A 94,667-nucleotide genomic window follows, 5' to 3' on the forward strand; every position below is an offset into this window, starting at 1 on the left:
ACCACTACAATGTCTATCAACTCTTGCTTTTTCACTTTCAGAACAAGGAACACGACAAATTTTTCGGACTCATTGAGAACAATCTTAAGCAGGTTCATCCTCTTTTTCAGACTGTCTTTAAAACCTTCCTCAAGGATAAAGAGAAGATTGTCAACGCTCTTCAATTACACTATTCCAACGCCAAATTAGAAGCGACAAATAATCTCATTAAACTCATCAAACGAAATGCATTTGGATTTCGGAACTTTGAAAACTTCAAAAAACGGATTTTTATCGCTCTGAATATCAAAAAAGAAAGGACAAATTCCGTCCTTTCTCGATCTTAGCTTTTCTTCAACCCACTACAGTTGACAAAGAGCCTGAAACCAAGGCTTTTCCTGTTGTATTTAGATGCCCCCTACAGGGATCGAACCTGTGACCCACGGATTAAGAGTCCGCTGCTCTGCCAGCTGAGCTAAGGAGGCAAATAAAAAAGCTGTATTGGTGCCGAAACTTCACGGTTTGTATTGAACCCGCGCAATTAAGCAGGTGGGCAACTCGCTCTAACTGAAGCTGTTTCCGTGTGAGACGGCCTACATGCTGTTAGAAGACTTTTGTTTCCCTAATAATACAAAAAATAGTCGGTCAACACTTAAGTGTGAAGTCGTACACCACAGCGTTTCTATGTTTATATGATACCACTTTTTCAAAAAAAATCAAGAGGAAAGTGCAATTTTTTGAAAAGGATTTCAGACTTTTCGCAAACGGTCGATGGCTTCCTTTCTTTGAGCCAAAGCCCGTTCATATTTACCAGTGTCTTCTGCTTGGAAATAGTGATGATTGCGAATTTTTTCTGGTAGATAGTCTTGTTTAACCCAATTTCCAGGATAGTTGTGTGGATAGAGATAGCCTTGTGCATTCCCCAGTTCCTTGCTTCCACTGTAGTGGCCATCACGCAGGTGTCGCGGAATAGGCAAGTGCCCTGATGTTTTGAGATCGGCAAGAGCCTTGTCCATAGCCACATAGGCTGAGCTGGATTTTGGAGAAAGGGCCAAATCAATGACGACATTGGCAATGAGAATGCGGGCTTCTGGGAATCCAATCTTTTGGGCGGCATCCATAGCAGTCACGGTGTGAATCTGGGCTTCAGGATTGGCCAAGCCGATATCTTCATAGGCGATAACGGTCAAGCGACGCGCGAGACTTGGCAAATCACCAGCTTCGATCAAGCGGGCTGCGTAGTGGAGACTGGCATCCACATCTGAGCCACGGATGGACTTTTGCAGGGCTGAGAGGACATCGTAGTGTCCATCCCCATCCTTATCCATGGTAATGTAGCTCCGCTGCAGGCTATTTTCCATGATGTCCAGAGTGATGTGGCGGATGCCCTTGTCATTCTCAGGGGTAGATAGAACGGCCAAATCCAGCGAGTTGAAGGCAGAACGCAGGTCTCCATTTGTAGAGGTTGCGATGAAATCAAGAGCATCCTCATCTAGTTCTACTGGAAAATCAAAACCACGCTCAGGGTTACTTAGAGCAATCTGAAGAGCCTCTTTGACGTCTTGGTTAGACAGAGGTTCCAACTCAAAAATTTGAACACGGCTACGAATGGCAGGAGTGACAGAAAAGAAAGGATTTTCAGTCGTAGCCCCAATCATGATGACCAGACCACTTTCCAAGAGTGGCAGAAGAAAGTCTTGCTTGATTTTATCTAGTCTATGAATCTCGTCTAGCAATAGGACGAGACCACCAGAGAATTTAGCCTCTTCCGCAATTTCTTGCAGTCGCTTTTTACTATCCACTGTCGCATTGAAAGTTCGAAAGGCATACTTGGTCGTTCCAGCGATGGCTGAGGCGATACTGGTCTTGCCGATTCCAGGAGGTCCGTAGAGAATCATGGAGGACAGGCGATTGGCTTCCACCATGCGACGGATAATTTTTCCAGGTCCGACCAGATGTTCCTGACCGATGACCTGGTCGATGGTTCTAGGGCGCATGCGAAGCGCGAGATTGTCTGGCATAGCAGTCCTTTCTAACGTGGATTTTTAGTGTCATATTTTTTGAGTGGCATAACTCATCTACTATATCTTACTATGTCCATTCTAGCCTATTAGTTGTGATATTTCAATGTTTTTGTAACATTGGGGGGTGAGATAGAATCTTTTTGACCATTTAATTTGATGAAAAGAGGTATCAGCATGAGAGAATGGATTTTCCTTAAAACTCAAAATATGATAGTTTAGCCCAAAGAAGTAGAATTGCTGACTTATGAAATAAGATTGCTAAATGTTATTGTATGAATTATAATGAAGGAGAGGTGGAATAGTAAAGGAAAGAATAAAACTACCAAGTCAGAAACTTTTCTTGATAAAGTACATAGGGGATAGAAATTTTAGATAATAATATTTGAAAAGGAGAAAATGGAACTAGATGACTACTTTAAATTCAAAATTACTTCAAAATCAGTTATTCATGGAACTTGATGGACTAGTTGGTTTACCAAAAGGAGTTAAGCCAGAACCGATGAAATATAATCTTGGAAAAATCAACAAGTATTTAAGCGCAACAGGAAGAGAATTTAATGAATTGACTGATTTAGAATTAAAACAATTTGAGAGAGTTAAATAAAGATGGGACTAGATAAAAGATTTGTGTAGAAAGCCTTTGCCAGTGGCAAAGATAGAGTGAATAGAGCTATTTTTGTAAAACCTGAAGAACTTATTGAGCTATCTGATGAAGACTTAAGTTATTTTGGGGAAGGTATTTTTTATTGCTTACCTCGTAGCAAATTTGTAGAAAGTCATAAGGAGGAGATTCGATAGAAATACAATCTTTCAAACGAAATGCCAAAGATAAACGGCATCTATTTGGGGACTTTTATAAAAATGAGGGCATGGGATAAAATTAGAAAAACCAAACCAAGCTTAAAAGAAATTATAAACATGGTTGAAAAGTGAAATAGTGGCTATCTATTAGAAGGAGTTTTTACTCCATTTAATCTTGATTGATCATTTCAACTGTTACAATTTCATTCTCGAATAGTTTAATCCATCTATTTCCTGTTTGGATAGATAAACCGTCGTATTCTTCATCATAGACTTCTTTATCTTCAAAAAGACAAATCCCTACAAATGTTTGATCGTCAATATCAGTAATTTTAACAAATTTATTGTTGAAGTTTTCAAGTTTCATAAATTTTTCCTTTTTATATTATTGGAATACCTTTTGCGTAAGCTTCTTTCGCTTCTGCAAGTGTCATCTTATTAGGACCACCATCGATGTTAGTTTCACCTGTATTTTGCCACTGACAAACGTCACAGATATCATATACTGCTGTAACAGTACCACATACTGGACAATGGATATATTCGCTACCGTTAATAATGATTAAATTTTCTTTTCCAGTCTTATTCATTTAAGGTTACTCCCAACATTATACAAATATATTAGCTATTTCTATACACTACTTTTTCAATATCATTGATTGTAATTGTAATAGTATCCCAGTCTTTCGATGAATCTCCTATGTCAGCAATAAAAGTATCTTCGCTTAACTTTTCTACAATTGCTGCAGATTCCCCATTTTTTAAAATGACTGTATCAAATTCTTCAATTTTCATGATTTGTTTCCTTGCGTAAGCTTCTTTCGCTTCTGCAAGTGTCATCTTATTAGGACCGCCATCGATATTAAATGCTCCCGTATTTTGCCAATGACAAACATCGCAAATATCATAAGTTTCTACTAAAGTTCCACATACAGGGCAATGCACATGCTCCCAACCATCAATGAAAATTAAATTCTCTTTTTTAGTTTTATTCATGATAAACAACTCCTGTTATTTTGTAATACCGTCTTGAGTTAACTCTATTAATATGATTTCAGATTCATTAAAACCAATATATGGATATTTTGATGTTCTTATTGTAATTTCATCATAGAGTTCATCTTCCGTATCAAGTTTCCCTGTAAAGCTATTACAATGACCCTCTAAAATTTGACCGTCAACAAAAACAACCCTAATTTCTTTTCCTAAATATTGTTCTAAATTCATTACTGATTTCCTTTACAATATTATACTTCAAATCAAGTGATATTACTAATGAATGAAGTATGGTAAATGATAAAACAATTTATCTGACAATGCAAGTTTCTCGTATGCCGAATGTATTGATTTAGTAGTTTTTGCTAGTCTTTTATAAAAATCGTAATATAATTTTGGGTGATAATCATTTTTTAATGAAGAGAGGAGAAGTAATGTTGATATTGAATCGCGCCATTTCTAGTGGGTCGAGAAAATCAAGAGCTCCGATAGTCCTGCCTATCCTTTTATATAAGGCTAATCTCATAGAACCACATATAGGGGATTTTGTGATATAAGAGAATAATACGTATCCCTTCTTTACAATACGTGTAGTACGTGCTATAATGGTGTTGTCAGGAGGTAAAAGCGCTATGCCTATGACACAAAAAGAGATGGTCAAACTCCTTGCGGCTCATGGTTGGATAAAAACCAAAGGCGGTAAAGGCTCCCATATTAAAATGGAGAAGCAAGGGGAAAGACCTATCACAATCCCTCATGGTGAGCTAAATAAGTACACTGAAAGAGGGATAAGAAAGCAAGCTGGGTTGTAAAATTCAGCCCCTGCTTTTTGATATGGAGGTAGTGAAATGTTAGTGACATATCCAGCTTTATTCTATTATGATGATACAGATGGAGTAGAGGCGACTTATTTTGTCCATTTTCCAGATTTTGAATTTTCAGCAACACAAGGCGAGGGAATTTCTGAGGCTTTAGCTATGGGTTCGGAGTGGTTAGGGATAACTGTCGCAGATTTGATAGAGAGCGATGGAGATTTACCTCAGCCATCAGATATCAATAGATTGTCTTTAATTGAAAATGATCCTTTTAAAGATGATGAAGATTTTGTGTCAACCTATGATCTTGATAAATCTTTTATTTCTATGGTGTCTGTTGATGTATCAGAATATCTAGGAAATCAGGAACCAATTAAAAAGACCTTGACAATACCAAGGTGGGCAGATAAGTTGGGACGAGAAATGGGACTTAACTTTTCTCAGACTTTGACAGACGCTATTGCAGATAAGAAGATACAAGCTTAAGATTAAGTATGGTATCGTGGTACTAGTTAATAAAAAAAGCACGTCTAATTGTGCTAGTTACTTGTCTATTGATTACATAGTTTACCCAGCCCTTTCGAGGGCTTTTTGTGTTGAGTTTTTGGAAAAAAATAAGGAAATCGGACTTTTAAGAAAATCACTAATACCAAGGGTTTAAATGAGCTAATATGGTATAATAGGACATGAAATAATTTTGTGGTAAGATGGTAGTATCTATTTTAGCACATTTCCGAGCAATCGGGGCGATTAAAGAGTCGCATAGAAAGAGGACAAAATGGCAACATACGGATTTTTAGATGTTTTAGAGGAAGAGTTGGAGAAGAATTTTCCCTTTGACTTTGAGATTAGTTGGGATAAGCGCAACCATGCGGTAGAAGTGAGTTTTCTATTGGAAGCGCAAAACGCTGCAGGTGTGGAGATGGTGGATGAAGACGGGGAGGTTTCATCAGATGATATCCTCTTTGAAGAAGCAGTGCTTTTTTACAATCCTGCCAAGTCAACCGTCAATGAGGAAGATTATTTGACGGTCATCCCTTACTTGCCTAAAAAAGGATTTTCTCGTGAGTTTTTAGCTTATTTTGCGCTATTCCTTAAAGATACTGCCGAGGTTGGACTAGATGCCCTTATGGACTTTTTGGAAGACCCAGAAGCAGAAGAATTTGTCATGGAATGGAACCAAGAAGTCTTTGAAGAAGGAAAAGTTGGCTTGGAAGAGGGAGAGTTTTATCCTTATCCGAGATACTAGGGATTATTGGGAGAGTTTATGAAAAAAATTGTGACGTATTTGATTCAGACAGTGTCTGTTCTTGTGATGATGCTAGCTTTTGCTTGTGGAACCATCGCATTTGCAGAGTTGGGCTATTCCGCAGTTTTAGTTTTTACTTTTGGTTATGCCTTCGCTCTTCTAAGCATGTACTTAATCTTTATTCTTCATGAGCTGGGACATGCTTTTTGTGGCTACTTGACAGGCTATCGTCTGGTGGCTTTTGGATTAGGGAACTTTCTTTTAACCAAAAAGTCAGGAAGGCTTCATCTTAGTCGAACAGCAGTTATAAAAAATGTTGGTGCTCAGTATATTGGTTTAAAAGAGAATGAAAGTGATCAAAGAACCATCTTGATGCTTTCAGGAGGCTTGATGGTTCATCTCAGCTTGATATTATTGGCAACACTTTTTGGTTTTTTGACAACAAACTGGTATTTTGCAGGCACTTGGATTTGTCTAAATTTATCTCTTCTTCTATTCAATGCTCTGCCAGTTGGGATTACCGATGGAGCAAAAATTTGGGAATTACTACAACACCCTGAAAATACCAAATACGCCTACCTGATGTTGAGGCATTCTGCCCAGACCTTGCTAGCTCCTCAAGAATATGATTTAAAAGACTTTATCATGTCTGTTGATGAGGATGTGAGAGGAAGTTTTGCAGAAAGTGTTCGGACTCTTTAGGGATTGGTATTCATATTGGATGATAATATAGAGCTTGCAAAGCAGCAGTTTCAGTCTGTGTTAGAGAAAACAGATAATCCAATGTCTAAAACTAGTTCTCAAATATACCTTCTTCAAGTTGCTCTGATGGAAGGAGATAATAAGAAAGCGGAAGAATATGCAAGTATTCGAGGAGTCAAATCTTTTTTATCTATAAAAACAGCAGATATGCAGGTCATTCAAGCTTGGTATCAATTTAAGGTAAAGAAAGATGTAGTTCAAACCCACAAGGCTATGAAGATTGCTAGACAGAAAATGAATAGCAGCCGTATGTTACGAGATGAGAAAAGTTATTATCAAAACTGGTTAGCCGAGCTGGAAAAAGAATTAACCGAAGGAGTTTGATATGGAAATAGAAATTTCTGATTTCCAAGGTTGCAAGATTGCCTTGTTTTGTGGGGATAAGCTCTTGACTATCTTACGCGATGATAAGGCAAGTATTCCCTGGCCCAATATGTGGGAACTGCCAGGTGGTGGACGTGAAGGCGATGAAAGTCCTTTTGAGTGCGCTCGGCGTGAAGTTTATGAAGAACTGGGGATATATTTGACTGAAGATTGCCTTCTTTGGAGCAAGATTTATCCTAGCGTAATCTTTGAAGGCAAGCAATCGGTCTTTATGGTTGGTCAGCTAAGACAAGAACAATTTGACAATATTACCTTTGGGGATGAAGGACAGGCCTATAAACTGATGCCTATTGAGGAGTTTTTGAAGTCTAAACAGGCAGTGCCTCAGTTGCAAGGAAGATTGAGGGATTATTTGGAGGAAGTTCGATAAATGGCAAAGCGTAGCAAAAATATCAATATGTTTCTCATGGATGGTGAAGTAACTGGAAAAATCAAATGTACTTTGTCAAATTGGACGGGGGTGATTTATAAAATACCTCGTATTCAGTTGGGAGATTTGAAGTCTCGTGATGAAATGAAACAAAGTGGTATTTATTTCTTATTTGGTCGAGATGAAGATAAACAGAAAGATGTGACCTATATTGGTCAGGCGACAACTCGGAAAAATGGTGAAGGGGTATTGTTGCGAATTCAAGAGCATACCCGCGATACTCACGCAGATTATTTTAATGACGTCATCATTCTAACAACTCAAAATAATTCTTTTGGTCCAACAGAAATTAGCTATTTGGAAAATAAATTTACTCAACTTGCTAAAGAAGCTGGTCGCTACATTGTGAAAAATGGGAATGATCCAAATCCTGGTAATGTAACTGAGGAAAAGGAATCTGAACTGGATGAAATTATTGAAAATACTCTTATGATTATTGGAACTTTAGGTTATCGTGTTTTTGTTCCGATGACAAAGAAAGTTAGTCAAGATTTTATTGATAATCATTCCGCTTATCTTTATTTAAAGCGTAAAACTAAGAAATCTAACAAAGTAATAGAAGCAACTTGTGAACGGACAACTGAAGGTTTTGTTGTTTTAGAAGGAAGTCAAGTAGAAATAAAGGATTCTCCATACCTTCCAGCAAGTTTAAAAGAAATGCGTCAGAATTTAATAGCTTCTCGGGTCATTCAAGATGGAGTGTTAAAGGAAAAACAACTCTTTTCTAGCCCTTCTTATGCAGCAGCTTTTTTGCTGGGTATGCAAACGAACGGTCGAACTGATTGGAAAGATCAGGATGGAAGAACTTTAAAAGAATTAGAAGAATTAATAGATTGATAAGGAAAAAATTTATGGAAACATGGCAAGAGTTAAAAGTTACAGTCAAGCGTGAGGGAGAGGAGTTGGTTTCCAATCTCTTGATTGAGCTAGGAGCGCAAGGTGTTGCGATCGAAGATAGTATGGACTATGTGGGAAATGTGGACCGTTTCGGCGAGATTTTCCCAGAGGTCGAGCAACAAGATGAAATCGTTGTGACGGCCTACTACCCTGATACGGTTGATGTGGCAGTGGTTGAAGCAGATTTGCAGGCTCGCCTAGCAGAATTAACAGATTTTATGGATTTGGGTGAGGTCAAGATGGGGACGACTGCCTTGGCTGAGGAAGACTGGGCAGACAACTGGAAGAAATACTACGAACCAGCTCGTATCACTCATGATTTGACTATCGTGCCGTCTTGGACAGACTATGAGGCGACTGCTGGGGAAAAGATTATCAAGCTGGATCCTGGCATGGCTTTTGGTACTGGGACGCATCCAACTACTAAGATGAGCCTTTTTGCCTTGGAGCAGGTTCTTCGTGGTGGTGAAACAGTGCTAGATGTGGGGACTGGATCAGGCGTCCTCTCCATTGCTAGCTCGTTGCTTGGTGCTAAGGAAATTTTCGCCTATGACCTAGATGATGTGGCGGTTCGTGTGGCTCAGGAAAATATTGAGCTAAACCCTGGTATGGAAAAAATCCATGTAGCAGCGGGAGACTTGCTTAAGGGTGTTGAGATTGAGGCAGATGTGATTGTGGCTAATATCTTGGCGGATATCCTCATTCATCTGACAGATGATGCTTATCGTTTGGTCAAGGATGAAGGCTACCTCATCATGAGTGGCATTATCAAGGACAAGTGGGACATGGTGCGCGAGTCGGCTGAGTCAGCTGGATTTTTCCTTGAAACCCACATGATTCAAGGGGAGTGGAATGCCTGTGTCTTTAAGAAGACCAAGGATATTTCAGGTGTGATTGGAGGCTAGCATGCAACAGTATTTTGTCAAAGGCAGTGCTATCTCTCCTGTCACCATCGAGGACAAGGAGACCAGCAAGCATATGTTTCAGGTTATGCGCCTGAAAGAAGATGATGAAGTGACCTTGGTCTTTGATGATGGCATAAAACGTTTGGCGCGCGTGCTGGATGTGGAAGCTCGTCAGTTTGAGTTGGTCCAAGAATTGGCTGACAATGTGGAACTGCCCGTCCAAGTGACCATTGCATCCGGCTTTCCCAAGGGGGACAAGCTGGAGTTTATCATTCAAAAAGTAACCGAACTGGGTGCCAGCCAGATTTGGGCCTTCCCTGCCGATTGGTCGGTTGCCAAGTGGGATGGCAAGAAATTGGGTAAAAAGGTTGAAAAACTAGAAAAAATTGCCCTTGGAGCGGCAGAACAAAGCAAGCGTAATGTTGTTCCAAGTATCAAGCTTTTCGAGAAAAAAGCAGATTTTCTAGCTCAGTTTGACCAGTTTGACTCTATCATAGTGGCCTATGAAGAATCAGCAAAAGAGGGAGAAGCCGCTGCGCTCTTACAAGCAGTCGCTGGTCTTGAAAAAGGAGCCAAACTGCTCTTTATCTTTGGTCCAGAAGGCGGTCTCTCACCTGTAGAAATCGAAAGTTTTGAAGCTAAGGGAGCCGTTTTGGCAGGCCTAGGTCCTCGTATTTTGCGAGCAGAAACAGCACCGCTTTACGCCTTATCAGCCCTTAGTGTTTTATTAGAATTAGAGAAATAAGAGGAAGAAAATGGAACAAAAACACCGTTCAGAATTTCCAGAGAAGGAACTTTGGGATTTAACCGCCCTATACCAAGATCGTGAAGATTTCTTGCGTGCAATCGAGAAGGCTCGCGAAGACATCAACCAGTTTAGCCGTGACTACAAGGGCAATCTTCATACTTTTGAGGATTTTGAAAAGGCCTTTGCAGAATTGGAACAAATCTACATTCAGATGAGCCATATTGGAAACTATGGATTTATGCCTCAGACGACAGACTATAGCAATGACGAATTTGCCAATATTGCCCAAGCTGGGATGGAATTTGAAACAGACGCCAGCGTAGCTCTGACCTTCTTTGACGATGCCTTGGTGGAAGCTGATGAGGAAGTCTTAGACCGTTTGGGTAAATTGCCACGTTTAACAGCTGCCATTCGTCAGGCCAAAATCAAAAAAGCACACTACCTAGGGGCTGATGTGGAGAAGGCCCTGACCAATCTCGGTGAAGTTTTCTACAGTCCGCAGGATATTTATACTAAAATGCGAGCTGGGGATTTTGAAATGGCTGACTTTGAAGTTCATGGCAAGACTTATAAAAACAGCTTTGTGACCTATGAGAATTTCTACCAAAACCATGAGGAAGCTGAGGTTCGTGAAAAATCTTTCCGTTCCTTCTCAGAAGGCCTTCGTAAGCACCAAAATACAGCAGCCGCAGCTTATTTAGCCCAAGTCAAGTCTGAAAAACTCTTGGCAGATATGAAGGGCTACGACTCAGTCTTTGATTATCTTCTGGCTGAGCAAGAAGTGGACCGTGCTATGTTTGATCGTCAGATTGACCTCATCATGAGAGACTTTGCGCCCGTTGCCCAGAGATACCTCAAGCATGTTGCCAAGGTAAATGGTCTTGAAAAGATGACCTTTGCAGACTGGAAATTGGATTTGGATAGTGTCCTCAATCCTCAAGTGACCATTGACGACGCCTATGATTTGGTCATGAAGTCAGTAGAACCTTTGGGGCAAGAATATTGTCAGGAAGTTGCTCGCTATCAAGAAGAGCGCTGGGTGGACTTTGCTGCCAATAGTGGCAAGGATTCTGGTGGCTATGCAGCGGACCCATATCGCGTGCACCCTTATGTCCTCATGAGCTGGACAGGTCGTTTGAGTGATGTCTATACCTTGATTCATGAAATCGGGCATTCTGGTCAATTCATCTTTTCAGATAATCATCAAAGCTACTTTAATGCACACATGTCGACTTACTATGTCGAAGCACCGTCAACTTTCAATGAATTGCTTCTCAGTGATTACTTGGAGCACCAATCTGACGACCCTCGTCAAAAACGCTTCGCTCTGGCTCACCGCTTGACAGACACCTACTTCCATAACTTTATCACTCACCTTTTGGAAGCAGCCTTCCAGCGTAAAGTGTATACATTGATTGAAGAAGGAGAAACTTTCGGAGCAAGCAAACTCAACAGCATTATGAAGGAAGTTTTGACCGATTTCTGGGGAGATGCCATTGAAATCGATGATGATGCAGCTTTGACTTGGATGCGCCAAGCTCACTACTACATGGGCTTGTATAGTTACACTTACTCAGCAGGACTAGTCATCTCAACTGCGGGTTACCTTCATCTGAAACATTCAGAAACTGGAGCTGAAGATTGGCTCAATCTCCTCAAATCAGGTGGTAGCAAGACACCGCTTGAGTCAGCTATGATTATCGGAGCAGATATCTCTACAGATAAACCACTCCGTGATACTATTCAGTTCTTATCAGACACAGTTGATCAGATCATCGCTTACAGTGCCCAGTTGGGAGAGTAGGGGACTAGATAGGTTGTTCTAGAATGATGTTTATGAGCTTGTTAAGCGTCATTCTATTTGTTTTAGCTGTAGCTATTTTCAAACACGCCGTTGAAGGTCGTTATGCTAAATTTGAACTTGTTGTAGAGTTGATATTGATAGTTATTTACTTCATTTTCTATCAGATTGTATTTAATTGAGAATTCAACATTAAGTCATTTAAGGCTGGTTTTTTGATAAGTTAGTAGAAATTTAGAGGTATTGAGCATGTATCAAGAGTTACTTAGAAAAATAGCAGAAGAAAAACCAAGTTATAACCAGGAAGAAATCCAGTGGCTACTTGATCATTTGGGAGATCCTTCTCCAGAAATTCGTGATGAGCTTGTTTTTACAAGCTTTGCTAGAGGGATTCAGGAAGAGCTATTTACACAGGAACAATTTTATTTCATTGCTGAGGGGATTTCATCTGATGAAGGACTAGACAAAGAGATTGATAAGGTAGGCTTGTCAACACTTGAACGTTCTTTTAGGGCGATTATTTATGCAAATCTCTTGTCTGCAGATGCCAACCAGCAATCGATTTTTTATCAGGGATTACAATCAGAAATTCGTAATGTCCTTTTAAATCAAGGTTTGCACTATCTTTCAAAAGAAAAAGACACGACAGGTTTTTCAAGCCAGTATGGTTGGGTTCACGCTTTTGCACATGGAGCCGATTTACTGACAGAGGTGGTTTGTCATCCAGACTTTCCTAAAAACAGAATTCATGAAGTATTTGAGATACTTGGCCAACTATTTAAAAGAATTTCGATTCGCTTTACAGATGATGAGGATTGGCGTTTAGCAAGAGTGATCTATGAACCTATTTTACAAGGGAAGTTGGAGCAAGAGCAAGTAGCTTCTTGGATAAAAGCTGTTAACTTTCCGATAGAAGAAAGGGAGGATTTTTACAAATTTTCTAACTTCAGATCCTGTCTGTTGGAAGTCTATGTACAACTTGACCAGAGAAACAGTTTACAAGATGATTTGAAAGAAGCTATCCAGTCTTTTCAATACTAAGGATTAACTAGTATTACTTATTGAAAGGGTTTCTATTGTATCCTCCTAACTAATAATGAAAACTAATAAAAGAGGTTGAATCATTTTCCAACCTCTTTTCCTGTATCTTAATGGAATTGCATACCACCATCAACGATAATGGTTTGTCCTGTAATGTAGTTTGAGTCTGGTCCTGCAAGGAAACTGACGGCTGCAGCTACATCTTCTGGTTCAGATAGGCGTTTTAGGGTAATATCTTTTGCAAATGTCTGCATACCCCACTCGTCATCTTTTCCTGCATTTTTACCAACTTCATGAGCAATATCGTACATCATTGGCGTTTTAACAATACCTGGTGCGTAGGCGTTAACAGTGATACCTGAGTCTGCTAAATCACGGGCTAATGTTTGCGTAATTCCGCGAACAGCAAATTTTGTTCCACCATAAACAGTTAGATTTGGATTGCCGACTACACCAGCTTGAGAAGTTGCGTTGATAATTTTACCTCCGTGGCCAAGTGCTTTAAATTGCGCTTGTGCAGCTTGTGAACCCCAAATGACACCACCAACGTTGATACCGAAAGTACGTGTAAATTGTTCCTCAGTAATTGTATCAAGAGGAGTAGTTGGAGCAACTCCAGCGTTATTTACGACAACATTCAAATCACCAAAATGGTCAACAACCTGTTGAAATGCTTGGGCAACTTCTGCCTGTTTCGAAACATCAGCTACGACAGCAAAGGCATTTTCAGCTGATAATTCGGCAACAGCCTTTTCAGCTGTTTCGATTGCTATGTTTGTAAACAAACGCTTGTCATCTTCAGAACTTGTAAACTACATCCTTGGGCAAGTAGTTGGAGCTTTCCTTGCATCGGCTGCGGTATTCTTCCTCTTGGCGAATTCAGGTATGTCAACTGCTAGTCTTGGGGAAAATGCTTTGGCAAACGGTGTCACTGTCTTTGGTGGTTTCTTGTTTGAAGTCATCGCAACTTTCTTGTTTGTCTTGGTTATCATGACTGTAACATCAGCAAGCAAGGGCAATGGCGCAATCGCTGGCTTGGTAATCGGTTTGTCTTTGATGGCCATGATCCTTGTTGGATTGAACATTACTGGACTTTCAGTAAACCCAGCTCGTAGCTTAGCACCAGCTGTCTTGGTAGGTGGCGCAGCCCTTCAACAAGTATGGATTTTCATCCTTGCCCCAATCATTGGTGGTATTCTTGCAGCCCTGGTTGCGAAAAACTTTCTTGGAACAGAAGAATAATTGAAACTCAAAAAGCCTTGCTCCTCGTTTTGAGGAGCAGGGCTTTTTCGTATCTGTTTATACTCAATGAAAATCAAAGAGCAAACTAGGAAACTAGCCGCAGGTTGCTCAAAACACTGTTTTGAGGTTGTGGATAGAACTGATGAAGTCAGTAACCATACCTATGGCAAGGCGACGTTGACGCGGTTTGAAGAGATTTTCGAAGAGTATTAGCGGTTGTCAATTTTCTCTGGGTAGAGGTCGTGTTGGAAGAGGCGTTGTTCTGCCAATCCTTCATACTTAGTTCCAGGCTTACCGTAGTTGTAGTAGGGGTCGATTGAGATTCCACCGCGCGGAGTGAATTTTCCCCAAACCTCTAAATAGCGAGGGTCTAGCAAGTTGACCAAGTCTTTACCGATGGTGTTGATACAGTTTTCGTGGAAATCTCCATGATTTCGGTAGCTAAAGAGGTAGAGTTTGAGGGATTTTGATTCAACACAGAGTTTGTCAGGAATGTAGGAAATATAAATGGTCGCAAAGTCTGGCTGAGCGGTAATAGGGCACAGTGAGGTAAATTCAGGACAGTTGAATTTGATGAAATAGTCATTTTCCACATGACGATTGTCAAAAGATTCGAGGACTTCTGGTTGATAGTCGAAAATGTAGTTGGTTTCTTTGTTGCCGAGGAGGCTTAGGTTTTTCATTTCTTCTTGTTGTGACATAATTTTTTCTTTCTAATTTTATACTTAATGAAAATCAAAGAGCAAACTAGGAAGCTAGCCGCAGGCTGTACTTGAGTACGGTAAGGCGAAGCTGACGTGGTTTGAATTTGATTTTCGAAGAGTATTAAACACCACGTTGGTTGTCGTAGAGGAGAGTATGGAGTTGAGGAAGGACGCGGACATTGCCCCAGCTATCGTCAGCAGCGATGCGTTCCCAGAGTTCTTTGAGGCGATCCAGTTGGTCTTGGACAATATTGCCTGTAGCCTTGGGCTCAGGATTTCCTGCCGATAAGAAGAGAACATCTGGTTGGTAGCGTTCTTGAATTCCTTTGGCAAAGGTCAAATCTGCATCATCAAAGACAGGGATTTTAAAGGTAACCTTATCTGGATCTAATTGGGAAACGATAAAGTCCAAGGTCTCGAAGTTGACTTCCATCTTGGATGAGGGAGGTTTGGGACTCAGAGTGACTTGGTCGATATCTTTTAACCAATTTTGCCAGCGGGAGCCTTGGGTCTCAACAGCTAGAGTGACACCGCGTTCCTTGAGCTTGGTGACGAGTTCAGCCATGTTGGCTGCTAGGATAGCAGGATTTCCCCCAGATAGGGTGACGTAGTCGTAGCTTCCTAGTTTATCCAAGGTAGCAATGACCTCGTCAGCTGTCATACGAGTTGGTTTTTCAGAACCATCCCAAGTAAAGGCAGAGTCGCACCAGTCGCAGTGGTAGTCACAACCAGCAGTGCGGACAAACATGGTTTTCTGCCCGATTGCACGGCCTTCACCTTGAAAGGTTGGGCCAAAAATTTCCAGAACTGGTAGTTTGAGGACACGCTCCCTAGTCATCTAACCACTCCCGTCTAAACTCCGCAAAAGCAGTCGGAGTTTCATAGAGGCGAACGTATTCCAAACGGAGACCGCGTTCGTCGGGCAACTCTTGATTCATGGTTTGGAAAATCCAGTAAACCATATTTTCAGCAGTCGTGTTCATATAGGGAAGAGTTTCGTTTAGATAGCGATGATCCAAATGGGGCTCTAAGTAGTTCTTGTAGATTGCTTTGATGTCTCCAAAATCGTAGGTCATGCCACGCTCATCTAAAAATCCACTGACAGCAATCTGCAGATGATAAGTGTGGCCGTGCAGGGACTTGCATTTTCCCTCATAGTGAAAGAGGTGGTGGGCAGCGTCGAAGGTAAATTCTTTTGATACCAAGGTTCTGTGAGGATTGTAGACAAGAGACTCCCCAGTTTCCTGTTTGATTTCTTTGGGTGCAAAAAACATTAGGCCTCTCCTTTCTGTGAGAGATAGACATCTAGTCCATGTTGACGTAGGTGGCAGGCTGGGCAATCCCCACAGCCACTGCCGATAATCCCATTGTAGCAGGTTAAGGTCTTTTCACGAACATAGTCAAAGGCACCGAGTTGATCAGCTAGCTCCCAGGTTTCAGCCTTGTCTAGCCACATGAGAGGCGTTTGGATAACAAAGTCGTAATCCATGGCAAGGTTGAGCGTCACATTGAGAGATTTGACAAAGACATCTCGACAATCAGGGTAGCCTGAGAAGTCTGTCTCGCAGACACCTGTCACGATATCTTTAATGCCTCGTTGCTTAGCAAGGACTGCCGCAAAGGATAGAAAGAGGTGGTTGCGACCGTCAACGAAGGTATTGGGAACTTCTCCCTCTTTTTGCTCAATCTCTATATCAGAGGTTAAGGCATTTTCAGTGATTTGTCCCAGCAGAGACATATCGAGGATATGGTGGCGAATCCCCTGTTCCTTAGCTATTTCTTGGGCAACTTGAATTTCGAGATGATGGCGTTGGCCGTAGGCAAAGGTGACAGCTTCGACTGTTTCATAGTGTTCTTTAGCCCAAAAGAGGCAGGTTGTGGAATCTTGACCGCCACTAAAGACGACCAAGGCTGATTGACGTTTCATAGTACTCCTTCCAAAATGGGAAATGTTCAGAGCACGCAAAAAGCTCCCATGAGGGAGCTAAAAAATACCAAGTAGAGGTTTTTTTTAGCGATGGCATGTCCCAAACATCGTAATATTCTACCTACAGTCTAGCATATTTTTTGAAAAATGGCAAAGGACAAGAAAAAAGAGACCAAAGCAAGTACTTGGTCTCTCGTTTGATTAGCTCAATTCAGCAACGATAGCCTTGATTTGTTCTGCTGTGTGAACACCAGCAACTTGTTTCACAACTTGGCCGTCTTTTTTGAAGAGAAGAGTTGGGATAGACATGATTCCAAAAGCACGAGCTGTATTTGGATTTTCATCAACGTCCATTTTAACGATTTTCAAGACATCTTCTGAAAGTTCTTCAGACAATTTGTCCAAGATTGGACCTTGCATACGACATGGACCACACCAAGTTGCCCAGAAGTCTACCAAGACCAAACCGTCTTTTGTTTCTTGTTCGAATGTTGCATCTGTAATTGCTTTTGCCATTGTATTTCTCCTTTTTTAGTTATATTGGCTTAAATCTTGTTTCATGAGATAGAAGAAGACATCTCCATAAGTCCCATGGTAGTCCAAATCATGACCGTTGTAAGTCAGTTTTTGAACAGGGTAGTAGTCTGCGACGCCGATAAGGCAAGCTTGTTGTGAACGATCAAAATCTTCATAAGACTCGAAAGTCACAGTTCTTTCGTTCTTGCTGGCATCTAGATAGGTAATTTCAATCATTTTAAAAACTCCTTTGTTTAATGATGACTTTATTTTACTCCTTGTAAAAGAGAATGTCAAGAAAAATGATTGCGCACGCAACTTTTTTTAAAAAATCATCTTAAATCAAGAAATCCAAACCAGTTTCCAAGCTTTCTTCGACAGCCTTTTGTAGCGAGGCCAGTGTTTTTTGCCCATCACTTGTCAGGCAGATAAAGCTAGAGCGTCTATCTTGATCACAACACATGCGACTGAGTAGACCGCAATTTTTAGCTTCCAAGCGAGCTACCATCCGAGAAACAGCGCTCGGGCTCAGATGAAGTTTATCAGGCAAATCAATCTGTCGTAGAGATTTTTCTTGAGCTAAGTCCAGATAGTAGAGCAGGTAAAACTCTTTTAAGGTCAGACTTTGCTCGCTCTGCTGGGCAATGGTCTCTTCCAAGAGACCTTCAATTTCTTTCTGACGTCGATTGAAATCAAACCATTTTTCCAAATAGGTCATAGTATCTCCTTTCTTTTTAGAGTCATAAATAGAAGAAAGTCCATTAACGGACAATCACTGTATCACAAGATGATTGCGCATGCAATAATTATACTACTTTTCAAGAGGGCTGGCAAGAAGGACGCTGAAATCTTTTATCCTAAATCATGCCTGTTTTCACTAGTCTTTAATTGCCTGTATCCCCTTTCTTCTCAAACTTTCATCAACTCTTGTGCATTTCCTTGAAATTTTCTGAAAAAAGAGTAAACTGGTATGCAAGAAGTCTATTTCGTGGAGTTTAGGATGAAATTATATGTTCAATTAATGATTCTTTTTGTGATTTCTCTAATCGGAGAGGGGATCTCTAGTTTCTTTCATCTGCCTATCCCAGGCAGTATTATCGGTTTGATTATTCTCTTTCTAGCCCTACAATTTAAGTGGCTGAGAACCAGGCATGTCAACATGGTCGGGAATTTCTTGCTGGCCAATATGACCATTCTCTTTTTGCCGCCAGCAGTGGGAATTATGGAAAAGTTTGATGTGATTGCTCCCTATCTCTTGCCTATTGTTTTGATTGTCTTTTTTGCGGCTGTTATCAACATTATCCTCATAGCCTTGGTGGTTCAGTTCATCAAGAGACGGTTTGAGGGAGATTATGAGAAAGGAGATGCCAAATGAGCGAATTTGTTTCCAATCCCCTGTTTGGGCTTGCCCTGTCTATCCTAGCTTACCTAGTGGGAATGCTGATTTACAGACGTTTTCCCCATCCATTGACAACACCCTTGCTTTTGTCAGCTGTTTTCATTATTATTTTTCTAAAGGCGACGGGGATTTCTTACCAAGATTACTACCAAGGTGGGGTTTATCTGAATAATTTGATTGTCCCATCGACCGTGGCTCTAGGGATTCCGCTTTATAAGAGTTTTCACTTGATGAAGCACCATGCTCGGAGTATTCTCTTTGGTAGTCTGCTAGCGGTAGTGGTTAACACCTCTTTCACAGCCCTTGTGGCCAAAATCTTTGGGATGGACTTTTTCCTAGCCATTTCTCTCTTTCCTAAGTCAGTGACAACCGCCATGGCAGTGGGGATCACAGAAAAATTGCAAGGTTTGACGACTGTGACCTTGGTTGTCGTAGTGGCGACTGGGATTTTAACCAGTGTGATTGGCCCAACCCTTTTGAAGTGGTTGAAAATTGACGATCCAGTAGCAGTCGGGCTTTCCCTCGGAGGAACAGGCCACGCAGTCGGAACAGGCACAGCCTTTCGATACGGCTCTGTAGCAGGAGCCATGGGTGGTTTGGCTATCGGTGTCACTGGTATTCTCTACGTATTTGTCAGCCCTATTGTAGCCAGTTTGATATTGAGTTAAAAAGCAAGGAATTTGAGTTCCTTGCTTTTTAAAATCGTATGTTATAGAGTATTATTTTTCTTTGCTTAAGTGAATGACTTGGTCGTAGTGTTTTAAGTCTTCTTCCGTGTAGTGGTGAATGACTTCAATAACTGTTTGAGGTAGGGAGAAGAGCAAGTCGCTGATCTTTCTGCTATTTTCCAAGTCAAGATTGGCCTTAATCTCATCAGCTAAGATGAGTTGACTATCATGGTAGAGGGCGCGAGCGATTTCTAGGCGTTGTTTCTCGCCACCAGATAGACTGTCATTGCTGAGCGTTCGATTTTTCAAATGTTCTAATCCTGTTTTTTTGAGGATATGATTTAAAGTCTCTTGTTTTTTATCCAGTCCCAGAAGGATATTGTCTTCCAGAGATAGCGTATCAAAGTAATGGCTATCTTGGAGAATATAGGAACTAACACTCGTGATTTCTTGACGAGACAGGTTTTGACCAGCAAAACTAATCTGACCACTTGTTGGTGTCTCTTCTCCATGAATGATATTGAGCAGGGTTGTCTTACCAGAGCCACTTTCCCCTATAATGGCAATTTTTTCTCCTTGATTGATGTGCATGGAAATCGGAGATAAGAGACTATTTCCCTCTTTTTCAAGGGAGATGGTGTCAAGTTGGAGAGGGAAAATATTTTCTATGCTTCTAGGCGAGATGGAGTCAGACTGGTCCAAAAGTTTTTGGTATTTGTTGAGAAGAGTTTGAGTCGCTTTTCGGGTGTTGGTAAAGTAAGCCAACTCTTGAAATTGATAGCCGATATTATGGGAAACCAGATAGATGGCCACAAAACTCGCCGCATCTAAATAATTATAGTAGGTCATAAAGCCACCAATGACGATTGGTGTAACGGAGCAAAAGGCATCGATGCTATTGATCAAGAGACTGTTTAAAGTGCGTTGTTTTTCATAGTTGATTTCGGCATCTAGACTGGTTTGTAATTGTTTTTGGTAGCGAGCAAAAAAGAAGTCTTGTCCTTGATAATGGCGAATTTGTTGGTTACCGCCAATAAAATTTGTCAAGCTTGATAAGTAGCTCTGGTTACTAGTTGACCGCTTTTCAGAAAGTGAATCCAAACGCTTGGATCCGATAGCACTGCAGAGGACAGGAAAGGAGTAGAAGAGGATGAAAATCAAGCCCAGATAAAAATTGGTCCAAAGGGCATAGAGAATGGACACCGTGGTGAAACCAAGAGAAGAAATAATGATAACCGTTGGCTCAATATAGCTTTCTTCTAGTTGCTTGACGTCGTTTTCTAGGTCGGACAAAATATCCTTTTCATCAATCTCATAACTGTTTAAAAATCGCTTGAAAATAGCACTCTTGATTCCATATTTGAAGTCAGTAATCAAACGGGCGTAGTAATAGCGTTTTCCAGCCAATCCTAGTAGGAGGATGAGATTACCAAGGATTCCTAGAATCAATACTTTCCAAAGAATGCCTAGCTCTTGATTGGTAAAACTAGCAACAATATTTTGAACAAGGGCTGGCGTGATAATCGCTTCCAGCCAAGTAATGGCAATAGAAAAGAAGTAAAGTACGAGGTGTTTCTTAGCAACAAATCTTCTCAGCATAAAGACTTGACCTCCTTATCGATATACATGCAATCAGTTTTAAAGTTATTATACTCCTTTTTATTAAATGCTTCATACTAAAAATGTAATTTTTTTTTGGGGGGGGATATATACTATCAATGCTTATTAGGATATAGCAAAAAAATTATAAATATGTGAAATAAGTGTGTTTAATGAGTGTTCATTTTTTATCAGAATGAATCGCTGATACAGGATTAAAAGAACTAAGTATTTCTTTTTGTTTTGAATGCGATACGTGAGTATAGATTTGTGTGACTGATATAGAACTGTGTCCAAGAATTTGTTGAATATATCGAATATCTACATCACTATCTAGAAGCATTGTCGCAAAGCTATGTCTAAACATATGCGGTGTAATAGTTCTAGATAAGTTATTTTGTTCAACGATTCTCTTTAAAATTAAACGTACACTTTGCTCTGACAATGGTTTAGGCGAATGTTTTCCTGGAAATAGGAAATCATTGGATTCATTTCTTGTTTTATTTATATATGTTTCTAATAAATTGAAGGTTGTTTGATCTCCTAAAAATAGGATACGTTCTTTCTTCCCCTTTCCTATAATATGGAGTGTCTTATTAGAAAGATTAATATCTTTGAGATGAATGTGGCAAAGTTCAGAAATTCTGATGCCTGTTGAAAGTAAAAGGGAAATAATTAGTAGATTTCTTTCGGCTTTTTGTTTTTGATAATCAGTTTTAGATATAACTACTTTCTGTTCTAAATAGATAAAAATGCTTTTTAGAATGTTATACGGAATCGTTTTAGGTAATATTTTTTCAGTTCTAAATTGAAAGCGCAATTGATTGAAGGGATTCTCTTCAATTATGTTTTGGTATTTTAGATAGTTATAAAACACCTTTATACAAGCAATTTTTCTTCTTAATGTATTCGTTTTTATGTTAGATTGTGTCAACTGTTCAATATAGGATTCAACATTATCATAGTTTGAGTTATAAAATTGCATAAGATCATTTTTATAAGCTCGAATCGTGTGAGAACTCAAACGTTTATGAGTTTTGCAATAATCTAAGTAAGTAGAAATAAGTTTATAATCCATGAAAATCTCCTTCGTCAATAATCATGCTATTATAAACTTATTTGGGGGCTTTGTATAGTGATAATAAATAGTTATCGGTAGGAGAAGGTCATGAAGTTTATCAATCGTAAAGAAGAGCTCCGTAATTTACAAAAAGATTACACTAATAATTTGAATCGTGGATTGAATCAAGTTTATATCATTAAAGCTGATTCAGGCATAGGGAAGTCCGAATTTATTAAAGAAATATCTAAGAAACTAAACTTATCTTTTATCGAAGTTCTTCCATTAGATGATAGCAACGATTTTTCAACATTTAAAAGATTTGTTATAGAATTGGATAAGCTCAGTAGCGAGTTTGGTTATGATGATTTTAAAGAATTTTACACCAAAAAAATGACTAGTGATAAAGCTATTAAAATATTGCTGAAAATTTCAGCAATATTTGGTAAAGCATTTATTGGAACATTTTTTAAAGATAATAATGTTGGACTAGAAGTGTCAGAGATTGACTTACCTTCATTGATAGAAGAACCTACTCAATATGAGACGTTTGTGCTAAAAGCTCAAGTTGAAAATCTCTTTGAATATGCTAATTATGTTCTAAAACAGAAAAAATTATCTATTTTGTATCCACAAGCCTCTCAGATTGATCGTTCTTCTTTGGATTTATTTAATAAATTAATAGTAGCTTCTCAACAATGCCTGTTTATTTTTGAGTGTGACGATAACAGAGTGGAGCAGTATTTGAAAAATAGTAGTAAATTTTTTCTTAAAACCTATCACTTAAATCGACTTTCTAATGAACATATTCTTCATTACATCCAACAACTAACTGAAGAGTTAGAATTGCATTATGAGCAAATTGATTTTACAATTTTACATGATAGTATTGAAAAAGGAGATTTAGCAGAAATCTCCACAATTTTAAAGGATTTTGATGATAGAGTACGGTTGGATCGAACAGTAAAATTACAGACGATTAAACAAATTGTTGAAGAATTATCAGACAAACAAACAGCCCTTTTAATCTTACTTTCCTTAACAAAGAATAGGTTAGCTCAAGTTGATTTGATGGAAATCTTATCCCAACTATACGGGGAATTTGATTCGGAAAATATTGATTTTCTAGTAAATAAAGATCTACTAGAACGAAATCACTCTTCCTTATCGATTCCTAGTTTTATAGATATGGTTGTTAGCTCTACAACATTTTTCCCTAAGTTAAGACTAGCTCTAAGCTCTCTGTTAGTTAAGTATATTAATCAAAAGTTATATGAGACTAATAATCCTGAGTACCTCGATATTTTAGTTGACCATTATTTACTTCATCGCCAGTTTTTACAACTCAAATCTATTCTCCCTAAAATTCGAGAGAGATTGATAAGAATTGATTCACAAGAAGGTCGTGTAGCGTATTTTGAAAAATTAAATCTGATACAGCATGATGTAAAAACAATTGATGAAGATTTTATACTGACACTTGTAAAAATTGCCTATGATGCTAATTTGTATCAACAATCCCTATCTTTTATTAATTTTATCTCTCACAATACTGATAAGGTTGTTTTTGGCAAAGCATTATTACTAAATCGATGTGAAAAATTTGATGCTTCTATTAACTATATTGAAAAAAATATAGTTAATCTAGATAAAAACTCATCACAATACTTCCAGCTTTCTTTAGTTTTAATAATGAACTTAGTACAACTTGAAAGACGAGAAGAAGCGAAACGTATTTTTGAGGAATTAAGTACACAAAACACTCATCCACTATATCCCTACTTAATCAGATTATCTAATGTTTTTTATAGCCAATTTTCTGACCGTATAAAAATTGTTCAGTCAATTACGGAGAGAATTTTTAAGGAACAAGATTCTGAATTTTCAGGACTTCATGCTATCTATCTAGCTTACTTATATGCTGTAGACAGAGATGTTTCTCGTGCCGAACACTCTTTAATAACTGCTCGAGACTATTTCGGTGAATCGCTTGTATATAATCATATGATTCTTCATAACGAAGCTACAATAAAATTTTATAGTGGAGATATTGATGAAGCAATACCAGAGTTACTTAATAGCGCAAAAGTCACCGCATATGATGAATATGATCGATTTGCTATTTACAATAATTTAATTGTTTATTATCTCTTGAAGGATAGAGTGGGTAGTCTTGAATGTCAGTCAATTGTTGTTGAATTGGAGGAACTCATCCCAAAGACATCTTTTAAGCGTTTTTTGGATAAGATTTACTACAATCTCTATCATTATTATCAAAAAATGTATAACCTCGAAAAAATGGAAGAATACAAAAATAAAATAGAGGAAGATATTATTAAGAATGATTACGAAATGAAGTTAATGTATGAAACTTCGTGGAAACTACCCCTTAATTTAAATGATGAGTGAAGAGTGTTTGTATCATTTCATCGTACGTATAGCCATTTATGTTGAATGTTTTAGGTACAACAGATTTTGGATACAACCCAGGGTTGGCATTGATCTCTATTAGATAAAATTCTGCATTTTTTATTCGACCATCTACTCGTATCAATTTATTTGGAGACAAGTTCTTATAAAGTTGCTTTAAGTTGATAATATCTTTATCGCTTAAATAGCAACTTTTTTCGATTTCTATACCGATTTTTTGTTTAATTTCTGAAGTATAAGCCTGATACTTGAATTCATTAGATTCTGGAAAAATAAGTTCAACTTCTTCAAAAAATAACTCTCCTTCATTTTCCGAAATAGTAATAGCTACTTCTCTCCCTTCAATGTATTCCTCTACCAGAATACCATCAAAGTCCTTCATTAATTGCTTGAGTGCCATATCTGCCTGTTCCATATTTTCAACAATAGAGTTTTGTGTAATTCCTATTGATTCTGATTCATAGTTCGGTTTAATAATAATTGGATATTCAAAGTTCGCTAGAATTTCTTTAGTGTATGAATGAGCAAATACTAACAAGCTTTTTGGGACTTTTATACCAAAATTTTCTGCAAATTTCTCTGTCATAAATTTATCTTGACATAAAACTTGTACATATGGGTCTGGGTTGAAATATTTAATTTTATAATTTTCACAAAATGCTGGGACACTCATGTTTCTAATTCGACTGTTATATCCAAAATCAAAATTTAACACAAAGTCGTCTAGATGATTAAAAACACTTTTTTTGAATCTCTCAAAATTATCGTAAAATATGATTTCATCAATAAATTTAGAAAAACTTTTATGGAGAATATCTCTCAATTCATTGCGAGTGTATTCTCTATTTTCGATAATTTTTGTTTGAATGGATGAATCTGGGTTGACATTTAAAATGACTACTAATCTCATAACTTCTCCTACCGATAACTATTTATTATCGCTAGTATATCATAAAAATCACTATTTCACTAATTCTAGAGTGGATGATAAAGAAATAAAAAAGAATGTTCCAAAGCTATGAAAATATGTAAGGAATATAATGATAGTGACACAATAGAGAAATTAAACAAGACCATTAAATCAGATTTTGTTATTTATACTCAATGAAAATCAAAGAGCAAACTAGGAAGCTAGCCGCAGGTTGCTCAAAACAGTGTTTTGAGGTTGTAGATAGAACTGACGAAGTCAGTAACATATATACGGCAAGGTGAAGCTGACGTAGTTTAAATTTGATTTTCGAAGAGTATTAATTGGTTAGAAGGATTCGTCTGTAAGATAAAGTTAGACAGAAAATGAGATAAAAGAAAAAGGATAGCCTCTCTGCGATGAGATGTTATCCTTTTTGATTATGAAACTATTGCAAATTAACCTTATTTCTCAAGATATAGTAGATTCCGAGGTAGTAGATAGCTATGAAAATGAGTTCCTCGATAATGGATGTACTTGCTCCCATATAGAAATTCTCATTGAGTCCTGCAAGTGAATTGACATAGAAGTTAGTACTGGTATTGAAGAAAACTCCAATAAATCCTATGACGATTTGGATACCAATGTAGGCTGCAACAGCAAGTGCGGTACGGTATTCATTGAACAGTTGTCCAATGGAAATGGCTAAGTAAATGCAGAGGATTCCAGAAATAGTATTTAGTAGGAAGGATAACCCCACAAGAGAGAGTTTAGGGAGGTATGTTCCTACAAGTGGGAACCAGTCATAATGTGACATCCAATCTGGAACCGTTATAGTCACAATAAGAAAAGCACTTAGAGCCAGTACAGCCGAGCTAAGTATAGACCAGATGAAGGCTCCGACTAATTTAGCTGTGATGATATAGTGCTCAGAAACTGGCAAGGTCAAAGTCAGATAGCCTTGGCGGTCATAGACACTACCTTTGAAGCGTTTGATAATCAAGAAAATGGTTGAAATCCAAAGTGTAATTATCAAGCCGCCAAAGACGAGAGCCAGAAAGATAAATAGGAAAGGTTGGCTATCTTTGAAAGATATATAATTATAGTAGTGTCCTTGCATTCCCAGGGGGACGGAAAGGATGAGCACGGATGCGTAGAGAGCTAAATACCACTTGTTAACATTTTTAAATTCGTAGCGAACTAAATTCCAAAACATAATAATCTCCTTTGCTTAGGCCTTAAATTCCTGACGGAAGAGTTGGTCAATGGATTCACCTGACTCATAGCGAATGTCATCTACATTTCCTTGACGGACGACTTTTCCGTCCTTCAGGAAGACAATTTCATCCAAGATTGGCTCGATATCTGAAATCAAGTGGGTAGAAATCAAAACGGTAGAAGTTGGGGAGTAGTTGTTGATAATAGTATTGAGGATATACTCACGGGCTGCTGGGTCCACCCCACCAATGGGTTCATCCAGAACATAGAGACGAGCATCACGGCTCATAACCAAAATCAGCTGTACCTTTTCTTTGTTACCTTTTGATAGTTTCTTGAGACGACTATTTTCATCAATTCCGAGATCTGCAAGTAGATGGTGGGCGCGTTCAAGATTGAAATCTTTATAGAAGGTCTTAAAGTAGGTTAAGGCTTCTTTGACCTTCATTTGCTCATTGAGATAGGTCGTATCAGGTAAATAAGCTACGATGGCCTTGGTTGCTGGGCTTGGGTCCATGTCGTTGATAAGGACGCGTCCTTGATCTGGTTGTAAGAGGCCATTGATTAGTTTAATCAAGGTTGTTTTTCCTGAACCGTTTGGACCAAGGAGACCAACAATTTTTCCAGCTGGAATGTCAAGAGAAACATTTTCAAGGGCTGGTGTTGCTCCATATGATTTGGATACATTTTCAAATGCTAGTAATGACATAGGCTTAAACTCCTTTAATATAATCGCCGACTACGCCTGGTAGTTCTTCTTTTTCATAGCCAAAATGGGTCATGGAGGAAACGAAGTGTTCCAATTCTTCTTCGGATAGTTGTTTGCGCGATTGGGCGATCAGTTCCTTATCCTCAGTCACAAATCGTCCAGTTGTGCGCTTGCTGTAGACAAAGCCTTCACGTTCGAGGTCTGACAAGGCTCTTTGGATGGTGTTTGGATTGACACCGGCCTCGCTAGCTAACTCTCTCACGGTTGGAAGTTGTTGATTGGGTTCCAGTGTATGGGAAACAATCTGAAGCTTGATTTTCTCCATAATCTGTAAATAAATGGGTTTTTTATTGTCAAATGTCCAGGACATCTCGGTCTCCTTTCTCCTATCCTTTTGTCTTAATTAAATAATACAACAAAACAAAAAACTTGTCAAGCAAAAAGAAGAATTGTTTTGGGAATCGTTTAAAAAATGGTATAATGAAAAGAAAACGATAAGGAGGGAAAGGATGCGTTGTCCAAAATGTGGGGCTACCAAGTCAAGTGTTATCGATAGTCGCCAAGCAGAAGAAGGGAACACCATTCGTAGAAGACGTGAGTGCGATGAATGCCAACACCGTTTTACAACCTACGAACGAGTAGAAGAAAGAACCTTAGTAGTTGTTAAAAAAGATGGCACACGGGAACAATTCTCCAGAGATAAAATCTTTAATGGGATTATCCGCTCAGCCCAGAAACGTCCTGTGTCAAGTGATGAAATCAACATGGTAGTCAATCGTATCGAACAGAAACTCCGTGGTCGAAATGAAAATGAAATTCAAAGTGAGGACATTGGTTCACTCGTCATGGAGGAGTTGGCTGAACTGGACGAGATTACTTATGTACGTTTTGCCAGTGTCTATCGTAGTTTTAAGGATGTCAGTGAACTAGAGAGCTTGCTCCAACAAATTACCCAGTCCTCTAAAAAGAAAAAGGAAAGATAAATGAAGCCAATTGACCGTTTTTCTTATTTAAAGAATAATCGGGTGTCGCAAGATACCTCATCTCTGGTACAGTGCTACCTCCCGATTATCGGTCAGGAGGCACTGAGCCTTTATCTTTATACGATTAGTTTTTGGGATAATGGCAGAAAGGAATACCTCTTTTCAAGCATTCTCAACCATCTCAACTTTGGGATGGATAGATTGATAAAATCCCTGAAAATCCTATCTGCTTTCAATCTCTTAACCCTTTATCAAAAGGGGGATACCTATCAGCTAGCCCTCCATGCTCCTCTTTCAAGTCAAGATTTCTTGGAGCATCCTGTTTATCGCAGACTTTTGGAGAAAAAGATTGGCGATGCAGCTGTGGAGGATTTGAAAGTTAAGAGTGCTGAGGGAGAAGAAATACCTGTCTCACTCAATCAAGTCTTTCCAGATTTGGCAGAACTGGGAAGTCAAGAAGACCTTGGTCTCAAGAAGAAAGTGGCCAACGATTTTGACTTGGACCATTTTCGTCAGCTTATGGCTCGAGATGGGCTTCGTTTTGCGGATGAGCAGTCCGATGTCTTAAACCTCTTTGCCATTGCCGAGGAGAAGAAATGGACTTGGTTTGAGACCTATCAATTGGCCAAGTCAACAGCTGTTTCCCAGGTTATTTCAACCAAACGCATGCGGGAAAAAATCGCTCAAAAACCAGTTTCCTCTGACTTTAGTCCTAAGGAAGCGACCATCATCAAAGAAGCCAAAAGTAAGACTGCCCTGCAGTTCTTGGCAGAAATCAAGCAAACACGCAAGGGAACCATTACCCAAACAGAAAGAGAACTCTTGCAACAGATGGCTGGCTTGGGCTTGCTGGATGAAGTCATCAATATTATTCTCTTATTGACCTTTAATAAGGTGGATTCGGCAAATATCAATGAGAAATATGCCATGAAGGTGGCTAATGACTATGCCTATCAAAAGATTCATTCGGCAGAAGAGGCAGTCTTGCGTATTCGTGAGCGAGGGCAGAAGAGGCAGTCTCAAAAAACCAGTAACCCTAGTTCTGCCAAGTCCAATGTACCCAAGTGGAGCAATCCAGATTATAAGAATGAAACCAGCGAGGAAACTCGTCTGGAACTAGAACGTAAGAAACAAGAACTATTAGCTCGATTAGAAAAAGGAGGAGATTAGATGGAAAGTGTCGGAGACGTACTCAAGCGTCAACCCAGCCGTTTTCATTATCAAGATTTGGTTCAGAAAATTATGAAGGATCCTGATGTTGCGGCCTTTATACAGCAAGAATCCCTTACTCCAGAGGAATTGAATCGCAGTATCTCCAAGTTTAATCAGTACATCACCGAGCGTGATAAGTTTCTCCGTGGGGATACGGATTATATTGCCAAAGGTTATAAGCCTATTTTGGTTATGAACCACGGCTATGCGGATGTTTCTTATGAAGAAACTCCTGAACTAATCGCGGCTGAAAAAGAAGCGGCTATTAAGAACCGTCTCAAGTTAATCAATCTGCCAGCCAGTCTCAAGAAAGCTAGTTTGGCTCAAGTTGACTTGGATGATTTGGGGCGCTTGCCAGTTTTTGAAAAACTATTAGCCTTCGTGGAGCAATATCCAGCTATTCGAAAAGGTCTTTACTTGTATGGAGACTTTGGTGTGGGTAAAAGTTTCATGGTGGCTGCCTTAGCCCATGATTTATCAGAAAAACGTGGTGTTTCATCAACCCTCCTCCACTATCCTAGCTTTGTCATTGATGTCAAAAATGCTATCGGTGATGGTAATGTCAAGACCTTGGTGGATGAGATTAAGCTTTCTGAAGTTCTGATTTTAGATGATATTGGTGCCGAGCAATCAACAGCTTGGGTGCGGGATGAAATCTTACAAGTCATTCTCCAATATCGGATGCAGGAAAATTTACCGACCTTTTTCACATCCAACTTCAACTTTGAAGAATTGGAGCTGCATTTCGCTAAAGGGAAACATGGAAATGACGAAACCTGGGAAGCCAGACGCGTCATGGAACGCATCCGTTATTTGGCCGAGGAGACTCGTTTAGAAGGAGTAAACCGTCGATGACAGAAACAATCAAATTAATGAAGGTTCACACTTCAGTGCGCAGGTTTAAAGAGCAAGCCCTTCCTCAGGAAGACTTGACTGATATCCTGACAGCAGCTCAGATGGCCTCGTCTTGGAAAAATTTCCAATCCTACTCGGTGATTGTGGTACAAAGTCAAGAAAAGAAAGATGCCTTGTATGAATTGGTGCCTCAAGAAGCCATTCGCCAGTCAGCTGTTTTCCTTCTCTTTGTCGGAGATTTGAACAGAGCAGAAAAGGGAGCACGACTTCATACGGATACATTCCAACCTCAAGGGGTGGAAGGTCTCTTGATTAGTTCGGTCGATGCGGCTCTTGCTGGTCAAAATGCCTTGCTGGCAGCTGAAAGCTTGGGCTATGGGGGTGTCATCATTGGCTTGGTGCGTTACAAGTCAGAAGAAGTAGCAGAGCTCTTTAACCTGCCTGACTATACTTATCCAGTTTTTGGGATGGCACTGGGGCTTCCAAATGAAGAACATGAAGTCAAACCCCGCTTGCCATTGAATCAGGTGGTATTTGAGGAGGAATATCAGGAGCAAACAGTTGATGTGATTGAGGCTTATGACCGTGTACAGGCTGACTATGCTGGAGCGCGTGCAACCACAAGCTGGAGTCAGCGTCTAGCAGAACAGTTTGGTCAAGCAGAACCAAGCTCAACTAGAAAAAATCTTGAACAGAAGAAGTTATTGTAGAAAGTGAGAAATTATGGCCCTACCAACTATTGCCATTGTAGGACGTCCCAATGTTGGGAAATCAACCCTATTTAATCGGATCGCTGGTGAGCGAATCTCCATTGTAGAAGATGTCGAAGGAGTGACACGTGACCGTATCTATGCGACGGGTGAGTGGCTCAATCGTTCGTTTAGCATGATTGATACAGGAGGAATCGATGATGTCGATGCTCCTTTCATGGAACAAATAAAGCACCAGGCAGAAATTGCCATGGAAGAAGCTGATGTTATCGTTTTTGTCGTGTCTGGTAAGGAAGGAATTACTGATGCGGACGAATACGTAGCCCGTAAGCTTTATAAGACCCATAAACCAGTTATCCTCGCAGTTAACAAGGTGGACAACCCTGAGATGCGAAATGATATCTATGATTTCTATGCTCTCGGTTTGGGTGAACCCTTGCCTATCTCATCTGTTCATGGTATCGGTACAGGGGATGTCCTAGACGCCATCGTAGAAAATCTTCCACATGAATATGAAGAAGAAAATCCAGATGTGATTAAGTTTAGTCTGATTGGTCGTCCAAACGTTGGAAAATCAAGCTTGATTAATGCTATTTTGGGAGAAGATCGTGTCATTGCTAGTCCTGTTGCTGGAACAACGCGTGACGCCATTGATACCCACTTTACAGATACAGATGGTCAAGAGTTTACCATGATTGATACGGCTGGTATGCGTAAGTCTGGTAAGGTTTATGAAAATACCGAGAAATACTCTGTCATGCGTGCCATGCGTGCTATTGACCGCTCAGATGTGGTCTTGATGGTCATCAATGCGGAAGAAGGCATCCGTGAATACGACAAGCGTATTGCAGGATTTGCCCATGAAGCTGGTAAAGGGATGATTATCGTTGTCAACAAGTGGGATACGCTTGAAAAAGACAACCACACCATGAAAAACTGGGAAGAAGATATCCGTGAGCAGTTCCAATACTTGCCTTACGCACCGATTATCTTTGTATCAGCCTTGACCAAGCAACGTCTCCACAAACTGCCTGAGATGATCAAGCAAATCAGCGAAAGTCAAAATACACGTATTCCATCAGCTGTCTTGAACGATGTCATCATGGATGCCATTGCCATCAACCCAACACCGACAGACAAAGGGAAACGTCTTAAGATCTTCTATGCGACCCAAGTGGCAACCAAACCACCAACCTTTGTCATCTTTGTCAATGAAGAAGAACTCATGCACTTTTCTTACCTGCGTTTCTTGGAAAATCAAATCCGCAAGGCCTTTGTCTTTGAAGGAACCCCAATCCATCTCATCGCAAGAAAACGTAAATAAAAAAGTAGAATCTGGAATGACATTTCCAGATTTTTTTGATAGAATGAAGTTGAAGAAAGCGCTAACAAAGAGAGGTGTCGATAATGAAACTGTCGTTTAATCAATTGATACTCTTATTTCCTTGTTTTTACTTTTACTTTTTCTATTGGATAGACAATGCTGATAGAAACAGTAAGTTTTTCCCCATTATCTACTATTTTTACTGGATTTATTTTTCCCTTTTAGCTCTGTTTAGTCTGGATCTGACAATTTTTTCATTCTTATTTTTCCCTCTTGTTCTCAAACATGTATCAGATATGAGTGCTTGGGGTGTTTGGTTGCTGTTGATAGTCCTATCTCTAGGCAGTGACTGGCTAGACTACATCTTCTTCAAAAAAATGTTTCGTTTGAGACGGGAACTAGGGAAGTCTAAAGGCGGAAGGCATTGATTTATACTCTTCGAAAATCAAATCCACAAGGCCTTTGTCTTTGAAGGAACACCAATCCATCCTATCGCAAGAAAACGTAAATAAAAAAGTAGGATCTGGAATGACATTTCCAGATTTTTTTGATAGAATGAAGATGAAGAAAACGCTATCAAAGCGAGGTGTTGATGATGGAACATTTGTTTAAATTCTTACTTTTAGCACCTTACTTTTATTTTGATAACTGGATTGAGAAGGGCAATAGAGAGAGTAAGTTTTTCCCAATATTTTACTATTTTTACTGGTTTTATTTTCCGCTCTTTACCTTGCTTGGAATATTCATGGCAGTTGTTTCAATCTTTTTTATCACTATACTTTTAAAAAATTGGACAGATATCAGGTCTTGGGGTATTTGGTTTCTTTTTATTCTGCTAGCTATTGGTCTGAATTGGTTAACTTATTCCTGTTTCAAAAAAATGCTTAGACTAAGAAAGGAGTTAGGAAAGTCTAAGGGTGGAAGACATTGATTTATATGGTTTTTATTGATAGGAGGTAGCTTATGGAACGTCTAAAATCATTTATTACACGCTATTCTAAGGTCTATATTGGTTTAGTTCTGTTGATCTGGATTGCTTTCTTCTTTCTTCCTTGGGGCAGTCCGATTCTGGGGGGAAAGATTGACCTCTTCAGCATACAGAAAGTCTTGCTAGTTTTTGGAATTCTGTCGATTTTGATGGCCTTGCTGTCCAAGAAAGTCAGTCTCTTTGTTTTTGGATTGATCTGCTGTTTTTCTCTTTGGATTAATCTATTTATCCTATTTGCGATTTTGCCGATTTTTGGCAATTAAAGTATCATAAAAGTCAGAGAGGTTAGCTTGGAAACTAGCCTCTTTTTCCTTTTCAAAATGGGGATTCTTCCTTGAAAATAATCAGTAATTGTGCTAAAATTAAAAGAACATTCTAAAATATTCGGAATTTAAAGTAAGGAAAAACATGGCTAATATTTTAAAAACAATTATCGAAAATGATAAAGGAGAAATCCGTCGTCTGGAAAAGATGGCTGATAAGGTTTTCAAATACGAAGACCAAATGGCTGCTTTGACTGACGACCAACTAAAAGCAAAAACAGTTGAATTTAAAGAACGTTATCAAAATGGAGAATCACTGGATTCATTGCTTTATGAAGCATTTGCGGTTGTCCGTGAGGGTGCCAAACGTGTCCTAGGTCTCTTCCCATATAAGGTTCAGGTCATGGGAGGAATCGTTCTTCACCATGGTGACGTGCCAGAGATGCGTACAGGGGAAGGGAAAACCTTGACTGCGACTATGCCAGTATACCTCAATGCCCTTTCAGGTAAAGGGGTTCACGTAGTTACGGTCAATGAATACCTATCAGAACGTGACGCGACTGAGATGGGTGAATTGTACTCATGGCTTGGCTTGTCAGTAGGAATCAACTTGGCTGCCAAATCTCCAATGGAGAAAAAAGAAGCCTATGAGTGTGATATCACTTACTCAACCAACTCAGAAATCGGATTTGACTATCTTCGTGATAACATGGTCGTTCGCGCTGAAAACATGGTACAACGTCCGCTTAACTATGCCTTGGTCGATGAGGTTGACTCTATCTTGATTGACGAAGCCCGTACACCATTGATCGTATCAGGTGCTAACGCGGTTGAAACCAGTCAGCTCTACCATATGGCAGACCACTATGTAAAATCTTTGGACAAAGACGACTACATTATCGATGTGCAGTCTAAGACTATTGGTTTGTCTGATTCAGGGATTGACAAGGCTGAAAGCTACTTCAAGCTTGAAAATCTCTATGATATCGAAAACGTGGCTTTGACTCACTTTATCGATAATGCCCTTCGTGCCAACTACATCATGCTTCTTGATATTGACTATGTGGTCAGCGAAGAGCAAGAAATCTTGATTGTCGACCAATTTACAGGTCGTACTATGGAAGGTCGTCGTTATTCTGATGGATTGCACCAAGCCATTGAAGCTAAAGAAGGTGTGCCAATCCAGGATGAAACCAAGACATCTGCCTCAATCACTTACCAAAACCTCTTCCGTATGTACAAGAAATTGTCTGGTATGACGGGTACAGGTAAGACTGAGGAAGAAGAATTCCGTGAAATTTACAACATTCGTGTTATTCCAATCCCAACAAACCGTCCTGTCCAACGTATTGACCACTCAGACCTTCTTTATGCAAGTATCGAGGCTAAGTTTAAGGCGGTTGTCGAAGACGTTAAGGCTCGTTACCAAAAGGGTCAGCCTGTCTTGGTTGGTACAGTAGCGGTTGAAACTAGTGACTATATTTCTAAGAAATTGGTCGCAGCTGGCGTTCCTCACGAAGTCTTGAATGCCAAAAACCACTATAAAGAAGCCCAAATCATCATGAATGCTGGTCAACGTGGTGCTGTTACTATCGCAACCAACATGGCTGGTCGTGGTACCGACATCAAGCTTGGTGAAGGGGTTCGCGAATTGGGTGGACTTTGTGTTATCGGTACAGAACGCCATGAAAGCCGTCGTATCGATAACCAGCTTCGTGGACGTTCAGGTCGTCAAGGAGACCCAGGTGAGTCACAATTCTACCTATCTCTTGAAGATGATTTGATGAAACGTTTTGGTTCTGAACGCTTGAAAGGAATCTTTGAACGTCTCAACATGTCTGAAGAGGCGATTGAGTCTCGTATGTTGACACGTCAGGTTGAAGCAGCGCAAAAACGTGTCGAAGGAAATAACTACGATACTCGTAAACAAGTCCTTCAATACGACGATGTCATGCGTGAACAACGTGAGATTATCTATGCTCAACGTTACGATGTCATCACTGCAGACCGTGATTTGGCACCTGAAATTCAGGCTATGATCAAACGCACGATTGGTCGTGTCGTTGATGGTCATGCGCGTGCCAAACAGGATGAAAAATTAGAAGCAATTTTGAACTTTGCTAAGTACAACTTGCTTCCTGAAGATTCAATTTCAATCGAAGACTTGTCAGGCTTGTCTGATAAGGCCATTAAGGAAGAGCTCTTCCAACGTGCCTTGCAAGTTTACGATAGTCAGGTTTCAAAACTACGCGATGAAGAAGCAGTCAAAGAATTCCAAAAAGTTTTGATTCTACGAGTGGTAGATAACAAGTGGACAGATCATATCGATGCCCTCGATCAATTGCGTAACGCGGTTGGACTTCGTGGCTATGCTCAGAACAACCCAGTTGTTGAGTATCAGGCAGAAGGTTTCCGTATGTTTAATGATATGATTGGTTCGATTGAGTTTGATGTGACACGTTTGATGATGAAAGCACAAATTCATGAACAAGAAAGACCACAAGCAGAACACCATATCAGTACAACAGCGACTCGCAATATCGCTGCCCACCAAGCAAACATGCCAGAAGATTTGGATTTGAGCCAGATTGGACGGAATGAACTTTGCCCATGTGGTTCTGGTAAGAAGTTTAAAAACTGTCACGGTAAAAGACAATAAAATGAGATAGTTTAGAGGCGGATACCTTGTGAAAAGTAAATTTTTACTTGGTATCCGTTTGCTTTATAAGGAGATGAGTTATGGTATTTACAGCAAAAAGTCCTAAAATTAATATTGAAGAAGTTCGTGCCTTATCAAAATTGGAAGGCCAAGCTTTGGAGAGAAAATCACAGCGCGATCAAGAGCTAGAAGCCATTATACGTGGAGAAGACCAACGGATTCTCTTGGTAATCGGGCCATGCTCATCTGACAATGAAGAAGCTGTTCTTGAGTACGCTAAGCGTTTGGCAGTTTTGCAAGAAGAAGTGGCAGACCGTATCTTTATGGTCATGCGTGTTTACACTGCAAAACCTCGTACTAACGGAGATGGCTATAAGGGCTTGATTCACCAGCCTAATGCGGCAGAAGCCCCTAGCCTCATCAACGGAATCAAAGCCGTGCGCCATCTTCACTATCGTGTCATCACAGAAACAGGCATGACGACAGCTGACGAAATGCTTTATCCTGAAAATCTTCCGCTTGTAGATGATTTGATTTCTTACATGGCGGTTGGTGCCCGTTCAGTTGAAGACCAGCAACATCGCTTTGTGGCAAGTGGGGCAGATTTTGCGACTGGTTTTAAAAATCCGACCTCTGGAAATCTCAATGTCATGTTTAATGGGATTTATGCTGCTCAAAACAAACAGAGTTTCCTTTTCCTAGGAAAAGAAGTGGAGACAACTGGGAACCCGCTTTCGCATGCCATTCTTCGTGGAGCGACCAATGAGTATGGTAAGAATATTCCTAACTACTACTATGATAATTTGATGGACACCATTGCCCAGTATGAGAAGATGGGCTTGGAAAATCCCTTTATCATCGTGGATACCAATCATGACAACTCTGGTAAGCAATATATGGATCAGATTCGAATTGTCCGCCAGACCTTGATTAACCGTGATTGGAATGAAAAAATCAAGCAGTACGTTCGTGGCTTTATGATTGAGTCTTATCTAGAAGACGGCCGTCAGAACGAACCGGAAGTATTTGGCAAGTCTATCACAGACCCTTGCCTTGGCTGGGAAAATACGGAAGCTCTTGTCAGAGAAATCTACCAAACGCTAGGAGAATAAGATGGCATTTATTGAAAAAGGTCAAGAAATCGATATTGAAGCAATCAAGGCAGAAACCCAATTGTCTGCGGAAGCCCTGCGACTAAAGGAGCGTCGTGATAGAGAATTGGCAGACATTATTTCAGGAGAAGATGATAGAATTCTTTTGGTGATTGGTCCTTGCTCTTCTGATAATGAAGAAGCTGTCTTGGAATATGCCCGCCGTTTATCTGCCTTGCAAAAGAAGGTGGCGGACAAGATTTTCATGGTTATGCGTGTTTATACTGCCAAACCTCGTACCAATGGAGACGGCTATAAAGGCTTGGTACATCAACCAGATATTTCTAAGGCTCCAAGTCTGATTAATGGCTTGCAGGCTGTGCGCCAGTTGCACTACCGCGTGATTACAGAGACTGGTTTGACAACGGCGGATGAGATGCTTTATCCGTCAAATCTGGTCTTGGTAGATGATTTGGTCAGCTACCATGCTGTGGGAGCTCGTTCTGTGGAAGACCAAGAGCACCGCTTTGTGGCCTCAGGAATTGATTCACCAGTCGGGATGAAAAATCCAACCTCTGGAAATTTGGGTGTCATGTTTAATGGCATCTATGCCGCCCAAAACAAACAGACCTTCCTTTTCCATGGCCAAGAAGTTGAGACTTCAGGTAATCCTTTGGCCCACGTTATCCTCCGTGGAGCAGTCAATGAATATGGGAAAAATGAGCCTAACTTTTACTATGAAACCCTGCTAAATGCCATTGAACGTTATGAGACAATGGGACTTGAAAATCCTTTTATCCTCATTGACACCAACCATGATAACTCAGGCAAGCAATATATGGAGCAGATTCGAATTGTTCGCCAGACCTTGCAAAATCGTGATTGGAATGAGAAAATCAAAAAGACGGTTCGAGGCTTTATGATTGAATCCTACCTAGCAGATGGTCGTCAAAACCAACCAGAGGTCTTTGGTTGCTCTATTACCGATCCTTGCCTAGGTTGGGAAAATACAGAGGCTTTGGTAGAAGAGATTTATGCTACTTTGACAAAATAAGTGAAAAGGATGGAGTTGGGGAATCTCAACTCCTTTTGATGAGAATGATAGTTGGACACGGAATTGATATCGAGGAATTGGCTTCGATAGAAAGCGCAGTTACACGACATGAAGGTTTTGCCAAGCGCGTGCTGACCGCTAAGGAAATGGAACGGTTTACCAGTCTTAAAGGGCGCAGGCAAATAGAATATTTGGCTGGTCGCTGGTCGGCTAAAGAAGCCTTTTCCAAGGCTATGGGAACGGGCATTGGCAAGCTCGGTTTTCAGGATTTAGAAGTCTTGAACAATGAACGCGGGGCGCCTTATTTTAGTCGATCACCATTTTCAGGAAAGATTTGGCTGTCTATCAGCCACACAAATCAGTTTGTGACAGCCAGTGTCATTTTGGAGGAAAATCATGAAAGCTAGTCCACATAGACCAACCAAGGCTCTGATTCATCTGGGAGCTATTCGACAAAATATTCAGCAAATGGGGGCTCATATCCCTCAAGGAACGCTCAAGTGGGCTGTGGTCAAGGCCAATGCTTACGGGCATGGGGCAGTAGCTGTTGCCAAGGCAATCCAAGAAGATGTAGACGGCTTTTGCGTTTCCAATATTGATGAAGCCATTGAACTCAGACAAGCTGGACTCAGGAAGAAAATCCTTATTTTAGGAGTTTCTGACATCGAAGCAGTTGCTCTAGCTAAAGAATACGACATCACCATGACAGTGGCTGGACTGGAGTGGATTCAAGCACTCTTATCTAGGGAGGAAGACCTAGCAGGTTTAACAGTTCACCTCAAGATTGACTCAGGAATGGGACGGATTGGTTTTAGAGAGGCCGCTGAGGCTAAGCAGGCTAAAGACTTGCTCAAGCAAAAGGGTGCGTTTGTTGAAGGAATCTTTACCCACTTTGCTACTGCAGACGAGGAATCAGATGACTACTTTAATGCCCAGTTAGAACGGTTTAAAACTATTTTGGCCAGTATGAAAGGTCTTCCAGAGCTGGTTCATGCTAGCAATTCGGCAACGACTCTTTGGCACGCAGAGACTATTTTTAACGCGGTTCGTATGGGAGACGCTATGTATGGTCTTAATCCAAGTGGAGAGGTCTTGGACTTGCCTTATGACTTGACTCCAGCCTTGACCTTGGAATCTGCTCTGGTCCATGTCAAGACGGTTCCAGCTGGAGCTTGTATGGGGTATGGAGCAACTTATCAAGCGGATAGCGAGCAAGTCATCGCGACCGTGCCAATCGGCTATGCGGATGGTTGGACACGAGATATGCAAAATTTTGCTGTCTTGGTAGATGGGCAATCTTGCCCAATAGTCGGGCGAGTTTCCATGGATCAAATTACTATTCGATTGCCTAAGCCTTACCCACTCGGAACCAAGGTGACCTTAATTGGCTCCAATGGGGGCAAGGAAATCACAGCTACTCAGGTAGCTGCCTACCGTGGGACTATTAACTACGAGGTGGTTTGTCTTCTCAGCGACCGTATTCCGAGAGAATATTATTAAAAAGAAAGGAGTGGAGCATGAATCTACATCAACCCTTGCATGTCTTACCTGGTGTGGGACCAAAGTCAGCAGAAAAATACGCCAAACTAGGAATTGAAAATTTGCAAGACCTCTTGCTCTACTTTCCTTTCCGATATGAAGACTTCAAAACCAAGCAAGTGCTGGAACTGGAAGACGGGGAGAAGGCAGTCCTATCTGGTCAAGTCGTGACTCCTGCCAGTGTTCAGTATTATGGTTTCAAGCGCAATCGTCTGCGCTTTAGTCTCAAGCAGGGAGAAGTCGTTTTTGCAGTGAACTTCTTTAACCAACCCTATCTAGCAGACAAGATAGAGTTGGGAGCAACTCTTGCTGTCTTTGGAAAATGGGATCGGGCTAAGGCTAGCCTGACTGGGATGAAGGTCCTAGCTCAGGTGGAAGATGACCTCCAACCTGTCTATCGATTGGCTCAGGGAATCAGTCAGGCAAGTCTGGTCAAGATTATTAAGACAGCATTTGATCAGGGACTGGACCTCTTGATAGAGGAAAATCTTCCCCAGTCCTTGCTGGACAAATACAAACTCATGTCCCGTTGTCATGCAGTCCGAGCTATGCATTTCCCCAAGGATTTGGCGGAATACAAGCAGGCTCTTCGCCGTATCAAGTTTGAGGAACTCTTTTATTTCCAGATGCAATTGCAGACGATCAAGTCTGAAAATAGAGTTCAGGGAAGCGGCTTGGTTCTGAATTGGTCTCAGGAAAAGGTGACAGCAGCTAAAGCAAGTCTTCCTTTTGCTCTGACCCCAGCTCAAGAAAAGAGTTTGCAGGAAATTTTGACCGACATGAAGTCCGACTACCACATGAATCGTCTCTTACAAGGAGATGTGGGGAGCGGAAAAACGGTAGTCGCTGGCTTGGCTATGTTTGCGGCAGTGACGGCTGGTTACCAAGCAGCCCTCATGGTGCCAACAGAGATCCTTGCAGAGCAACACTTTGAGAGTCTACAGAACCTTTTTCCAGACTTGAAACTGGCTCTCTTGACAGGTTCCTTGAAAGCTGCAGAAAAGAGAGAAGTCTTGGAGACTATTGCTAAGGGTGAGGCTGATTTGATTATCGGAACTCACGCTCTGATTCAGGATGGGGTGGATTATGCTCGTCTTGGCTTGATTATCATTGATGAGCAGCACCGATTTGGTGTAGGGCAAAGGCGGATTTTACGGGAAAAGGGCGACAACCCAGATGTCCTCATGATGACGGCGACTCCCATTCCACGGACGCTGGCTATCACAGCTTTTGGAGATATGGATGTTTCCATTATCGACCAGATGCCTGCGGGTCGGAAACCCATTGTGACACGTTGGATCAAGCATGAGCAACTACCTCAGGTTTTGACTTGGTTAGAGGGGGAAATCCAAAAAGGTTCTCAAGCCTATGTTATCTCTCCTTTGATTGAAGAATCAGAAGCTCTGGATTTGAAAAATGCCATTGCCTTATCAGAGGAATTGACGGCTCATTTTGCTGGTAAGGCAGAGGTGGCTCTTCTACATGGTAAGATGAAGAGTGATGAAAAAGACCAGATTATGCAGGAGTTCAAAGAGCGAAAAACGGATATTCTAGTTTCGACAACGGTTATCGAGGTTGGGGTTAATGTTCCCAATGCGACCGTCATGATTATCATGGATGCCGATCGCTTCGGTCTCAGCCAGCTTCACCAGCTCAGGGGTCGTGTCGGTCGGGGAGATAAGCAATCCTATGCTGTTCTCGTTGCCAATCCCAAGACGGATTCTGGGAAAGACCGCATGCGTATCATGACAGAAACCACCAATGGATTTGTCCTTGCGGAGGAAGATTTGAAAATGCGGGGTTCAGGTGAGATTTTTGGAACCAGACAGTCAGGACTGCCAGAGTTTCAAGTGGCTGATATTATCGAAGATTTTCCGATTTTAGAAGAAGCCAGAAAGGTTGCCAGCTACATTAGTTCTATAGAAGGCTGGCAAGAGGATCCGGAGTGGCGGATGATCGCCCTTCATTTGGAAAAGAAAGAACATCTAGATTAATACTCTTCAAAAATCAAATTCAAACCACGTCAACGTCGCCTTGTCGTACTCAAGTACAGCCTGCGGCTAGTTTCCTAGTTTGCTCTTTGATTTTCATTGAGTATAAGCTTTCTCTAAGAAAAACTTAAGCTAGCTTTCAGGTTTGGCCCTTATACTAGAGTCATCAAAAAGAAACGAGGACTCTCACATGACAGTAACGATTAAAGTAAATTACCAAACCACATTCCAAAAGAAAGAAGCAAAAAATTAAGATTGAATAGAAGGAAGAAAGAGCGAAATGCTCTTTTTTTATTTTTAAAACTACTTTCAGTTCATCATCCCAAAAATAAAGAATCTAAAACTACTTTCTATTTGCTTTTCTTTCTTGCGTTGATTTCTTATATGTGCTAGAGTTGTGATAGCGATTACAAAACAAAAGGAGCATGCAATGAAAAATCCAGCTTTGTTAGAAGAAATTAAGACTTATAAAGGCAGGGACGAGGTTCCACAAGACTTTGATATTTTCTGGGATGAGGAAGTGAAAAAAGTTTCCACGCTTCCAGCCTACCAGTTGGAGGAAAGAGATTTCCATATTCCCCAAGTCAAGTGCTTTGAGCTCACTTTTGAAGGAACCAATGAAGGTAAGGTCTATGCACGCGTCGTTCTTCCTAAGAGTGAGAGTAAAGTCCCAATAATTTTCCATTTCCATGGTTATATGGGACGTGGCTGGGACTGGGCAGATATGCTGGCCTATACTGTAGCTGGTTACGGTGTTGTTTCCATGGATGTGCGGGGCCAATCAGGTTATTCACAGGACGGTTTGCGTTCTCCTCTAGGAAATACGGTGAAGGGGCATATTATCCGTGGTGCTGTGGAAGGCCGTGACCAGCTCTTTTATAAGGATGTCTATCTGGATATTTACCAGTTGGTTGAAATCATTGCTAGCCTGCCTGAGGTGGATGAGAAGTGTCTTTCTAGCTATGGTGCTTCGCAAGGAGGGGCTTTGGCCCTAGTTGCAGCAGCACTCAATCCTCGGATTCAGAAAACAGTTGCCATCTATCCCTTCTTGTCAGACTTCAGAAGAGTGCTTGAGATTGGTAATACTAGCGAGGCTTACGACGAACTTTTCCGTTATTTCAAGTTTCATGATCCCTTCCATGAAACTGAGGAGGACATCATGGCGACCCTTGCCTATATCGATGTGAAAAATCTTGCCCATCGTATCAAGGGTGAGGTCAAGATGATTACGGGCTTGGATGACGATGTTTGCTATCCTATTACCCAGTTTGCGATTTACAATCGTCTGACCTGCGATAAGGCCTATCGTATCATGCCTGAGTATGCTCACGAAGCCATGAATGTTTTTGTCAATGACCAAGTTTACAACTGGCTCTGTGGTAGTGAGATTCCTTTTAAGTATGTAAAATAATGAATGAGAGAGCCCAGTAGCTCTCTTTTTATAATTTTAATATCTGGAAAGAACAAGTTTTCAGTTGATATTGGGTGTATAAAATAGGATGATTGATAATAGATCGGTATAAGAAAGAAGTGAGGAATAGGTTTTCACTTCTTTACAAAATATTGTTTAATTTATGAATAGAATAGTTGAAAAAGGAAGTGATGATTATTTAACTTAAATGTTTTCTTAAGCAACAAGATACAATGGAATAATATATATAAACATGATGAACATAGTAAGTTATTAGTTTTTCTATAATTCAATAAATAAAAAATAAGATATATTATTGAAAGCGATTACAGATTGTGTTATACTGTAGGAGCAAGTTTGAAACTTAAAGAAATAATATATATTTAAAACAGATTATATATTATGAGTCGTGTAGTAGGAAGGAGGATGAAGCTGCAGGACTCATTAAGTTATTTTGAATTCAAATGCACAAATTAACTTTTAAAGTTAAAGTGAGGTAATATATGTTTGTATGTTTAAAAGGTTTAGGAAAATTCCGTAAATCCAAAGCTTATGGTTTGGTTGGTTGCTTGATATTATCCGCAGTGCTTGGCTTAGCTGCACCAGAGTTACCAGTTATTGGTGGTGGAGTTGCTTATGCTGATGTCATTCAGGGCGGTAACGATATAAAAGATGTGGGAGTTCATAGTGATGTTGCTAATGGTGTAGCAATGACCTATACCACCTATGACAGTGGAAATAGTGGTCAACAAACGGCATCAGGTAGTGGAGTTTTTGTTGCACCAAATGTGATGGTGACTGTTGCTCATAATTACTACGATAAAAAAACTGAAGATGGCTCTGCGGTTTTACGTGGCGGCGATTCTGCTAAAAGTTATGTCGTGATGAATTCAGATACGGAGAAAGTAAATAAAGTTCCTACGTCAGGTAGTACTGAAGCTGTAGATAAAGGTGCTATTCATGCTTATAATGAAAAGGATTTTGGAAAGTCTTACGGTAATGACTTGGCAGTTGTTGTAACTAATAAAACTGTCGAAGCTATGACCAATGGAGAGGATTCACCAAGAGAGCTAAGTAAGACTGAGGTAGCCAAAGGTGATTCGATTCGAATGGTTGGCTATCCTAATGACTTCACAACCTCTAATCTAAGTGAAGAAAATAGAAATCGACTAAAAGATGGAAAACCTTATGAAGTGGAAGGGAAAGTAAGTACTCTTAATAAAGAAAATGGTGCTGTTACTTACCATACGTCTGCTTTAGGTGGTTTTTCAGGTGCTCCTTTATTTAATGATAAAGGAGAAGTGGTTGGTATCCATCAACACGGAACAAATACTGCTAGTGAAGTAGAAGCCAATCGTATCGGTGGTGGTACTATCTTTACGGAAAAACATAAAGAGTGGATTCGTTCGATGGTGGATAGATATGCAATCACGGGCTGGTACCTAGATGGAACGACTCGTTACTATTATGACGAAAATCATAAAGCTCTAAAAAGTGTTGAAAAAGAAATTGATGGAGCGCGCTATCGTTTCAATGATAGAGGTCAAGCAACCTTATTAAGTGGAGTTGAAAAAGGTCGAGTTCTTCTTCGTCTGGAAGATGTGAAGGGCAATCGCTTGATTGCAGACAAGGTGGTGCAAACAGGAGAAGTTGACTCACCAATCGTATTCAATTTACGACAAGATGCAGACTTTAATCGAGTAGTAGGTGATTCTCCGAATGCTAAGATAGTGTCTTATAATAATCTTCCTATCAACAAGTTAGTTACGGATACTAGTTGGTCTGGTGATTATGTAAGTAAAGTAGCTCTAGGAAATACAGTTATTAAAGCTGTGTTAGATTCAGTATCTTCAAAAACTGATTTTGCTCGTACGGAGGTTGGGAAAGTTGATTTAAGTGGAACTGCAAACTTACCAAAACCAAGTGAAATAGTAAAAAATGCACCAAATGGTGAACAAAATTTCCAAGCAACTACGCATATCTTAACACCTGATGGGACAGGTTCAGCAACCCTAATTGCTCCTAATTTGTTATTAACTGTGGCACATAACTTTTTAACAGTTAATGGCTCTAAGGTTGTTACAAAGTCAGGGAAAGAGAATACAGTTTATAAGGCTACGTTACCAAGTGGAACTTCTATCAATTTTTCTGATGAAGAGATTGCTTATTGGAACAAAGCAGAGTCTGTTTTTGGCTTTAAAAATGACTTAGCTCTCGTTCGATTAAAAGAAGCAGTAAAAGGAGTAACTCCTGTAGAAGTCGTGAAGCAATCTGCAAAAGTTGCCGAAGGAAATACAGTTTCGGTTTATGGTTTCCCAGATAACAAGCTAAGTCCAGTTTTAGATAGTAAAGTAATAGGAACTACTGACTTTGGTTCTGGTATAGAGGGAATCAGCTATGGAGGTACGAAACCTGGAGCATCTGGTGGTGGACTATACAATGATAAAGGTGTCTTAATTGGCGTTCATCAAAATGGGGTTATTGATAATCGTAGTGGTGGTTTAGTTTTATCAAAAGAACAATTAGATTGGGTTCGTTCCTATATTGAAGGTCAACCCAAAGAGCCAGTTTATGTGAAAGATAAAGAAATAGCATCACCTAAACAAGATTTGGATAAGGAACTAGCTGAAAAATTAGCTTCAGCAACTGACAATGGAGTTGAAATTAACAAAGAAAGCTTGAAAAAAGAGACACCAACTGACCAAGGAGGAAATCCTGAAAATATTCCAGCAGAGCCCAATGTAGAAAAAGGAGAAAAAACAGAGAATCTCCCAGAAGAAGCTGAAAGTGCAGATAATGTTGTACTTCCTCCACGTGATTACTTTGCCAGAGACTTGAAGAATGTTAAAACTGTATTTGAAAAAGAAGATCTTGCTACGAATGCTGGAAATGGGCAAAGAGTTGATTTGTCAGAAGCCTTAGATAAGTTGAAACATCTTCAAAATGCGACTATTCATATGGAGTTTAAACCAGATGCCAACGCTCCGCAATTCTATAATCTCTTCTCTGTATCAAGTGATAAGAATAGAGACGAATATTTCAGTATGTCTGTTAATAAAGGTACTGCAATGGTAGAAGCTCGCGGAGCTGATGGAAGTCACTTTTATGGAAGTTTCTCAGATGCACCACTTAAAGTAAAACCTGGAAAATGGAATTCTGTTACTTTCACAGTGGAAAGACCGAAAGCAGATCAACCCAATGGGCAAGTTCGTCTATATGTAAATGGTGTATTGTCTAGAACGAATACGAAATCTGGTCGTTTTATTAAAGATATGCCAGATGTTAATAAGATTCAGATTGGTGCTACTAGAAGAGCGAACCAAACAATGTGGGGATCAAATCTTCAGGTTCGTAATCTGACCGTATATGATCGTGCTTTAACTCCTGAAGAAGTAGGAAAACGCAGTCAATTATTTAAAGTAGCAGATTTAGAAGAGAAATTACCAGAAAGTGCAAAAATCACAGAGAAGAAGGAAGTTTTTGTAAGTGGTGTAAATGGTGGATTGAACAAGGATGGGATTAATACTTACCGAATCCCAGCCTTGCTGAAAACGGATAAAGGAACATTAATTGGCGGAGCTGATGAAAGACGTTTACAATTCTCTGACTGGGGAGATATTGGTATGGTAGTTCGTCGAAGTCAGGATGGAGGAGTGACATGGGGAGATAGAATAACAATTTCTAACCTTCGTGATAATCCAGAGGCCAGAGATAAAACTGCTCCGTCACCCTTAAATATTGATATGGTATTAGTTCAAGATCCAGAAACTAAGAGAATCTTTTCAGTTTATGATATGTTCCCTGAAGGAAAAGCAGTATTCGGTATGCCTGCCAAACCTGAAAAAGCATACGAGCGTATAGGGGATAAAACTTATCAAATTTTATATAAAACAGGCGAAAAAGGACATTATACCATTCGTGAAAATGGTGAGGTTTATAATTCTAAAAATCAAAAAACAGATTATCATGTTGTCGTAAATCCTAAACAACGAGGATATAGCGACAAAGGTGATCTGTATAAAGGGAAAAATTTAATTGGTAATGTTTACTTTGCACAGAGTACTAAAAATCCGTTTAGAGTAGCTAATACTAGCTATTTGTGGATGTCTTATAGTGATGATGATGGGCAGACTTGGTCTGCACCAAGAGATATCACACAAGGTATTCGTCAAGATTGGATGAAATTCCTTGGAACAGGTCCTGGAACGGGTATTGTATTACGCACAGGTGAGCACAAGGGGCGGATATTAGTGCCTGCTTACACTACAAACAATATTTCGCATTTAGGTGGCTCCCAATCTTCTCGTTTGATTTACTCAGATGATCATGGAGTAACTTGGCATGCTGGAGAGGCACCGAATGATAATCGACCTGTAGAAAACAAGATTATTCATTCATCTAACATGAATAATGGTGGTGCGCAAAATACAGAATCAACTGTCCTCCAATTAAATAACGGCGATGTTAAACTCTTCATGCGTGGTTTAACTGGAGATCTTCAGGTGGCTACTAGTAAAGATGGTGGAGTTACTTGGGAGAAAACAATCAAACGTTATCCAGAAGTAAAAGATGCCTATGTGCAAATGTCAGCTATTCATACGATGCATGATGGAAAAGAGTATATTCTTCTTAGCAATGCTGCTGGACCAGGGCGCGAACGAAAAGATGGCTTAGTTCATTTGGCACGTGTTGAGAAGAATGGCGAGCTAACTTGGATAAAACATCATTTAATTCAAGGTGGAGAATTTGCATATAATTCATTACAAGACTTGGGTAACGGAGAATACGGAATTTTATATGAACATAGCGAGAATAGTCAAAATCGCTACACCCTTTCTTATAAGAAATTTAATTGGGACTTCTTGAGTAAAGATAGAATTTCTTCTAAAGAGGTAAAAGTTAAACAAGCTGCCGATATGGGTGAAGGTATAATGAGTTTAGAGTTTGATTCAGAAGTATTAGTCAATCAAGCACCTACTTTAAGTTTGGCTAATGGAAAAACAATTGAATTTATGACTCAATTAGACAATAAAACTCTTTTATTTGCAGTAAATAAAAAAGATATTGGTCAAGAAATAACTGGTATAGTTGGTGGTAGTATAGAAAGTATGCATGATTTACCAGTAAACTTAAGAAACTCAGGAGTTCCTGGTGGGATAAACGCAGCAGAAGCAGCAGTAAATGACTTGGACGATTATACTGGAGCTATAGGAACAGCAGGAGAAGAAATAGCTACCACAGAATCTCTTTTAGACTATTCAGGAGGAGTAAGTTCAGACCCAGTCGTAACCCCAGAGGTAGACGAATACAGCGGAGGAGTAAACGCAGCAGAAGCAGCGATAAATGAATTAGACGATTATACTGGAGCTATAGGAACAGCAGGAGAAGAAATCGTTACCGCAGAATCTCTTTTAGATTATTCAGGAGGAGTAAGTTCAGACCCAGTCGTAAGCCCAGAGGTAGATAAATACAGTGGAGGAGTAAACGCAGTAGAAGCAGCGGTAAATGAATCAGACGATTATACTGGAGCTATAGGAACAGCAGGAGAAGAAATCGCTACCGCAGAATCTCTTTTAGACTATTCAGGAGGAGTAAGTTCAGACCCAGTCGTAACCCCAGAGGTAGATGAATACAGTGGAGGAGTAAACGCAGTAGAAGCAGCGGTGAATGAATTAGAAGATTATACAGGACTATTCGCAACATCAGAAGAAACTTCAATAGTGAAATCTACTGAGAAAGAAGTAAGTAATAAGGAAAGTAAGAAAGAAGAAAAAACTAATCAAGTAATCCCAGTTCTTGCTCGTTCACAACGTATTTTCAAAAATGAAGCAGGAAGTGTTCACATTCAAGCTTCAGAAGAAGTTTTGAGAAATGTTAAAGCTGTTCAAATAGAAGAAGTGAAAGTTAGTAGTTTAAGCTCATTAAACTATAAAGCATTTGATATCAAGTTGAAGAATGCAGATGGCCAATCGGTTCAACCTAAAGGAAAAGTTCTTATTACTTTTACTACCGATCAGTCTGTTGAACATGTTTATTATGTAGATCCAGAAGGAAATCTACATCCTCTTGAATTCACACAAAAAAATGGAAAGGTTATTTTTGAAACCAATCACTTTAGTATTTATGCTATGACTTTCCGACTCTCTATCGACAATTTAGCACTCGATAATCCTACAAAAGCTAAAAAAGAGGAGGAATTATCACTATCACCTAAATTGTTATCTACAAATGGAAACTCAGGATCCAACCAATCGGAGAATAAAGTAAGTAATAATGAGCAGTCAATGTTACCAAAAACAGGTGAGTCTGCTTCATCACTAACAATCTTATTTGGTTTTGTAGGAATGTTCCTTGGAGCAATGATTTCTTATAAACGAAAAGACAGTTAATTTGTCTACAGTTGTTCGTTGAACTTTTAGGTTCATATAAAATAAACCAGTCTAGAATCCTAAAAATTAGCTAGGATTTTAGGCTGGTTTTTAGTGATGAATTGATAAAGATACACTTATTTTGATGTGATTATTTTGTAATAAGCTTTTTTGAGCCATTAGTTACACTAATGATATTAAAGTATAAATTAATACTAATATATTTAGTATAGAAATTACTTTCTAGATAAATTGTTATATAATATTTTTTTAAAAGTATATTCTATTACATAACAAAGTATTGAAAGCGCTTTAAAATAGATGTATAATGACCTCAAAATAACAAAGAAAGGAGGTAAAAATTATGATAATTACAAAAATAAAACGTTTAGCAACTTATGTTGAACTAAATCCAAATTTTGCAACATTAATAGATTTTCTAGAAGCAACAGGACTAGAAAATTTAGCCGAGGGATCAATTGATATCGATGGAGATCGATTGTTTGGGAATTGTTTTACATATATAGCGGATGGTGAAGCAGGGACCTTCTTTGAAACTCATAGAAAATATTTGGACATTCATTTAGTTTTGGAGAACGAAGAAGCTATGGCTGTCACATCGCCAGAAAATGTAAGCGTTACCCAAAAGTATGATGATGCAAAAGACATTGAATTATATACTGGAAAGGTAGAACAGTTAGTGCATCTAAGATCGGGAGAATGTCTAATTACTTTTCCAGAAGATTTACACCAACCAAAAGTTCGTATAAACGATGAACCTGTAAAAAAAGTTGTCTTTAAAGTTGCGATTTCTTAACGTAGAAAGGGAAGAACAATGAAAAAAATGAGAAAGTTTTTATGTCTAGCTGGAGTTGCGCTAGCAGCCGTTGCCTTGGTAGCATGTTCAGGAAAGAAAGAAACTACAACTAGTACTGAACCACCGACAGAATTATCTGGTGAAATTACAATGTGGCACTCCTTTACTCAGGGGCCACGTCTAGAAAGTATCCAAAAATCAGCAGATGCTTTCATGCAAAAGCATCCAAAAACGAAAATCAAGATTGAAACATTTTCTTGGAATGACTTCTATACTAAATGGACTACAGGTTTAGCAAATGGAAATGTACCAGATATTAGTACTGCTCTTCCTAACCAAGTAATGGAAATGGTAAACTCAGATGCTTTGGTTCCGCTAAACGATTCTATCAAGCGTATTGGACAGGATAAATTTAACGAAACTGCCTTAAATGAAGCAAAAATTAAAGATGATTACTACTCTGTACCTCTTTACTCACACGCACAAGTTATGTGGGTTAGAACAGATTTGTTAAAAGAACATAATATCGAAGTTCCTAAAACTTGGGATCAACTCTATGAAGCTTCTAAAAAATTGAAAGAAGCTGGAGTTTATGGATTGTCTGTTCCGTTCGGAACAAATGACTTAATGGCAACACGTTTCTTGAACTTCTACGTACGTAGTGGTGGTGGAAGCCTCTTAACAAAAGATCTTAAAGCAGATTTGACAAGCCAACTTGCTCAAGATGGTATTAAATACTGGGTTAAATTGTATAAAGAAATCTCACCTCAAGATTCTTTGAACTTTAATGTCCTTCAACAAGCTACCTTGTTCTATCAAGGAAAAACAGCATTTGACTTTAACTCTGGCTTCCATATTGGAGGAATTAATGCCAACAGTCCTCAATTGATTGATTCGATTGATGCTTATCCTATTCCAAAAATCAAAGAGTCTGATAAAGACCAAGGAATTGAAACTTCAAATATTCCAATGGTTGTTTGGAAAAATTCAAAACATCCAGAAGTTGCTAAAGCATTCTTGGAATCACTTTATAATGAAGAAGACTATGTTAAATTCCTTGATTCAACTCCAGTAGGTATGTTACCAACTATTAGAGGGATTAGCGATTCTGCAGCCTATAAAGAAAATGAAACTCGTAAGAAATTTAAACATGCTGAAGAAGTGATTACAGAAGCTGTTAAGAAAGGTACTGCTATTGGTTATGAAAATGGACCAAGTGTACAAGCTGGTATGTTGACTAACCAACACATTATTGAACAAATGTTCCAAGATATCATTTCAAATGGAACAGATCCTATGAAAGCCGCAAAAGAAGCAGAAAAACAATTAAACGATTTATTTGAGGCTGTTCAGTAGATGTAAAAGACTAGAAAATAGGTGGGCTAGCCTAGCCTAGCCCAATCTTGTAAAAGAAGGGAGAAGGAGAATGGTTAAAGAACGTAATTTAACTCGCTGGATATTTGTTTTGCCAGCTATGATTATTGTAGGATTACTATTTGTTTATCCGTTTTTCTCGAGTATTTTTTATAGCTTTACCAATAAGCATTTGATTATGCCCAATTATAAATTTGTTGGTTTAGCTAACTATAAAGCTGTGCTATCAGATCCCAACTTCTTTAGTGCGTTCTTTAATTCAATTAAGTGGACCGTTTTCTCATTAGTTGGTCAAGTTTTAGTAGGGTTTGTATTGGCTTTAGCTCTTCACAGAGTACGTCACTTCAAGAAATTATATAGGACCTTATTGATTGTTCCTTGGGCATTTCCTACAATCGTTATTGCCTTTTCTTGGCAGTGGATTCTAAACGGGGTTTATGGCTACTTACCTAATCTAATCGTAAAATTAGGTTTAATGGATCATACACCTGCATTTTTGACGGATAGTACATGGGCGTTCCTATGTTTGGTGTTTATCAACATTTGGTTCGGAGCACCGATGATTATGGTTAATGTACTTTCAGCCTTGCAAACAGTACCAGAAGAACAATTTGAGGCTGCTAAGATAGATGGTGCTTCAAGTTGGCAGGTGTTCAAGTTTATCGTCTTTCCACATATTAAAGTGGTTGTAGGACTTCTGGTAGTTTTGAGAACTGTATGGATCTTTAATAACTTTGATATCATCTACCTAATTACTGGTGGTGGACCAGCCAATGCTACAACGACGCTTCCAATTTTTGCATACAATCTCGGTTGGGGAACTAAATTGTTGGGTCGTGCTTCAGCAGTTACAGTATTGCTCTTTATCTTCTTGATGGCGATTTGCTTTATCTACTTTGCTATCATTAGTAAATGGGAAAAGGAGGGTAGAAAATAATGAAGAAGAAATCCAGTATTTATTTAGATATTCTCTCACATGTACTTTTAGTTGGTGCGACAATTGTTGCAATTTTCCCATTGATATGGATTATCATATCTTCTGTCAAGGGGAAAGGGGAATTAACTCAGTATCCAACACGATTTTGGCCTGAACAATTTACATTAGATTATTTCACTCATGTTATTAACGATTTGCACTTTATTGATAACATTCGAAATAGTTTGATTATTGCCTTAGCTACAACCGTTATTGCGATTATAATTTCTGCTATGGCAGCCTATGGTATTGTTCGATTCTTCCCTAAATTGGGAGCAATCATGTCGAGACTACTCGTCATTACATACATTTTCCCACCAATTTTGTTAGCAATTCCATATTCAATTGCCATTGCTAGAGTTGGATTAACAAATAGTTTATTTGGCTTAATGATGGTTTATCTATCTTTTAGTGTTCCATATGCAGTTTGGCTCTTGGTTGGATTTTTCCAAACAGTTCCAATTGGAATTGAAGAAGCAGCTCGAATTGATGGTGCAAATAAATTTGTGACTTTTTACAAAATTGTGCTACCGATTGTAGCGCCAGGTATTGTAGCAACAGCTATTTATACATTTATCAATGCTTGGAATGAATTCTTGTATGCCTTGATTTTGATTAACAATACAGGAAAGATGACAGTAGCAGTAGCCCTTCGTTCGCTTAATGGTTCAGAAATCTTAGACTGGGGAGATATGATGGCAGCGTCTGTTATTGTAGTTCTTCCATCAATCATTTTCTTCTCTATCATTCAAAATAAGATTGCAAGCGGATTATCAGAAGGATCTGTGAAATAGACGAAAGAAGGAAAGAAATGAATAAGAGAGGTCTTTATTCAAAATTAGGAATTTCTGTTGTAGGCATTAGTCTTTTAATGGGAGTCCCCACTTTGATTCATGCGAATGAATTAAACTATGGTCAACTGTCCTTATCTCCTGTTTTTCAAGGAGGTTCATATCAACTGAACAATAAGAGTATAGATATCAGCCCTTTGTTTTTAGATAAATTATCTGGAGAGAGCCAGACAGTAGTAATGAAATTTAGAGCAGATGAACCAAACTCACTTCAAGCTTTGTTTGGTCTATCTAATAGTAAAGCAGGCTTTAAAAATAATTACTTTTCAATTTTCATGAGAGATTCTGGTGAGATAGGTGTAGAAATAAGAGATGCCCAAAAGGGAATAAATTATTTGTTTTCTAGACCAGCCTCATTATGGGGAAAACATAAAGGACAGGCAGTTGAAAATACACTAGTATTTGTATCTGATTCTAAAGATAAAACATACACAATGTATATTAATGGAATAGAAGTGTTTTCTGAAACAGTTGATACATTTTTGTCAATTTCAAATATAAATGGTATAGATAAGGCCACACTAGGAGCTGTTAATCGTGAAGGTAAGGAACATTACCTCGCAAAAGGAAGTATTGATGAAATCAGTCTATTTAACAAAGCAATTAGTGATCAGGAAGTTTCAAATATTCCCTTGTCAAATCCATTTCAGTTAATTTTCCAATCAGGAGATTCGACTCAGGCTAACTATTTTAGAATACCGACACTATACACCTTAACTAGTGGAAGAGTTCTATCAAGTATTGATGCACGTTATGGTGGGACTCATGATTCTAAAAGTAAGATTAATATCGCCACTTCTTATAGTGATGATAATGGGAAAACGTGGAGTGAGCCAACTTTTGCTATGAAGTTTAATGACTATGAGGAGCAGTTAGTTTACTGGCCACGAGATAATAAATTAAAGAACAGTCAAATTAGTGGAAGTGCTTCATTTATAGATTCATCCATTGTTGAAGATAAAAAATCTGGGAAAACGATATTGTTAGCTGATGTTATGCCTGCGGGTATTGGAAACAACAATGCCAATAAAGCTGACTCAGGTTTTAAAGAAATAAACGGTCATTATTATTTAAAACTACAGAAGGATGGAGATAATGATTTCCGTTATACAGTTAGAGAAAATGGTGTTGTTTACGATGAAACGAATAATAAACCTACAAATTATACTGTGAATGATAAGTATGAAGTTTTGGAGGGAGGAAAGCCTTTAACAGTCGAACAATATTCGGTTGATTTTGATAGTGGTTCTTTAAGAGAAACGCACAATGGAAAACAGGTTCCTATGAATGTTTTCTACAAAGATTCTCTATTTAAAGTGACACCTACTAATTATATAGCAATGACAACTAGTCAGAATAGGGGAGAGAGTTGGGAACAATTTAAGTTATTGCCTCCGTTCTTAGGAGAAAAACATAATGGAACTTACTTATGTCCTGGACAAGGTTTAGCATTAAAATCAAGTAATAGATTGATTTTTGCAACATATACGAGTGGAGAACTAACTTATCTCATTTCTGATGATAGTGGTCAAACATGGAAGAAATCCTCAGCTCCAATTCCGTTTAAGAATGCAACAGCAGAAGCACAAATGGTTGAACTGAGAGATGGTGTGATTAGAACATTCTTTAGAACTACTACAGGTAAGATTGCTTATATGACTAGTAGAGATTCTGGAGAAACATGGTCGGAAGTTTCGTATATCGATGAGATTCAACAAACTTCATACGGAACACAAGTGTCTGCAATTAAATACTCTCAATTAATTGATGGAAAAGAAGCAGTCATTTTGAGTACACCAAATTCTAGAAGTGGCCGTAAGGGAGGTCAATTAGTCGTCGGTTTAGTCAATAAAGAAGATGATAGTATTGATTGGAAGTACCACTATGATATTGATTTACCTTCGTATGGTTATGCCTATTCTGCGATTACAGAATTGCCAAATCATCACATAGGTGTATTGTTTGAAAAATATGATTCATGGTCGAGAAATGAATTGCATTTAAGTAATGTAGTTCAGTATATAGATTTGGAAATTAATGATTTAACAAAATAAAGGAGAAAAAACATGGTTAAATACGGTGTTGTTGGAACAGGATATTTTGGAGCTGAGTTAGCTCGTTATATGCAAAAGAATGATGGTGCAGAGATTACTCTTCTTTATGATCCAGATAATGCAGAGGCAATCGCAGAAGAATTGGGAGCAAAAGTAGCAAGTTCCTTAGATGAGTTGGTTTCTAGCGATGAAGTAGATTGCGTTATTGTCGCAACTCCAAATAATCTTCATAAAGAACCAGTTATTAAGGCTGCACAACATGGCAAAAATGTTTTCTGTGAAAAACCAATTGCGCTTTCTTATCAAGATTGTCGCGAGATGGTAGATGCATGTAAAGAAAACAATGTAACCTTTATGGCAGGACATATTATGAACTTCTTTAATGGTGTCCATCATGCAAAAGAATTGATTAATCAAGGAGTCATTGGAGACGTTCTGTATTGTCACACAGCTCGTAATGGTTGGGAAGAACAGCAACCATCAGTATCATGGAAAAAAATCCGTGAAAAATCAGGTGGTCACTTGTATCACCACATCCATGAATTGGATTGCGTGCAATTTCTTATGGGTGGCATGCCTGAAACTGTAACGATGACAGGTGGAAATGTAGCCCATGAAGGTGAAAATTTCGGTGATGAAGATGATATGATTTTTGTCAATATGGAATTTTCTAATAAGCGTTTTGCTTTGTTAGAATGGGGTTCAGCTTATCGTTGGGGTGAACATTATGTCTTAATCCAAGGAACAAAAGGTGCTATTCGCTTAGACTTATTCAACTGTAAAGGAACTCTTAAGCTAGATGGACAAGAAAGTTATTTCTTGATTCATGAATCGCAAGAAGAAGATGATGATCGTACTCGTATCTATCATAGTACAGAGATGGATGGTGCAATTGCTTATGGTAAACCAGGTAAACGTACTCCATTATGGTTATCATCAGTCATTGATAAAGAAATGCGCTATCTGCATGAGATTATGCAAGGAGCTCCAGTATCAGAAGAATTTGCAAAACTATTGACAGGTGAAGCTGCTTTAGAAGCAATAGCTACTGCAGATGCTTGTACCCAATCTATGTTTGAAGATCGCAAAGTGAAGCTATCTGAGATAGTAAAATAAATATCGGTATTCTCTTATAATAAGTCAAGCACCCCTTTGAAAGTACTTTTAAAGGGGGTGTTTGACTTGCTTTCTTTTTAAAACTGCAATCTATCATAGAACAAACTCTTGAAAGCGCTTTAAAAATAGTATATAATTGTCTCATAAGAAAAAAGGAAAAGGAGGAAAAAGGATGCCACAGATTACTAAAGAAGCTTTGATAAATCAAATTAAAGATGGAATCATTGTTTCTTGTCAGGCCCTTCCTCACGAACCGCTTTATACAGAAGCGGGAGGAGTCATCCCCTTGCTGGTCAAAGCGGCTGAGCAAGGTGGAGCAGTCGGTATCCGAGCCAATAGTGTTCGTGATATCAAAGAAATAAAGGAGGTTACAAAACTTCCAATTATCGGGATCATCAAACGAGATTATCCACCTCAAGAACCCTTCATCACTGCTACTATGAAAGAAGTTGATGAACTAGCAGAACTAGATATTGAAGTGATTGCTCTAGACTGTACTAAACGAGAACGCTACGATGGTTTAGAGATTCAGGAGTTTATCCGTCAGGTTAAGGAAAAATATCCTAACCAGCTCTTGATGGCTGATACTAGTACCTTCGAAGAAGGGTTAGCAGCTGTAGAAGCAGGAATTGACTTCGTTGGAACAACCTTATCAGGTTACACATCTTACAGTCCAAAAGTAGACGGTCCAGATTTTGAACTAATCAAGAAGCTCTGTGATGCGGGTGTAGATGTTATCGCTGAAGGGAAAATTCATACACCAGAACAAGCCAAACAAATCCTAGGTTACGGAGTAAGAGGCATTGTTGTTGGTGGCGCTATTACTAGACCAAAAGAGATTACGGAACGCTTCGTTGCGGGTCTTAAATAACACAATCTAAAATAAGAGGAGAGTGGTGGAATAGCTGAAAAAATGAAATCGTATACATTTATAAATCACTCGTTGTCAATTTGGAAATATTTATTAAAAGGAGAATACAAATGAAATTTAGAAAACTAGCTTGTACAGTACTTGCAGGTGCTGCAATTCTTGGTCTTGCTGCTTGTGGAAATTCTGGCGGAAGTAAAGATGCTGGAAAATCTGGTGGAGATAGCGGAAAAACAGAAATCACTTGGTGGGCATTCCCAGTCTTCACTCAAGAAAAAACTGGTGACGGTGTTGGAACTTATGAAAAATCTATCATCGCAGCCTTTGAAAAAGCAAACCCAGATGTAAAAGTGAAATTGGAAACAATTGACTTTAAGTCAGGTCCAGAAAAAATCACTACAGCTATCGAAGCGGGTACAGCTCCAGACGTACTTTTTGACGCACCAGGACGTATCATCCAATACGGTAAAAATGGTAAATTGGCTGACTTGAACGACCTCTTCACAGATGACTTTGTTAAAGATGTTAACAATGAAAACATTGTAAAAGCAAGTAAAGCTGGCGATAAAGCTTACATGTATCCAATCAGTTCAGCACCATTCTACATGGCTATGAACAAGAAAATGTTGGAAGAAGCTGGAGTTGCGAACCTTGTAAAAGAAGGCTGGACAACAGACGACTTTGAAAAAGTATTGAAAGCACTCAAAGACAAAGGCTACACACCAGGTTCATTGTTCAGTTCAGGTCAAGGGGGAGACCAAGGAACACGTGCCTTTGTAGCAAACCTTTACGGAGCTTCTGTAACTGATAAAGATGTTACTAAGTATACAACTGATGACCCTAAATTTGTTAAAGGTCTTGAAAAAGCAGCTAGCTGGATTAAAGATGGTTTGTTGAACAATGGTTCACAATTTGATGGTGGAGCAGATATCCAAAACTTTGCTAACGGTCAAACATCATACACAATCCTTTGGGCACCAGCTCAAAATGGTATCCAAGGTAAACTCTTGGAAGCAAGTAAAGTAGAAGTGGTAGAAGTACCATTCCCATCTGATTCTGGTAAACCAGCTCTTGAATACCTTGTAAACGGATTTGCAGTATTCAACAACAAAGATGACAAGAAAGTTGCTGCTTCTAAGAAATTTGTTCAATTCATCGCAGATGATAAAGAATGGGGTCCAAAAGATGTTGTTCGTACAGGAGCATTCCCAGTTCGTACATCATTTGGTAAACTCTATGAAGACAAACGTATGGAAACAATCGGTGCTTGGACTAAGTACTACTCTCCATACTACAATACAATTGATGGTTTTGCAGAAATGAGAACTCTATGGTTCCCAATGTTGCAATCAGTTTCAAATGGCGATCAAAAACCAGCTGATGCATTGAAAGCATTTACTGAAAAAGCAAACGAAACTATCAAAAAAGCTACTAAACAATAAACCCTGAACTAGATTTTGTAGCCCCTTTTCCCTTTGCACGTTTGTGTAAGAAAAGGGGGCTTTTATTTAAAAGGTAAATCATCATTCTCTTAGGAGATTATCAATAAAAAAGAAAAGGAAAGAGAGGTGCCTACAGTGAAAGTTAATAAAATTCGTATGAGAGAAACTATTATTTCTTATGCTTTCCTAGCGCCAGTTTTATTCTTCTTCGTTGTCTTCGTTTTAGCACCAATGATTATGGGCTTCATCACAAGTTTCTTTAACTATTCTATGACTAGTTTCCAATTTGTGGGCTTAGATAACTATATCCGTATGTTTAAAGATCCTGTCTTCACAAAATCTCTGATTAATACAGTTATTTTGGTTATTGGATCAGTTCCTGTGGTTGTTCTCTTCTCGCTCTTTGTAGCGTCACAGACCTACCATCAAAATGCTATCGCTAGATCCTTCTATCGTTTCGTATTCTTCCTTCCAGTTGTTACAGGTAGTGTTGCCGTAACAGTTGTATGGAAATGGATCTATGATCCACTATCAGGTATCTTGAACTTTGTTCTTAAATCAAGTCATATTATTTCTCAAAATATTTCATGGCTTGGTGATAAGCACTGGGCATTGATGGCGATTATGATTATCCTCTTGACAACTTCAGTTGGTCAACCGATTATCCTCTACATCGCTGCCATGGGTAATATCGACAATTCATTGGTTGAAGCTGCCCGCGTCGATGGTGCAACTGAGTTTCAAGTTTTCTGGAAGATTAAATGGCCAAGCCTTCTTCCAACAACTCTTTATATCGCAATCATCACAACAATTAACTCATTCCAATGTTTCGCCTTGATTCAGCTTTTGACATCAGGTGGTCCAAACTACTCTACAAGTACACTTATGTACTACCTATACGAAAAAGCCTTCCAATTGACAGAGTATGGCTATGCCAACACAATCGGTGTCTTCTTGGCGGTTATGATTGCTATCGTAAGTTTTGTTCAATTTAAAGTACTCGGAAACGACGTAGAATACTAAAGAAAGGAGACAGCTATGCAATCTACAGAAAAAAACCATTAACAGCCTTTACTGTTATTTCAACAATCATTTTGCTCTTGTTGACTGTGCTGTTCATCTTTCCATTCTACTGGATTTTAACAGGGGCATTCAAATCACAACCTGATACAATCGTTATTCCACCACAATGGTTCCCTAAAATGCCAACCATGGAAAACTTCCAACAACTCATGGTGCAAAACCCTGCTATGCAATGGATGTGGAACTCAGTATTTATCTCATTGGTAACTATGTTCTTAGTCTGTGCGACTTCATCTCTAGCAGGTTATGTATTGGCTAAAAAACGTTTCTATGGTCAACGTATCCTCTTTGCCGTCTTCATCGCTGCTATGGCTCTTCCAAAACAAGTTGTCCTTGTACCATTGGTACGTATCGTCAACTTCATGGGAATCCACGATACTCTCTGGGCAGTTATCTTGCCTTTGATTGGATGGCCATTTGGGGTCTTCCTTATGAAACAATTTAGTGAAAATATCCCAACAGAATTGCTTGAATCAGCTAAAATCGATGGTTGTGGTGAGATTCGTACTTTCTGGAGTGTAGCCTTCCCAATTGTAAAACCAGGGTTTGCAGCTCTTGCAATCTTTACCTTCATCAATACTTGGAACGACTACTTCATGCAGTTGGTTATGTTGACTTCACGTCAAAACTTGACTATCTCACTAGGGGTTGCGACTATGCAGGCCGAAATGGCAACCAACTATGGTTTGATCATGGCTGGGGCTGCCCTTGCAGCTGTGCCAATCGTAACAGTCTTCTTAGTATTCCAAAAATCCTTCACACAAGGTATTACTATGGGAGCTGTTAAAGGATAAGAAACGATTTCTTTTACAGTACAAATTTGCTATTGCTAGCATGATCTAAAAACCTCCGACAGTGAATGACACTGTTGGAGGTGTTAGTTTTAATCGCTTAATGACGATTTTTAAAGGAGAAAATAATGATTTTTGACGATTTGAAAAATATTAGCTTTTATAAAGGAATTCATCCAAATCTTGACAAGGCAATTGATTATCTTTATGAACATCGTAAAGATTCGTTCGAGTTAGGAAAATATGATATTGATGGGGATAAGGTCTTTCTAGTTGTTCAAGAAAATGTCCTAAATAAAGCTGAAAATGATCAGTTTGAACATCACAAGAACTATGCAGACTTGCATTTGTTGGTAGAAGGTCATGAATATTCTAGCTTTGGTTCACGTATTAAGGACGAAGCAGTAGCATTTGACGAAGCAAGTGATATTGGCTTTGTTCATTGTCATGAACAGTATCCACTTTTACTAGGTTATCACAATTTTGCAATTTTCTTCCCAGGAGAACCCCATCAACCAAATGGTTATGCAGGTATGGAAGACAAAGTTCGCAAATATTTGTTTAAAATTTTAATTGATTAGAATGGTAGATCGAGATAGCTGATGGCTATCTTCTTAAGCACTTTTGAAAATTGAGTTTAAGAGTTGAATCTTATTGCTATCTAAATCGAATTGATTTAGATAGAATAGAAATGATAGGGGGAGTAAAAGATGTCACAAAAAGGAAGAAGTCTCATCAAGGCTGCATTTGATACAGATAATTTTCTAATGCGAATTAGTGAGAAGGTTTTAGATATTGTAACAGTTAATCTTCTCTTTGTAGTAACTTGTTTACCAATTGTAACGATTGGAGTAGCTAAAATTAGTCTCTATCAGACAATGTTTGAAATCAAGCAAAGTAGACGTGTTCCAGTTTTTAGGACCTATCTAAGAGTTTTCAGGCAAAATCTGAAATTAGGTTTTCAGCTGGGGATGTTGGAATTAGGAATTGTATTTCTTACTCTTTCAGATCTCTATCTTTTCTGGGGTCAAACGGCTTTACCCTTTCAATTGGTGAAAGCCATTTGTTTAGGGATTCTGATTTTCCTTACCATTGTGATGTTGGCTAGTTACCCGATTGCGGCACGTTATGACCTATCTTGGAAAGAAATTCTTCAAAAAGGACTGATCTTGGCTAGCTTTAATGCACCGTGGTTTATCTTGATGATTGCAATTATCTTTTTGATTTTGATGATTCTATATCTATCAGCCTTTACCCTTTTATTGGGAGGATCTGCTTTTATTCTCTTTGGTTTTGGACTTCTTGCTTTTTTACAAGTAGGTGTAATGGAAAAGCTATTTGCTAAGTACGAGTAAGGGTTGCAATCATTTCTGAAACTACTTTCAAACGCTTTAAATGCTATTCTATAAGCGAGAAACTAAAATCTAAGTGCCTAAAAGATATTGAAAGCCTTTTCTCTAAAGTGTATACTAAAGAAGTAAAGAAAGAATCTGCTTTAGCAGAAAATAAAAATAACAGGAGAAAATCTATGTCAGATTTGAAAAAATACGAAGGTGTCATTCCAGCCTTCTACGCATGTTACGATGAACAAGGAGAAGTAAGTCCAGAGCGCACACGTGCCTTGGTTCAATACTTCATTGATAAAGGTGTTCAAGGTCTTTATGTTAATGGTTCTTCTGGTGAATGTATCTACCAAAGCGTTGAAGACCGCAAATTGATTTTGGAAGAAGTTATGGCAGTTGCTAAAGGCAAATTGACGATTATTGCTCACGTAGCTTGTAACAATACTAAAGATAGTATGGAGCTCGCTCGTCACGCAGAAAGCTTGGGTGTAGATGCCATTGCAACGATTCCACCAATTTACTTCCGCTTGCCAGAATACTCAGTCGCTAAATACTGGAATGATATCAGCTCTGCAGCTCCAAACACAGACTATGTAATCTACAACATCCCTCAATTGGCAGGTGTTGCTTTGACTCCAAGTCTCTATACTGAAATGTTGAAAAATCCACGTGTTATCGGTGTGAAGAACTCTTCTATGCCAGTTCAAGATATCCAAACTTTTGTGAGCCTTGGTGGAGAAGACCATATCGTCTTTAACGGTCCAGATGAACAGTTCCTAGGTGGACGCCTCATGGGTGCTAAAGCTGGTATCGGTGGTACTTATGGTGCTATGCCAGAACTCTTCTTGAAACTCAACCAATTGATTGCGGATAAAGACTTGGAAACAGCGCGTGAATTACAATACGCTATCAATGCTATCATTGGTAAACTTACTTCTGCACATGGAAATATGTATGGTGTCATTAAAGAAGTCTTGAAGATCAATGAAGGACTTAATATTGGATCTGTTCGTTCACCTTTGACACCAGTGACTGAAGAAGATCGTCCAGTTGTGGAAGCAGCTGCAGCCTTGATTCGCGAAACGAAGGAGCGCTTCCTCTAATTCATAAGGAGGTATTTATGACTAACTACATTGCAATTGATATCGGTGGAACTAACATCAAGTATGGTTTGGTTGATCAAGAGGGGCAACTTCTTGAATCGCATGAGATACCGACAGAGGCACATAAGGGTGGTCCCCATATTTTAGAGAAAACCAAACAGATTGTAGCTAGTTATCTTGAAAAAGATTCTGTAGCAGGTGTTGCCATTTCTTCGGCAGGTATGGTGGATCCTGACAAGGGTGAGATTTTCTATGCTGGCCCACAGATTCCAAACTATGCAGGTACACAGTTCAAGAAGGAAATCGAGACTAGCTTTGATATTCCTTGTGAAATTGAAAATGATGTCAACTGTGCAGGTCTTGCAGAAGCAGTTTCGGGATCTGGTAAGGGAGCAAGCGTGACCCTTTGCTTGACCATTGGAACAGGTATTGGCGGTTGTTTAATTATTGACGGTCAAGTCTTCCATGGTTTTAGTAACTCTGCCTGCGAGGTTGGCTATCTACACATGCAGGATGGAGCTTTCCAAGACTTAGCTTCAACCACAGCTTTGGTTCGTTATGTAGCAGAAGCACATGGTGATCCAGTTGATCAGTGGAATGGTCGTAGAATCTTTAAAGAAGCTACTGAAGGGAACAAACTCTGCATGGATGGTATCGACCGCATGGTTGACTACCTAGGAAAAGGTTTAGCTAATATTTGTTATGTGGCCAATCCAGAAGTAGTTATTCTAGGTGGTGGTATCATGGGACAAGAAGCTATTCTCAAGCCTAAAATTCGAAAATCTTTGAAAGATGCTTTGGTACCAAGTCTAGCTGATAAGACGAGATTAGAATTTGCTCATCATCAGAATACAGCAGGGATGTTAGGTGCTTATTATCATTTTAAAACAAAACAATCCTAGTTTGGCAATGCCAAACTAGGATTTTCTAGGTACGACGGGCATATAGTTCATCTGTGTTGTATAGTAAATTGAAACAAGAACAAGACAAAAGAGCCTCAAAAAAGTATTGAAACTTGACAATACCTTTTTGAGGTGCTTTTTGATATGAGCTCATGTTTTCTCAATAGGATTGTACTCAGGTGAGTAGGGAGGAAGAGGTAAAAGTTTATGCCCAAATTCTTCACATAAGAGCTCTAGCTTACCCATTCTATGGAATCTTGCATTATCCATAATAATAACTGATGGTTTGTTTAATGTTGGTAAGAGAAACTTCTGAAACCAAGCTTCAAAAAAGTCGCTCGTCATCGTCTCTTCGTAAGTCATTGGAGCGATTAACTCACCATTTGTTAGCCCTGCAACCAAAGAAATCCTCTGATATCTTCTTCCAGATACTTTACCTCTTATTACTTATTAACTGACCTTTTAAAGAGCGACCATATTCTCGATAAAAATAAGTATCGAATCCTGTTTCATCAATATAAACAAGTGCTAGATGCTTTAAACTATTAAAATTTTTAAGAAATAAAGCTACTTTTTCTGGGTCTTGTTCATAGTAGGTGTGGTTCTTTTTTCGAGTGTAGCCCATATCTTTGAGAGCATAGTGGATAGTAGTTGGATGACAGTCAAATTCAGAAGCTATTTCAGTCAAATAAGCATCTGGATTGTCAGTAAGATGGTTTTTGAGACATCTGCTAGGACGCAGACTTTTATCGTCGCATGGTAGACTAGGAGGAGCCTTATGACAGATTTTCTGATTCTTCCTCTTATTCTCATAGTCGTGGGCATGATTGCCTTGATTCTCTGGATGTCCATAGTTCTGGCTAGTGGATTGTTTTTAATTGGACTAGCCTGTGCTACTCTCTTTACTGAGGTATATGGATTCTATCTTCTCTTTACAGAAACTGAACTTTACACGGAAGATTTAGCACAGAATGGATTATTTGGTTTTACGACTTTCTTTATCATCTTTAATCTTGCTTTGCTTGTCTTGGCAGGCTGGGCAGGATATAAGTGGAAGATAAGATTAAAAAAATGGAGAAAACTCTAATGGTTCTTCTCCATTTTTTATCTAATTATGTGATTATTAGTCTGTCTCGCTCCGCTAGGTGCGAGACAAAAAAACACCCGCTATGCGGGTGCGCGTTGAAGGTTATACCCAAAAAACTCCAAACGCGATACAATAAAGGTGTTCAAGCCAATTGTAAAGCGAAAGGAGAAAAATATGGTACAAAAGGCACATAGTTTATCACACACAAAGTGGATGTGTTCTATCACATTGTGTTCACCCCTAAGTATAGACGAAAAGTAATCTATAATCAATATCGAAGTAGTTTAGGAGAAATATTTCATCGCTTGTGTAGTTATAAAGGAGTTGAAATTATCGAGGGTCACTTAATGCCAGACCATGTACATATGTTAGTAAGTATTCCACCGAGGATAAGTGTTTCAAGTTTCATGGGGTATTTAAAAGGTAAAAGTGCACTCATGATGTTTGACAAACACGCCAACCTCAAGTACAAGTTTGGGAATCAGCATTTCTGGGCGGAAGGTTATTATGTGAGTACGGTTGGACTCAATGAAGCCACAATTAAGAAGTATATTCAGGAGCAGGAAAAGCATGATATAGCACTAGATAAATTGAGTGTAAAAGAATATGAGGATCTCTTTAGAGATAGTGGTAAGTAATACTAAAGCCTTTTTAAGAGGCAAGTGACGAGTCAAGAGCAATAAGGCTTGAACAACGTGAAAGCCAGCGTCTTTAGGCGCTGGCTGGTAATTTGGGCTTATAGCCCTGGTTCAAACCACCCGTTAGACGGGTGGTCATGATTGGTAATGTTGAAGATCGGAAGTGAAATGATACTTTCAAAGAATTCATTTTGGACACTAGCAAACGAAATAGAGCCCTGATGCAAATCAACAATTTGTTTTGAAATTTTTAGCCCAATTCCAGTCGTTCTAATTTTAGAAATATCAATGTTTTTAAAAGATAATTCATTAAGCTCAGCAATTTTTTCTGGTGAAGCTCCCTGTCCATTATCTTTGATTTCGACAATTACATTTGTATCTTTTTTGAATAAGTTGATTCTTATTGTGCAACCCTTTTCGTTATGTAAAACAGAGTTGTAGATGATATTATGAATAACTCTTGTGATTAAAAACTGCTCAATCATGATAGATTGATTAACAAGTGAATAATCGTAATCAAATTCAAATTCAAAATCATTCCAGATTTCTTGATTTAAAATATGGATGAGAATGTCTTTGAAGAAGGGGATAATTTTTGTTTCAGTCTGATTTAATTGAAGATGACCGGATGAAAGGCGAGCTACTATATTTAAGTCATTTAAAATATTTTGGATGTAATAGGATTCTGTCAATATTGGGCGAATATGTTTTTTAGACTGTGTATCTAGTTCAGAATCATTTAACAAGGACGCGTTAGAAATAATGACAGAAAGAGGTGTTTTGATATCGTGTGCAATTCCTGAAATCCATTGCTCTTTAAAGACTTCATTCTCTTTGAGTAGAGTATCGGTTTGATTAATTGCAGTTGTAAGATATTCTAGTTCTGATATAGAATTTATTGGATTTTTCAAACCATCTGGGAGATTCTGAATAGCAGTTACAAGAGGCGCAATTTTACGATTGATATGCGTCACACCATAGTAGTAAAGAAAAGCGAAATAAAGGCAGTTGAAAAGCAATACTCCAAATGCTACTAGTGGAATCAGGCGAATACTATCTATATCTAAGTAATTATAACTATAACGAGCAATTTTATCTTTTGGAAAACCAACAACAATGATGTAGCCACCTTTTATCTGACTAAAAACAGGATAATCTGAAAGATAATAGCGAGAAAACTGTAAAATGTCCCCATAGTCAAATTGCGAAGGAACTTCTGTAGGTTTATACTGTTCGTACACTTGTTTTCCAGTCTGCTTATCCAATACCATGAGCCATAACTTTTGTTCTTTTAGACTAGAGATATCATGTTTAGGTATGTGGACGTTATTTTTTGTGATGGTAATGTGTTCAGAAATTATTTTCACAGTCTCAGTAGCAGTTTGCTTTTCCCTAATGTAAAAAACAAAACTGGCAATTAAAATAATATTGGTAATAAAGATAATGATGGAAAAAAAGATAAATTTCTTTAGTGAATACCTTAAAATTTTGGTTTGGTTCATAATCATGATAACAATTTATATCCCAGCCCTTTAGCTGTCTTTAAATATTGAGGTTTTGAAGGATTTTCTTCTATTTTTTCTCGAATTTTCCGAATATGTACAGTCAAAGAGTTTTCATAACCAAAGCTATCCACTCCCCAAATCGTATCACAGAGAGATTCAGTTGAAACGATGTAATTTTTATTATCGTAAAGTTTTTTCAAAATCTGAATTTCAATTGGTGTAATAGAAATTTCTGCTCCATTTTTTTGTACTGTTGCATTCCGAAAACTCACCAAAGTCTGTCCAATCTGTATTACTTCCTGTTCTGATTTATAGCTTCTCCGGAGCAGAGCCATAATACGATAGATAAGATTTTTTGGAATGAAGGGTTTCATGACATAATCATCACCACCAGCATTGAAACCAGCTACCTCATCTTCAGGATTATTTTTGGCAGTCAGAAAGAGGATAGGAGTATCGCCTTTTTTTCGGATATGTTTTGCTAATGTGTAGCCATCACCATCGGGGAGCATAATGTCCAAAAGGAAAAGGTCGAACTGCTCTGTTTCAATCATGTCCAAACTAGATTCTATATCATAGGCTGATGTTAGATTGGAAAATCCGTATGCAGTGAGAATATCTCTTATGGAAGAGTTTAAAATTTTATCGTCATCAATAATAAGGATGTGCTCATTCAGGAGTTGTTGTTCGAAATTCATAATCTTACCTCGCTTATCTATATTATACCATTCAAAAGAGTGAAAAAAGATAAAATACTTTAATCTTAATGTAAAATTAAGGTTAGCTTAGTTTTAAATTAATCTAGCATGTCTATAATAAAGACATAACCTAGATAGAGATACTTCTCAAATAAATTTTAATCAGTGAGGTATTTCCAAATGGCTAAACAACAAATGAATCTCGTTGAGATTGAAGCAATGAATTCTCTTCAAGAATTGACTCTTGAAGAACTTGATAACGTTCTTGGTGCTGGTGGTGGAGTAATCCATTTTATTCAGACAAAACAATGGTAATAGTGAGTCACCAATTAGATATTGTGAATTATGTTGATTCTATCATTTTTGTTGATAAGAGTAGTGGAGACGTTATCAAAGATACTCATGATAATTTGATTTATAGAAATCAAAATTATAGAAAATTATTTGGCTTAAAGGAGGAAGTTCATAATGATTAGTAATGTTTTACAGATAAAAAACTTACAAAAGGGATTTAAGGACACTCAGGTAGTTAACCTTAGTTCCTTGTCAGTTCAACAAGGTGAGATTTATGGTTTTCTAGGTCCGAATGGAGCAGGGAAAACAACCACCATGAAGATGATTTTGTCTTTGATTTCTCGTACAGCTGGGGAGATTGAAGTGTTTGGTCAATCTATAGGTACGGACAAGCAGTATCTTAATCAGATTGGCTCTATGATTGAAGAACCGTCTTATTATCCTAATTTGACAGGCTATGAAAATCTCTTGGTCTTCCAAAAAATCCTTGGATTTGATAAGAAAAATATTCAGGAAACCTTGAAAATTGTGGGGTTAGATCAACCTAAAAACAAGAAAAAATTGGTTAAAGATTATTCTTTGGGTATGAAACAGCGCTTGGCTTTAGCCTTTGCCTTAGTCAAGAAACCGCGTTTGTTGATACTGGATGAGCCAACAAACGGGCTAGATCCAGCAGGGATTCATGAAATTCGGGAACTGATTATCAAGTTGGCAAAAGAACAGGGCATTACTGTCCTCATCTCTACCCATATCCTTTCAGAAGTAGAGCATATAGCTGACCGTGTGGGGATTATCAATCATGGTCAACTGGTTTACGAGGGAGAAATTCGTAAAATTCAGTCCAATAAATGGCTGGAAGTGCGTGGGGATTTTAGAGGTCAACGTGAAGTCATTAGCCAAGTGTTATTTGGTTATCCGTGCAAGATGTTGGAGATACAAGAGGATAAACTTAAGCTGACTAACCTTGCCGATCAGCATATTTCTAGTTTGTTACGAGATTTAATAGTCGAGAAAGTTCCAATTTATGAAGTGAAGCAAGAACAAGAAACCTTGGAATCTATCTTCCTCAACTTAACCAAGGAGTGAGTCTTATGTTGAATAATTTGTCTATTGAATTGCTCAAGGCAAAACGAACCAAATCCTTCCTCATTAGCATACTAGTTATGGGAGTCGGATTTGCTTGGGCAATTGCAGCCGCTACACGCTACCTAAGTAATCCAGACATGCACCAGATTAGCCTAATTTTCTATATGATAAAAGAAGTAAATGGCTTGATTCTCCCTATTGTGATTTCTCTCTTTGTATCGCGGATTGTCAAGAACGAGAAGGAGGGCAACACTTTCAAACTGCTTTTGGCAAATGGTGAAAATGTACGGCATATCTTTCTGAGTAAGCTTGGCCTGACCATGTTCATTTTGACCTTCCTCGCTTTTTTGGAGGGAGTAGTAGCCCAGTTAATTGCAATCTTATCAGGTCTAGAAATGCCTGTTAGCCTAATCCTCTGGCAAATCGTCATTTTCTTGCTAGCCTCTTTTGTCTTAACCTGTCTATTTTTGACTTTGCAGTTTTTAGTGAAGAAGCAGGCATTGATACTGGCATTAGGGATTTTCGGAGGATTTCTTGGTGTTGGATTTGGTCATGCACCAGCTTTTCTACAGCTAATTTTCCCTTTTGGTGGTATAGGATATATGTCTCTGGTGGATTACCAGCAAGTTGCCAGTCAAGTGAGTTATGTTTTGGCGACAAACCTAGGATTTAAACTCTTTACATATTTGCCAATAGCCCTAATCTATCTCTTCTTATCTCTCTATCTGGTTGAAAAGAAAGGAGGCAAGCTATGATGTCTTATCTATCAGTAGAATGGCGGAAAACCAAAAAATTTTCCATGTTGATGATTGGTATTTGCTTCTTAGCTTTTTGTAGCCTGATTGGTCTTGGGATTTACTTTGGTTCAGCTTATTCTATGGTTGCAGAAATTGAAAAAGTGCCTGTTTTATGGGGACAATTGACCTTCTATTATAGTCAGCTTTTCTTTCCGATTTTGGTTAGCCTTTATGTAGCCATGATGTTAGGAAAAGAGTTTGACAGAAAAAATATTGAATTTCTCAGAGCTAATAATGTCAGTCTTGGGAAATTATTGTTGGCAAAAGAAATAGTAATTATCTTGTTTATTGCTGTTTTACAGTTGTTCTTGTTTGGTATTTTTTATGTCAGTGCTCACCTAGCTCATTTAGAAATTTCTAATTTGTTCACCTACCTCAAGTGGGATTTATTGGGGATTTTTGGAACAATTAGTATGATGGCAGTACAGTTTTTTGTGACATCTAAAACTCGTGTTTTCAGTAAATCTGTGGGAATTGGTGCTATTGGTACTTTCGTAGGATTTATGATGATTTTTGTATCAGATAAATTATCTTTAATCTATCCCTACTCCCAAGCTATGGTGGCAATGCGGTCACGAAATTTGATAGACTTTAATTTAGTGGAAATAGTGCTGTTTATCATTGTAAATATTCTTCTGTGGGGGATTTTTCATACATTGAGTAATAAAGAATTGCATAAGTAATGCGAAGACTCTTCGGAGTCTTTTTCTTGTGATAAAAGCTCCAAGATTTATCCAGTATGCTTGATCTAGTTTTTATAGAAAGAAGGTCTAATTATCAATTAGAAGAGGCCTTAGTACAGGGATTTCAAACACCTGAAGAATACCAATCTTACAAGGAGCTAAAGGAACATTATGAGGAAGTGACGGGGGATTACAGCTTTTCCAAACGAGAACTCACTAGTCAATTGGAAATCGCTCTTCAGAATCATAGAGGCGAGGACTTTGAAGAACATGACAAAGAGGAGTATTTGGACTTAGTTCAAAAATTAGAAGAGTTTGATTCCTCTCTTGCCACCCATTATCGTCAATTGATTGACTAGAAAGGAGAAAGTCATGAATGATTTACTCCTTGTCCCAGTAATTTTTTTAGCAATAGGAGGAATTCTCATTCTTTTATGGAGACTCTTTCTTATTGCAAGTGGACTTTTCCTTATTGGTTTTGTCAGTTTTCTTATTTTCGTTGAGGGCTATGGAATTTATCTTCTCTTTACAGAGACTTAACCTTACACGGCAGATTTAGCTCAAAATGGATTATTTAGTTTTACGACTTTCTTTATCATCTTTAATTTAGTTTTACTTGCTTTAGCATGCTGGACAGGATATAAGTGGAAGAAAGAATAGAAAATAATCTTAACAAGTTCAAAATTTATTCCGCTTTTTAGGACATGAAAAATTTTAGAAATTGATTCTTTCAAATCAAAACTTCTTGACTTTCTTTATAATTGTGAGATAATAAAGAAAATATATAAAGGAATTATATAAAATGGCTATAGCGAATTCAAGTAAAATGGTGACTTTCCAAGCTAATAGAGAATTGGTAAATGATGCCATGGAAGTGTTAAAAGAACAAAATCTCTCTCTTTCATCAGCACTCAGATTATTTTTAAAGAATGTTGTCGTAACAAATGGAGTAGATTTACTTAGTGAAGAGGAATTAGAGAAGGAGTATTTGTTTAGACAATTACAAGCAGAAGTTCAAGAAAGTTATGCCAAGATTGAGGCTGGAAATTACTTGACAGATGAGGATGTCGTGACACGCTATGGATTATAAAAAATATAGGATTTTGTATTCTCCTAGAGTGATTGATAGTCTGGATAAAATATATCAGTATATAGCAGAGGAAATTGGTTCTGTAGAGGCTGCGAGACGAAAAGTAGCCAATATTAGAAAGGATATTAATCGGCTGGAAATTTTCCCCCAAGCTGGATTTGATGTTGATGAAAAATTTGGGAAGAGATTAGATCCTCACTATCAAACGCGAGGATTGACCTTGAGTAAGGATTACATCGTATTGTATACAATTGTTGATGATACTGTCAGGCTTGCTTATCTACTCCCTTCAAAAAGTGATTACATGAAATTATTTAAGACCGAGTCAAGATATGACTGACTCAGGATCTAGATGAGTTATGTTTAGTGACGAATAAAAATCCTAGTTTGGCTCAGCCAAACTAGGATTTTCTAATTCTTCTTTGTCTTCGATAGCCGTTGAGTTTTTTATTTTCCCAGTAGCTATTGAATATTCTCTCTTTATTTTCTCGATTGATTTCTAAAAAGTAAGCATAGATCAAATCAACCCAAAAAAGCATTGGAAGTTGAGAGGAGATACGCTGAATATAGGATGATTGATTGTGACTAGCAACCAGTACAGTTTCAGTATACAATTGGTTTTCTTTGTTTGGTACGCTGGTAAAGAGGACTGTTTTTGCCCCCATTTCTTTAGCATCTAACAAGCTGTCCAGAATAGATTGAGTGGCTCCAGATAGTGAAAAGCCAAGAACCAAGCAATTGTCATCCATGATACTAGTAGTCCAAGCAAAGCCATCTTGATCGGTTATGGCTTCACAGACAACTCCTAAACGCATAAAGCGTAATTTCATCTCACGAGCGACAAGGCCAGAGCTTCCAGTGCCAAAAAAATAGACTCTTTCAGCATCTTCTATCATAGTAGCTATTCGTTCTATTTGATTTTCATTAATTAATTCTTGAGTTTGCTCTCGCATATTGCTATAGCTTCTGAGAACGCCTTGGATAAGAGGATTATGGGTCGATAGCTGAAGATTTTGGTTATCGATTTGATGTTGGTATTGGAAAATAAATTCTCTATAGCCAGTAAAACCACACTTTTTAGCAAAACGGGTTAGAGCCGCCTGGGAAATATGAAGTTTCTGAGCGACGTTTTGTGATGATAAATCATCCTGTATCGTATTGACCTGTAAGAAATAGCGAGCAATTTCTTGCTCTAATTCAGTTAATTCATCAAAGTGGAGATCAATAATAGAGGGAATATCTTGATTGTTCATGGGCTTCCTTTGTATGATTTATATTAAATTAAAAGTCAAAAATTTCTATTGGTTGATATTATTATACCATATAAAATAATGATAATTAAATAAAAAAGAAAAGCTCTTTTAAAAATCAAATAAAGTACTCCCATTTTCCATAATTTTCTTCTCAATTTATGGTACAATGAAGAATGAGATTTTAAATAGAAATGAGACTGACTTGTATGAGAAAATTTGATAGCCATTCGATTCCGATTCGGCTTAATTTATTGTTTTCAATTGTTATTTTGCTCTTTATGACCATCATTGGTCGCCTGCTTTACATGCAGGTTTTGAACAAAGATTTTTATGAGACAAAACTAGCATCGGCAAGTAAAACAAAGGTAACAACTAGTTCGGCTCGTGGACAAATCTACGATGCAACAGGGAAACCTCTCGTCGAAAACACCATCAAGCAAGTTGTATCTTTTACAAGGAACAACAAAATGACGGCTGCAGATTTGAAAGAAACAGCCAAGAAGTTGCTAGCCTATGTGGGAGTTTCTTCTCCAACATTGACTGACCGACAGTTGGCAGACTACTACCTAGCAGATCAAGATGTCTATAAGAAAGCAGTAGAAAGTTTACCGCGTGAGAAACGCCTTAATTCTGATGGGAATCAATTATCTGAATCCGAGCTTTACAATAACACTGTTGAAAGTATCGATCCAAGTCAATTGACCTACTCGGATGACGAAAAGAAAGAAATTTACCTCTTTAGCCAACTCAATGCAGTAGAAAATTTTGCGACAGGAACCGTTGCGACAGATTCCTTGACAGATACACAGATTGCCTTGATTGCTTCGGCTTCTAAGAATTTACCTGGTATCAGTATTTCAACTTCCTGGGATCGAAAGGTTCTTGAGACTTCGCTTTCTTCTATAGTAGGAAGTGTTTCCAGTGAAAAAGCTGGTCTCCCAGCTGAAGAAGCAGATTCCTATCTTAAAAAAGGTTATTCTTTAAATGACCGTGTTGGGACTTCTTATCTAGAAAAACAATATGAGGAAACCTTGCAAGGAAAACGCTCAGTGAAAGAGATTCATTTAGACAAGTATGGCAATATGGAAAGTGTCGATAATATCGAAGATGGTAACAAAGGAAACAATATTAAACTAACCATCGATTTGGCCTTCCAAGATAGTGTGGATAATCTTCTTAAAAGTTACTTCAATTCTGAGTTAGGAAATGGAGGAGCTAGATATTCTGAAGGTGTGTATGCAGTTGCTTTGAACCCCAAAACAGGTGCAGTTTTGTCTATGTCAGGTCTCAAACATGACTTGAAAACGGGAGAGTTAACACCTGATTCCTTGGGAACGGTAACCAATGTCTTTGTCCCAGGTTCGGTTGTTAAAGCAGCAACTATCAGCTCTGGTTGGGAGAATGGAGTTTTGTCAGGAAATCAAACCTTGACAGACCAACCTATTGTCTTCCAAGGTTCAGCTCCGATTAATTCTTGGTACACTCAGGCCTATGGTTCATTCCCGATTACAGCGGTGGAAGCCTTGGAGTATTCTTCTAATACCTACATGGTTCAAACGGCTTTGGGTATCATGGGGCAAACTTATCAACCTAATATGTTTGTTGGAACCAGCAATTTGGAATCCGCCATGGGGAAATTGCGTGCGACATTTGCGGAATATGGTCTAGGAGCTTCAACGGGTATTGACCTTCCGGATGAATCTACTGGATTTACCCCTCAGGAATATGACTTTGCTAATTACATTACCAATGCATTTGGCCAGTTTGATAACTACACTCCTATGCAATTGGCCCAGTACGTTGGAACCATTGCTAACAACGGTGTTCGGATTGCACCCCACATTGTTGAGGGGATTTATGGAAACAATGAACAAGGTGGCTTAGGGGGCTTAATCCAATCTATTGATACCAAGGAAATGAATAAAATTAATATTTCTGAGTCTGATGTTTCCATCCTCCAACAAGGATTTTATCAAGTTTCTCACGGTGGAAGTTCTCTGACGACAGGTCGTGCCTTTTCAAATGGTGCAGCTGTATCCATTAGTGGGAAAACAGGTACAGCCGAAAGTTATGTAGCAGGTGGCCAAAAAGCCAACAATACTAATGCGGTGGCCTATGCACCATCAGATAATCCTCAAATTGCTGTTGCAGTTGTCTTCCCACATAACACCAATCTGACAAATGGTGTCGGACCTTCCATTGCGCGCGATATTATTAACCTCTATAACCAGCACCATCCAATGAATTAGAAAGGAACATATGCTTTATCCAACACCTATTGCCAAGCTAATTGACAGTTATTCCAAGTTGCCAGGTATCGGGATTAAGACAGCTACGCGTCTGGCATTTTATACGATTGGAATGTCAGATGACGACGTCAATGAATTTGCCAAAAATCTCCTTTCTGCTAAGCGAGAATTGACCTATTGTTCTATCTGTGGTCGTTTGACTGATGATGATCCTTGCTCTATCTGTACCGATCCAAGTCGTGACCAGACAACGATTTTAGTTCTTGAGGATAGTCGCGATGTGGCGGCTATGGAGAATATCCAAGAATACCATGGACTCTATCATGTTTTGCATGGACTCATTTCTCCCATGAATGGCATCAGTCCAGACGATATCAATCTCAAGAGCCTTATGACTCGTCTAATGGATAGTGAAGTTTCAGAGGTAATCGTAGCAACCAATGCCACGGCAGATGGGGAAGCGACTTCCATGTACCTTTCACGTTTGCTCAAGCCAGCTGGAATCAAGGTTACGCGCCTAGCACGAGGACTTGCTGTGGGAGCAGATATTGAGTATGCGGACGAAGTCACACTCTTACGAGCCATTGAAAATCGAACAGAGTTGTAAGTGTAGACAAATTAACAAACTTCGTTCATTTATACAAAAATCACGGAGACCGACAGTTGTTTTATCGGTCTCTTTTTAGATTTCTTGAAAACCAGTATCAGGTTCAAGTTTCAAAAAAGAAGCAAATATGATATACTAAAGAGCGAGTATTCTATTAGAATTGGAACAAATAATATGAAACAAACGATTATTCTTTTATACGGTGGGCGTAGTGCAGAGCGTGAAGTCTCTGTCCTTTCAGCTGAAAGTGTCATGCGTGCGGTCAATTACGACTGTTTCACAGTCAAGACTTTCTTCATCAGCCAGTCAGGTGACTTTATCAAAACGCAAGAATTTAGCCAGACTCCAGGTCAAGAGGACCGTCTCATGACCAATGAAACCATTGATATGGATAAGCAAGTTGCACCAAGTGCCATCTATGAAGAAGGTGCAGTGGTCTTTCCAGTCCTTCATGGTCCGATGGGAGAGGATGGCTCTGTTCAAGGATTCCTTGAAGTTTTGAAAATGCCTTATGTCGGCTGTAACATCTTGTCATCCAGTCTTGCCATGGATAAAATCACGACCAAGCGTGTCTTAGAATCTGTCGGGATTGCCCAAGTTCCTTATGTTGCTATCGTTGAAGGCGATGATGTGACTGCTAAAATCGCTGAAGTGGAAGAAAAATTGACTTATCCAGTCTTTACAAAACCGTCAAATATGGGTTCTAGTGTCGGTATTTCTAAGTCTGAAAATCAAGAAGAACTCCGTCAAGCCTTGAAACTTGCCTTCCAATATGACAGCCGTGTCTTGGTTGAGCAAGGGGTCAATGCCCGTGAAATCGAGGTTGGTCTCTTGGGCAACTACGATGTCAAAAGCACGCTGCCAGGAGAAGTTGTCAAGGATGTTGACTTCTACGACTATGACGCCAAGTATATTGATAACAAGATTACTATGGATATTCCAGCCAAGATCAGTGATAATGTGGTAGCTGTCATGCGTCAAAATGCAGAAACGGCCTTTCGTGCCATTGGTGGCCTCGGTCTCTCTCGTTGCGATTTCTTCTATACAGATAAGGGCGAGATTTTCTTAAACGAGCTTAATACCATGCCAGGTTTCACCCAGTGGTCTATGTATCCACTACTTTGGGACAATATGGGAATCAGCTACCCAGACTTAATCGAGCGTTTGGTTGACCTTGCCAAGGAAAGTTTTGACAAGCGCGAAGCGCATTTACTATAAAAATGAAAGAGAGGGTAGAAGCCAGAACCATCACTGCCAGGTGATCAGAGTTCTCGGGCTTCAACCCTTTTTAAAGGAGTAGAAATGAAATTAACAATCCATGAAGTTGCCCAAGCTGTTGGAGCTAAAAATGATGTTAGTCTTTTTGCGGACGCGCAGTTAGAAATGCCTGAGTTTGACAGTCGTTTGATTGGGGCAGGGGACTTGTTTGTTCCACTTAAAGGTGCGCGTGATGGGCATGACTTTATCGAAACAGCCTTTGAAAATGGTGCTGCTGCAACCCTGTCTGAGAAAGAGGTCGCAAATCATCCCTACATTCTAGTAGATGATGTGTTGACTGCCTTTCAAACCCTAGCTGCCTACTATCTTGAGAAAACGGCTGTTGATGTCTTTGCAGTTACAGGTTCAAATGGCAAGACAACGACTAAGGATATGTTGGCGCACTTGCTATCGACAACCTACAAGACCTACAAAACACAAGGAAACTACAATAATGAGATTGGTCTTCCTTACACAGTTCTGCACATGCCTGAGGGGACAGAAAAGTTGGTCTTGGAGATGGGGCAGGATCACTTGGGAGATATTCATCTCTTGTCAGAATTGGCCCATCCAAAGACAGCTATTGTGACCTTGGTTGGAGAAGCTCATTTAGCCTTTTTCAAAGACCGTTCGGAAATCGCTAAAGGGAAAATGCAAATTGCAGACGGTATGTCACCAGGTTCTTTGCTTTTGGCACCAGCCGACCCGATTGTAGAGGTCTACTTGCCAGCTGATAAAAAGGTGGTCCGTTTTGGGCAAGGAGCAGAGTTGGAAATTACAGACTTGATTGAGCGCAAGGATAGTCTGACCTTTAAGGCTAATTTCTTGGAACAAGCCCTTGATTTGCCAGTGACTGGTAAGTACAATGCCACTAATGCTATGATTGCATCCTATGTTGCCCTGCAAGAAGGAGTGACTGAGGAGCAGATTCGTCAGGCCTTCCAAAATCTTGAATTGACGCGTAACCGTACCGAGTGGAAGAAAGCAGCCAATGGAGCAGATATCTTGTCAGATGTTTATAATGCCAATCCGACTGCTATGAAGCTGATTTTGGAGACTTTCTCTGCCATTCCAGCCAATGAAGGGGGCAAGAAAATCGCTGTCTTGGCAGACATGAAGGAACTTGGTGACCAGTCTGTCCAACTCCATAACCAGATGATTTTGAGCCTCTCACCAGATGTACTGGATACTGTTATTTTTTATGGAGAAGATATTGCAGAATTGGCCCAACTAGCAAGCCAAATGTTTCCAATCGGTCATGTTTACTACTTCAAAAAAACAGCTGATGAGGACCAATTTGAAGACCTAGTCAAGCAGGTTAAGGAAAGCCTAGGAGTGCATGACCAAATCCTACTCAAAGGATCCAATTCTATGAATCTAGCCAAGTTGGTAGAAAGTTTAGAACATGAAGACAAGTGATTTTGTCAAGTATTTGCAAAGAATGGTTGCCATTACAGATACTGGACTAACCTTTACAAAGGATCCTTTTGACCGTGAGCGTTATGAGGACTTGGGGGGCCTTTTATCTGAAATGTTGAATCAGGCATCAGACTTAGATGCAGAAGAAGTAGCAGAAGTCTTGAAGCCAACTTCTGCTTATGCGACTCCTTTAATGGATGTTCGTGCTTGGATTGTTGAGGATGAAAAAATTTGTCTGGTTCGGGGACAAGGAGAGGATAGTTGGGCTTTGCCAGGTGGCTTTGGTGAGGTTGGCTATTCTCCAACTGAAAATATTCTCAAGGAAATTGAAGAAGAAACTGGCTTTGAAGCCAAAGTTGAAAGACTGCTAGCTGTTTTTGATACCAATCGTTTCCAACTACAGAGTAAACAATATGCAAAGTTTGTTTTTGAATGTAAGCTTCTCGCTGGACAATTCCAAGAAAATCAAGAAATTGCTGACCTTCAATTTTTTGCTATTGACCAACTGCCAGTCTTATCTGAGAAACGCATTACCAAGGAGCAAATAGAGATTCTTTGGCAGGTTTATCAAGGTCAGAGGGAGCAATATCTTGACTAAGAAGATGATTATCGTATTTCTAAATCCATTTTTGACAAATTGCATGGTATAATAATATGCAGGAAAATTTTGAATTATGAGGAAGACTAGATGAATTTATGGGATATTTTCTTTACGACTCAGGCAACAGAGCCACCCAAGTTTGATCTTTTTTGGTATGTTAGCCTATTTACGCTCTTAGCCTTAACCTTTTATACAGCCTATCGCTATCGTGAAAAGAAGGTTTACCAACGATTTTTCCAAATCTTGCAGGCGGTTCAGTTGATCCTACTTTATGGCTGGTATTGGGTTAATCATATGCCACTATCAGAAAGCCTACCCTTTTACCATTGCCGTATGGCCATGTTCGTGGTACTTTTGCTTCCTGGTAAGTCCAAATATCGGCAGTATTTTGCATTGTTGGGGACATTTGGGACATTAGCAGCCTTTGTTTACCCAGTTCCAGATGCCTATCCATTCCCCCATATTGCCATTTTATCCTTTATATTTGGGCACTTAGCTCTCTTGGGGAACTCACTCGTTTATCTCTTGAGACAGTATGATGCACGATTGCTAGATGTGAAAAGAATTTTTCTCATGACCTTTGGACTAAATGCCTTGATTTTTGTGGTCAATTTGGTAACAGGTGGAGATTACGGATTCTTGACAAAACCGCCATTGGTTGGGGATCACGGCTTAGTAGCTAATTATTTGATCGTGTCTGTAGCCTTGTCTGCTGCGATCACCTTGACCAAGAAAATCTTGGAACTATTTTTAGAGCAAGAAGCAGAAAAAATGATTGCAAAGAAAGCTTAAATTCAAGCTTTCTTTTTTTCATAAATCTGATTTTTTATAACTTGTTTGGTAAAGAGAGAAGATTGGGAAGGGAAAGTGAAAAAATAGCAAGTAAATTTAGGAAAAAACTAAGCACGATTGGATTTTTTGTGTTATAATATTCTGTGAATAGCTATGCCCTGTTTTAGCTATATTGAAATAGAAGTTAGAAACTTGGAAGATAGAGAGGATGCGATGTAATGACTAGAGATGGTTTTTTTACAGGCTTAGATATCGGAACCAATTCCATTAAGGTATTGGTTGCTGAGCTTAGAAATGGTGAACTAAACGTAATTGGTGTAAGCAATGCCAAGAGCAAAGGTGTAAAGGATGGGATTATCGTTGATATTGAAGCAGCAGCAACTGCTATCAAGTCAGCTATTTCCCAAGCAGAAGAGAAGGCTGGTATTTCAATCAAATCAGTGAATGTTGGTTTACCTGGAAATCTTTTGCAAGTAGAACCAACTCAAGGAATGATTCCAGTTACATCTGATACAAAAGAAATTACAGACCAAGATGTCGAAAATGTTGTCAAATCAGCCTTGACAAAGAGCATGACACCAGACCGTGAAGTCATTACTTTTATTCCAGAAGAATTTATCGTAGATGGTTTCCAAGGTATTCGTGACCCACGTGGTATGATGGGTGTCCGTCTTGAAATGCGTGGTTTGCTTTACACAGGTCCTCGTACTATTCTTCACAATTTACGCAAGACAGTTGAGCGCTCAGGTGTTCAGGTTGAAAATATTATTATTTCACCATTGGCTTTGGTTCGTTCAGTTTTGAATGAAGGGGAGCGTGAATTTGGAGCTACTGTGATTGATATGGGAGCAGGGCAAACAACTGTTGCTACGATCCGTAACCAAGAACTCCAGTTTACAAATATTCTTCAAGAAGGTGGAGATTATGTCACAAAAGATATCTCTAAAGTCTTGAAGACTTCACAAAAACTAGCTGAAGGACTGAAGTTGAACTATGGAGAAGCCTATCCGTCACTTGCAAGCAATGAAACTTTCCAAGTTGAAGTGATTGGTGAAGTAGAGCCTGTAGAAGTTACAGAAAGCTACTTGGCAGAGATTATTTCAGCTCGCATTAAACACATTTTTGAACAGATTAAACAAGAGTTGGAAAGAAGACATTTGTTGGATCTTCCAGGTGGAATTGTTCTGATTGGTGGAAATGCTATTTTACCAGGTATTGTAGAACTTGCACAGGAAGCCTTTGGTGTTGGTGTCAAACTTTACGTTCCAAATCAAGTTGGAATTCGTAACCCTGCTTTTGCTCATGTGATTAGCTTGTCTGAATTTGCTGGTCAATTGACTGAGGTGCATTTGTTAGCACAACGAGCAGTCAAGGGTGAAGATACCTTGCGTCACCAACCAATCAATTTTGGTGGGATGATTCAACGTGTCACTCAGGTGTCACAACCTACCCCGATTCAATCAGCTTCAGATACAGAGGTGGAATCATTAGCTTCTACTAACGTAGTTGCTCCGAAAGAGGATAAAGTATCTTCTCAAAATAAACAAAAAATCGCAGATCGCTTCCGTGGTTTAATCGGAAGTATGTTTGATGAATAAAAGAGGAAAAATAAACTATGACATTTTCATTTGATACAGCGGCTGCTCAAGGTGCAGTTATTAAAGTAATCGGTGTTGGTGGAGGTGGCGGTAACGCTATTAACCGCATGGTTGACGAAGGTGTTACGGGCGTAGAATTTATCGCAGCAAACACAGATGTACAAGCTTTGAGTAGTACAAAAGCTGAGACTGTAATTCAGTTGGGTCCTAAATTGACTCGTGGTTTGGGTGCTGGAGGTCAACCTGAAGTTGGTCGAAAAGCTGCTGAAGAGAGCGAAGAAACATTAACAGCTGCTATCAGCGGAGCGGATATGGTCTTCATTACTGCGGGTATGGGTGGTGGATCAGGTACTGGTGCAGCTCCTGTTATTGCTCGTATTGCTAAAGATTTAGGTGCTCTTACAGTTGGTGTTGTGACACGTCCTTTCGGTTTTGAAGGAAGCAAACGTGGCCAATTTGCTGTTGAAGGAATCAACCAGCTTCGTGAACATGTAGATACTCTATTGATTATTTCGAACAACAACTTGCTTGAAATTGTTGATAAGAAAACTCCACTTCTTGAAGCACTCAGCGAAGCTGATAACGTACTTCGCCAAGGTGTTCAAGGGATTACAGATTTGATTACAAATCCTGGTTTGATTAACCTTGACTTTGCCGATGTGAAAACAGTTATGGCAAATAAAGGGAATGCTTTAATGGGGATCGGTATCGGTAGTGGAGAAGAACGTGTGGTAGAAGCAGCTCGTAAGGCAATCTACTCACCACTTCTTGAAACAACTATTGACGGTGCTGAGGATGTTATCGTCAACGTTACTGGTGGACTTGACTTAACTTTGATTGAAGCAGAAGAAGCATCAGAAATCGTTAACCAAGCAGCTGGTCAAGGAGTGAACATCTGGCTCGGAACATCTATTGATGAAAGCATGCGTGATGAAATTCGCGTAACAGTTGTTGCAACAGGTGTTCGTCAAGATCGTGTTGAAAAAGTTGTTGGACATGCACCAAAACAAGTTGTTCGTCATGAACAAGTGAGTCCAAGTCATACACGTAACTATGACCGTCACTATGACATGGCTGAAACTGCAGAAATTCCAAGTCCAGCACCTCGCCGTACAGAAACTTCTAAAACATCAGCATTTGGTGATTGGGATTTGCGTCGTGAGACGATTGTTCGTCCAACTGATTCAGTTGTATCGCCAGTTGAACGTTTCGAAGCACCATCTTTAGAAGAGGATGAATTAGAAACTCCTCCATTTTTCAAAAATCGTTAAGTAAATGAATTTGAAAGAAAATACAGAACGTGTTTTTCAACAAATAAAGGATGCAAGTCAGCAGGCAGGAAGAGAAGATAATTCTGTTTCAGTTGTTGCTGTTACAAAATATGTAGACGTACCGACAGCGGAGGCTTTGCTTCCGCTAGGTGTGCATCATATTGGTGAAAATCGTGTAGATAAGTTCCTTGAGAAATATGAAGCTTTAAAAGACCAAGATATTAGTTGGCATTTGATTGGCACTTTGCAAAGACGTAAGGTTAAGGATGTCATTCAATATGTTGATTATTTCCATGCTTTGGATTCATTAAAGCTAGCAGAGGAAATTCAAAAGAGAAGTGACCGTGTTGTTAAGTGTTTCTTACAAGTGAATATCTCAAGGGAAGAGAGCAAACATGGTTTTTCAAAGGAAGAACTATTGGAACTCTTGCCAGAGTTGGCAACCTTAGATAAAATTGAATATGTAGGCTTGATGACCATGGCTCCTTTTGAAGCTAGTAGTGATGAGTTGAAAGAGATTTTTAAAGCTACACAGGATTTGCAACTAGAAATTAGAGAAAAACAAATTCCCAATATGCCAATGACGGACTTGAGTATGGGTATGAGTCGTGACTACAAGGAAGCGATTGAATTTGGCTCAACATTTGTCAGAATTGGTACAGCATTTTTTAAATAGGAAAGAAATATGTCTTTAAAAGATAGATTTGATAGATTTATAGATTATTTTACAGAAGATGGAGAAGATGTTGCGACTACTTATCAGCCTGAAGCTGAGGAACCGATTGTGGCTCCAGTTCCTTCTGTAAAAGAGTTGCCTCAACAAGTTGCGACCACACCATCTAAAGAAAAAAACATTACTCGTCTTCATGCCCGTCAACAAGAGTTGGCTATGCAAAGTCAACGTTCTACTGATAAGGTGACAATTGATGTTCGTTATCCACGTAAATACGAAGATGCTACAGCTATTGTTGATTTATTAGCTGGTAACGAAAGTATTTTGATTGATTTCCAATATATGACAGAAGTTCAAGCTCGTCGTTGTTTGGACTATCTGGATGGGGCACGTCATGTTTTAGCTGGTAACATGAAAAAGGTAGCATCTACTATGTACCTACTGACGCCAGTTGATGTTGTCGTCAATATTGAAGATATCAAAATTCCAGATGAGTCACAAAATGGTGAATTTGGTTTTGATATGAAACGTACGAGAGTGAAATAATGCTCTTTCTCATTCGTTTTATTCAAAATGCAGTGGATATCTATTCACTGATTTTAGTCGTTTTTGCTCTGATGTCTTGGTTCCCCAATGCTTATGAATCGCGTCTAGGTCGCTTGATTATTAGCTTAGTGAAACCGATAATAGCTCCTTTACAACGTTTCCCCCTTCAGATTGCAGGGCTTGACTTGTCTGTCTGGATTGCGGTATTATTAGTGCATTTTTTAGGGAACCAATTGATTCGACTTTTAGTGATGTTTCTATGAACAAGATGATTTATCAGCACTTTTCTAAGAATGATTCGTCTTTTATTGATAAGGGAGCAGAATGGATAAAAAAGGTAGAAGACTCTTATTCTCCTTTTTTAACACCTTTTGTAAATCCTCATCAGGAAAATATTTTAAAAGTTCTAGCATCAACGAACGGCATCGCCTACATGAGCAGTCGGCAGTTTCTTGAAACTGAATACGTGCGGATACTCCTGTATCCTGATTATTTTGAACCCAAATTCTCTGATTTTGAACTATCCTTGCAAGAAATAGTTTATTCTAATAAGTTTGAACGTTTAACGCATGCAAAAATATTAGGGACTGTTTTAAACCAGCTGGGAATTGATAGGAAGCTGTTTGGTGATATCTTAGTCAATGAAGAGAGAGCACAGATTATCATTAATCGACAGTTTACTCTCCTTTTCCAAGACGGCATTACGAAAATTGCCCGTCTACCTGTTCGTCTAGAAGAACGGGATTTTACTGAGAAAATTGCTACAGTAGAAGATTATCAAGAATTGGATATTTGTATCGCTAGTTCTAGATTAGATGTTTTCCTAGCGGGGGTCTTCAAACTGTCAAGAAATCAGGCAAATCAGTTAATTGAAAAGCAGGCAGTTCAAGTTAATTACCATTTAGTTGAAAAATCAGATTATACAGTTCAAGTTGGTGACTTGATTAGTGTAAGGAAATTCGGTCGATTGAAACTCGTTAGAGATAATGGGCAAACAAAAAAAGATAAAAAGAAATTAACGGTCCAATTGTTATTAAGTAAGTGAGGATAATTATGCCAATTACATCGTTAGAAATCAAAGATAAAACCTTTAACACACGCTTCAGAGGATTTGATCAAGAAGAAGTAGATGAGTTTTTAGATATTGTAGTCCGTGATTATGAAGATTTAGTCCGCTCTAATCATGATAAGGATTTACATATTAAGAGTTTAGAAGAGCGTTTGTCTTACTTTGATGAGATGAAAGATTCATTAAGCCAGTCTGTATTGATTGCACAAGACACAGCTGAACGAGTAAAACAAGCTGCAGCTGAACGTTCAAATAATATTATCCATCAAGCAGAGCAAGATGCGCAACGTTTATTGGAAGAAGCTAAGTATAAGGCAAATGAAATTCTTCGTCACGCAACTGATAATGCTAAGAAAGTTGCAGTTGAAACAGAAGAATTGAAGAACAAGAGTCGTGTCTTTCACCAACGTCTCAAATCTACCATTGAGAGCCAGTTAGCAATTGTTGAATCTTCAGATTGGGAAGATATTCTTCGCCCAACAGCGACTTATCTTCAAACAAGTGATGAGGCCTTCAAAGAAGTAGTAAGCGAAGTTTTAGGTGATTCTGTCTTGCAACAACATCCAGAGGAAGAACCAATTGATATTACTCGCCAGTTTTCTCCAGAAGAAATGGCAGAGTTGCAAGCGCGTATCGAAGCGGCTAATAAGGAACTTGCAGAAGTTGAAGCAAGAGCTACACAAGAACAGGTTGTTTCACCAGTTCAGGCTGTTGAGGAAAGTCCAGCTCATCCAGTTGGTCCGATGTATGAAGATCCAGAAGTAGTCCCAAGTCATTACTCAGGCCCAACACCAGCTACTGAAGCTGTAAACTCAGAACCAGGATTTGTGGCACCGCAAGAATCTGTTACAATTTTATAAGAAATAATCTGAGAACAATATCTTATCTTTATATTTCCAGCGAGCAGGAGATGGTGTGAGTCCTGTAATCCCTAATGATAAGATTATCCTCTCAAAAACTCAAGTCTGAATGAAGTAAGATTTGACGTTCCCCACGTTACGGGATAAGAGGAAAAGAGCTGAGTCTTTTTTCGAATAAAGGTGGTACCACGATTTTCGTCCTTTTTGGAAGTCGTGGTTTTTAATTTGTTATTATTTATAAAGGAGATACAATGAAACTCAAAGATACCCTTAATCTTGGGAAAACAGCTTTCCCAATGCGTGCAGGACTTCCTACCAAAGAGCCGGTCTGGCAAAAGGAATGGGAAGATGCAAAACTTTATCAACGTCGTCAAGAATTGAACCAAGGAAAACCTCATTTCACCTTGCATGATGGCCCTCCATACGCCAACGGAAATATCCACGTTGGACACGCTATGAACAAGATTTCAAAAGATATCATTGTTCGTTCAAAATCAATGTCAGGATTTTATGCACCCTATATCCCAGGTTGGGATACTCATGGTCTGCCAATCGAGCAAGTTTTGGCAAAACAAGGTGTCAAACGTAAAGAAATGGACTTGGTTGAGTACTTGAAACTTTGCCGTGAATATGCTCTTTCTCAAGTAGATAAACAACGCGAAGACTTTAAACGTTTGGGTGTTTCTGGTGACTGGGAAAATCCATATGTGACCTTGACTCCTGACTATGAAGCAGCGCAAATCCGTGTCTTCGGTGAAATGGCTAATAAAGGCTATATCTACCGTGGTGCCAAACCAGTTTACTGGTCTTGGTCATCTGAGTCTGCCCTTGCTGAAGCAGAGATTGAATACCATGACTTGCTTTCTACATCTCTTTACTATGCCAATAAGGTGAAAGATGGCAAAGGAATTCTTGATACAGATACCTATATCGTTGTCTGGACAACGACTCCATTTACCATCACAGCTTCTCGTGGTTTGACTGTCGGAGCAGATATTGATTACGTCTTGGTTCAACCTGCTGGTGAAGCTCGTAAGTTTGTGGTTGCTGCAGAATTGTTGACTAGCTTGTCTGAGAAATTTAGCTGGGCTGATGTTCAAGTGTTGGCAACTTACCGTGGTCAAGAATTGAACCACATCGTAACAGAACATCCATGGGATACAGCTGTAGATGAATTGGTTATCCTTGGTGATCACGTTACAACTGATTCTGGTACAGGTATTGTCCATACAGCTCCTGGTTTTGGTGAGGATGACTACAATGTCGGTATTGCTAATGGTCTTGAAGTCGCAGTGACTGTTGATGAACGTGGTATCATGATGGCTAATGCTGGTCCTGAGTTTGAAGGTCAATTCTACGACAAGGTTGTACCAACTGTTATTGAAAAACTTGGTAGCCTCCTTCTTGCCCAAGAAGAAATCTCTCACTCATACCCATTTGACTGGCGTACGAAAAAACCAATTATCTGGCGTGCGGTTCCACAATGGTTTGCTTCAGTTTCTAAATTCCGCCAAGAAATCTTGGATGAAATTGAAAAAGTGAAATTCCACTCAGAATGGGGTAAAGTCCGTCTTTACAATATGATCCGTGACCGTGGCGACTGGGTTATCTCTCGTCAACGTGCTTGGGGAGTTCCGCTTCCAATCTTCTACGCTGAAGACGGTACAGCTATCATGACAGCCGAAACGATTGAACATGTGGCTCAACTATTTGAGGAACATGGTTCAAGCATTTGGTGGGAACGTGATGCCAAAGACCTCTTGCCAGAAGGATTTACGCATCCAGGTTCACCAAATGGCATGTTCAAGAAAGAAACAGATATCATGGACGTTTGGTTTGACTCAGGTTCATCATGGAATGGAGTTGTGGTAAACCGTCCTGAGTTGACTTACCCAGCAGACCTTTACCTTGAAGGTTCTGACCAATACCGTGGATGGTTCAACTCTTCACTCATCACATCTGTTGCCAACCATGGCGTAGCACCTTACAAACAAATCTTGTCACAAGGTTTTGCCCTTGACGGTAAAGGTGAGAAGATGTCTAAATCTCTTGGAAATACTATTGCTCCAAGCGATGTTGAAAAACAATTTGGTGCGGAAATCTTGCGTCTCTGGGTAACAAGTGTCGACTCAAGTAACGACGTGCGTATCTCTATGGATATCTTGAGCCAAGTCTCTGAAACTTACCGTAAGATTCGTAACACTCTTCGTTTCTTGATTGCTAACACATCTGACTTTAACCCAACTGAGGATGCAGTAGCTTACGAAGAACTTCGTTCAGTTGATAAGTACATGACCATTCGCTTTAACCAGCTTGTAAAAACGATTCGTGATGCTTATGCTAACTTTGAATTCTTGACAATCTACAAGGCCTTGGTGAACTTTATCAACGTTGATTTGTCAGCCTTCTACCTTGATTTTGCTAAAGATGTTGTCTACATCGAAGGTGCCAAATCATTGGAACGCCGTCAAATGCAGACTGTCTTCTATGACATTCTTGTCAAAATCACCAAACTCTTGACACCAATCCTTCCTCACACTGCGGAAGAAATCTGGTCATACCTTGAGTTTGAAGCAGAAGACTTTGTTCAATTGTCAGAATTGCCAGAAGCGGAAACTTTTGTCAATCAAGAAGAAATCTTGGATACATGGGCTGCCTTCATGAACTTCCGTGGACAAGCTCAAAAAGCCTTGGAAGAAGCTCGTAATGCCAAAGTAATCGGTAAATCACTTGAAGCACACTTGACAGTTTATCCAAACGAAGTTGTGAAAACCTTACTCGAAGCAGTAAACAGCAATGTAGCTCAACTTTTAATCGTGTCTGAATTGACCATCGCAGAAGGGCCAGCTCCAGAAACTGCTGTTAGCTTCGAAGATGTAGCCTTCACTGTTGAACGCGCTGCAGGAGAAGTCTGTGACCGTTGCCGTCGAATTGACCCAACAACAGCAGAACGTAGCTACCACGCAGTCATCTGTGACCACTGTGCAAGCATCGTAGAAGAAAACTTTGCGGACGCAGTCGCAGAAGGATTTGAAGAAAAGTAAGGTTGTTGTATGATACTAAGAAGGAAAAGGATTGTCAAACAGTCCTTTCCTTTTTGGTTTTGACTAGCTTTTTTGTGAAAAATTGTGTAAAATAGAATAGATAAACGAGGGGAAACCTCGGAAAATTTAAAGGAGAATCCATCTAATGGTAAAATTGGTTTTTGCTCGCCACGGTGAGTCTGAATGGAACAAAGCTAACCTTTTCACTGGTTGGGCTGATGTTGATTTGTCTGAAAAAGGTACACAACAAGCGATTGACGCTGGTAAATTGATCAAAGAAGCTGGTATTGAATTTGACCAAGCTTACACTTCAGTATTGAAACGTGCTATCAAAACAACAAACTTGGCTCTTGAAGCTTCTGACCAATTGTGGGTTCCAGTTGAAAAATCATGGCGCTTGAACGAACGTCACTACGGTGGTTTGACTGGTAAAAACAAAGCTGAAGCTGCTGAACAATTTGGTGATGAGCAAGTTCACATCTGGCGTCGTTCATACGATGTATTGCCTCCAAACATGGACCATGATGATGAGCACTCAGCTCACACAGACCGTCGTTACGCTTCACTTGACGACTCAGTTATCCCAGATGCTGAAAACTTGAAAGTGACTTTGGAACGTGCCCTTCCATTCTGGGAAGATAAAATCGCTCCAGCTCTTAAAGATGGTAAAAACGTATTCGTAGGAGCTCACGGTAACTCAATTCGTGCCCTTGTAAAACACATCAAAGGTTTGTCAGATGACGAAATCATGGATGTGGAAATCCCTAACTTCCCACCATTGGTATTCGAATTCGACGAAAAATTGAACGTAGTTTCTGAATACTACCTTGGAAAATAAAAAATTGTAAGTCTAGAATTGATTTCTAGGCTTTTTGTTTTTGTTCCCAGTTTTCAACTATTTGAAAAAGCGATATAATGATATTAATACTCAATAAAAATCAAAGAGCAAACTAGGAAGCTAGGCGTAGGCTGCTTAAAACACTGTTTTGAGGTTGTAGATAAGACTGACGAAGTCAGTAACCATACCTACGGCAAGGTGAAGCTGATGTGGTTTGAAGAGATTTTCGAAGAGTATAAATATGAAAGAAAGAGAAAATGATATGGCTTATATTGAGATGAAACACTGTTACAAGCGTTATCGGGTTGGGGACACGGAGATTGTGGCCAATCGTGATGTTAATTTTGAGATTGAAAAGGGAGAATTGGTTGTTATTCTAGGTGCGTCAGGTGCTGGTAAGTCAACAGTTCTCAATCTCCTAGGAGGTATGGATACCAATGATGAGGGGGAGATTTGGATCGATGGTGCCAATATTGCAGATTATAGTTCCCACCAGAGGACTAATTACCGCCGCAATGATGTCGGTTTTGTTTTTCAGTTTTATAATCTAGTGTCCAATCTGACAGCTAAGGAAAATGTGGAATTGGCTTCGGAAATCGTGACAGATGCCTTGAATCCTGAGCAAGTCTTGACAGATGTAGGTCTGGTTCATCGTCTCAATAACTTTCCAGCCCAGCTTTCTGGAGGGGAGCAACAGCGAGTCTCCATTGCACGCGCGGTAGCAAAAAATCCTAAAATCCTTCTTTGTGATGAACCGACTGGAGCCTTGGATTATCAGACGGGTAAGCAGGTTTTGAAAATTCTCCAAGATATGTCTCGTCAAAAGGGAGCGACGGTGATCATCGTGACTCACAATGGAGCTTTGGCGCCCATTGCTGATCGCGTGATTCATATGCACGATGCCGGTGTCAAGGATGTGGTGATCAACCAGCATCCTCAGGATATTGACAGTTTGGAGTACTAGCATGATTAAGCGAAAAACTTATTGGAAGGACTTAATTCAATCCTTCACAGGCTCCAAGGGGCGTTTTTTATCCATCTTGACCTTGATGATGTTGGGCTCTCTAGCTCTAGTAGGTCTCAAAGTGACTAGCCCCAATATGGAGGCGACCGCCAATGCTTATTTAACCACTGCTAAAACCTTGGATTTGGCAGTCATGTCTAACTATGGTTTGGATCAGACAGATCAAGAAGAACTAGAACAGACTCAGGGCGCAGAGGTTGAATTTGGCTACTTGACAGATGTGGCTATGGATAATGGACAGGATGCTATTCGGCTGTACTCCAAACCAGAGAGAATTTCAACCTTTCAGCTCAGAGAGGGACGACTTCCTCAGTCAGACCAGGAAATCGCTTTGGCAAGTCATCTGCAGAGTCAATATAGCGTGGGACAGGAGATTAGTTTTAAAGAAAAAGAAGGCGGTCATTCCTCTTTAAAAGACCATACTTATACCATTACTGGTTTTGTGGATTCAGCTGAAATCCTCTCCCAGCGAGATATGGGCTATGCAGGAAGCGGAAGTGGGACTCTGACAGCCTACGGGGTGATTTTACCTAGTCAGTTTGATCAAAAAGTCTACAATATAGCTCGTTTGAAATATCAAGATTTAGCAGGCTTAAATGCTTTTTCATCAGCTTATGAAGAAAAATCCAAGCAACATCAGGAAGACCTTGAACAAGCTTTATCAGATAATGGCAAGGCACGTCTGCAAGTCTTGAAAAAAGAAGGCCAAGAGTCTCTCGATAAGGGGCAAGAGAATCTTGACAAGGCGCAGGTTAATTTGCAGGAAGGCAAGCGTCGTTTAGCAACTGCTCAAGCTCGTTTACAGGCGCAGGAAAGTCAACTAACCTTGTTGCCTCAAGCTCAGAGAGAGCAGGCAAGTGCTCAACTTACTCAAGCCAAGCAGGAATTGAGTAAGGAAGAGGATAAGCTAAAGCAAGCTGAACAAAATCTAGCCCAAGAAAAGGAAAAATTAGAAAAACATCAGCAGGTCTTGGATGATTTGGCTGAGCCCAAGTATCAAGTCTATAATCGTCAGACCATGCCAGGTGGTCAGGGCTACCTCATGTACAGCAATGCTACAGCCAGTATTCGGGCAGTGGGCAATATCTTTCCTGTGGTGCTTTATGCTGTGGCAGCTATGGTGACCTTTACAACCATGACTCGTTTTGTGGATGAAGAGCGAACTCATGCAGGGATTTTTAAGGCTTTGGGCTACCGTAGTAAGGATATTATCACTAAGTTTCTCCTCTACGGTCTGGTAGCTGGGACTGTCGGAACAGCTTTAGGTAGTATACTTGGCCATTATTTGCTAGCCAGTGTGATTTCAAGTGTTATTACAAAAGGTATGGTGGTGGGAGAAACCCAGATTCAGTTCTATTGGACCTATAGCATACTAGCTCTTGGATTGAGTTGGTTGGCGAGTGTGTTACCAGCCTATCTTGTGGCTCGGAGGGAACTTCATGATGAAGCAGCCCAGCTTTTACTGCCTAAACCACCTGTCAAAGGAGCTAAAATCTTACTGGAGCGTATCGGTTTTATCTGGCGTCGTCTCAGTTTTACCCATAAGGTCACAGCCCGCAATATCTTTCGTTATAAGCAACGGATGTTGATGACAATCTTTGGTGTGGCAGGTTCAGTCGCTCTGCTCTTTGCAGGCTTGGGAATCCAATCCTCTGTAGCAGGAGTTCCGTCTAGACAGTTTCAACAAATCCAACAGTATCAGATGATTGTCTCTGAAAATCCTAGCGCGACCAATCAGGACAAGGTAGAGCTAGAAGAAGTGTTGAAAGGGCAGGACATCAAAGCCTACCAGAAAATTTATTCAAAGACGCTAGACAAGGATTTCAAAGGCAGGGCTGGTCTTCAGACCATTACCCTTATGATGACAGAGAAGGAAGATTTGACACCCTTTATCCATCTGCAAAATCATCAGCAGGAGCTGTCATTAAAAGATGGAGTCGTTATTACAGCTAAACTAGCCCAGCTGGCAAGTGTTAAGGTTGGACAGACTCTAGAAATTGAAGGTAAGGAGCTAAAGGTAGCCGCTATTACTGAGAACTACGTAGGTCATTTTATTTATATGAATCAAGCTAGCTATGAGCAACTTTATGGACAGCTACCCCCATCCAACACTTATCTGGTCTCGCTAAAGGATTCTAGTGCGCCTAGTATCGAAAGGCAGGCAGGTTTACTCATGAATCAAGCTGCGGTGTCCAGTGTTGTCCAAAATGCTTCAGCCATTCGACTCTTTGACTCTGTTGCTAGCTCACTCAATCAGACCATGACTATCTTGGTCATCGTGTCAGTTCTATTGGCTATTGTTATCCTCTACAATCTGACTAACATCAACGTAGCTGAGAGAATCCGTGAACTCTCCACTATCAAGGTTCTTGGTTTTCATAATAAAGAAGTCACCCTCTACATTTATCGTGAGACGATTTTGCTGTCCCTTGTGGGAATCGTCCTTGGTCTGGTATCAGGTTTCTATTTACACCAATTTTTGATTCAAATGATTTCGCCTGCGACTATTCTCTTTTATCCGCAGGTAGGCTGGGAAGTCTATGTAATCCCAGTGGTAGCAGTAAGCACCATTTTAACCTTGCTTGGTTTCCTTGTTAATCGCCATCTGAGAAAGGTTGATATGCTTGAAGCCTTGAAATCTGTAGAGTAATACTCAATAAAAATCTCTTCAAATCACGTCAGCTATATCCACAACCTCAAAACAGTGTCTTGAGCAACCTACGGCTAGTTTCCTAGTTTGCTCTTTGATTTTCATTGAGTATAAGGTAGTTGTTTTTATCTGATTGAAATTATATTTACTCGTAAATCATGACCACCCGTCAAACGGATGGTTTGTCCCAGGGCTATAAGCCCAAATTACCAGCCAGCGCCTAAAGACGCTGGCTTTCACGTTGTTCAAGCCTCATTGCTCTTGACTCGTCACTTGCCTCTCAAAGAGGCTTTAGTATTACTTACCACTATCCCTAAAGGAATCTTCACATAATTATAAGGCTGATAGTATTAATTTCACTATCAGCCTTACAGGTTATTTAACGTTTCAGAAAAACTATAATGTCAAGATTAACTAAACAGTATCTAATTCCTTCAAATAATTTTCTATCTTCATCAACATTAAAGGATTGTTATAAATCTTACATAACTCTTTTGCTTCTATATAATAATTTTTGACTTGTTCTTTGTCTAGAAATTTGGCTCCAGCATTTCCTACAAGAATAAGTAGAGGAGCCAGTTGGTAGCTTGTCTGTCTTTGTTTACAGAGTTCAATCGTCTCAAGAGCTTCTTGGATGGCTTCGTTATATTTTTCCTTTG

89 protein-coding genes, 1 tRNA gene and 8 pseudogenes are annotated in these 94,667 nt (G+C 39.3%); 73 read left to right on the forward strand and 25 right to left on the reverse strand.

The genetic code is table 11. The annotated features are described in order from the left end of the window. On the forward strand, positions 1 to 326 hold a 326-nt coding region (locus tag SK642_RS02235; protein ID WP_033683186.1), incomplete at its 5' end, for an ISL3 family transposase. A gap of 65 nt (positions 327 to 391) precedes the next feature. Here SK642_RS02235 and SK642_RS02240 read toward each other — a convergent pair. Then, positions 392 to 464, reverse strand: a tRNA-Lys gene (locus SK642_RS02240). 264 nt (positions 465 to 728) lie between these two features. Then, complete coding sequence (locus SK642_RS02245; protein WP_033683187.1) at positions 729 to 2,000, reverse strand: replication-associated recombination protein A; 1,272 nt, start codon at positions 1,998 to 2,000, stop codon at positions 729 to 731. A gap of 409 nt (positions 2,001 to 2,409) precedes the next feature. Between SK642_RS02245 and SK642_RS02250 the strand changes: the two genes are divergently transcribed. After that, positions 2,410 to 2,607, forward strand: coding sequence for a hypothetical protein (locus tag SK642_RS02250; RefSeq protein ID WP_033683188.1), 198 nt, complete (start codon positions 2,410 to 2,412; stop codon positions 2,605 to 2,607). Between the two features lie 366 nt (positions 2,608 to 2,973). On the opposite strand, the gene SK642_RS02255 is transcribed toward SK642_RS02250, so the two are convergent. The 4 genes and pseudogenes from SK642_RS02255 to SK642_RS02275 all read right to left on the reverse strand — a co-directional run bounded on the left by SK642_RS02255 (position 2,974) and on the right by SK642_RS02275 (position 4,031). Further along, a complete protein-coding gene (locus SK642_RS02255; RefSeq protein WP_033683189.1) occupies positions 2,974 to 3,171 on the reverse strand; it encodes a hypothetical protein in 198 nt (65 codons plus the stop codon). A gap of 13 nt (positions 3,172 to 3,184) precedes the next feature. Further along, positions 3,185 to 3,394: a CPCC family cysteine-rich protein gene (locus SK642_RS02260; RefSeq protein ID WP_033683190.1), complete on the reverse strand. Its 210-nt coding sequence runs from the start codon at positions 3,392 to 3,394 to the stop codon at positions 3,185 to 3,187. A gap of 214 nt (positions 3,395 to 3,608) precedes the next feature. Continuing rightward, positions 3,609 to 3,800: pseudogene (locus tag SK642_RS10855) on the reverse strand (CPCC family cysteine-rich protein); the annotation flags it as partial. Between the two features lie 15 nt (positions 3,801 to 3,815). Further along, positions 3,816 to 4,031, reverse strand: a complete 216-nt coding sequence (locus SK642_RS02275) for a hypothetical protein (RefSeq protein ID WP_033683191.1) — start codon at positions 4,029 to 4,031, stop codon at positions 3,816 to 3,818. Positions 4,032 to 4,432: 401 nt separating this feature from the next. Here SK642_RS02275 and SK642_RS02280 point away from each other — a divergent pair, with 401 nt between their 5' ends. The 10 genes and pseudogenes from SK642_RS02280 to SK642_RS02330 all read left to right on the forward strand — a co-directional run bounded on the left by SK642_RS02280 (position 4,433) and on the right by SK642_RS02330 (position 12,832). Then, a complete protein-coding gene (locus SK642_RS02280; protein WP_033683192.1) occupies positions 4,433 to 4,612 on the forward strand; it encodes a type II toxin-antitoxin system HicA family toxin in 180 nt (59 codons plus the stop codon). A gap of 36 nt (positions 4,613 to 4,648) precedes the next feature. Then, positions 4,649 to 5,101 (forward strand): type II toxin-antitoxin system HicB family antitoxin, encoded by a 453-nt coding sequence (locus tag SK642_RS02285; RefSeq protein ID WP_033683193.1) that lies wholly within the window; start codon positions 4,649 to 4,651, stop codon positions 5,099 to 5,101. A 292-nt stretch (positions 5,102 to 5,393) separates the two neighbouring features. Beyond that, positions 5,394 to 5,864 (forward strand): DUF3013 family protein, encoded by a 471-nt coding sequence (locus tag SK642_RS02290; protein ID WP_000257122.1) that lies wholly within the window; start codon positions 5,394 to 5,396, stop codon positions 5,862 to 5,864. 18 nt (positions 5,865 to 5,882) lie between these two features. Further along, a pseudogene (locus SK642_RS02295) lies at positions 5,883 to 6,950 on the forward strand (M50 family metallopeptidase). 1 nt (position 6,951) lies between these two features. Continuing rightward, on the forward strand, positions 6,952 to 7,380 hold the full coding sequence (locus SK642_RS02300; RefSeq protein ID WP_033683194.1) for an NUDIX hydrolase: 429 nt from the start codon (positions 6,952 to 6,954) through the stop codon (positions 7,378 to 7,380). Continuing rightward, positions 7,381 to 8,277 carry a GIY-YIG nuclease family protein gene (locus SK642_RS02305; RefSeq protein WP_033683195.1) on the forward strand — a complete coding sequence of 299 codons (897 nt, stop codon included), beginning with the start codon at positions 7,381 to 7,383 and terminating at the stop codon, positions 8,275 to 8,277. Positions 8,278 to 8,291: 14 nt separating this feature from the next. Then, on the forward strand, positions 8,292 to 9,242 hold the full coding sequence (gene prmA / locus SK642_RS02310) for a 50S ribosomal protein L11 methyltransferase (RefSeq protein ID WP_033683196.1): 951 nt from the start codon (positions 8,292 to 8,294) through the stop codon (positions 9,240 to 9,242). Between the two features lies 1 nt (position 9,243). Continuing rightward, positions 9,244 to 9,987, forward strand: coding sequence for a 16S rRNA (uracil(1498)-N(3))-methyltransferase (locus tag SK642_RS02315; RefSeq protein ID WP_033683197.1), 744 nt, complete (start codon positions 9,244 to 9,246; stop codon positions 9,985 to 9,987). Between the two features lie 10 nt (positions 9,988 to 9,997). Further along, the gene (gene pepF / locus SK642_RS02320) at positions 9,998 to 11,794 is read left to right on the forward strand and encodes an oligoendopeptidase F (RefSeq protein WP_033683198.1); all 1,797 of its coding nucleotides are present in this window, start codon (positions 9,998 to 10,000) and stop codon (positions 11,792 to 11,794) included. Positions 11,795 to 12,040: 246 nt separating this feature from the next. Beyond that, positions 12,041 to 12,832: a DUF2785 domain-containing protein gene (locus SK642_RS02330; protein ID WP_033683201.1), complete on the forward strand. Its 792-nt coding sequence runs from the start codon at positions 12,041 to 12,043 to the stop codon at positions 12,830 to 12,832. A 107-nt stretch (positions 12,833 to 12,939) separates the two neighbouring features. On the opposite strand, the pseudogene SK642_RS02335 reads toward SK642_RS02330, so the two are convergent. Further along, positions 12,940 to 13,596, reverse strand: a pseudogene (locus SK642_RS02335) ((S)-acetoin forming diacetyl reductase); the annotation flags it as partial. On the opposite strand from SK642_RS02335, the pseudogene SK642_RS02340 reads away from it, so the two are divergent. Next, positions 13,538 to 14,074 (forward strand): annotated as a pseudogene (locus tag SK642_RS02340) (MIP/aquaporin family protein); the annotation flags it as partial. The pseudogenes SK642_RS02335 and SK642_RS02340 sit on opposite strands and share 59 nt — an antisense overlap. Before the next feature lie 209 nt (positions 14,075 to 14,283). Here the strand turns inward: SK642_RS02340 and queF are convergent. The 7 genes from queF to SK642_RS02380 all read right to left on the reverse strand — a co-directional run bounded on the left by queF (position 14,284) and on the right by SK642_RS02380 (position 17,939). Continuing rightward, positions 14,284 to 14,775 (reverse strand): preQ(1) synthase, encoded by a 492-nt coding sequence (gene queF / locus SK642_RS02350; RefSeq protein ID WP_000082579.1) that lies wholly within the window; start codon positions 14,773 to 14,775, stop codon positions 14,284 to 14,286. A gap of 124 nt (positions 14,776 to 14,899) precedes the next feature. After that, positions 14,900 to 15,616, reverse strand: a complete 717-nt coding sequence (gene queE, locus SK642_RS02355) for a 7-carboxy-7-deazaguanine synthase QueE (RefSeq protein ID WP_033683203.1) — start codon at positions 15,614 to 15,616, stop codon at positions 14,900 to 14,902. Beyond that, positions 15,609 to 16,052, reverse strand: a complete 444-nt coding sequence (gene queD / locus SK642_RS02360; RefSeq protein WP_000464573.1) for a 6-carboxytetrahydropterin synthase QueD — start codon at positions 16,050 to 16,052, stop codon at positions 15,609 to 15,611. Before queD ends, queE begins: the two co-directional genes overlap by 8 nt. Next, entirely contained in the window at positions 16,052 to 16,705 is a 654-nt protein-coding gene (gene queC, locus SK642_RS02365) for a 7-cyano-7-deazaguanine synthase QueC (RefSeq protein WP_033683204.1), read from the reverse strand. The genes queD and queC overlap by 1 nt, the downstream gene beginning before the upstream one ends. Positions 16,706 to 16,906: 201 nt before the next feature. Next, positions 16,907 to 17,221, reverse strand: coding sequence for a thioredoxin (gene trxA / locus SK642_RS02370; RefSeq protein WP_001029581.1), 315 nt, complete (start codon positions 17,219 to 17,221; stop codon positions 16,907 to 16,909). 15 nt (positions 17,222 to 17,236) lie between these two features. Beyond that, complete coding sequence (locus SK642_RS02375) at positions 17,237 to 17,458, reverse strand: DUF4649 family protein (protein WP_000570256.1); 222 nt, start codon at positions 17,456 to 17,458, stop codon at positions 17,237 to 17,239. Positions 17,459 to 17,558: 100 nt separating this feature from the next. Next, positions 17,559 to 17,939, reverse strand: a complete 381-nt coding sequence (locus SK642_RS02380; protein WP_033683205.1) for a MarR family transcriptional regulator — start codon at positions 17,937 to 17,939, stop codon at positions 17,559 to 17,561. Between the two features lie 282 nt (positions 17,940 to 18,221). On the opposite strand from SK642_RS02380, the gene SK642_RS02385 reads away from it, so the two are divergent. Next, positions 18,222 to 18,596, forward strand: a complete 375-nt coding sequence (locus SK642_RS02385) for a CidA/LrgA family protein (protein ID WP_000781325.1) — start codon at positions 18,222 to 18,224, stop codon at positions 18,594 to 18,596. Further along, positions 18,593 to 19,288, forward strand: coding sequence for an LrgB family protein (locus tag SK642_RS02390; protein WP_001288946.1), 696 nt, complete (start codon positions 18,593 to 18,595; stop codon positions 19,286 to 19,288). The genes SK642_RS02385 and SK642_RS02390 overlap by 4 nt, the downstream gene beginning before the upstream one ends. 51 nt (positions 19,289 to 19,339) lie before the next feature. Here SK642_RS02390 and SK642_RS02395 read toward each other — a convergent pair whose 3' ends face one another. Then, positions 19,340 to 20,887 (reverse strand): ATP-binding cassette domain-containing protein, encoded by a 1,548-nt coding sequence (locus SK642_RS02395; protein WP_033683206.1) that lies wholly within the window; start codon positions 20,885 to 20,887, stop codon positions 19,340 to 19,342. Positions 20,888 to 21,068: 181 nt separating this feature from the next. After that, positions 21,069 to 21,965 carry a tyrosine-type recombinase/integrase gene (locus tag SK642_RS02400; protein WP_033683207.1) on the reverse strand — a complete coding sequence of 299 codons (897 nt, stop codon included), beginning with the start codon at positions 21,963 to 21,965 and terminating at the stop codon, positions 21,069 to 21,071. A gap of 90 nt (positions 21,966 to 22,055) precedes the next feature. Between SK642_RS02400 and SK642_RS10665 the strand changes: the two genes are divergently transcribed. Further along, on the forward strand, positions 22,056 to 24,356 hold the full coding sequence (locus SK642_RS10665) for a hypothetical protein (protein WP_033683208.1): 2,301 nt from the start codon (positions 22,056 to 22,058) through the stop codon (positions 24,354 to 24,356). Here SK642_RS10665 and SK642_RS02410 read toward each other — a convergent pair. The 4 genes from SK642_RS02410 to SK642_RS02425 form a co-directional block, all read right to left on the reverse strand. Further along, the gene (locus tag SK642_RS02410; protein ID WP_033683209.1) at positions 24,337 to 25,287 is read right to left on the reverse strand and encodes an ATP-grasp domain-containing protein; all 951 of its coding nucleotides are present in this window, start codon (positions 25,285 to 25,287) and stop codon (positions 24,337 to 24,339) included. The genes SK642_RS10665 and SK642_RS02410 overlap by 20 nt on opposite strands. A gap of 445 nt (positions 25,288 to 25,732) precedes the next feature. Further along, positions 25,733 to 26,500, reverse strand: coding sequence for a hypothetical protein (locus SK642_RS02415; protein WP_033683210.1), 768 nt, complete (start codon positions 26,498 to 26,500; stop codon positions 25,733 to 25,735). Positions 26,501 to 26,515: 15 nt separating this feature from the next. Next, complete coding sequence (locus SK642_RS02420) at positions 26,516 to 27,211, reverse strand: ABC transporter ATP-binding protein (RefSeq protein WP_000054197.1); 696 nt, start codon at positions 27,209 to 27,211, stop codon at positions 26,516 to 26,518. Between the two features lie 4 nt (positions 27,212 to 27,215). Continuing rightward, positions 27,216 to 27,581: a GntR family transcriptional regulator gene (locus tag SK642_RS02425; RefSeq protein ID WP_000119149.1), complete on the reverse strand. Its 366-nt coding sequence runs from the start codon at positions 27,579 to 27,581 to the stop codon at positions 27,216 to 27,218. Between the two features lie 139 nt (positions 27,582 to 27,720). Here SK642_RS02425 and nrdR point away from each other — a divergent pair, with 139 nt between their 5' ends. The 30 genes from nrdR (at position 27,721) to SK642_RS02575 (ending at position 64,379) form a co-directional block, all read left to right on the forward strand. After that, positions 27,721 to 28,194 (forward strand): transcriptional regulator NrdR, encoded by a 474-nt coding sequence (nrdR, locus tag SK642_RS02430; RefSeq protein ID WP_001203672.1) that lies wholly within the window; start codon positions 27,721 to 27,723, stop codon positions 28,192 to 28,194. Beyond that, positions 28,195 to 29,364 carry a replication initiation and membrane attachment family protein gene (locus tag SK642_RS02435; RefSeq protein ID WP_033683211.1) on the forward strand — a complete coding sequence of 390 codons (1,170 nt, stop codon included), beginning with the start codon at positions 28,195 to 28,197 and terminating at the stop codon, positions 29,362 to 29,364. After that, positions 29,365 to 30,261 carry a primosomal protein DnaI gene (dnaI, locus tag SK642_RS02440; protein ID WP_033683212.1) on the forward strand — a complete coding sequence of 299 codons (897 nt, stop codon included), beginning with the start codon at positions 29,365 to 29,367 and terminating at the stop codon, positions 30,259 to 30,261. Further along, a complete protein-coding gene (locus tag SK642_RS02445) occupies positions 30,258 to 30,971 on the forward strand; it encodes an NADPH-dependent oxidoreductase (RefSeq protein ID WP_033683213.1) in 714 nt (237 codons plus the stop codon). Before dnaI ends, SK642_RS02445 begins: the two co-directional genes overlap by 4 nt. Before the next feature lie 13 nt (positions 30,972 to 30,984). Next, complete coding sequence (gene der / locus SK642_RS02450) at positions 30,985 to 32,295, forward strand: ribosome biogenesis GTPase Der (protein WP_033683214.1); 1,311 nt, start codon at positions 30,985 to 30,987, stop codon at positions 32,293 to 32,295. 83 nt (positions 32,296 to 32,378) lie between these two features. Then, entirely contained in the window at positions 32,379 to 32,723 is a 345-nt protein-coding gene (locus SK642_RS10860; protein ID WP_033683215.1) for a hypothetical protein, read from the forward strand. Between the two features lie 167 nt (positions 32,724 to 32,890). Further along, positions 32,891 to 33,226, forward strand: coding sequence for a hypothetical protein (locus tag SK642_RS10865; RefSeq protein ID WP_033683216.1), 336 nt, complete (start codon positions 32,891 to 32,893; stop codon positions 33,224 to 33,226). Positions 33,227 to 33,258: 32 nt separating this feature from the next. Continuing rightward, positions 33,259 to 33,546, forward strand: a complete 288-nt coding sequence (locus SK642_RS02465) for a hypothetical protein (protein WP_033683217.1) — start codon at positions 33,259 to 33,261, stop codon at positions 33,544 to 33,546. Positions 33,547 to 33,691: 145 nt separating this feature from the next. Then, positions 33,692 to 36,205 carry a preprotein translocase subunit SecA gene (secA, locus tag SK642_RS02470; protein WP_033683218.1) on the forward strand — a complete coding sequence of 838 codons (2,514 nt, stop codon included), beginning with the start codon at positions 33,692 to 33,694 and terminating at the stop codon, positions 36,203 to 36,205. Between the two features lie 80 nt (positions 36,206 to 36,285). Then, positions 36,286 to 37,317 (forward strand): 3-deoxy-7-phosphoheptulonate synthase, encoded by a 1,032-nt coding sequence (locus SK642_RS02475; protein WP_033683219.1) that lies wholly within the window; start codon positions 36,286 to 36,288, stop codon positions 37,315 to 37,317. A gap of 1 nt (position 37,318) precedes the next feature. Continuing rightward, positions 37,319 to 38,350 (forward strand): 3-deoxy-7-phosphoheptulonate synthase, encoded by a 1,032-nt coding sequence (locus SK642_RS02480; RefSeq protein ID WP_033683220.1) that lies wholly within the window; start codon positions 37,319 to 37,321, stop codon positions 38,348 to 38,350. A 44-nt stretch (positions 38,351 to 38,394) separates the two neighbouring features. After that, on the forward strand, positions 38,395 to 38,757 hold the full coding sequence (gene acpS, locus SK642_RS02485) for a holo-ACP synthase (protein WP_033683221.1): 363 nt from the start codon (positions 38,395 to 38,397) through the stop codon (positions 38,755 to 38,757). Continuing rightward, positions 38,747 to 39,850 carry an alanine racemase gene (alr, locus tag SK642_RS02490; RefSeq protein WP_033683222.1) on the forward strand — a complete coding sequence of 368 codons (1,104 nt, stop codon included), beginning with the start codon at positions 38,747 to 38,749 and terminating at the stop codon, positions 39,848 to 39,850. The genes acpS and alr overlap by 11 nt, the downstream gene beginning before the upstream one ends. Then, positions 39,841 to 41,883 (forward strand): ATP-dependent DNA helicase RecG, encoded by a 2,043-nt coding sequence (gene recG / locus SK642_RS02495; RefSeq protein WP_350353755.1) that lies wholly within the window; start codon positions 39,841 to 39,843, stop codon positions 41,881 to 41,883. Before alr ends, recG begins: the two co-directional genes overlap by 10 nt. A 427-nt stretch (positions 41,884 to 42,310) precedes the next feature. Then, the gene (locus SK642_RS02500) at positions 42,311 to 43,291 is read left to right on the forward strand and encodes an acetylxylan esterase (RefSeq protein WP_033683224.1); all 981 of its coding nucleotides are present in this window, start codon (positions 42,311 to 42,313) and stop codon (positions 43,289 to 43,291) included. Between the two features lie 503 nt (positions 43,292 to 43,794). Further along, entirely contained in the window at positions 43,795 to 49,680 is a 5,886-nt protein-coding gene (locus tag SK642_RS11125; RefSeq protein ID WP_080708909.1) for an SIALI-17 repeat-containing surface protein, read from the forward strand. 343 nt (positions 49,681 to 50,023) lie between these two features. After that, positions 50,024 to 50,476: a YhcH/YjgK/YiaL family protein gene (locus SK642_RS02510; RefSeq protein WP_033683225.1), complete on the forward strand. Its 453-nt coding sequence runs from the start codon at positions 50,024 to 50,026 to the stop codon at positions 50,474 to 50,476. A gap of 18 nt (positions 50,477 to 50,494) precedes the next feature. After that, on the forward strand, positions 50,495 to 51,832 hold the full coding sequence (locus SK642_RS02515) for an ABC transporter substrate-binding protein (RefSeq protein WP_033683226.1): 1,338 nt from the start codon (positions 50,495 to 50,497) through the stop codon (positions 51,830 to 51,832). 70 nt (positions 51,833 to 51,902) lie between these two features. Continuing rightward, a complete protein-coding gene (locus tag SK642_RS02520) occupies positions 51,903 to 52,787 on the forward strand; it encodes a carbohydrate ABC transporter permease (RefSeq protein ID WP_033683227.1) in 885 nt (294 codons plus the stop codon). After that, a complete protein-coding gene (locus SK642_RS02525; protein WP_033683228.1) occupies positions 52,787 to 53,620 on the forward strand; it encodes a carbohydrate ABC transporter permease in 834 nt (277 codons plus the stop codon). The genes SK642_RS02520 and SK642_RS02525 overlap by 1 nt, the downstream gene beginning before the upstream one ends. A gap of 17 nt (positions 53,621 to 53,637) precedes the next feature. Continuing rightward, positions 53,638 to 55,731, forward strand: coding sequence for a neuraminidase NanB (gene nanB / locus SK642_RS02530; RefSeq protein ID WP_033683229.1), 2,094 nt, complete (start codon positions 53,638 to 53,640; stop codon positions 55,729 to 55,731). Positions 55,732 to 55,743: 12 nt separating this feature from the next. Continuing rightward, entirely contained in the window at positions 55,744 to 56,847 is a 1,104-nt protein-coding gene (locus SK642_RS02535) for a Gfo/Idh/MocA family protein (RefSeq protein ID WP_000241736.1), read from the forward strand. A gap of 172 nt (positions 56,848 to 57,019) precedes the next feature. Then, positions 57,020 to 57,718 (forward strand): N-acetylmannosamine-6-phosphate 2-epimerase, encoded by a 699-nt coding sequence (locus SK642_RS02540; RefSeq protein ID WP_001135682.1) that lies wholly within the window; start codon positions 57,020 to 57,022, stop codon positions 57,716 to 57,718. A 110-nt stretch (positions 57,719 to 57,828) separates the two neighbouring features. After that, positions 57,829 to 59,157: an ABC transporter substrate-binding protein gene (locus tag SK642_RS02545; protein ID WP_033683230.1), complete on the forward strand. Its 1,329-nt coding sequence runs from the start codon at positions 57,829 to 57,831 to the stop codon at positions 59,155 to 59,157. Between the two features lie 156 nt (positions 59,158 to 59,313). Further along, a complete protein-coding gene (locus tag SK642_RS02550; RefSeq protein WP_161681757.1) occupies positions 59,314 to 60,180 on the forward strand; it encodes a carbohydrate ABC transporter permease in 867 nt (288 codons plus the stop codon). 20 nt (positions 60,181 to 60,200) lie between these two features. Next, the gene (locus SK642_RS02555) at positions 60,201 to 61,034 is read left to right on the forward strand and encodes a carbohydrate ABC transporter permease (RefSeq protein ID WP_033683231.1); all 834 of its coding nucleotides are present in this window, start codon (positions 60,201 to 60,203) and stop codon (positions 61,032 to 61,034) included. 125 nt (positions 61,035 to 61,159) lie between these two features. Next, positions 61,160 to 61,612: a YhcH/YjgK/YiaL family protein gene (locus SK642_RS02560; RefSeq protein WP_033683232.1), complete on the forward strand. Its 453-nt coding sequence runs from the start codon at positions 61,160 to 61,162 to the stop codon at positions 61,610 to 61,612. Between the two features lie 129 nt (positions 61,613 to 61,741). Further along, complete coding sequence (locus tag SK642_RS02565; protein WP_033683233.1) at positions 61,742 to 62,386, forward strand: YesL family protein; 645 nt, start codon at positions 61,742 to 61,744, stop codon at positions 62,384 to 62,386. A gap of 173 nt (positions 62,387 to 62,559) precedes the next feature. Next, complete coding sequence (locus tag SK642_RS02570; RefSeq protein WP_001281525.1) at positions 62,560 to 63,477, forward strand: dihydrodipicolinate synthase family protein; 918 nt, start codon at positions 62,560 to 62,562, stop codon at positions 63,475 to 63,477. A gap of 17 nt (positions 63,478 to 63,494) precedes the next feature. After that, on the forward strand, positions 63,495 to 64,379 hold the full coding sequence (locus tag SK642_RS02575; protein WP_033683234.1) for an ROK family protein: 885 nt from the start codon (positions 63,495 to 63,497) through the stop codon (positions 64,377 to 64,379). 25 nt (positions 64,380 to 64,404) lie between these two features. On the opposite strand, the pseudogene SK642_RS09900 reads toward SK642_RS02575, so the two are convergent. After that, positions 64,405 to 65,103, reverse strand: a pseudogene (locus SK642_RS09900) (IS630 family transposase); the annotation flags it as partial. 54 nt (positions 65,104 to 65,157) lie between these two features. Between SK642_RS09900 and SK642_RS02590 the strand changes: the two are divergent. Further along, entirely contained in the window at positions 65,158 to 65,466 is a 309-nt protein-coding gene (locus tag SK642_RS02590; protein ID WP_033683236.1) for a DUF5966 family protein, read from the forward strand. A 174-nt stretch (positions 65,467 to 65,640) separates the two neighbouring features. Further along, positions 65,641 to 66,104, forward strand: a pseudogene (tnpA, locus tag SK642_RS02600) (IS200/IS605 family transposase). A 98-nt stretch (positions 66,105 to 66,202) separates the two neighbouring features. On the opposite strand, the gene SK642_RS02605 reads toward tnpA, so the two are convergent. Continuing rightward, entirely contained in the window at positions 66,203 to 67,612 is a 1,410-nt protein-coding gene (locus SK642_RS02605) for a sensor histidine kinase (protein WP_033683239.1), read from the reverse strand. Next, complete coding sequence (locus SK642_RS02610; protein ID WP_033683241.1) at positions 67,609 to 68,307, reverse strand: response regulator transcription factor; 699 nt, start codon at positions 68,305 to 68,307, stop codon at positions 67,609 to 67,611. Before SK642_RS02610 ends, SK642_RS02605 begins: the two co-directional genes overlap by 4 nt. Positions 68,308 to 68,487: 180 nt before the next feature. On the opposite strand from SK642_RS02610, the gene SK642_RS02615 reads away from it, so the two are divergent. From SK642_RS02615 to SK642_RS02650, 8 genes and pseudogenes are all read left to right on the forward strand, one after another. After that, on the forward strand, positions 68,488 to 68,622 hold the full coding sequence (locus SK642_RS02615) for a type A2 lanthipeptide (protein WP_033683242.1): 135 nt from the start codon (positions 68,488 to 68,490) through the stop codon (positions 68,620 to 68,622). A gap of 153 nt (positions 68,623 to 68,775) precedes the next feature. Continuing rightward, on the forward strand, positions 68,776 to 69,687 hold the full coding sequence (locus SK642_RS02620; protein WP_080708911.1) for an ABC transporter ATP-binding protein: 912 nt from the start codon (positions 68,776 to 68,778) through the stop codon (positions 69,685 to 69,687). Positions 69,688 to 69,692: 5 nt separating this feature from the next. Beyond that, positions 69,693 to 70,442: an ABC transporter permease gene (locus SK642_RS02625; RefSeq protein ID WP_033683243.1), complete on the forward strand. Its 750-nt coding sequence runs from the start codon at positions 69,693 to 69,695 to the stop codon at positions 70,440 to 70,442. After that, positions 70,439 to 71,167, forward strand: a complete 729-nt coding sequence (locus SK642_RS02630) for an ABC transporter permease (RefSeq protein WP_033683244.1) — start codon at positions 70,439 to 70,441, stop codon at positions 71,165 to 71,167. The genes SK642_RS02625 and SK642_RS02630 overlap by 4 nt, the downstream gene beginning before the upstream one ends. Before the next feature lie 56 nt (positions 71,168 to 71,223). Further along, positions 71,224 to 71,526, forward strand: a complete 303-nt coding sequence (locus SK642_RS02635; protein WP_033683245.1) for a DUF5962 family protein — start codon at positions 71,224 to 71,226, stop codon at positions 71,524 to 71,526. A gap of 13 nt (positions 71,527 to 71,539) precedes the next feature. Then, positions 71,540 to 71,827: pseudogene (locus SK642_RS02640) on the forward strand (DUF5966 family protein). Positions 71,828 to 71,969: 142 nt separating this feature from the next. Then, the gene (locus tag SK642_RS02645) at positions 71,970 to 72,257 is read left to right on the forward strand and encodes an XRE family transcriptional regulator (protein WP_033683246.1); all 288 of its coding nucleotides are present in this window, start codon (positions 71,970 to 71,972) and stop codon (positions 72,255 to 72,257) included. Then, positions 72,247 to 72,597, forward strand: a complete 351-nt coding sequence (locus SK642_RS02650) for a type II toxin-antitoxin system RelE/ParE family toxin (RefSeq protein WP_033683247.1) — start codon at positions 72,247 to 72,249, stop codon at positions 72,595 to 72,597. Before SK642_RS02645 ends, SK642_RS02650 begins: the two co-directional genes overlap by 11 nt. Positions 72,598 to 72,658: 61 nt before the next feature. On the opposite strand, the gene SK642_RS02655 is transcribed toward SK642_RS02650, so the two are convergent. Next, positions 72,659 to 73,510 (reverse strand): MurR/RpiR family transcriptional regulator, encoded by an 852-nt coding sequence (locus SK642_RS02655; RefSeq protein ID WP_033683248.1) that lies wholly within the window; start codon positions 73,508 to 73,510, stop codon positions 72,659 to 72,661. Between the two features lie 191 nt (positions 73,511 to 73,701). Between SK642_RS02655 and pbp2b the strand changes: the two genes are divergently transcribed. The 17 genes from pbp2b (at position 73,702) to SK642_RS02750 (ending at position 94,008) form a co-directional block, all read left to right on the forward strand. Next, positions 73,702 to 75,759 (forward strand): penicillin-binding protein PBP2B, encoded by a 2,058-nt coding sequence (gene pbp2b, locus SK642_RS02660; RefSeq protein WP_080708912.1) that lies wholly within the window; start codon positions 73,702 to 73,704, stop codon positions 75,757 to 75,759. Between the two features lie 10 nt (positions 75,760 to 75,769). Next, positions 75,770 to 76,366 (forward strand): recombination mediator RecR, encoded by a 597-nt coding sequence (gene recR, locus SK642_RS02665; RefSeq protein ID WP_000966748.1) that lies wholly within the window; start codon positions 75,770 to 75,772, stop codon positions 76,364 to 76,366. Positions 76,367 to 76,540: 174 nt separating this feature from the next. Further along, complete coding sequence (locus SK642_RS02670) at positions 76,541 to 77,584, forward strand: D-alanine--D-alanine ligase (RefSeq protein WP_033683250.1); 1,044 nt, start codon at positions 76,541 to 76,543, stop codon at positions 77,582 to 77,584. Between the two features lie 84 nt (positions 77,585 to 77,668). Further along, positions 77,669 to 79,042, forward strand: coding sequence for a UDP-N-acetylmuramoyl-tripeptide--D-alanyl-D-alanine ligase (locus SK642_RS02675; protein ID WP_033683251.1), 1,374 nt, complete (start codon positions 77,669 to 77,671; stop codon positions 79,040 to 79,042). Continuing rightward, positions 79,029 to 79,640: an NUDIX hydrolase N-terminal domain-containing protein gene (locus SK642_RS02680; RefSeq protein ID WP_033683252.1), complete on the forward strand. Its 612-nt coding sequence runs from the start codon at positions 79,029 to 79,031 to the stop codon at positions 79,638 to 79,640. The genes SK642_RS02675 and SK642_RS02680 overlap by 14 nt, the downstream gene beginning before the upstream one ends. Positions 79,641 to 79,730: 90 nt before the next feature. Then, positions 79,731 to 80,435, forward strand: coding sequence for a TIGR02206 family membrane protein (locus SK642_RS02685; RefSeq protein WP_033683253.1), 705 nt, complete (start codon positions 79,731 to 79,733; stop codon positions 80,433 to 80,435). Between the two features lie 218 nt (positions 80,436 to 80,653). Further along, on the forward strand, positions 80,654 to 82,033 hold the full coding sequence (ftsA, locus tag SK642_RS02690; protein WP_033683254.1) for a cell division protein FtsA: 1,380 nt from the start codon (positions 80,654 to 80,656) through the stop codon (positions 82,031 to 82,033). 17 nt (positions 82,034 to 82,050) lie between these two features. Next, on the forward strand, positions 82,051 to 83,304 hold the full coding sequence (gene ftsZ / locus SK642_RS02695) for a cell division protein FtsZ (RefSeq protein WP_033683255.1): 1,254 nt from the start codon (positions 82,051 to 82,053) through the stop codon (positions 83,302 to 83,304). A 4-nt stretch (positions 83,305 to 83,308) separates the two neighbouring features. Further along, positions 83,309 to 83,980, forward strand: a complete 672-nt coding sequence (locus SK642_RS02700) for a YggS family pyridoxal phosphate-dependent enzyme (protein WP_033683256.1) — start codon at positions 83,309 to 83,311, stop codon at positions 83,978 to 83,980. A gap of 9 nt (positions 83,981 to 83,989) precedes the next feature. Then, positions 83,990 to 84,523: a cell division protein SepF gene (locus SK642_RS02705; RefSeq protein ID WP_033683257.1), complete on the forward strand. Its 534-nt coding sequence runs from the start codon at positions 83,990 to 83,992 to the stop codon at positions 84,521 to 84,523. After that, a complete protein-coding gene (locus tag SK642_RS02710; RefSeq protein ID WP_033683258.1) occupies positions 84,523 to 84,786 on the forward strand; it encodes a YggT family protein in 264 nt (87 codons plus the stop codon). Before SK642_RS02705 ends, SK642_RS02710 begins: the two co-directional genes overlap by 1 nt. After that, positions 84,783 to 85,568, forward strand: coding sequence for an RNA-binding protein (locus SK642_RS02715; protein WP_033683259.1), 786 nt, complete (start codon positions 84,783 to 84,785; stop codon positions 85,566 to 85,568). The genes SK642_RS02710 and SK642_RS02715 overlap by 4 nt, the downstream gene beginning before the upstream one ends. 8 nt (positions 85,569 to 85,576) lie before the next feature. Beyond that, complete coding sequence (locus SK642_RS02720) at positions 85,577 to 86,452, forward strand: DivIVA domain-containing protein (protein ID WP_033683260.1); 876 nt, start codon at positions 85,577 to 85,579, stop codon at positions 86,450 to 86,452. 251 nt (positions 86,453 to 86,703) lie between these two features. Further along, positions 86,704 to 89,496 (forward strand): isoleucine--tRNA ligase, encoded by a 2,793-nt coding sequence (ileS, locus tag SK642_RS02730; protein WP_033683261.1) that lies wholly within the window; start codon positions 86,704 to 86,706, stop codon positions 89,494 to 89,496. Between the two features lie 145 nt (positions 89,497 to 89,641). Then, positions 89,642 to 90,334, forward strand: a complete 693-nt coding sequence (locus SK642_RS02735; protein WP_033683263.1) for a phosphoglycerate mutase — start codon at positions 89,642 to 89,644, stop codon at positions 90,332 to 90,334. A 262-nt stretch (positions 90,335 to 90,596) separates the two neighbouring features. Next, positions 90,597 to 91,298 carry an ABC transporter ATP-binding protein gene (locus SK642_RS02745; protein ID WP_033683274.1) on the forward strand — a complete coding sequence of 234 codons (702 nt, stop codon included), beginning with the start codon at positions 90,597 to 90,599 and terminating at the stop codon, positions 91,296 to 91,298. A gap of 1 nt (position 91,299) precedes the next feature. Beyond that, positions 91,300 to 94,008 carry an ABC transporter permease gene (locus SK642_RS02750; protein ID WP_033683264.1) on the forward strand — a complete coding sequence of 903 codons (2,709 nt, stop codon included), beginning with the start codon at positions 91,300 to 91,302 and terminating at the stop codon, positions 94,006 to 94,008. Positions 94,009 to 94,422: 414 nt separating this feature from the next. Here SK642_RS02750 and SK642_RS02755 read toward each other — a convergent pair. Further along, positions 94,423 to 94,667, reverse strand: a pseudogene (locus SK642_RS02755) (XRE family transcriptional regulator); the annotation flags it as partial.

The organism is Streptococcus mitis, assembly GCF_000722705.1.
Classification (GTDB): domain Bacteria; phylum Bacillota; class Bacilli; order Lactobacillales; family Streptococcaceae; genus Streptococcus; species Streptococcus mitis_P.

Bases quoted from the DNA above. Each gene is read 5' to 3' on its own strand.
- SK642_RS02590 (WP_033683236.1), top strand. From the start codon at position 65,158: ATGACAGATTTTCTGATTCTTCCTCTTATTCTCATAGTCGTGGGCATG.
- SK642_RS02655 (WP_033683248.1), bottom strand. From the start codon at position 73,510: ATGAACAATCAAGATATTCCCTCTATTATTGATCTCCACTTTGATGAA.
- SK642_RS02705 (WP_033683257.1), top strand. From the start codon at position 83,990: ATGTCTTTAAAAGATAGATTTGATAGATTTATAGATTATTTTACAGAA.
- SK642_RS02390 (WP_001288946.1), top strand. From the start codon at position 18,593: ATGAGCGAATTTGTTTCCAATCCCCTGTTTGGGCTTGCCCTGTCTATC.
- SK642_RS02615 (WP_033683242.1), top strand. From the start codon at position 68,488: ATGGCTAAACAACAAATGAATCTCGTTGAGATTGAAGCAATGAATTCT.
- SK642_RS02645 (WP_033683246.1), top strand. From the start codon at position 71,970: ATGGCTATAGCGAATTCAAGTAAAATGGTGACTTTCCAAGCTAATAGA.
- SK642_RS02570 (WP_001281525.1), top strand. From the start codon at position 62,560: ATGTCAGATTTGAAAAAATACGAAGGTGTCATTCCAGCCTTCTACGCA.
- SK642_RS02560 (WP_033683232.1), top strand. From the start codon at position 61,160: ATGATTTTTGACGATTTGAAAAATATTAGCTTTTATAAAGGAATTCAT.
- SK642_RS02410 (WP_033683209.1), bottom strand. From the start codon at position 25,287: ATGAGATTAGTAGTCATTTTAAATGTCAACCCAGATTCATCCATTCAA.
- SK642_RS02400 (WP_033683207.1), bottom strand. From the start codon at position 21,965: ATGGATTATAAACTTATTTCTACTTACTTAGATTATTGCAAAACTCAT.
- SK642_RS02510 (WP_033683225.1), top strand. From the start codon at position 50,024: ATGATAATTACAAAAATAAAACGTTTAGCAACTTATGTTGAACTAAAT.
- SK642_RS02480 (WP_033683220.1), top strand. From the start codon at position 37,319: ATGGCATTTATTGAAAAAGGTCAAGAAATCGATATTGAAGCAATCAAG.
- SK642_RS02290 (WP_000257122.1), top strand. From the start codon at position 5,394: ATGGCAACATACGGATTTTTAGATGTTTTAGAGGAAGAGTTGGAGAAG.
- SK642_RS02685 (WP_033683253.1), top strand. From the start codon at position 79,731: ATGAATTTATGGGATATTTTCTTTACGACTCAGGCAACAGAGCCACCC.
- queF (WP_000082579.1), bottom strand. From the start codon at position 14,775: ATGTCACAACAAGAAGAAATGAAAAACCTAAGCCTCCTCGGCAACAAA.
- ftsZ (WP_033683255.1), top strand. From the start codon at position 82,051: ATGACATTTTCATTTGATACAGCGGCTGCTCAAGGTGCAGTTATTAAA.
- SK642_RS02750 (WP_033683264.1), top strand. From the start codon at position 91,300: ATGATTAAGCGAAAAACTTATTGGAAGGACTTAATTCAATCCTTCACA.
- SK642_RS02720 (WP_033683260.1), top strand. From the start codon at position 85,577: ATGCCAATTACATCGTTAGAAATCAAAGATAAAACCTTTAACACACGC.
- prmA (WP_033683196.1), top strand. From the start codon at position 8,292: ATGGAAACATGGCAAGAGTTAAAAGTTACAGTCAAGCGTGAGGGAGAG.
- queC (WP_033683204.1), bottom strand. From the start codon at position 16,705: ATGAAACGTCAATCAGCCTTGGTCGTCTTTAGTGGCGGTCAAGATTCC.
- SK642_RS02315 (WP_033683197.1), top strand. From the start codon at position 9,244: ATGCAACAGTATTTTGTCAAAGGCAGTGCTATCTCTCCTGTCACCATC.
- SK642_RS02540 (WP_001135682.1), top strand. From the start codon at position 57,020: ATGCCACAGATTACTAAAGAAGCTTTGATAAATCAAATTAAAGATGGA.
- nrdR (WP_001203672.1), top strand. From the start codon at position 27,721: ATGCGTTGTCCAAAATGTGGGGCTACCAAGTCAAGTGTTATCGATAGT.
- SK642_RS02575 (WP_033683234.1), top strand. From the start codon at position 63,495: ATGACTAACTACATTGCAATTGATATCGGTGGAACTAACATCAAGTAT.
- SK642_RS02680 (WP_033683252.1), top strand. From the start codon at position 79,029: ATGAAGACAAGTGATTTTGTCAAGTATTTGCAAAGAATGGTTGCCATT.
- SK642_RS02610 (WP_033683241.1), bottom strand. From the start codon at position 68,307: ATGAATTTCGAACAACAACTCCTGAATGAGCACATCCTTATTATTGAT.
- SK642_RS02375 (WP_000570256.1), bottom strand. From the start codon at position 17,458: ATGATTGAAATTACCTATCTAGATGCCAGCAAGAACGAAAGAACTGTG.
- SK642_RS02445 (WP_033683213.1), top strand. From the start codon at position 30,258: ATGACAGAAACAATCAAATTAATGAAGGTTCACACTTCAGTGCGCAGG.
- SK642_RS02735 (WP_033683263.1), top strand. From the start codon at position 89,642: ATGGTAAAATTGGTTTTTGCTCGCCACGGTGAGTCTGAATGGAACAAA.
- ileS (WP_033683261.1), top strand. From the start codon at position 86,704: ATGAAACTCAAAGATACCCTTAATCTTGGGAAAACAGCTTTCCCAATG.
- dnaI (WP_033683212.1), top strand. From the start codon at position 29,365: ATGGAAAGTGTCGGAGACGTACTCAAGCGTCAACCCAGCCGTTTTCAT.
- SK642_RS02300 (WP_033683194.1), top strand. From the start codon at position 6,952: ATGGAAATAGAAATTTCTGATTTCCAAGGTTGCAAGATTGCCTTGTTT.
- SK642_RS02420 (WP_000054197.1), bottom strand. From the start codon at position 27,211: ATGTCATTACTAGCATTTGAAAATGTATCCAAATCATATGGAGCAACA.
- SK642_RS02395 (WP_033683206.1), bottom strand. From the start codon at position 20,887: ATGCTGAGAAGATTTGTTGCTAAGAAACACCTCGTACTTTACTTCTTT.
- SK642_RS02605 (WP_033683239.1), bottom strand. From the start codon at position 67,612: ATGATTATGAACCAAACCAAAATTTTAAGGTATTCACTAAAGAAATTT.
- SK642_RS10665 (WP_033683208.1), top strand. From the start codon at position 22,056: ATGAAGTTTATCAATCGTAAAGAAGAGCTCCGTAATTTACAAAAAGAT.
- nanB (WP_033683229.1), top strand. From the start codon at position 53,638: ATGAATAAGAGAGGTCTTTATTCAAAATTAGGAATTTCTGTTGTAGGC.
- trxA (WP_001029581.1), bottom strand. From the start codon at position 17,221: ATGGCAAAAGCAATTACAGATGCAACATTCGAACAAGAAACAAAAGAC.
- SK642_RS02650 (WP_033683247.1), top strand. From the start codon at position 72,247: ATGGATTATAAAAAATATAGGATTTTGTATTCTCCTAGAGTGATTGAT.
- SK642_RS02630 (WP_033683244.1), top strand. From the start codon at position 70,439: ATGATGTCTTATCTATCAGTAGAATGGCGGAAAACCAAAAAATTTTCC.
- pbp2b (WP_080708912.1), top strand. From the start codon at position 73,702: ATGAGACTGACTTGTATGAGAAAATTTGATAGCCATTCGATTCCGATT.
- SK642_RS11125 (WP_080708909.1), top strand. From the start codon at position 43,795: ATGTTTGTATGTTTAAAAGGTTTAGGAAAATTCCGTAAATCCAAAGCT.
- SK642_RS02275 (WP_033683191.1), bottom strand. From the start codon at position 4,031: ATGAATTTAGAACAATATTTAGGAAAAGAAATTAGGGTTGTTTTTGTT.
- SK642_RS02500 (WP_033683224.1), top strand. From the start codon at position 42,311: ATGAAAAATCCAGCTTTGTTAGAAGAAATTAAGACTTATAAAGGCAGG.
- SK642_RS02525 (WP_033683228.1), top strand. From the start codon at position 52,787: ATGAAGAAGAAATCCAGTATTTATTTAGATATTCTCTCACATGTACTT.
- SK642_RS02545 (WP_033683230.1), top strand. From the start codon at position 57,829: ATGAAATTTAGAAAACTAGCTTGTACAGTACTTGCAGGTGCTGCAATT.
- SK642_RS02745 (WP_033683274.1), top strand. From the start codon at position 90,597: ATGGCTTATATTGAGATGAAACACTGTTACAAGCGTTATCGGGTTGGG.
- SK642_RS02535 (WP_000241736.1), top strand. From the start codon at position 55,744: ATGGTTAAATACGGTGTTGTTGGAACAGGATATTTTGGAGCTGAGTTA.
- SK642_RS02415 (WP_033683210.1), bottom strand. From the start codon at position 26,500: ATGTTTTGGAATTTAGTTCGCTACGAATTTAAAAATGTTAACAAGTGG.
- der (WP_033683214.1), top strand. From the start codon at position 30,985: ATGGCCCTACCAACTATTGCCATTGTAGGACGTCCCAATGTTGGGAAA.
- SK642_RS10865 (WP_033683216.1), top strand. From the start codon at position 32,891: ATGGAACATTTGTTTAAATTCTTACTTTTAGCACCTTACTTTTATTTT.
- SK642_RS02280 (WP_033683192.1), top strand. From the start codon at position 4,433: ATGCCTATGACACAAAAAGAGATGGTCAAACTCCTTGCGGCTCATGGT.
- secA (WP_033683218.1), top strand. From the start codon at position 33,692: ATGGCTAATATTTTAAAAACAATTATCGAAAATGATAAAGGAGAAATC.
- SK642_RS02520 (WP_033683227.1), top strand. From the start codon at position 51,903: ATGGTTAAAGAACGTAATTTAACTCGCTGGATATTTGTTTTGCCAGCT.
- SK642_RS02635 (WP_033683245.1), top strand. From the start codon at position 71,224: ATGCTTGATCTAGTTTTTATAGAAAGAAGGTCTAATTATCAATTAGAA.
- SK642_RS02670 (WP_033683250.1), top strand. From the start codon at position 76,541: ATGAAACAAACGATTATTCTTTTATACGGTGGGCGTAGTGCAGAGCGT.
- SK642_RS02285 (WP_033683193.1), top strand. From the start codon at position 4,649: ATGTTAGTGACATATCCAGCTTTATTCTATTATGATGATACAGATGGA.
- acpS (WP_033683221.1), top strand. From the start codon at position 38,395: ATGATAGTTGGACACGGAATTGATATCGAGGAATTGGCTTCGATAGAA.
- SK642_RS02465 (WP_033683217.1), top strand. From the start codon at position 33,259: ATGGAACGTCTAAAATCATTTATTACACGCTATTCTAAGGTCTATATT.
- queE (WP_033683203.1), bottom strand. From the start codon at position 15,616: ATGACTAGGGAGCGTGTCCTCAAACTACCAGTTCTGGAAATTTTTGGC.
- SK642_RS02435 (WP_033683211.1), top strand. From the start codon at position 28,195: ATGAAGCCAATTGACCGTTTTTCTTATTTAAAGAATAATCGGGTGTCG.
- SK642_RS02385 (WP_000781325.1), top strand. From the start codon at position 18,222: ATGAAATTATATGTTCAATTAATGATTCTTTTTGTGATTTCTCTAATC.
- SK642_RS02260 (WP_033683190.1), bottom strand. From the start codon at position 3,394: ATGAATAAGACTGGAAAAGAAAATTTAATCATTATTAACGGTAGCGAA.
- SK642_RS02675 (WP_033683251.1), top strand. From the start codon at position 77,669: ATGAAATTAACAATCCATGAAGTTGCCCAAGCTGTTGGAGCTAAAAAT.
- SK642_RS02255 (WP_033683189.1), bottom strand. From the start codon at position 3,171: ATGAAACTTGAAAACTTCAACAATAAATTTGTTAAAATTACTGATATT.
- SK642_RS02305 (WP_033683195.1), top strand. From the start codon at position 7,381: ATGGCAAAGCGTAGCAAAAATATCAATATGTTTCTCATGGATGGTGAA.
- pepF (WP_033683198.1), top strand. From the start codon at position 9,998: ATGGAACAAAAACACCGTTCAGAATTTCCAGAGAAGGAACTTTGGGAT.
- SK642_RS02565 (WP_033683233.1), top strand. From the start codon at position 61,742: ATGTCACAAAAAGGAAGAAGTCTCATCAAGGCTGCATTTGATACAGAT.
- alr (WP_033683222.1), top strand. From the start codon at position 38,747: ATGAAAGCTAGTCCACATAGACCAACCAAGGCTCTGATTCATCTGGGA.
- SK642_RS02250 (WP_033683188.1), top strand. From the start codon at position 2,410: ATGACTACTTTAAATTCAAAATTACTTCAAAATCAGTTATTCATGGAA.
- SK642_RS02620 (WP_080708911.1), top strand. From the start codon at position 68,776: ATGATTAGTAATGTTTTACAGATAAAAAACTTACAAAAGGGATTTAAG.
- SK642_RS10860 (WP_033683215.1), top strand. From the start codon at position 32,379: ATGAAACTGTCGTTTAATCAATTGATACTCTTATTTCCTTGTTTTTAC.
- SK642_RS02550 (WP_161681757.1), top strand. From the start codon at position 59,314: ATGAGAGAAACTATTATTTCTTATGCTTTCCTAGCGCCAGTTTTATTC.
- SK642_RS02425 (WP_000119149.1), bottom strand. From the start codon at position 27,581: ATGTCCTGGACATTTGACAATAAAAAACCCATTTATTTACAGATTATG.
- SK642_RS02715 (WP_033683259.1), top strand. From the start codon at position 84,783: ATGAACAAGATGATTTATCAGCACTTTTCTAAGAATGATTCGTCTTTT.
- SK642_RS02330 (WP_033683201.1), top strand. From the start codon at position 12,041: ATGTATCAAGAGTTACTTAGAAAAATAGCAGAAGAAAAACCAAGTTAT.
- SK642_RS02700 (WP_033683256.1), top strand. From the start codon at position 83,309: ATGAATTTGAAAGAAAATACAGAACGTGTTTTTCAACAAATAAAGGAT.
- SK642_RS02380 (WP_033683205.1), bottom strand. From the start codon at position 17,939: ATGACCTATTTGGAAAAATGGTTTGATTTCAATCGACGTCAGAAAGAA.
- SK642_RS02625 (WP_033683243.1), top strand. From the start codon at position 69,693: ATGTTGAATAATTTGTCTATTGAATTGCTCAAGGCAAAACGAACCAAA.
- SK642_RS02515 (WP_033683226.1), top strand. From the start codon at position 50,495: ATGAAAAAAATGAGAAAGTTTTTATGTCTAGCTGGAGTTGCGCTAGCA.
- SK642_RS02710 (WP_033683258.1), top strand. From the start codon at position 84,523: ATGCTCTTTCTCATTCGTTTTATTCAAAATGCAGTGGATATCTATTCA.
- SK642_RS02245 (WP_033683187.1), bottom strand. From the start codon at position 2,000: ATGCCAGACAATCTCGCGCTTCGCATGCGCCCTAGAACCATCGACCAG.
- queD (WP_000464573.1), bottom strand. From the start codon at position 16,052: ATGTTTTTTGCACCCAAAGAAATCAAACAGGAAACTGGGGAGTCTCTT.
- SK642_RS02475 (WP_033683219.1), top strand. From the start codon at position 36,286: ATGGTATTTACAGCAAAAAGTCCTAAAATTAATATTGAAGAAGTTCGT.
- recR (WP_000966748.1), top strand. From the start codon at position 75,770: ATGCTTTATCCAACACCTATTGCCAAGCTAATTGACAGTTATTCCAAG.
- ftsA (WP_033683254.1), top strand. From the start codon at position 80,654: ATGACTAGAGATGGTTTTTTTACAGGCTTAGATATCGGAACCAATTCC.